At 36.9% G+C, this 115,343-nt stretch carries 120 protein-coding genes and 1 pseudogene (1 of these 121 running past the window's edge); 75 read left to right on the top strand and 46 right to left on the bottom strand.

Annotation, left to right across the window (positions count from 1 at the left end):
* The 4 genes from mnmG to CVT18_RS00595 all read left to right on the top strand — a co-directional run.
* Positions 1 to 1,521 carry the 3' portion of a tRNA uridine-5-carboxymethylaminomethyl(34) synthesis enzyme MnmG gene (mnmG, locus tag CVT18_RS00610; RefSeq protein ID WP_103629343.1) on the top strand. Its footprint begins 345 nt before the window's first position, so only the last 1,521 of its 1,866 coding nucleotides appear in the window; its start codon lies beyond the left edge, outside the window; the stop codon is at positions 1,519 to 1,521.
* Between the two features lie 174 nt (positions 1,522 to 1,695).
* Entirely contained in the window at positions 1,696 to 2,199 is a 504-nt protein-coding gene (petA, locus tag CVT18_RS00605; RefSeq protein ID WP_021091707.1) for a ubiquinol-cytochrome c reductase iron-sulfur subunit, read from the top strand.
* A 10-nt stretch (positions 2,200 to 2,209) separates the two neighbouring features.
* Entirely contained in the window at positions 2,210 to 3,454 is a 1,245-nt protein-coding gene (locus CVT18_RS00600) for a cytochrome b (protein ID WP_084041924.1), read from the top strand.
* 2 nt (positions 3,455 to 3,456) lie between these two features.
* Complete coding sequence (locus CVT18_RS00595; RefSeq protein WP_103629344.1) at positions 3,457 to 4,500, top strand: c-type cytochrome; 1,044 nt, start codon at positions 3,457 to 3,459, stop codon at positions 4,498 to 4,500.
* A gap of 681 nt (positions 4,501 to 5,181) precedes the next feature.
* Here CVT18_RS00595 and CVT18_RS00590 read toward each other — a convergent pair.
* The 3 genes from CVT18_RS00590 to CVT18_RS00585 are packed head-to-tail and all read right to left on the bottom strand — an operon-like array spanning position 5,182 to position 6,600.
* Complete coding sequence (locus tag CVT18_RS00590; RefSeq protein ID WP_103629345.1) at positions 5,182 to 5,469, bottom strand: hypothetical protein; 288 nt, start codon at positions 5,467 to 5,469, stop codon at positions 5,182 to 5,184.
* A gap of 44 nt (positions 5,470 to 5,513) precedes the next feature.
* The gene (locus tag CVT18_RS10375; RefSeq protein WP_234410247.1) at positions 5,514 to 5,699 is read right to left on the bottom strand and encodes a hypothetical protein; all 186 of its coding nucleotides are present in this window, start codon (positions 5,697 to 5,699) and stop codon (positions 5,514 to 5,516) included.
* Entirely contained in the window at positions 5,659 to 6,600 is a 942-nt protein-coding gene (locus CVT18_RS00585) for an MBL fold metallo-hydrolase (protein ID WP_234410246.1), read from the bottom strand. Before CVT18_RS00585 ends, CVT18_RS10375 begins: the two co-directional genes overlap by 41 nt.
* Before the next feature lie 414 nt (positions 6,601 to 7,014).
* On the opposite strand from CVT18_RS00585, the gene CVT18_RS00580 reads away from it, so the two are divergent.
* The 11 genes from CVT18_RS00580 to CVT18_RS00530 all read left to right on the top strand — a co-directional run bounded on the left by CVT18_RS00580 (position 7,015) and on the right by CVT18_RS00530 (position 17,519).
* The gene (locus CVT18_RS00580; protein WP_021091760.1) at positions 7,015 to 7,584 is read left to right on the top strand and encodes a 4Fe-4S dicluster domain-containing protein; all 570 of its coding nucleotides are present in this window, start codon (positions 7,015 to 7,017) and stop codon (positions 7,582 to 7,584) included.
* A 1-nt stretch (position 7,585) separates the two neighbouring features.
* Positions 7,586 to 9,553: a proton-conducting transporter membrane subunit gene (locus tag CVT18_RS00575; protein ID WP_103629346.1), complete on the top strand. Its 1,968-nt coding sequence runs from the start codon at positions 7,586 to 7,588 to the stop codon at positions 9,551 to 9,553.
* Between the two features lie 9 nt (positions 9,554 to 9,562).
* Positions 9,563 to 10,483, top strand: a complete 921-nt coding sequence (locus CVT18_RS00570) for a respiratory chain complex I subunit 1 family protein (RefSeq protein ID WP_072594545.1) — start codon at positions 9,563 to 9,565, stop codon at positions 10,481 to 10,483.
* A gap of 1 nt (position 10,484) precedes the next feature.
* On the top strand, positions 10,485 to 11,129 hold the full coding sequence (gene hyfE, locus CVT18_RS00565) for a hydrogenase 4 membrane subunit (protein WP_021091711.1): 645 nt from the start codon (positions 10,485 to 10,487) through the stop codon (positions 11,127 to 11,129).
* A gap of 2 nt (positions 11,130 to 11,131) precedes the next feature.
* A complete protein-coding gene (locus CVT18_RS00560) occupies positions 11,132 to 12,613 on the top strand; it encodes a hydrogenase 4 subunit F (protein ID WP_021091695.1) in 1,482 nt (493 codons plus the stop codon).
* Positions 12,610 to 14,346: an NADH-quinone oxidoreductase subunit C gene (locus CVT18_RS00555; RefSeq protein WP_103599938.1), complete on the top strand. Its 1,737-nt coding sequence runs from the start codon at positions 12,610 to 12,612 to the stop codon at positions 14,344 to 14,346. The genes CVT18_RS00560 and CVT18_RS00555 overlap by 4 nt, the downstream gene beginning before the upstream one ends.
* A complete protein-coding gene (locus tag CVT18_RS00550) occupies positions 14,343 to 14,882 on the top strand; it encodes a formate hydrogenlyase complex iron-sulfur subunit (protein WP_054197155.1) in 540 nt (179 codons plus the stop codon). The genes CVT18_RS00555 and CVT18_RS00550 overlap by 4 nt, the downstream gene beginning before the upstream one ends.
* On the top strand, positions 14,879 to 15,703 hold the full coding sequence (locus CVT18_RS00545) for an NADH-quinone oxidoreductase subunit B family protein (protein WP_021091627.1): 825 nt from the start codon (positions 14,879 to 14,881) through the stop codon (positions 15,701 to 15,703). The genes CVT18_RS00550 and CVT18_RS00545 overlap by 4 nt, the downstream gene beginning before the upstream one ends.
* Positions 15,700 to 16,044 carry a formate hydrogenlyase maturation HycH family protein gene (locus CVT18_RS00540; protein ID WP_021091884.1) on the top strand — a complete coding sequence of 115 codons (345 nt, stop codon included), beginning with the start codon at positions 15,700 to 15,702 and terminating at the stop codon, positions 16,042 to 16,044. Before CVT18_RS00545 ends, CVT18_RS00540 begins: the two co-directional genes overlap by 4 nt.
* The gene (locus CVT18_RS00535) at positions 16,044 to 16,490 is read left to right on the top strand and encodes a hydrogenase 3 maturation endopeptidase HyCI (protein ID WP_021091859.1); all 447 of its coding nucleotides are present in this window, start codon (positions 16,044 to 16,046) and stop codon (positions 16,488 to 16,490) included. The genes CVT18_RS00540 and CVT18_RS00535 overlap by 1 nt, the downstream gene beginning before the upstream one ends.
* A gap of 162 nt (positions 16,491 to 16,652) precedes the next feature.
* The gene (locus CVT18_RS00530; protein WP_072594540.1) at positions 16,653 to 17,519 is read left to right on the top strand and encodes a formate/nitrite transporter family protein; all 867 of its coding nucleotides are present in this window, start codon (positions 16,653 to 16,655) and stop codon (positions 17,517 to 17,519) included.
* Positions 17,520 to 17,599: 80 nt separating this feature from the next.
* Here CVT18_RS00530 and CVT18_RS00525 read toward each other — a convergent pair whose 3' ends face one another.
* Positions 17,600 to 18,238, bottom strand: a complete 639-nt coding sequence (locus tag CVT18_RS00525; protein WP_103629348.1) for a Crp/Fnr family transcriptional regulator — start codon at positions 18,236 to 18,238, stop codon at positions 17,600 to 17,602.
* A gap of 148 nt (positions 18,239 to 18,386) precedes the next feature.
* A complete protein-coding gene (locus tag CVT18_RS00520; protein ID WP_103629349.1) occupies positions 18,387 to 18,800 on the bottom strand; it encodes an acyl-CoA thioesterase in 414 nt (137 codons plus the stop codon).
* A 90-nt stretch (positions 18,801 to 18,890) separates the two neighbouring features.
* Between CVT18_RS00520 and ciaB the strand changes: the two genes are divergently transcribed.
* Positions 18,891 to 20,732: an invasion protein CiaB gene (ciaB, locus tag CVT18_RS00515; RefSeq protein ID WP_103629350.1), complete on the top strand. Its 1,842-nt coding sequence runs from the start codon at positions 18,891 to 18,893 to the stop codon at positions 20,730 to 20,732.
* 720 nt (positions 20,733 to 21,452) lie between these two features.
* A complete protein-coding gene (locus CVT18_RS00510; RefSeq protein WP_234410245.1) occupies positions 21,453 to 23,069 on the top strand; it encodes a putative bifunctional diguanylate cyclase/phosphodiesterase in 1,617 nt (538 codons plus the stop codon).
* Here the strand turns inward: CVT18_RS00510 and CVT18_RS00505 are convergent.
* Positions 23,062 to 23,601 (bottom strand): hypothetical protein, encoded by a 540-nt coding sequence (locus CVT18_RS00505; protein WP_107824080.1) that lies wholly within the window; start codon positions 23,599 to 23,601, stop codon positions 23,062 to 23,064. The genes CVT18_RS00510 and CVT18_RS00505 overlap by 8 nt on opposite strands.
* A gap of 241 nt (positions 23,602 to 23,842) precedes the next feature.
* On the opposite strand from CVT18_RS00505, the gene CVT18_RS00500 reads away from it, so the two are divergent.
* The gene (locus CVT18_RS00500; protein WP_234410244.1) at positions 23,843 to 26,047 is read left to right on the top strand and encodes a bifunctional diguanylate cyclase/phosphodiesterase; all 2,205 of its coding nucleotides are present in this window, start codon (positions 23,843 to 23,845) and stop codon (positions 26,045 to 26,047) included.
* On the opposite strand, the gene CVT18_RS00495 is transcribed toward CVT18_RS00500, so the two are convergent.
* A complete protein-coding gene (locus tag CVT18_RS00495) occupies positions 26,044 to 26,232 on the bottom strand; it encodes a hypothetical protein (RefSeq protein WP_021091806.1) in 189 nt (62 codons plus the stop codon). The two genes, CVT18_RS00500 and CVT18_RS00495, sit on opposite strands and share 4 nt — an antisense overlap.
* A gap of 129 nt (positions 26,233 to 26,361) precedes the next feature.
* Here CVT18_RS00495 and CVT18_RS00490 point away from each other — a divergent pair, with 129 nt between their 5' ends.
* Complete coding sequence (locus tag CVT18_RS00490) at positions 26,362 to 27,057, top strand: dUTP diphosphatase (RefSeq protein WP_103629353.1); 696 nt, start codon at positions 26,362 to 26,364, stop codon at positions 27,055 to 27,057.
* Positions 27,054 to 27,794: an EI24 domain-containing protein gene (locus CVT18_RS00485; protein ID WP_103629354.1), complete on the top strand. Its 741-nt coding sequence runs from the start codon at positions 27,054 to 27,056 to the stop codon at positions 27,792 to 27,794. Before CVT18_RS00490 ends, CVT18_RS00485 begins: the two co-directional genes overlap by 4 nt.
* An 18-nt stretch (positions 27,795 to 27,812) precedes the next feature.
* Here the strand turns inward: CVT18_RS00485 and CVT18_RS00480 are convergent, their stop codons facing one another.
* Complete coding sequence (locus CVT18_RS00480) at positions 27,813 to 28,334, bottom strand: ATP/GTP-binding protein (protein WP_103629355.1); 522 nt, start codon at positions 28,332 to 28,334, stop codon at positions 27,813 to 27,815.
* Between the two features lie 84 nt (positions 28,335 to 28,418).
* Between CVT18_RS00480 and CVT18_RS00475 the strand changes: the two genes are divergently transcribed.
* From CVT18_RS00475 to CVT18_RS00400, 18 genes are all read left to right on the top strand, one after another.
* Entirely contained in the window at positions 28,419 to 28,787 is a 369-nt protein-coding gene (locus CVT18_RS00475) for an L-arabinose ABC transporter (protein WP_178140038.1), read from the top strand.
* Positions 28,788 to 29,207 carry a pyridoxamine 5'-phosphate oxidase family protein gene (locus CVT18_RS00470; protein WP_103629356.1) on the top strand — a complete coding sequence of 140 codons (420 nt, stop codon included), beginning with the start codon at positions 28,788 to 28,790 and terminating at the stop codon, positions 29,205 to 29,207.
* 56 nt (positions 29,208 to 29,263) lie between these two features.
* Positions 29,264 to 30,007, top strand: coding sequence for a 3-oxoacyl-ACP reductase FabG (gene fabG, locus CVT18_RS00465; protein ID WP_103629357.1), 744 nt, complete (start codon positions 29,264 to 29,266; stop codon positions 30,005 to 30,007).
* Positions 30,008 to 30,095: 88 nt separating this feature from the next.
* Entirely contained in the window at positions 30,096 to 30,329 is a 234-nt protein-coding gene (gene acpP, locus CVT18_RS00460; RefSeq protein WP_021091725.1) for an acyl carrier protein, read from the top strand.
* A gap of 34 nt (positions 30,330 to 30,363) precedes the next feature.
* The gene (locus CVT18_RS00455; protein ID WP_103629358.1) at positions 30,364 to 31,575 is read left to right on the top strand and encodes a beta-ketoacyl-ACP synthase II; all 1,212 of its coding nucleotides are present in this window, start codon (positions 30,364 to 30,366) and stop codon (positions 31,573 to 31,575) included.
* Position 31,576: 1 nt separating this feature from the next.
* Positions 31,577 to 32,512, top strand: a complete 936-nt coding sequence (accA, locus tag CVT18_RS00450; RefSeq protein ID WP_103629359.1) for an acetyl-CoA carboxylase carboxyl transferase subunit alpha — start codon at positions 31,577 to 31,579, stop codon at positions 32,510 to 32,512.
* A gap of 192 nt (positions 32,513 to 32,704) precedes the next feature.
* The gene (locus CVT18_RS00445; RefSeq protein WP_103629360.1) at positions 32,705 to 33,559 is read left to right on the top strand and encodes a CbrC family protein; all 855 of its coding nucleotides are present in this window, start codon (positions 32,705 to 32,707) and stop codon (positions 33,557 to 33,559) included.
* A gap of 10 nt (positions 33,560 to 33,569) precedes the next feature.
* A complete protein-coding gene (locus CVT18_RS00440) occupies positions 33,570 to 34,421 on the top strand; it encodes a YwqG family protein (RefSeq protein WP_103629361.1) in 852 nt (283 codons plus the stop codon).
* A gap of 63 nt (positions 34,422 to 34,484) precedes the next feature.
* On the top strand, positions 34,485 to 34,619 hold the full coding sequence (locus CVT18_RS10635; protein ID WP_258032955.1) for a hypothetical protein: 135 nt from the start codon (positions 34,485 to 34,487) through the stop codon (positions 34,617 to 34,619).
* Between the two features lie 180 nt (positions 34,620 to 34,799).
* Positions 34,800 to 35,018 carry a hypothetical protein gene (locus CVT18_RS10215; RefSeq protein ID WP_199907352.1) on the top strand — a complete coding sequence of 73 codons (219 nt, stop codon included), beginning with the start codon at positions 34,800 to 34,802 and terminating at the stop codon, positions 35,016 to 35,018.
* 123 nt (positions 35,019 to 35,141) lie between these two features.
* Positions 35,142 to 35,273: a hypothetical protein gene (locus tag CVT18_RS10630; protein ID WP_258032957.1), complete on the top strand. Its 132-nt coding sequence runs from the start codon at positions 35,142 to 35,144 to the stop codon at positions 35,271 to 35,273.
* 154 nt (positions 35,274 to 35,427) lie between these two features.
* Positions 35,428 to 36,042, top strand: a complete 615-nt coding sequence (gene ribE, locus CVT18_RS00430; protein WP_103629362.1) for a riboflavin synthase — start codon at positions 35,428 to 35,430, stop codon at positions 36,040 to 36,042.
* Between the two features lie 9 nt (positions 36,043 to 36,051).
* Positions 36,052 to 36,783, top strand: coding sequence for a peptidoglycan editing factor PgeF (pgeF, locus tag CVT18_RS00425; protein WP_107824076.1), 732 nt, complete (start codon positions 36,052 to 36,054; stop codon positions 36,781 to 36,783).
* Positions 36,784 to 36,938: 155 nt separating this feature from the next.
* Positions 36,939 to 37,718 (top strand): DUF4198 domain-containing protein, encoded by a 780-nt coding sequence (locus CVT18_RS00420; protein WP_103629364.1) that lies wholly within the window; start codon positions 36,939 to 36,941, stop codon positions 37,716 to 37,718.
* A gap of 77 nt (positions 37,719 to 37,795) precedes the next feature.
* Entirely contained in the window at positions 37,796 to 38,011 is a 216-nt protein-coding gene (locus CVT18_RS00415) for an acetyltransferase (protein WP_021091731.1), read from the top strand.
* Between the two features lie 145 nt (positions 38,012 to 38,156).
* A complete protein-coding gene (gene rpsB / locus CVT18_RS00410; RefSeq protein ID WP_103629365.1) occupies positions 38,157 to 38,945 on the top strand; it encodes a 30S ribosomal protein S2 in 789 nt (262 codons plus the stop codon).
* Positions 38,945 to 40,009 carry a translation elongation factor Ts gene (tsf, locus tag CVT18_RS00405; RefSeq protein WP_103629366.1) on the top strand — a complete coding sequence of 355 codons (1,065 nt, stop codon included), beginning with the start codon at positions 38,945 to 38,947 and terminating at the stop codon, positions 40,007 to 40,009. Before rpsB ends, tsf begins: the two co-directional genes overlap by 1 nt.
* Positions 40,009 to 40,653, top strand: coding sequence for an ABC transporter ATP-binding protein (locus CVT18_RS00400; protein WP_103629367.1), 645 nt, complete (start codon positions 40,009 to 40,011; stop codon positions 40,651 to 40,653). The genes tsf and CVT18_RS00400 overlap by 1 nt, the downstream gene beginning before the upstream one ends.
* A 759-nt stretch (positions 40,654 to 41,412) precedes the next feature.
* Here CVT18_RS00400 and hisG read toward each other — a convergent pair.
* Genes hisG through CVT18_RS00365 form a run of 5 tightly spaced genes read right to left on the bottom strand, consistent with a single transcriptional unit; the run spans position 41,413 to position 44,533 of the window.
* On the bottom strand, positions 41,413 to 42,021 hold the full coding sequence (gene hisG / locus CVT18_RS00385; RefSeq protein ID WP_084109560.1) for an ATP phosphoribosyltransferase: 609 nt from the start codon (positions 42,019 to 42,021) through the stop codon (positions 41,413 to 41,415).
* Positions 42,018 to 42,647, bottom strand: a complete 630-nt coding sequence (locus CVT18_RS00380; protein WP_103628195.1) for a type III pantothenate kinase — start codon at positions 42,645 to 42,647, stop codon at positions 42,018 to 42,020. Before CVT18_RS00380 ends, hisG begins: the two co-directional genes overlap by 4 nt.
* Positions 42,634 to 42,966: a hypothetical protein gene (locus CVT18_RS00375; protein ID WP_103588523.1), complete on the bottom strand. Its 333-nt coding sequence runs from the start codon at positions 42,964 to 42,966 to the stop codon at positions 42,634 to 42,636. Before CVT18_RS00375 ends, CVT18_RS00380 begins: the two co-directional genes overlap by 14 nt.
* Positions 42,963 to 43,970, bottom strand: coding sequence for an L-seryl-tRNA selenium transferase (locus CVT18_RS00370; protein ID WP_103628196.1), 1,008 nt, complete (start codon positions 43,968 to 43,970; stop codon positions 42,963 to 42,965). The genes CVT18_RS00375 and CVT18_RS00370 overlap by 4 nt, the downstream gene beginning before the upstream one ends.
* Entirely contained in the window at positions 43,970 to 44,533 is a 564-nt protein-coding gene (locus CVT18_RS00365; RefSeq protein WP_103628197.1) for a hypothetical protein, read from the bottom strand. Before CVT18_RS00365 ends, CVT18_RS00370 begins: the two co-directional genes overlap by 1 nt.
* 127 nt (positions 44,534 to 44,660) lie before the next feature.
* On the opposite strand from CVT18_RS00365, the gene gatC reads away from it, so the two are divergent.
* The 9 genes from gatC to CVT18_RS00320 are packed head-to-tail and all read left to right on the top strand — an operon-like array spanning position 44,661 to position 52,118.
* Positions 44,661 to 44,948 carry an Asp-tRNA(Asn)/Glu-tRNA(Gln) amidotransferase subunit GatC gene (gatC, locus tag CVT18_RS00360; protein ID WP_072594515.1) on the top strand — a complete coding sequence of 96 codons (288 nt, stop codon included), beginning with the start codon at positions 44,661 to 44,663 and terminating at the stop codon, positions 44,946 to 44,948.
* 10 nt (positions 44,949 to 44,958) lie between these two features.
* Positions 44,959 to 46,098, top strand: a complete 1,140-nt coding sequence (locus CVT18_RS00355) for a type IV pilus twitching motility protein PilT (protein ID WP_103628198.1) — start codon at positions 44,959 to 44,961, stop codon at positions 46,096 to 46,098.
* Positions 46,098 to 46,709 (top strand): CvpA family protein, encoded by a 612-nt coding sequence (locus CVT18_RS00350; protein WP_054197121.1) that lies wholly within the window; start codon positions 46,098 to 46,100, stop codon positions 46,707 to 46,709. The genes CVT18_RS00355 and CVT18_RS00350 overlap by 1 nt, the downstream gene beginning before the upstream one ends.
* A gap of 1 nt (position 46,710) precedes the next feature.
* Positions 46,711 to 47,178, top strand: a complete 468-nt coding sequence (locus tag CVT18_RS00345; RefSeq protein ID WP_021091630.1) for a Fur family transcriptional regulator — start codon at positions 46,711 to 46,713, stop codon at positions 47,176 to 47,178.
* 4 nt (positions 47,179 to 47,182) lie between these two features.
* On the top strand, positions 47,183 to 48,691 hold the full coding sequence (lysS, locus tag CVT18_RS00340; RefSeq protein WP_232524632.1) for a lysine--tRNA ligase: 1,509 nt from the start codon (positions 47,183 to 47,185) through the stop codon (positions 48,689 to 48,691).
* On the top strand, positions 48,688 to 49,932 hold the full coding sequence (locus CVT18_RS00335) for a serine hydroxymethyltransferase (RefSeq protein WP_087579191.1): 1,245 nt from the start codon (positions 48,688 to 48,690) through the stop codon (positions 49,930 to 49,932). The genes lysS and CVT18_RS00335 overlap by 4 nt, the downstream gene beginning before the upstream one ends.
* Positions 49,932 to 50,474, top strand: coding sequence for a DUF1882 domain-containing protein (locus tag CVT18_RS00330; protein ID WP_103628202.1), 543 nt, complete (start codon positions 49,932 to 49,934; stop codon positions 50,472 to 50,474). Before CVT18_RS00335 ends, CVT18_RS00330 begins: the two co-directional genes overlap by 1 nt.
* Before the next feature lie 13 nt (positions 50,475 to 50,487).
* The gene (locus CVT18_RS00325) at positions 50,488 to 51,333 is read left to right on the top strand and encodes an SPOR domain-containing protein (RefSeq protein ID WP_103628199.1); all 846 of its coding nucleotides are present in this window, start codon (positions 50,488 to 50,490) and stop codon (positions 51,331 to 51,333) included.
* A complete protein-coding gene (locus CVT18_RS00320; protein ID WP_103628200.1) occupies positions 51,330 to 52,118 on the top strand; it encodes a shikimate dehydrogenase in 789 nt (262 codons plus the stop codon). Before CVT18_RS00325 ends, CVT18_RS00320 begins: the two co-directional genes overlap by 4 nt.
* A gap of 120 nt (positions 52,119 to 52,238) precedes the next feature.
* On the opposite strand, the gene CVT18_RS00315 is transcribed toward CVT18_RS00320, so the two are convergent.
* The gene (locus tag CVT18_RS00315) at positions 52,239 to 53,294 is read right to left on the bottom strand and encodes a TRAP transporter substrate-binding protein (protein WP_021091622.1); all 1,056 of its coding nucleotides are present in this window, start codon (positions 53,292 to 53,294) and stop codon (positions 52,239 to 52,241) included.
* A gap of 90 nt (positions 53,295 to 53,384) precedes the next feature.
* Between CVT18_RS00315 and pyk the strand changes: the two genes are divergently transcribed.
* Positions 53,385 to 54,836 (top strand): pyruvate kinase, encoded by a 1,452-nt coding sequence (pyk, locus tag CVT18_RS00310; RefSeq protein ID WP_103628201.1) that lies wholly within the window; start codon positions 53,385 to 53,387, stop codon positions 54,834 to 54,836.
* Between the two features lie 803 nt (positions 54,837 to 55,639).
* Here the strand turns inward: pyk and dnaJ are convergent.
* Positions 55,640 to 56,782, bottom strand: coding sequence for a molecular chaperone DnaJ (dnaJ, locus tag CVT18_RS00305; RefSeq protein ID WP_103628962.1), 1,143 nt, complete (start codon positions 56,780 to 56,782; stop codon positions 55,640 to 55,642).
* Positions 56,783 to 56,904: 122 nt separating this feature from the next.
* Here dnaJ and CVT18_RS00300 point away from each other — a divergent pair, with 122 nt between their 5' ends.
* From CVT18_RS00300 to CVT18_RS00255, 10 genes are all read left to right on the top strand, one after another.
* Positions 56,905 to 57,576: a response regulator transcription factor gene (locus tag CVT18_RS00300; RefSeq protein WP_021091583.1), complete on the top strand. Its 672-nt coding sequence runs from the start codon at positions 56,905 to 56,907 to the stop codon at positions 57,574 to 57,576.
* Positions 57,573 to 58,829: an ArsS family sensor histidine kinase gene (locus tag CVT18_RS00295; protein ID WP_103628963.1), complete on the top strand. Its 1,257-nt coding sequence runs from the start codon at positions 57,573 to 57,575 to the stop codon at positions 58,827 to 58,829. Before CVT18_RS00300 ends, CVT18_RS00295 begins: the two co-directional genes overlap by 4 nt.
* Positions 58,826 to 59,398, top strand: coding sequence for a recombination mediator RecR (recR, locus tag CVT18_RS00290; protein ID WP_103628964.1), 573 nt, complete (start codon positions 58,826 to 58,828; stop codon positions 59,396 to 59,398). The genes CVT18_RS00295 and recR overlap by 4 nt, the downstream gene beginning before the upstream one ends.
* 85 nt (positions 59,399 to 59,483) lie before the next feature.
* Complete coding sequence (trpD, locus tag CVT18_RS00285; RefSeq protein WP_103628965.1) at positions 59,484 to 61,100, top strand: anthranilate phosphoribosyltransferase; 1,617 nt, start codon at positions 59,484 to 59,486, stop codon at positions 61,098 to 61,100.
* Positions 61,087 to 61,698, top strand: a complete 612-nt coding sequence (locus tag CVT18_RS00280) for a phosphoribosylanthranilate isomerase (protein WP_103628966.1) — start codon at positions 61,087 to 61,089, stop codon at positions 61,696 to 61,698. The genes trpD and CVT18_RS00280 overlap by 14 nt, the downstream gene beginning before the upstream one ends.
* Positions 61,691 to 62,872 carry a tryptophan synthase subunit beta gene (gene trpB, locus CVT18_RS00275; RefSeq protein WP_103628967.1) on the top strand — a complete coding sequence of 394 codons (1,182 nt, stop codon included), beginning with the start codon at positions 61,691 to 61,693 and terminating at the stop codon, positions 62,870 to 62,872. Before CVT18_RS00280 ends, trpB begins: the two co-directional genes overlap by 8 nt.
* Positions 62,865 to 63,614, top strand: coding sequence for a tryptophan synthase subunit alpha (gene trpA, locus CVT18_RS00270; protein ID WP_103628968.1), 750 nt, complete (start codon positions 62,865 to 62,867; stop codon positions 63,612 to 63,614). Before trpB ends, trpA begins: the two co-directional genes overlap by 8 nt.
* Before the next feature lie 78 nt (positions 63,615 to 63,692).
* The gene (locus tag CVT18_RS00265; RefSeq protein ID WP_103628969.1) at positions 63,693 to 64,112 is read left to right on the top strand and encodes a chemotaxis protein CheX; all 420 of its coding nucleotides are present in this window, start codon (positions 63,693 to 63,695) and stop codon (positions 64,110 to 64,112) included.
* A complete protein-coding gene (fliN, locus tag CVT18_RS00260) occupies positions 64,109 to 64,426 on the top strand; it encodes a flagellar motor switch protein FliN (RefSeq protein WP_021091807.1) in 318 nt (105 codons plus the stop codon). Before CVT18_RS00265 ends, fliN begins: the two co-directional genes overlap by 4 nt.
* On the top strand, positions 64,423 to 65,301 hold the full coding sequence (locus CVT18_RS00255) for an excinuclease ABC subunit A (protein ID WP_103628970.1): 879 nt from the start codon (positions 64,423 to 64,425) through the stop codon (positions 65,299 to 65,301). The genes fliN and CVT18_RS00255 overlap by 4 nt, the downstream gene beginning before the upstream one ends.
* A 61-nt stretch (positions 65,302 to 65,362) precedes the next feature.
* Here the strand turns inward: CVT18_RS00255 and CVT18_RS00250 are convergent, their stop codons facing one another.
* The 14 genes from CVT18_RS00250 to CVT18_RS00185 form a co-directional block, all read right to left on the bottom strand.
* On the bottom strand, positions 65,363 to 66,811 hold the full coding sequence (locus tag CVT18_RS00250; RefSeq protein WP_103628971.1) for a Ppx/GppA phosphatase family protein: 1,449 nt from the start codon (positions 66,809 to 66,811) through the stop codon (positions 65,363 to 65,365).
* A 2-nt stretch (positions 66,812 to 66,813) separates the two neighbouring features.
* On the bottom strand, positions 66,814 to 68,031 hold the full coding sequence (locus tag CVT18_RS00245; RefSeq protein ID WP_178140060.1) for a sensor histidine kinase: 1,218 nt from the start codon (positions 68,029 to 68,031) through the stop codon (positions 66,814 to 66,816).
* Positions 68,032 to 68,069: 38 nt separating this feature from the next.
* Positions 68,070 to 68,741 (bottom strand): homeostatic response regulator transcription factor HsrA, encoded by a 672-nt coding sequence (gene hsrA, locus CVT18_RS00240; protein WP_021091657.1) that lies wholly within the window; start codon positions 68,739 to 68,741, stop codon positions 68,070 to 68,072.
* Positions 68,742 to 68,817: 76 nt separating this feature from the next.
* The gene (locus CVT18_RS00235; protein ID WP_103628972.1) at positions 68,818 to 69,144 is read right to left on the bottom strand and encodes a dihydroneopterin aldolase; all 327 of its coding nucleotides are present in this window, start codon (positions 69,142 to 69,144) and stop codon (positions 68,818 to 68,820) included.
* A complete protein-coding gene (plsY, locus tag CVT18_RS00230) occupies positions 69,141 to 69,752 on the bottom strand; it encodes a glycerol-3-phosphate 1-O-acyltransferase PlsY (RefSeq protein ID WP_103628973.1) in 612 nt (203 codons plus the stop codon). The genes CVT18_RS00235 and plsY overlap by 4 nt, the downstream gene beginning before the upstream one ends.
* Positions 69,753 to 69,810: 58 nt before the next feature.
* Entirely contained in the window at positions 69,811 to 72,099 is a 2,289-nt protein-coding gene (locus tag CVT18_RS00225; protein ID WP_103628974.1) for a helicase HerA domain-containing protein, read from the bottom strand.
* An 8-nt stretch (positions 72,100 to 72,107) separates the two neighbouring features.
* Positions 72,108 to 73,190: a PilZ domain-containing protein gene (locus CVT18_RS00220; protein ID WP_085658080.1), complete on the bottom strand. Its 1,083-nt coding sequence runs from the start codon at positions 73,188 to 73,190 to the stop codon at positions 72,108 to 72,110.
* Positions 73,191 to 73,312: 122 nt separating this feature from the next.
* Positions 73,313 to 73,912, bottom strand: coding sequence for a peroxiredoxin (locus CVT18_RS00215; RefSeq protein ID WP_021091673.1), 600 nt, complete (start codon positions 73,910 to 73,912; stop codon positions 73,313 to 73,315).
* A 237-nt stretch (positions 73,913 to 74,149) separates the two neighbouring features.
* Positions 74,150 to 75,157 (bottom strand): beta-ketoacyl-ACP synthase III, encoded by a 1,008-nt coding sequence (locus CVT18_RS00210; RefSeq protein WP_103628191.1) that lies wholly within the window; start codon positions 75,155 to 75,157, stop codon positions 74,150 to 74,152.
* A gap of 3 nt (positions 75,158 to 75,160) precedes the next feature.
* Positions 75,161 to 76,150, bottom strand: coding sequence for a phosphate acyltransferase PlsX (gene plsX, locus CVT18_RS00205; protein ID WP_103593621.1), 990 nt, complete (start codon positions 76,148 to 76,150; stop codon positions 75,161 to 75,163).
* Between the two features lie 3 nt (positions 76,151 to 76,153).
* Complete coding sequence (rpmF, locus tag CVT18_RS00200) at positions 76,154 to 76,300, bottom strand: 50S ribosomal protein L32 (RefSeq protein ID WP_002942540.1); 147 nt, start codon at positions 76,298 to 76,300, stop codon at positions 76,154 to 76,156.
* Between the two features lie 12 nt (positions 76,301 to 76,312).
* Entirely contained in the window at positions 76,313 to 76,672 is a 360-nt protein-coding gene (locus tag CVT18_RS00195; protein WP_103628194.1) for a hypothetical protein, read from the bottom strand.
* Between the two features lie 16 nt (positions 76,673 to 76,688).
* Positions 76,689 to 77,102, bottom strand: a complete 414-nt coding sequence (gene ndk, locus CVT18_RS00190; protein ID WP_103628190.1) for a nucleoside-diphosphate kinase — start codon at positions 77,100 to 77,102, stop codon at positions 76,689 to 76,691.
* Positions 77,103 to 77,204: 102 nt separating this feature from the next.
* Complete coding sequence (locus CVT18_RS00185) at positions 77,205 to 77,489, bottom strand: NADH-quinone oxidoreductase subunit I (RefSeq protein WP_021091598.1); 285 nt, start codon at positions 77,487 to 77,489, stop codon at positions 77,205 to 77,207.
* Between the two features lie 174 nt (positions 77,490 to 77,663).
* On the opposite strand from CVT18_RS00185, the gene uvrA reads away from it, so the two are divergent.
* Positions 77,664 to 80,492, top strand: coding sequence for an excinuclease ABC subunit UvrA (gene uvrA / locus CVT18_RS00180; protein ID WP_103628189.1), 2,829 nt, complete (start codon positions 77,664 to 77,666; stop codon positions 80,490 to 80,492).
* 57 nt (positions 80,493 to 80,549) lie between these two features.
* Here uvrA and CVT18_RS00175 read toward each other — a convergent pair whose 3' ends face one another.
* Complete coding sequence (locus tag CVT18_RS00175) at positions 80,550 to 81,722, bottom strand: O-antigen ligase family protein (protein WP_103628188.1); 1,173 nt, start codon at positions 81,720 to 81,722, stop codon at positions 80,550 to 80,552.
* 87 nt (positions 81,723 to 81,809) lie between these two features.
* Between CVT18_RS00175 and CVT18_RS00170 the strand changes: the two genes are divergently transcribed.
* From CVT18_RS00170 to CVT18_RS00160, 3 genes are read left to right on the top strand one after another with little or no spacing between them, the layout of a single operon-like run.
* Positions 81,810 to 82,838 carry a glycosyltransferase family 2 protein gene (locus CVT18_RS00170; RefSeq protein WP_159071479.1) on the top strand — a complete coding sequence of 343 codons (1,029 nt, stop codon included), beginning with the start codon at positions 81,810 to 81,812 and terminating at the stop codon, positions 82,836 to 82,838.
* 3 nt (positions 82,839 to 82,841) lie between these two features.
* Positions 82,842 to 83,891 carry a glycosyltransferase gene (locus CVT18_RS00165; protein WP_103628186.1) on the top strand — a complete coding sequence of 350 codons (1,050 nt, stop codon included), beginning with the start codon at positions 82,842 to 82,844 and terminating at the stop codon, positions 83,889 to 83,891.
* Entirely contained in the window at positions 83,888 to 84,646 is a 759-nt protein-coding gene (locus CVT18_RS00160) for a polysaccharide deacetylase family protein (protein ID WP_103628185.1), read from the top strand. The genes CVT18_RS00165 and CVT18_RS00160 overlap by 4 nt, the downstream gene beginning before the upstream one ends.
* An 8-nt stretch (positions 84,647 to 84,654) precedes the next feature.
* Here CVT18_RS00160 and CVT18_RS00155 read toward each other — a convergent pair whose 3' ends face one another.
* From CVT18_RS00155 to waaC, 8 genes are read right to left on the bottom strand one after another with little or no spacing between them, the layout of a single operon-like run.
* A complete protein-coding gene (locus CVT18_RS00155) occupies positions 84,655 to 85,440 on the bottom strand; it encodes a glycosyltransferase family 25 protein (protein ID WP_103628184.1) in 786 nt (261 codons plus the stop codon).
* Positions 85,437 to 85,940 (bottom strand): hypothetical protein, encoded by a 504-nt coding sequence (locus tag CVT18_RS00150; protein WP_103604330.1) that lies wholly within the window; start codon positions 85,938 to 85,940, stop codon positions 85,437 to 85,439. Before CVT18_RS00150 ends, CVT18_RS00155 begins: the two co-directional genes overlap by 4 nt.
* On the bottom strand, positions 85,940 to 86,737 hold the full coding sequence (locus CVT18_RS00145) for a polysaccharide deacetylase family protein (RefSeq protein ID WP_103628183.1): 798 nt from the start codon (positions 86,735 to 86,737) through the stop codon (positions 85,940 to 85,942). Before CVT18_RS00145 ends, CVT18_RS00150 begins: the two co-directional genes overlap by 1 nt.
* Positions 86,734 to 87,807 carry a glycosyltransferase family 4 protein gene (locus CVT18_RS00140; protein WP_103628182.1) on the bottom strand — a complete coding sequence of 358 codons (1,074 nt, stop codon included), beginning with the start codon at positions 87,805 to 87,807 and terminating at the stop codon, positions 86,734 to 86,736. Before CVT18_RS00140 ends, CVT18_RS00145 begins: the two co-directional genes overlap by 4 nt.
* A gap of 4 nt (positions 87,808 to 87,811) precedes the next feature.
* On the bottom strand, positions 87,812 to 88,873 hold the full coding sequence (rfaQ, locus tag CVT18_RS00135; protein ID WP_103628181.1) for a putative lipopolysaccharide heptosyltransferase III: 1,062 nt from the start codon (positions 88,871 to 88,873) through the stop codon (positions 87,812 to 87,814).
* Positions 88,870 to 89,574: a glycosyltransferase family 2 protein gene (locus CVT18_RS00130; protein ID WP_087586162.1), complete on the bottom strand. Its 705-nt coding sequence runs from the start codon at positions 89,572 to 89,574 to the stop codon at positions 88,870 to 88,872. Before CVT18_RS00130 ends, rfaQ begins: the two co-directional genes overlap by 4 nt.
* Positions 89,568 to 90,461 carry a lipid A biosynthesis lauroyl acyltransferase gene (locus CVT18_RS00125; protein ID WP_103628180.1) on the bottom strand — a complete coding sequence of 298 codons (894 nt, stop codon included), beginning with the start codon at positions 90,459 to 90,461 and terminating at the stop codon, positions 89,568 to 89,570. The genes CVT18_RS00130 and CVT18_RS00125 overlap by 7 nt, the downstream gene beginning before the upstream one ends.
* Positions 90,454 to 91,428, bottom strand: a complete 975-nt coding sequence (gene waaC / locus CVT18_RS00120; protein ID WP_103628179.1) for a lipopolysaccharide heptosyltransferase I — start codon at positions 91,426 to 91,428, stop codon at positions 90,454 to 90,456. The genes CVT18_RS00125 and waaC overlap by 8 nt, the downstream gene beginning before the upstream one ends.
* A gap of 63 nt (positions 91,429 to 91,491) precedes the next feature.
* Here waaC and CVT18_RS00115 point away from each other — a divergent pair, with 63 nt between their 5' ends.
* Entirely contained in the window at positions 91,492 to 92,529 is a 1,038-nt protein-coding gene (locus tag CVT18_RS00115; protein ID WP_103628178.1) for a 3'-5' exonuclease, read from the top strand.
* Between the two features lie 513 nt (positions 92,530 to 93,042).
* Here the strand turns inward: CVT18_RS00115 and CVT18_RS00105 are convergent.
* From CVT18_RS00105 to mraY, 6 genes are all read right to left on the bottom strand, one after another.
* Entirely contained in the window at positions 93,043 to 93,597 is a 555-nt protein-coding gene (locus CVT18_RS00105) for a hypothetical protein (protein ID WP_103628177.1), read from the bottom strand.
* A 598-nt stretch (positions 93,598 to 94,195) separates the two neighbouring features.
* Positions 94,196 to 94,648 carry a hypothetical protein gene (locus tag CVT18_RS00095; RefSeq protein ID WP_103628175.1) on the bottom strand — a complete coding sequence of 151 codons (453 nt, stop codon included), beginning with the start codon at positions 94,646 to 94,648 and terminating at the stop codon, positions 94,196 to 94,198.
* Between the two features lie 238 nt (positions 94,649 to 94,886).
* Complete coding sequence (locus tag CVT18_RS00090; RefSeq protein WP_103628174.1) at positions 94,887 to 95,327, bottom strand: hypothetical protein; 441 nt, start codon at positions 95,325 to 95,327, stop codon at positions 94,887 to 94,889.
* Entirely contained in the window at positions 95,324 to 98,575 is a 3,252-nt protein-coding gene (locus CVT18_RS10370; RefSeq protein WP_234410243.1) for a TIGR02594 family protein, read from the bottom strand. Before CVT18_RS10370 ends, CVT18_RS00090 begins: the two co-directional genes overlap by 4 nt.
* Before the next feature lie 144 nt (positions 98,576 to 98,719).
* Positions 98,720 to 99,937 (bottom strand): UDP-N-acetylmuramoyl-L-alanine--D-glutamate ligase, encoded by a 1,218-nt coding sequence (murD, locus tag CVT18_RS00080; protein ID WP_103628173.1) that lies wholly within the window; start codon positions 99,935 to 99,937, stop codon positions 98,720 to 98,722.
* Positions 99,938 to 99,945: 8 nt separating this feature from the next.
* Positions 99,946 to 101,010, bottom strand: a complete 1,065-nt coding sequence (gene mraY / locus CVT18_RS00075; RefSeq protein ID WP_103628172.1) for a phospho-N-acetylmuramoyl-pentapeptide-transferase — start codon at positions 101,008 to 101,010, stop codon at positions 99,946 to 99,948.
* An 80-nt stretch (positions 101,011 to 101,090) separates the two neighbouring features.
* Here mraY and gpmI point away from each other — a divergent pair, with 80 nt between their 5' ends.
* Genes gpmI through argS form a run of 6 tightly spaced genes read left to right on the top strand, consistent with a single transcriptional unit; the run spans position 101,091 to position 107,297 of the window.
* A complete protein-coding gene (gene gpmI / locus CVT18_RS00070; protein WP_103628171.1) occupies positions 101,091 to 102,554 on the top strand; it encodes a 2,3-bisphosphoglycerate-independent phosphoglycerate mutase in 1,464 nt (487 codons plus the stop codon).
* Positions 102,555 to 102,558: 4 nt separating this feature from the next.
* Complete coding sequence (gene fliR / locus CVT18_RS00065; RefSeq protein ID WP_054197078.1) at positions 102,559 to 103,320, top strand: flagellar biosynthetic protein FliR; 762 nt, start codon at positions 102,559 to 102,561, stop codon at positions 103,318 to 103,320.
* Positions 103,321 to 103,377: 57 nt separating this feature from the next.
* Positions 103,378 to 104,820, top strand: coding sequence for a hypothetical protein (locus CVT18_RS00060; protein ID WP_054197077.1), 1,443 nt, complete (start codon positions 103,378 to 103,380; stop codon positions 104,818 to 104,820).
* Positions 104,821 to 105,432 carry a guanylate kinase gene (gmk, locus tag CVT18_RS00055; RefSeq protein ID WP_054197076.1) on the top strand — a complete coding sequence of 204 codons (612 nt, stop codon included), beginning with the start codon at positions 104,821 to 104,823 and terminating at the stop codon, positions 105,430 to 105,432.
* Between the two features lie 50 nt (positions 105,433 to 105,482).
* Entirely contained in the window at positions 105,483 to 105,704 is a 222-nt protein-coding gene (gene tatA / locus CVT18_RS00050; protein ID WP_054197075.1) for a twin-arginine translocase TatA/TatE family subunit, read from the top strand.
* 9 nt (positions 105,705 to 105,713) lie between these two features.
* On the top strand, positions 105,714 to 107,297 hold the full coding sequence (gene argS, locus CVT18_RS00045) for an arginine--tRNA ligase (RefSeq protein WP_107824074.1): 1,584 nt from the start codon (positions 105,714 to 105,716) through the stop codon (positions 107,295 to 107,297).
* 89 nt (positions 107,298 to 107,386) lie between these two features.
* Here argS and CVT18_RS00040 read toward each other — a convergent pair whose 3' ends face one another.
* A complete protein-coding gene (locus CVT18_RS00040) occupies positions 107,387 to 108,322 on the bottom strand; it encodes a sugar transferase (RefSeq protein WP_103628167.1) in 936 nt (311 codons plus the stop codon).
* 103 nt (positions 108,323 to 108,425) lie between these two features.
* On the opposite strand from CVT18_RS00040, the gene CVT18_RS00035 reads away from it, so the two are divergent.
* Positions 108,426 to 109,409 (top strand): YeiH family protein, encoded by a 984-nt coding sequence (locus CVT18_RS00035; RefSeq protein WP_103628166.1) that lies wholly within the window; start codon positions 108,426 to 108,428, stop codon positions 109,407 to 109,409.
* On the opposite strand, the gene nadD is transcribed toward CVT18_RS00035, so the two are convergent.
* Positions 109,393 to 110,274 carry a nicotinate (nicotinamide) nucleotide adenylyltransferase gene (nadD, locus tag CVT18_RS00030; protein WP_107824072.1) on the bottom strand — a complete coding sequence of 294 codons (882 nt, stop codon included), beginning with the start codon at positions 110,272 to 110,274 and terminating at the stop codon, positions 109,393 to 109,395. The two genes, CVT18_RS00035 and nadD, sit on opposite strands and share 17 nt — an antisense overlap.
* Positions 110,275 to 110,353: 79 nt before the next feature.
* On the opposite strand from nadD, the gene gap reads away from it, so the two are divergent.
* The 5 genes and pseudogenes from gap to CVT18_RS10365 all read left to right on the top strand — a co-directional run bounded on the left by gap (position 110,354) and on the right by CVT18_RS10365 (position 114,971).
* Positions 110,354 to 111,352, top strand: coding sequence for a type I glyceraldehyde-3-phosphate dehydrogenase (gap, locus tag CVT18_RS00025; protein ID WP_103628164.1), 999 nt, complete (start codon positions 110,354 to 110,356; stop codon positions 111,350 to 111,352).
* Positions 111,353 to 111,368: 16 nt separating this feature from the next.
* Positions 111,369 to 112,571: a phosphoglycerate kinase gene (locus CVT18_RS00020; RefSeq protein ID WP_103628163.1), complete on the top strand. Its 1,203-nt coding sequence runs from the start codon at positions 111,369 to 111,371 to the stop codon at positions 112,569 to 112,571.
* The gene (locus CVT18_RS00015) at positions 112,568 to 113,245 is read left to right on the top strand and encodes a triose-phosphate isomerase (RefSeq protein ID WP_103628162.1); all 678 of its coding nucleotides are present in this window, start codon (positions 112,568 to 112,570) and stop codon (positions 113,243 to 113,245) included. Before CVT18_RS00020 ends, CVT18_RS00015 begins: the two co-directional genes overlap by 4 nt.
* Before the next feature lie 317 nt (positions 113,246 to 113,562).
* Positions 113,563 to 114,381: an enoyl-ACP reductase FabI gene (gene fabI, locus CVT18_RS00010; protein WP_103628161.1), complete on the top strand. Its 819-nt coding sequence runs from the start codon at positions 113,563 to 113,565 to the stop codon at positions 114,379 to 114,381.
* A gap of 161 nt (positions 114,382 to 114,542) precedes the next feature.
* A pseudogene (locus CVT18_RS10365) lies at positions 114,543 to 114,971 on the top strand (DUF2625 family protein).
* The last annotated feature ends 372 nt before the right edge of the window (positions 114,972 to 115,343 follow it).

The raw sequence follows: 115,343 nt of genomic DNA, 5'->3' as shown, positions 1-115,343 counted from the left end.
ATTTCTCAAGAGATCACCACTGAAATTTTAAGCGAAAATGGCGAGGTAACTGGTGTTAAAACCCACCTAAATAACATCTATAACGCAAAAAAGGTGATAATCACCACTGGCACATTTTTAAATGGGCTAATACACGTTGGATTTAACAAGCTAGAAGCTGGCCGTGTGGGCGAGCTAAGTGCAAAGGATCTAAGTGGCAGTCTAAGAGAGCTTGGGCTAAATTTAGGCAGGCTAAAGACTGGAACATGCCCAAGGATCGATGCAAAAACTATAAATTTTGAAATTTTAGAGAAGCAAGATGGCGATGCAAAGCCAGTTGCATTTAGCTTTAGAACTAAAAATTTCTCACCAACACAGCTGCCATGTTACATCGCTTATACAAACGAAACCACGCATGAGATAATTCGCTCAAATTTTGACAAAGCACCACTTTTTACAGGTCAGATAGAAGGTATCGGACCAAGATATTGCCCAAGTATCGAGGATAAAATAAACCGCTTTGGCGACCGCGACAGACACCATCTTTTCATCGAGCCTCAGACTCTTGAAGCGACAGAGTACTATATAAACGGCTTTTCAACGAGCCTGCCTTATGAGGTGCAAGTGCAGATGTTACACTCTGTAAAGGGCTTTGAAAACGCAAAAATAGTAAGGCATGGATACGCCATCGAGTACGATTACGTCGAGCCAACACAGCTAAGACATAGTTTGGAGACAAAAAAGGTAAAAGGTCTTTATCTAGCTGGGCAGATAAATGGCACGACTGGATATGAGGAGGCCGGTGCTCAGGGACTAATGGCTGGTATAAATGCAGCTCTTTCACTGGATAATAAAGAGCCGCTTGTTTTGCGTCGTGATGAGGCGTATATCGGCGTTTTGATCGATGATCTTGTTACAAAAGGGACAAAAGAGCCATATAGGATGTTTACGAGTAGGGCGGAGTACCGCTTGCTTTTGCGTGAGGAAAATGCCATTTTAAGGCTTGGCGGATATGGACATGAGCTTGGACTTATTGATGATGAGACTTTTAATGAAATTGAAGCTATCAGGCAAAATTTAAAAGATGGGCTTGCTTACCTTAATAATACGCAAATTACGCCGAGCAAGCAAAATTTAGAGCTTTTAGCTAGCCTTGATGAAGAGCCGATCAGTCAAAATGTGAGCCTTCAAAAGATTGTCGCACGCAAAAGCTTTACAGCTGAGAAACTAAGAAAGCTTGATCAGAAATTTGCAAATTTAGATGATGCGAGTGTGGATCAAATTTTAACCGAGTGTAAATATCAGCACTACATAAATGAGCAAAAAAATCAGATAGAAAAAATGAAAGATATGATGGATGTAAAAATTCCTGAAAATTTTGACTTTAGAGGTGTTAGTGGCCTTAGTAATGAAGTGGTCGAGAAGCTTGAGAAATTTGCACCGCCGACACTTTTTGCTGCGAGTGAAATTTCAGGTATAACGCCAGCTGCGATTGATATCTTACATATTTATATAAAGATGAATGAGAAAAGGCTTGGCTGATTTTGATTTTTGGTTTAGTTCAAAAAGCCATAAAGCTTAAAATTTTTATCTTAAAATCAAGATTTACGTTTAAGCTAAAATTAACATTATTTTTGCAGATTATATTTAGAAATTATACTTTTTTAATTTTTTGAGAGTATAATCGTTAAGAATTTATTTATAGAAAGGAATTTAATGTCAGTAAAGCAAGAAAGACGTAGCTTTATCGGCCTTGCGTTTGGTGCTGTGGCAGCTGTCGGCGGCGCTATGTCACTAGTGGCTGTTAAAAAGACTTGGGATCCGCTTCCAAGCGTAAAAGCTGCTGGTTTCACAACAGTTGATCTAAGTCCGATCAAAGATGGAGAAATGAGGCAGGTTGAATGGCGTAAAAAGCCTATTTTCATCCTCAAAAAAAGTCCTGATATGGCTAAAAATGACAAAAGAGATGTTGTCGTAGGGGATGCTAGATATGTAGTTCTTATCGGACTTTGCACGCATCTTGGCTGTATACCTGAGTATAAAGCAAGTAAACAAATGTTTGTATGTGCCTGTCATGGCGGTGAATTTAATGCCGACGGAATGCAAACATACGGACCTCCTCCAAGACCACTTGATATACCACCATTTAAGATTGATGGAACCAAGCTAGTTCTAGGCGAAACAAGCCCAGAATACGAAAAATTAGTAGCAAAAGCTTAGGAGGATAGCAATGTCTTTAGCTCATAAATCAACTGGCGTTATTGACTGGCTTGATCAACGCCTAGCTTTTACAAAACTTATGAAGGTTCTAGTTAGCGAATACTGGATTCCAAAAAATATAAATTTCCTTTGGGCAATGGGCGTTATTTTAACAACGCTTTTTATGCTCTTAATCGTTACTGGTTTTTTACTTTTAATGTATTACAAACCAGATGTAAATTTGGCATTTGATAGTGTAAATTATACTATCATGCAAGAGGTCGAGTATGGCTGGCTTTGGCGTCACATTCACGCAGTTTCAGCTTCTACGATATTTCTTATTATGTATATTCACTTGCTTACTGGACTTTACTATGGTTCATACAAAAGAGGCAGAGAGGTCATTTGGATAAGTGGTATGGTGCTATTTATCTGTTTTTCAGCAGAGGCATTTAGTGGTTATATGCTCCCATGGGGACAGATGAGCTACTGGGCGGCGACTGTTATCACTCAGCTTTTTGGCGGTGTGCCAGTTATTGGTGACGCTTTAGTTGAGTGGATTAGAGGTGATTATGCAGTTGGTGACTCAACACTTACTAGATTTTTTATGCTTCATGTTTGTTTATTGCCACTTGTAACGATAGCTGTCTTGGTTATTCACTTCTACTCTTTAAGAGTTCCGCACGTTAATAACCTAACAAGCGAAGATATAGACTTTGAAGTAGAGGCACAAGAGTATCTACACGGCGATAGAGCGAAATCTAAAGTTATACCATTTTGGCCAGGATTTTTAGCAAAAGACTTTATGTATGTATCATTCTTTATGATATTTGTCATCTATCTTGTTTGCTATCACTTCAATTTTGCAATGGATCCTATCAACTTTGAGCCAGCAAATCCACTAAAAACTCCACCACACATCTACCCAGAGTGGTATTTCTTGTGGCAATATGAAATTTTACGTGGCTTCTTCTTTGATATAGCTGGAATTTCTGCTTATAATATTGGTCTTATTGCCTTTGCGTTTGCGGGTGTTGCATTTATGCTTATACCTCTTCTTGATAGAAGCGACCTTGTAGCTCCAGCCCACAAAAGACCACTATTTTTTATATGGTTCTGGGTCTTAGTTGTCGATCTTATCGTTTTATCGATATATGGCAAACTCCCAACAGGTGGTTATAATGACTGGATAGGATTTTATTCATCATTGCTATTCTTGTTCTTATTTATAATTGCATTGCCAGTTATAACAATACTTGAAAGAAAGAGGGGCTAATCATGAAAGAGCTTAAAATTTTTGCCATTGTTGTTATTCTTTCAGGTGTTTTATATTGGGGTATCGAGCCTTATGCTCATACAAAGCTTCATCCACACACTGCAAATGCTGAGTATAACTTCTCAAAAGAAGATACTGACTATGCAAAGCACTTTTTAGAGCAAAAAAAGACAGCACTTGAGACTGCTAAGGCTAGCGGAAATAAGGCAAGTATAGATGCGGCTACAAAAGATGTAGAAGTAGCACAAAAAATTCTTGATGACTATACAGCATTTTGGAATGACATTAACTCTATCGACCTTACAAAAGGTGACGCCACAAAGGGTGCTGACACTTTTGTAGCAGCAGGATGTACAGGATGCCACGGTATAGAAGCAGCAGGTATGCCAGCTGGTATGGATGCTGAGACAGCTAGTCAAAGCTTTGGTGTAGTGCCACCAGATCTTAGTACCGCTGGTAAAATTTATGATGATAAATTTTTAGCTGCTCTCATTAAAAACCCAACTATGGCTTTAAAACTAACTCATAAATTTAACGACGAGCATCTATTTCCGATGACCGCATTTATGGGTGCTGGTAGTGATATAAATGCTGAGACTGCCGATATAGTAGCTTATTTGAAAAAGGTATCTGCTGATTATGAAAAGGCAAATAATAAGATCACTGACGAAAAGGTTTTCGCTGATGCATGTCAAAGATGTCATGATATAAAATATGACAAAAAATATGCATTTAGCAACAAAGTAAGCCTTGCTGCTTATATGGGCTCAAACCCACCTGACCTATCGATGATGATTCGTTCAAAAGGTGATGAGTATTTACATAAATTTATAAACGATACTCAAAAGATGCTACCAGGTACTGCGATGCCTAGAGTTGGTTTAAATAAAGCCGCTGAAGACGACGTGGTAGCTTATATCCAAAAAGTAGGTGACAAGAAAAAGGCTGAGCGCGAGAGCACAGGGCTTTATGTCATGATCTACTTCTTTATATTAGGAATTTTTGCTTGGCTTTGGAAACGCAAAGTTTGGAGCGAACTACACTAAAATTTAAGAGCCTCTTTGGCTCTTAAATTCTCTCTGGTAAATTTACATATATAAATAGGTATTCTTTAAATTTATTCTTTTACAAAATTTAATCAAGCAGTCTTGCAAATTTTAAAACTTTCATTCACTCGTAAGAGCCGACTACTAAAATCTGGCTTCACTTACTGCTTAGCTCAAATTTTAGAACCGAAATTACTCATTAAAGTTTGATTGAAATTAACAAAACTGCATGCAGTGCTTTAGCACTAGAGCATGCCCCTTGAACGTGTCAGGGAAGAGGGATTGTTAAGGGAGAAGGGAGTGACTTCGTAATTTAAGCTCCCTTCTCCCTTAATAAAAGAATAGGAGTTGTATGGTCTATATGCTTTGCAAATTTTAAAACTTTCATTCACTTGCAAGAATTGACTACTAAAATCTAGCTTCGCTTACTGCTTAGCTCAAATTTTAGAGCCGAAATTACTCGTTCATGAAATTTAAAAATTTGCCTAAAACCTAAAGCAGTAGTATGTCTATGCTACTATGTGAGCTATGAATATATAAGCGTTTCGGCATAAAATAGAAATATATCTGAGTTTTAACGGTCGCTATTTAAATAAATTTATTTTAAGCAAATCACTCACCAAAACCCACCAAATTCCACAGAAGTAGTAAAATTTAGCTCCGCATCAAGCCTATTTAAAACTAAATTTCCTTGGCGATCTTGCTCATTTTATTGAGTAGTTTTTCACGTTCATTTGGCTTTAGGTTGCCGTATTGAAGCTTTGTTATCATCTGCATGAAGTCAAATTGTTTAAACATTTGCGCATCGCTTTTTAGCTCTTTTTCTAGCTGTTTATAAATTTTTTCAGTCTCTTTATTTGCTTTTTCTAAATTTTGTAAAAAGCTTCCAGTTGCGCTCATATCAAGGTCACTTTTTGCAGCTTTATCGATGACATTTTTTAGATTTGCTAAATTTTCAGAAATTTTCATCAGCATTTCCTTTTGGATTTTAAAATTTAGAGCAAATTTTATTCCTAAATTTTCTCCCACCACTTTTTTCTAGGCGGATTTTGGGTAGTGAAAACTTCTCCGATCATCGGCGTTGCGTAGTTTAGCTCAAGTTTTGTCGCTGCCTTTTCAAAACGCTTGATCGGCTCATCCCAAGCGTGATAAGATAGATCAAATTTGCCCCAGTGTACCGGTAACACCAAGCTTTGCACCAAGATCTTTTAGCGCTTGCGCTGACTCTTCTGGCTTCATGTGCACGTAGGGCCAGCCATCGCCGTAAGCACCATTTTCGATAAAAACTAGATCAAAGGCACCAAATTTCTCATTTATCATCTTAAAATGCTTGCCGTATCCGCCATCTCCGCTAAAATAAAAGCTAAAGCCAGCCTTTTGGGCCGCCCAGCCACCCCAAAGCGTCGTATTTCTTTTAAATGTGCGCCCACTAAAGTGCCTTGAAGGACAAAACATGAAGTTTAAATTTCCTATTTTTTGATCACCAAACCAGTCAAACTCATAAATTTTGTCTTCATCAACGCCCCATTTTACAAGATGAGCTTTTACACCAAGTGGCACTAGAAATTTGCAAATTCTATCTTTTAGCTCAAGTATCGTTTTATGATCAAGATGATCGTAGTGATCGTGCGAGATGAGGGCGATGTCGATCACATCTGGGTAATCGCTAGCGGTGATAGCATGCTCGTAGGTAAATGGCTTACCGCCAATTGGTAGTGGAAATGCTCGGTGCAAAACTGGATCTGTGATGATAGTTTTGTCATCAAGCTTGCATATGAGGCTAACGTGCCCAAGCCAGATAAATTCTCCATTTTTTAAGGAATTTGCGTCAAATTTTAAATTTGGCAAAGGCTTAGTTGGTAGCTTACCTTTTGGTGGAAAGAGCGCTTGTGGAATGTAATTTAACATAGATGCTTGTGGATTATTCTTTACCATATCAATAGGGGGCTCTAAATTTATAAAAACTTTGCCGTTAAAATTTGGCGAAGCCTTTATCAGCTTTTGGCTTTTAATATCTGGCACGCCACCAAAAACTGGAGTAAATTTCATAAAAAGAAAAACTGCAACAATAAACAAAACTATAACTATAAAAATTCCCATAAAAAGCCTTTTAAATTTAAAGGTCGGATTATATTTTAGATTTTTAAATTTCAGTTTTATTTAATTAACCCGAGCTTAAATAATTAACTTGTAATTTTAAACTTAATTAAGATATCTTTACTCTTTATAGGAAAATTTTATTAATAAATATTATCCTTTAGCAAATAAACATACCTAAAAATCGATATTAAGTAGATAATCTTAAAGACATATAAAATAAAAATTTAATTCTAAAAATACAAAATTTGTCAGATAGATGACGGAATTTATTCATTGTAAGTTATAGAATTATTACAAAAATTAGGAAGGAGCGTTTGAGATGTTAAATAAAAATTTAACTATCTCTATTTTGGTGACTAACCATCACTTTAAAAGTGAGCAGGGCAGTTTAGCCTTGTTTAATGGGAGGAATTTATGAAAAAACATAAATTTGTGATTGCCGATTATAAACGCTGTATAGGATGTGCGACCTGCATGGCTGCATGTTTTAAGAGCGCTTATGAACGCGGCAAGCTGTCACGTGCAAGGCTAAGTGTGCTAAGAGAAGCTACTGGCGTTATGCCAACTCAGTGCAGACAATGCGACGATGGTCCTTGTGCGAATGTGTGTCCAACTGGGGCATTGCGATTTAATGATAATTGCATCGAGCTTCACGAGGAAATTTGTATAGGCTGTAAGATGTGCACGATCGCTTGCCCGTATGGTGCGATAAGCTCAAGTGCAGAGCTTATGCCTTCAGTAAATTATGCTGTCGAGCCAAAGTACAACCTTGAGATAGAGTCACAATCGGGTGCAAAAAATATCGCTGTTAAATGCGATATGTGCTTTGGTCGTGAAAATGGACCAGCTTGCGTTGATGTCTGTCCAACTAGTGCTCTTGTTATGATTGATCCAGAAGAGGGCAAACATAAACTTGGCAAGAGGATAGATTATGAAGCAGCGAATAAATTTGCTACTAAAATTTTAAACGGACAAGGAGCATAAGATGACTACGGTTTATATGCTATTTCTTGTAAGTGCCGTCGTTAGCATCTTGCTTTATTGTGCTCCAAAGGCCGCTGTAAAGGTTGGTTTTGGATTAAGCGCTTTAAGCTGTTTTTATGCGATGTGTCACTTTGTTGCAAATATGGGAGTAAGCGATAGCTTTGCTCTTATGGATGGCTTTTTGTATTCGCCAAAATTTGCGCTAAATCCACTTGGAAATTTCTTTAGCTTTGTCGTTGTTTTCATCGGATTTGCAAGTAGCGTTTATGGTATGAGCTACGCTGAAGAGTACATCAAAAAAGCAAATGTTGGCGTATTTGCATGTTTGTTTAATACATTCATCCTTTCAATGCTTCTAGTAATTAGCGCTGATAATGTTTTTTGCTTTGTAGTTTTATGGGAGCTTATGACTCTTATCTCATCATTTCTTATCATCATCAATGACGGTAAAAATACACTTAAAGCGGTTATGGTATATCTTGGTATCGCACAAATCGGTGCATTTTGTATCACCTGTGGCTTGCTTATCACAGCTTACTACGCAGGAAGCTTTGACTTTAGCGCATTTATGGGTGTTAAGATGCCATTTGGCGCTTCTGTTGCTGTATTTGCACTATTTTTGGTTGGATTTGGTAGTAAAGCTGGTATGTGGCCATTTCACGTTTGGCTTCCACAAGCTCACCCAGCAGCACCATCAAACGTTTCAGCCCTTATGTCAGGCGTTATGATCAAAGTTGCTCTATTTACACTAGTTAAATTTACACTTTACTTACCACTTAGCACATATTTTGGCCTTACGATACTCGCTCTTGGTGCAGCTAGCTCACTATTTGGTGTTTTATACGCTCTTTGCCAACACGACTTCAAGGCTTTACTTGCTTATCACTCAGTTGAGAACATAGGCATCATCTTACTAGGTCTTGGCACAGGAATTTATGGTGTCGCAGCTGGAAATTTAACACTTGCAGCAGTAGGTTTTCTAGCAGGTTGCTACCACGTAGTTAACCACGCTATATTTAAAGGTCTACTTTTCCTTTGTGCTGGTTCGGTTATCCACGCTACTCATACACAAAATATGGACATCCTTGGTGGTCTTGCTAAAAAAATGCCATGGACAAGCCTTGGTATGTTTATAGGTATTATGGGTATCGCAGCCTTGCCTCCAGTAAACGGCTTTGTTTCAGAGTGGTTTACATATCAAGGTATGCTTCAAGGTGCAATGGGGGAAGGAACATTAGTTAGATATGCATTTACACTTGGCGTCGTAGCTCTTGCGCTAACAGGCGTTTTGGTTGGTATGCACTTAAAACTTTACGCTGTTATCTTTGCAGGTACTCCAAGAGATCAAAAAATTTGGGAAAATGCTAAAGAGAGTCCAATAGGCATGGTTCTTGGTATGATCATCCTAATGATAGGCTGCGTTGGCTTTGGTCTTGGCGCAAACTTCATAGTTGATTACATCATGCAAGCTGTAAATTCTATCGCTATAAGCGACTATAAAGCTAGCCTTGGTGCTATAAATGTAACTTCACCAATAGGCAGTATGATCTCAACTCCGCTTATCGCTTTAGTTTTATGTGCGACTATGATTTTGCCATTTATCATCCTTGCTGTTATGAAAGCAAATAGAGATAAACCACGCGAGACTGATCCTTGGGCATGCGGCTTTAAATATAGCTCACGTATGCAAATGACAGGTGGCCCATTTACAGGTGACCTTAGAAAGATCATGCAATGGCTATTTAGAGCCGATAAAAAGATCGTTACTAGAAATTATTTTGATGCGGTTGAATATCACAACCATCCAAAAGATATCTGGTGGGGAATGTTTTATGAGCCAGTCATTAAATGGTGTATGAAATTTGCCGATAAACTAGGCATCGTTCAAAGCGGATACACAAACGTCTATACGCTTTATATCCTAATTTATCTTTGTGCCATACTTGCTGTGGGCTACTTTTTAGTTTAGGAGACGAAAATGCAAACTATACTTTTAATGATATTTCAAGTAGTCGTTATCGTTTTGGTAGCTCCTTTGTTTGATGGTATGGCAAGAAAACTAAGGGCTAGACTTCAATCAAAACAAGGTAGCGATTTCTTTCAAACATATCGCGACATTATAAAACTCTTTAGAAGAGGAAGAACTGTGCCTGAGTGCTCTCACTGGGTATTTAGATGGGCTCCATTTTTCCTTTTTGCAACTTCAGCTGCAGTACTAGCTGCTATACCTATAACATACAGCAAAGATACTGTTTTTGGAGCGTATTCAGATATATTTGTGATCCTTTATCTTGGCGCATTGCTTAGATTTGTATTTGGTGCAGCTTCAATGGATAGCGGCAACCCATTTGCAGCAACAGGTGGCGGCAGAGAGCAAATGCTAGGCGTATATGTTGAGCCAGTTATGATCATGTGCTTAATCGTAGTAATGCTTGCAGCTAAAACATCAAATTTAATTGAGATCCAAGAGATGGTAAAAACTGGCGTTATCGGATATCAAATCCCAAGTTTTGCCGTAGCTTCTATCGCATTTTTATGGTGTATGTATGTTGAGACTGGCAGAAAACCATTTGACGTAGCTGAAGCTGAGCAAGAGCTTCAAGAAGGCTTGCTTGGCGAGTACGCAGGTAGCGACCTTGGTTTAGTTCAAGCATCACTTATATTAAAACAGTTTGCTATGATCGGACTTTTCCTAACTATATTTGAGCCATGGAATTTTAGCAATCCTTTCTTAGCTATTATCATTTTTGTGATAAAAACTGGAGTATTTTACGTAGCAGCTGTCTTTATAGACAACTTTGGACCACGCTTTAAAATGACTTCATCTTTACGCAAAAATGCGCTTGGTGCACTTGCTATCTCGTTTGTTGCACTAACACTTTATGTAGTAGGAGTGTGAGATGCAAACACTTGATATTTTAGCCATTTGCATGATCGTAACTTCGCTTGCGGTTTTTGGTCTTAGAAGCTTGAAACTCTCAATCATCGCTTATGCGATTGAGACACTACTTTTAGTTAGCATATTTTTCTTGCTATCTGAGAAATTTAACGCCGAGCAGCTCAAAACTTGGGCGATCGTTGCCTTTTTTACCAAAGTTTTACTTGTGCCAGGAATTTTATTCTGGCTTATCAAAAAACTTGGCGTAGTTAGCGAAGATGAGCCAGTTGGTGGATTTTTTGTAAGTCCTGTTATTGCTATGGGATTTTCTCTAGCTCTTTCAATGAGTATCCACCCTATATTTTTAAAATTTTCTCTTATCAAAGAAGAGATCATGCTAATCGCAGCTGGAACGGTCTTTATGATGGGAATTTTTGGCTTCATGCTAAGAAACTCATTTATAAAACAAATTCTAGCTTACTGCTTATTTGAAAACGGTATCCACCTAAGCCTTGCTCTAATGGCTTATAACTCACATGAGTTAGTTGAGCTTGGAATTTTAACAGATGCGATATTTGCCGTTATCATCATGAGCATTCTAGCGATTAGATTTTATAAAGCTTATGATAGCTTAGATACTTCTAAAGCTTCAAATTTAAGGGGTTAGAGATGGATAGTTTAGCTTTAATACTTATCTTACCGCTCCTTGGTGCTTTGGTCTTGTTTTTGAGTCCTAAAAATTATGCGGTATTAAGCGGACTTCACGTTTTGTTTTCTGCTGCGACATCGGTGGCTTTACTTAACAATGTTCTTAAAGTCTTAAGTAGCGGAACTTTTTATAGTTTTGATAAATTTTTGTTTTTAGATAGCTTAGGCTGTGTTTTCTTGGTGCTTATCGCTGTAACTGGATTTATAGTAAATTTCTACTCTATCCACTACATGAGATGGGAGCTTGAAGATGGACACATCCACTTAAGCGATCTTAAAAAATATTATGCATTAAGCCATGTATTTATCTTTACAATGACTTTAAGCGTTATTTGCAACAACGTTGCGTTTATGTGGGCAGCTATCGAGGCAACAACTCTTGCTTCAGTATTTTTGGTCGCTATCCACAAAGATCAAAAATCAACAGAGAGTGGTTACAAATACATTGTTCTTTGCTCAATCGGTCTAGCATTTGCACTTTATGCGACTGTTCTTTTATATTCAGCCACATTTAGCACTCTAGGAGATGGCGAAGCTTCTATGCTATTTTCAAGCATAATGGCAAATGCTAAAAATTTAAACCCAGATGCAGCAAAACTTATCTTTGTATTTGCTCTAATTGGTTTTGGTACAAAAGCTGGTCTTGCTCCAACTCACACTTGGCTACCAGACGTTCACGCTGAAGGTCCAGCACCTATTTCAGCTTTGCTTTCAGGTGTACTTTTAAAATGTGCGATGCTAGCACTTTTAAGATACTACGCTATCACAGCTCAAGCAGTTGGATTTAGCTTTGTTGAGGGCATAATGATCGTTTCAGGAACTATCACTCTTTTTGTAGCAGGATTTTTCCTAATCAGACAACACAACGTAAAAAGAATGTTTGCATACCACTCAATCGTTCACATGGGTGTTATCGCATTTGCACTTGGTGTTGGCGGTAAATTTGGTCTATTTGCAGCGATATTTCACTGCTTAGCTCACAGCTTTACTAAAGCTTTGGCATTTTGCTCAACAGGCAACATAGCAAGAATTTATGGCCACAAAGATATGAGTAAGATGGGCGGCATGGTTAAGATCGCGCCGATCACCACTATAATGTTTGGCGCGGCTGTTTGCTCACTAGTTGGTGTTCCAGCATTTGCTATATTTGTTAGTGAATATAACGTCTTTGTAGGAGCTATCACAAGCGGTCAATACATCGCAGTTGCGCTATTTGCTATTGCACTTGCAGTTATTTTCATAGCTGACTTTGCACACTTTAACATGGCAAGCTTTGGTGAGCCAAAAGGTGTGGTTGTTCATAATAAAGAGATGAGTTTGTTAGAGAATTTACCTCTTATAGCACTTTGTGCCCTTATCATAATCTTTGGCGTATGGCACGTAGATAGCTTTTATACGCTAGTAGATAACGGTGTTAATATAATGATGGGAGCTTTAAAATGAGAGGCGATAAATTTGTTGAAATCCTAAAAACCAAGGTAAAAATTTTAGAAGTAACTCGTCAAGCAGACGATCAGATCACAGTTTTGGTTGATAGAAACGATCTTCCACTAGCTGTTAAAACGCTTTATTATGATATTGGCGGCTTCATAAGCACGATGATACCAAATGACGAGCGCCAGATAAATGGCAGCTTTGCTCTTTATTATGCTCTTTCAATGGAAGGTAGCAAGATGACAGAAGCGGACGACTTTGCGGCTGAGGATAAGTGCTTTATTACTGTTAAAACGCTTATCCCAGGAAGCGATCCGACATTCCCATCAGTTACCCCGCTAGTGCCAGCTTGTGTTTGGTACGAAAGAGAAGCTTATGATATGTTTGGTTTGGTAGCCGAAGGTTTGCCTGATAAAAGGCGTCTAGTTTTAAGTGATGACTGGCCAGACGGACTTCATCCACTTAGAAAAGATGCGATGGATTATCGCTACCGCCCTGATCCGGTTGATCACAGAGATGAGCCTGATTCTGAGTTTTTGTTTCCAACAGGTGATGCAGTAGTTGATGTGCCACTTGGACCACTACATATTACTTCAGATGAGCCAGGTCACTTTAGACTTTTCTGTGACGGCGACGAGATTATAGACGCTGACTACCGCCTCTTTTATCAACACCGCGGTATGGAAAAGCTAGCTGAAAACAGAATGAACTATGATCAAATGGGCTATCTTGCAGAGCGTGTTTGTGGAATTTGTGGTTATGCTCACGCTATCGCTTGTATCGAAGCAGCAGAAAAAGCTATCAAGCTTGAAATTCCACTAAGAGCTCAAGCTATACGCGTCATCTGTCTTGAGATCGAGCGTCTTCACAGCCACCTTTTAAATATCGGTCTAGCTTGTGAGGTCACTGGTAACTATAATGCGTTTATGCACATCTTTAGGGTTCGTGAGTACTCTATGGAGCTAGCTCAGCTTGTAACTGGCGGACGTAAAACATACGGTAACGTCGTTATGGGCGGCTTAAGACGTGATATGACAAATCAAGAGATCAAAAAAGGTATCGAGATCATAAATAAACTTGACGTTCAAATTTCAGAAATTTGGGACGCAGTTATGGAGGATAAACGCCAAATCGGACGCTGGAAAGGTGTGGGAATCCTAGATCGCCAAATAGCACGTGACTTTAGCCCAGTTGGTCCAAATATGAGAGGCTCTGGCTTTAAACGTGATAACCGCTACGATCACCCATACGACTTTTTTAAACAGATAGAATTTGAAGTAGCAGTTGAGCATGGTTGCGACGTTTTTGCTCGTGAGATGGTTAGATATAAAGAACTAAAAAGCTCTATCCACATCATCCGCCAATGCTTTGAGCTAATGCCTCAAACTCCGATCATGATCGATCCTGTGACTATGATCAAACCTGAAAATTTTGCACTTGGTCATGATGAAGCACCACGTGGCGAGAACGTTCACTGGATCATGCAAGGTAGCGCTCAAAAAGTATATCGCTGGAGATGCAGGGCAGCAACATACAACAACTGGCCAAGTCTAAGGTATCAATTTAGAGGGAATAACATAAGTGACGCTGCGCTTATCGTTTGCTCACTTGACCCTTGCTACTCATGTACAGAGCGTGTTACTTTGGTTGATGTAAGGACTAAAAAAAGTAAAATTTTAACAGAGAAAGACCTTAAAAAATTCTGTCAAGATGGCGGGGTTAGTAAGAAGGATTTAAGATGATGAAGTTATTTGACATCACAGAAAAATATGGAAAAGCGACATACGCCTATCCATTTGAGCCATATATTGTTCCTGAAAATTTCCGTGGTCAGCCAAACTATACATACGATCTTTGCATAGGTTGTGCAGCTTGCGGTATCGCTTGTCCTAGTAACGCGATAGAGCTTAAGATGAACGAGGAGCAAACAAAGCTTGTTTGGGAATTTGACTGCGGACGCTGCATATTTTGCGGACGCTGCGATGAGGTTTGCCCAACTGGAGCTGTAAGACTTAGTGATAGCTTTGAGCTTGCGGTTAAATTTGACAAGAGCGCTCTTATACAAAGAGGCGAGCTTGAGATGCAAACTTGTAAATGCTGCGGCAAGCCATTTACACCAAAAAGGCTTATAAATTTCACCCTTGAAAAGCTTGGCACAGCAAATTTACTCCCAGGCAGACTCGAAGAGGCAAAAGACTACCTTTACATCTGCCCAGAGTGCAAGAAAAATCAATCTGCTGAGAGGCTAACAAAAGGCATTGAGGAGGCTATAAAATGAGTCTATATCAAGTCCCAGAGGACATAAAAACAGCAAATGATCTAACTGCAAAGCTAGAGCATCTAAAAAATATCAAAAGAAGCTTTAGCGTTTATAGGATCGACTGCGGAAGCTGTAACGGCTGTGAGATAGAAATTTTTGCAGCTATTACACCGATGTGGGATCCTGAGCGTTTTGGTTTTAAACTTGTAGCAAACCCAAGACACGCTGATATTTTGCTTTGTACTGGTCCTGTAACAAGACAGATGTATTATCCGCTTCTTCGTGCTTATGAAGCGACTCCAGATCCTAAGATCGTAGTTGCTCTTGGTGCGTGCGGAAGCAGTGGCGGAATTTTCCACGACGCTTATAGCGTTTGGGGCGGCATCGATAAGATAATCCCAGTCGATGTCTATATCCCAGGCTGTCCTCCACACCCAGCAAGCATTATTTACGGCCTTGGCATGGCTCTTGGTATCATCGATCAAAAACTTCATAAAAAAAGCTATGAGGAAGATAACACATTGCCACCTTCAGTTGAGAAGTCGGTCATAGGCGATATCTTGTTCGAGCGTGACTTGCAAGCTGAAAGCAGAAGGCTAATGAGCTATATCTTTGGTAGAATCCTTTTTGAAAAATATATGAATGCTATCAAATGTTCAAAAGATGTCCATGACCCAAGCATTTCAAGAGAGGCTGTGCTTACAGCTATCAAAAAAGAGGAAGATCCTAGATATGCTGAGTGCATGGGGCTTTTGCATAATGATGTCTATCTAAAATATGCAAAAGCTGATAAAAGCTTTGCGATAGACGTTGATAGCGAGGTTTGGAGTAAGAGATGATACAAGTTTATAAGCTTACAAAAAGGCATATGGACGACAACGACAAGTTACCACGCGAGCTAAAGGAGATAAAAATTTTCTCAACTTGCGTGGGACATGGCGTTGGCACAATTGATTTTAGCGAGAAAATTTTAGAGCTAAGCGATGAGGAATTTGACGAGATGATCAAAAACTCAGGCGAATACGTTAAATTTAAGATCGGAAATTTAAGCAAATATTTTGAAGTTGAAATTTTTGCCGAGCATATCGCTAAACTCTTGCCGCAGCTTTGTGAGTGTAAGCTTAAAGAAATTTTGGCAAATTTAAAAGAGGGATATATCGTGCTTAGGAAGGACTTTTGATGAAAAAGGCCATCCTTTGCATCGGTAATCCTATGCGTGGCGATGATGATGTGGGTAATGAAGTAGGCCGCATCGTAGAAGCTGAGCTAAAAGAGTGGAAGGTCTTTTTTGGGCAAGATGTGCCTGAGAATGAATTCTCAGCTATTAGAGAATTTGCGCCTGATATTTTGATAGTAGTCGATGCGATGAGCGGTTTTGATGAGGATAAGATAGAGTTTTTCGACCTAAGTGACGATAGAGACTATATCTACTCGACTCACAATCTCCCAACGCCAGTGCTTTTAAGCTATTTGCGAAAAATTTGCCCAAAGACGCTTTTTCTTGGCATTAGTGTCTTGCTCGAAAATGTCTTAAATTTTGAAGAAGGACTAAGTGAGCAGGCTAAAAAAAGTGCCAGAAAAGCTTTTTTAAGAATTGTAGAGATTGATAAAAATTTAGTCGGTTAAATTTAGCAAATAGCTAAATTTAGTCTTTTTAGTTGCTAAAGGCAAAATTTACTTTTAACCGCAAGCATTGATTTGACTTTAGTGATTTTGCAAAGTGTTAAACTTTGGTCGCAAAGATGAGCTTGGCTCATGTGCGAGATTGAAAATAAAAAGGAGAATGTGATGTTAAATCCGGCAGAAACCGCTCAAGCGGTCTCAAGCTCTATGGAGCATAAGGCTCATATGCCACTTACTAGTATTATCTTCCTTGCTATCATGGCTGGAGCTGCTATTGCTATGGGTGATATTTTCTGGGCTCACTCGACAGTTGGTATGGCTGAAAACCAGTCTATTGGCCTTTCAAATTTTATCGGCGGTATCACATTTAGCTGTGGTCTTATGATGGTTGTCTTTTATGGCGGACATCTTTTTACAAGCTCAGTTTTAAGTGGTGTTAGTGCATATGAAGGAAAGCTAAAACTAGGTAAGACTATCGGATACTGGGCTATCGTTTGGATATTTAACTTCGTTGGCGGCGCATTGATAGCTTATATGTACTACTACTCAGGCTTGCCACTAAAGTATGATGGCTACATCTTGCAGCACTTTATACCAGCTGGCATTGGCAAGATCACAGCACCATTTCATGAGCTATTTATCCGTGGAATTTTTTGTAACGTCTTTGTTTGTATGTCTATTTGGACTGCGACAAGTGAGAGCAATCTATCTGGTAAATTCTTTGCCATTATGTGGATGATCGGCGCATTTGTGGCTTGCTCTATGGAGCACTGCGTGGCAAATATGTTTATAATCACTGAAGCCATTATCTCAAAAGCTCACTATATAGCAGCAAACGGCGGAGATATCGCTGCTGCAGCTGCAGCTCTAGGACATGGCATTACGGCTGAAAAACTAGAAGTTTTAAACTGGGGAAATTTCATCGGTAAAAACTTAGTTCCGGTTACACTTGGTAATATCTGCGGCGGACTTTTCTTTGTTGGTTTAGTTGGCTTTATGGCTAATAAATTTGACATGAAGAAAAAAGCTTAAAAATTTTTAGTCTTTGCTTTTTGGCAAAGACTAATCCTCTAAGGCTACTCTTTGCTAGCCATTATAAAAATTTTTGATTTTTAGTTTGTGTAACTTTCAAGTTTTTCATAATCAATTATTAAAAACTCGTGTGGTGTGATCTTTCTTATGATGTCGTCTTTTATAAGCTCATTAAATGCAGTTGAAGCGCTTTGGCGTTTGAGCCCCACAAAGCTTGAGAGTACCTTTAGAGAAAATGGCAAAAATATGTAGTGATATCCATTTTGCTTTAGATCCTGCTCCTTTGCAAGCTCGATCAAAAAATTTGCAATCCTGCCTTTTGCATCTTCAAAAAGTATGGATTTTATGATCTGGCGTTGCACGATCACTGCATTTAACACAGCTTTTAAAATCTCATCTGCGACATTTGAATTTGATAAAATTTCACCTATTTTGTTTAAATTTATAGCATAAATTTCAGCATCTTCAAGCACTTCAAAAGCGCAATTATCATCGAGCACGGCGATGTTGCTCGCTTCTAAATGATAAAGGATAAATTCCTCTCCATCTTCAAAAAATGAGAGCTTTGCACAGCCACTTTTTAAGATGATAATCTTGATCTCTTCGGTGTAGATTATGCTTGTTTTTGGTAGCTCTTTGTACTCAAATTTATCAAGCTCATTTTGAGTTAGGATCTTTGTGATTTGTGTTTGCAAAAGACCTAGACGTGATTTTTTCATTTTTCTCCCAAAAAATGTATAGAGCCTGATTTTACTTTACAAAGCATTTAAAGAAGTTGAAAAATATTGCTTTTAGTTTAAGAATTTCAATAATTTTTAAAAGTAGTATTAATTTTTTAAATTGGTTGCATAAATCGCAACCAAATTTTTAAAATCCATGAAGTTGTTTTAGCTTCTCATCGATTGGCTTTTTAAGTCCATCTTTCGTCACGCTTACGTAAGTTGCGATAGCGCTTGTGACATGTATAGTCTCTCTAAAACCGCCTGGATTTAGCCTAAGGGCGGTTACTTCTATTTGCGTTGTTATTGAGGTTTTACCGACAGAGATGATTTTAGCGTAGCAGCTTAGCACATCGCCAACAAAGACTGGTTGCTTGAAAATGATCTCTTTCATAGAAATTGTCACAACGCGTTCGGGAGAAATTTCTCTTGCAGCTTGTGCACCTGCAAGGTCGATCTGACTCATTATCCAGCCACCAAAGATATTGCCAGCTGAGTTTGTATCTTTTGGTAGCATGACTTGTTTTATGCGTGGCTCACCAAAATCTTTTAAAATATCCATTTTCTGCCTTTTAGATGTTAAAATTTTTGGTTGATTGTAGCAAATTTTAATGGCTTTATGCTAAAATCTTGCAACTTCAGGGGATAAAATATGAACGATTTTAAAAGATTAAACGAACTTGCAAAAGAGCAAAAAAAGAAGTTAAATGCTATTTATAAAAATTTAGACGATGATATCATAAACGAAGCTGTTAAAATTTGTGGCCTTGCTGGTACACCAAGCCAAAAACTAGCTCTTGCAAGAAGGATAGTAGATCTTAAAGTAGATCCGCTTCAAAATGAGCTAAAAAAGCTAAATTTAGGCGAAGACGATCAAAAACGAGTGCTAAATTTGATCTATGGCTACGTTAGAAATTTATATGAAAATCTGCACGCCAAGCTTTTAGAAAAGGCCAAAGAAGAGAAAATTTTAGATCCATTTAACCAAGCCTTTGTGCAGGCTATGCACGAGCTTGGACTTAGTCTAAATGCGTGGCAAATTTCATGGCAGGATCGTATTATCGACACTACAAACAAAGAGTTTGAGGCTAAATTTAAAGATCTAAGCCAGGCAAATGAGTTTATTACTAAAAACGGCTTGTTTCAGTGTGACGCTAACGGCGTAAGGGCTGATAGAACGTATGGCGCGGTAGTAAAAGAAGGTGATAAATTTAGCTTTTTGCCTTACGCACTTGCTTTTAAAGATGAGGTTAGAGAGCTTAAAAGTGTTTTTGTTAAAAATCTTGAAATTTTAAGAAATTTAGCCAAAAACGACGAGCAAAAATCTTACATAAAATACCTTGAAAAGCTACAAAATGCCTTTTGCGAAGAAGATAATACAAAGGTGATAAACGCTTGGCAAGAGGCTGAGATAGCGTGGATGGATGTAAAAGGCGCACTTCAGCCAGGCCATCCTCTAGAGTACTACGAGGATGCCTACACGCACGCAGTTGCGCTAGAGTGGGACATTAGGCTGGTTGATAGCGAGGGCATTGATGAGCTTAAATTTAAAGAAAAAGTGGCAAAAACTTATAAGAGTGTTTGCGAAAAGATCAAGTTTGATAATGCCGAGACAAACAAGGCAGTTAGCGAAAATATCGCTAGGACGCAGCTTTATATAAGCGTGCCGATGATCTATTATGGAGCGGAGTTAAATGGACTTTTTAGCGCTCAAGTCGTGCCAAATGATGAGAGTGTGAGCGCAAAATGCGGTAAGAAAATTTTTGCTTTTGTAAATCACGTCTACGAGGGCGCAAAAGCAAAGCCTTTTATGAAGCTTGGGGCGGAAATTTTTAGCAAGGAATTTTTGGATTTTGGTAGGGAAATTTTATTTTTAAAGCCAAAAATTTGGAAAAAAGTTTATGAAATATCAACCATTGGCCATGAGTTTGGGCATATCCTCTTTATCGGACTTGATACTGAGATGAGTATGAATAAAAGCGGCGTCTTTAAATTTATAGAAGAGTACAAGGCAACGACTGGTGGGTTAGTAAATTTCTTCTTGCATGAAGAAACTGAGTATAAAATGGCGGTTTTTCATGAACTTATTGCACGTGCCGTAGGGCTTATCGCTTGGCGAAAGGTTGATGAAGTTAGGGCTTACTACTGCGAGGGGCTCATACATCTTAGTCTGCTTTTTAGAGCTGGAGTGCTTGAATTTGACGGCAAACTAAGTGTGGATATGAGCGAGCAAGCTTATGCTAAATTTAAAGAAATTTGCCTGCAAAACTACTTCGATCTAGCGCAAACATACGCTAAAAAAGATGATGCGAGCACATTTTTAGAGAAATTTTGTCAAAAAGATGAGCAGAGCTATCTGCCAAAAGATGAAGAGTGCAAGAAATTTGTTGAGCATTTTTACGCTAGATACGAAGCTATCGGCAATGATGTCGATGATAGTGGCGAGTGGCAAAGATGGCAAAGTTTAGCTAAAAAGGCAGAGAAAGATAGATAAAGACAGAACATGATAAGTAAGATAAGCAATGAAAATCAAGTATCTTTTTTATTTATGTTGATACTTTTTTGTGTATATGTTGTTAGTTATTTTATTGCTAGTGGTTTTTATGAAGACATAATTACTGCTCTATTTGATTTTATGATCACATTATTTATCTTTTTAAAGCTAAAAGAGACAAAAAATTTAAAAACATATTGGATATATATATTACTAGGCCTTACTTGCTGGGTAGCATCAGACACTATGTGGATGCTATATGATAAGGTTGATTTTCTTAAACGATTTCTTTCTAAAGTCAATTTTATACAAATCTCATACGTAGTCTCATATTTTATGTTTGCATTTTCTGCTTTTTATATTTTGATTAAAAATTTGAAAAATTTATTTTTAATGCAAGTATTTGTGGACTCGGTCTCTATTTCTGCGATATATTTTAGCTTTATGTGGTTTATGATTTTTGATAGAAGTTTAACTCAAGTTTTAAGCCAAAAAGATTTTTTTAATCTAAGTTATATCGCCATAGATTTATTTATGTTTTGTACTTCATTTATTGCGTTTTTTTCACTTAAATTTTCAATAAGAAGACTGTCTATATTTTTATGCTTGATAGCACTTATTGCAATAAGTGTTTATGATATTTTTACCACTACAATGGATTTTTGGATAGATGAAATATCCTTTTTTGGATATGACATTGTATTCAAGAGTGCATTTTTTATGTTGTTTGTTGCCACACTTCATTTAAGAGAGGGCGAGGCAAATCTAAAATTTAGGGCACTTAGAAATGATTTTGATAAAATTTTAATACAAAAGCTATTTGTTTTTGCCGCATTTTTGACAATTATGATCTTGTACTCTTGGAAGATAAATTTGACATGGTTATTTTCTATTTTAGTTACTTTGCTTGCATACAGGGCATTATCTTATACATTTTCTAATGTTAGAAAGATGGATATTTTAATTAAACGTGAAATACATATCAAAAAAGTATTAAATAATCAGATAGAAAGTAAAGTAAAAGAGCTTGAAGAGACAAATAGGCACCTACAAAGGATCAGTAAATATGATTATCTAACGAATGCTCTAAATCGCCAGTATTTTATCGCAAGGCTTGAAGAAATGATAAAGTCAAAGGCGCTTGGTGAAAAGATAGATATTTATAGTATTGACATAAACCATTTTAAAGCGATAAATGACTCGTACGGGCACTATATCGGCGATGATGTAATAGCAAAGTTTGCTTTAAACATTGAGTCAATATTGCCACCAAACGATTCCTTATTTGCAAGGTCTGGCGGAGATGACTTTATCGTTGTTATCAAGCAAAACGAAAATGTACATTGCAGAGAATTTTTGCACTATCTACTAAAAGCTATTTCAGAGCCAATCGTTATAGATGATTATAAAATTGTACTTGATGCGAAAATAGGGATTAGCTCGACACAAACTAGTGAAATTTTGGCTGATGATTTTATCATGCAATCAGAAGCAGCACTAGAAGCAGCAAAGAAAGATGCATCTGAAAAGTATGTTTTTTATAGTGATATAAAAAGCATGATTCAGGATAGAAACTATATAGAAATATTGCTAAATAGCATAAGCTTTGATGAAGAATTTGAGCTAAAATTTCAGCCCCAGTATCTAATAGAAGGTAAAAAAATAGTAGGAGCAGAGGCTCTTGTTAGGTGGAACTCTCCTATAAAAGGTCCGGTAGATCAATCAAAATTTATCCCAATAGCCGAACAAAGCTCGATTATCAGTGCGATAGGAAAATGGGTGGCAAAAAATGCTATAAAACAAATGGCCTTTTGGAATGAGAAATATAATACAAACCTAAAAATAGGCATAAATATCTCACCAAAACAGATTGATAATATAAATTTTGCATCTAAATTTTTAAGCTATATAGATAGATACGGCATTGATCCATCTTGTGTAGATGTTGAGATCACTGAGGCTAGCCTCGTTAATGCCGAAGAGATGATGCAAAGTGCGTTATCTGAGCTTTCAAATAGAGGAATTTGCATATCCATAGATGATTTTGGTACCGGTTTTTCATCGATGAATTACATCAAAAAATATCCTATGAGCCGCCTAAAGATCGCTAAAGAGCTGATAGATAATATTGCTAAAAATGATATAGATAAAGACGTGGTAAAAAGCGTTATAGCTTTAGCTAAAAATGTGGAGCTAAAGACTATTGCTGAAGGCGTCGAAGATGAAACCCAGCTTGAAATTTTAAGAGAGCTTGGATGTGATGAGGTGCAAGGGTATCTTTGGGGTAAGCCAATGAGTGCAGAGGATTTTGAAAAGCTTATAATAAGCGCTATTTAAGCACACTATTTGCACTAAAATTTTCAAATTTTAAAATATCTTTATCGCAAAGTTTAGCCAGCTCATTTATCATTTTTGAGCTAGCTTCATCTTTTGGGATTATTAGATGAATTTTTTCTTCTAAAAAAATGATAAAGATATTTTTTAGCTCATAAATTTCACTAACTTCATTTAGTCCAAATTTTTCATTTTCTTTGGGTTCGTTTTCATAGTAAGCCAGAAATTTCTCATTTACTTCAAAATTCATTTGCTTTTGAACATCTGAAATTTCAATTCTCTTTAATGCAGCTATGCGACTTCTTTTTAAAAAAATAGGATAAAAAATGATCCAAAATATAGCAAAAATAGCTCCGATAACAGTAAAAATTTTACTTTTTAATAGCATATCAGCAACAAAACCAGCTATGATGGCTTCAGTAAATATCATAAAAGTGTTTATAAAATACTGCTTTCTTGCTGTCTTTGAGAAAAATAAGATAAAAGATTTATAATCTATTAAATTTTGTCCATTTATGACGATATTGCACTTCATAAGATACCTTTGTGAATTTTAAAATTTTTGGGAAATTATAACCAAAAGCAAAGTCAATTTTTGTATAATTTGGACTATTTCTTAGGAGAGGGACACTATTTTTTTAATATCAAAATCATCTATAACTGGCATGCGAAAATGGATCTTAGTTGCAGTTGTAGCGCTATTCGTATTTGCACTATTAGCATCTTTGCTAGATTATAATCTAATTGGAAAAATATCTATTTTGCTTGGTTTCTTTGTGATAACTTTTGGCATTTATACTTCAATGGATAAAGTAAAAACCAAAATAACGCATTGGCTTGCAATATGTTTTGGTGTTTTTTTATGGTCTATTTGCGATGCATTAATGGTGTTAAATCAAGATGTACTATTGCGGGCTCATAGTTCTTACGCGTATCTTGATGTGTTTTTTATGTTGCCAATGATATCTATTTTAACTGGTGTTAGTATATTTTTGTATTCAAAATTTGCAGCCAGTCAAGAAAAGCTAGCCATTATTATGGATAGCATAAGTGTCTTTTTTTTAATAGTAATTTTAATATATGGTATTTTTGATGAAGTAGATATCTTATCGATGATAAATAATAGATCAAATATCGTTTTTCTCTCTATTGTAGCCATAAATTTTCTTATACTTTTTATTACTTTAAGTGAGATTTTTACAAGCAGCTTGCTTCATATAAAAATTAGTGGCTTTTACCTCATATCAGCTAGTATTTTATTTACGATGCTAAATTTATTTATTTTTTATAGTCAGATCTCAAATGTAAATTTTGGCCATAAAATAGATTTTTTATATATCGTTCCTTTCTTTTTTTTGATGATAGGAGCTTTTTATTTAAAAGCTAAAAATGAATATGTTACAAATACCGATAAAGATATCTCAATAGGATCAAAATGGCTACCAATAATAATAGTTTTACCATTGCTATTACAAGAAGATCTGACATCTTTTAGTGCACTTATCTCGTTATTTATCTTGGTTGTAAATGCTATTGTTAATTACTACGTTAAAAGCTCTATTGCAAGTAGAAAAATATTAGATTATGAAAGAAATCTTCATAGAGAGATGGAAAAGTCGATGCATGAGCGAACCAATGAACTTATGCTCGCAAATTTAAGACTTCAAGATATGTCTGAGAAGGACTATCTAACAGACCTTGGCAATAGAAATTTTATAGTAAATGAGCTTGAAAGAATGTGCAAAAGCATCTCTGAAGATGAGGAAATCGCGGTTTATTATATAAATTTAAGCCGTTTTAAAAGCATAAATACATCTTATGGGCACGAAATAGGCGATAGAATTTTAAAATTAGTTGCAAAAAGGATACTTGAAGTTTGCAATAGACAAGAGGCCATAGCAAGGATTAGTGCGGACGAATTTATCGTACTAGCAAAAATGGAGATAAATAGTCATACAAAACGCTTAAATCTTGGTATCGCCTTAAAAGATGCTATTGAAAAACCAATTCAAATAGATAGATATCACTTTGGGCTTAAGTGCATAATAGGCATAGATGTAGCAACAAAAGATAGCACGGCAAATCCAAGAAATATTATAAAAAACGCAGATATGGCAATGTATTATGCCAAAAAAAATCCAGCTTTAAATCCTATGGTTTATAGCGATAAAATTAGCAATGAAATGCACCTAAGCTCAAGTATCGAGATCGCGCTTAAAAAAGCTAATTTGCAAGAAGACCTTCATGTATATTTTCAACCAATATTTGATCTAAAAATTGAAAAAATGATCTACGCAGAGGTTTTTTTATATTGGAAATCAGAAAAATTTGGCTTGATGGAAGCGAGCAAATTTATGAAAGAGGTCAATGTAAATAGCGATATTTTAAATGATATTTACTCACTTTTAGTTTCAAAGACCATAGAGTATGTAGATAGATTGCAAAAAGAAAAACTCTTGATACCAAAAATAAGTATAAATGTTGCACAGATTCAAAGTAAATCAGAAAAATTTGTTTTAGATTTTATTTCTAGCTTACGCTCGCACCATATAAATCCAGAGCTTTTTGAAATAGAATTTGGCGAAGAAATATGGACAAATAATACTAAGACGCTTGATAAAATTTTTTCTATTCTTAAAGAAAATAATATAGATGTTTGCATAGATAATTTTGGCTCTGGATATACTTCATTTATTTATATTAGAAAATACGGTATTAAGCGTATAAAAATAGCAAGTGAATTTGTTGCTCAAGCATCAAATAGCAAAATAGATGCACAAATCGTATCTGCAATTATTGATTTAGCAAAGGCAATGAAGATAAAAGTTGGCGCAAAAGGCGTAGAAAAAGAAGAAGATATTAATTTCTTAAAAGAGCTTGATTGTAACGAAGTTCAAGGACTTTTCTTATCTCGTCCTATGAGTGCAGAAGAATTTGAAGACCTTGTAAGACAAGATCCTCAAATGATAGCTAAAGTTTAAATTTCAGCCTTTATCTCTTCGTTTGATTTTACGACCATGCCTGAGCCATGGATCACGCTTGGAACACAACTGGTGCAGATATCAACTTCTTCACCATTTTTATGAGCGTGGATAAAAACTGCATTTGTATCATCACTGCTTTTTAGTCCGCAAACATTGCAAACCACTAGATCTTTTTCTCTCATTTTTTCTCCTTTGAAATTTTTGCCTATTTTAGCTCCTAAATTTTATACATAAAATGATTTAAGTCAAGCTTACCTCGTGGCATTTAATAATTTTTTGTTATAATCCTTTAAAATTTTAAAAGGCCTAAAATGAATGAAAGAACGATTATTTTAGAGATGTTAAAGATGCAGCAAAGCCTAAATGATGAGACGAATGGGCTTGGCTGGGAAAATGGTTATACTAATAAAAATAAATTAATCAGCTGGAGGCGCTGCATATATATGGAGTGCGCTGAGCTAATCGATAGCTTTGCATGGAAACACTGGAAGAGCATCGATGCTAAGACTGATGAGCAAAATTTACGCATAGAAGTTGTTGATATTTGGCACTTTATAATGAGTCTAGCTTTGCAAATTTATAAATCAAAACAGCTTGGAGATATAGAAACTTTAGCCGATGATATTTGCCAATCAAGCGGTTTTAGTGAGTTTTGCAAAGAGCCCTTAAGGATTGAAGACGAGAGTATTTATGAGATAATGAATGATGTTGAAATGCTCATACATGAGTGTAGTGGGTTTGACTACGATATATTTGATATTTTAAAAATTTACTTCTCTATGTCTTTAAAATGTGGCGTAAATTTATACTCACTTTATGAGTGCTACATCGCTAAAAACGTGCTAAATCGCTTCCGTCAAAATAATGGCTACAAAGAAGGCAGCTATAAGAAAAATTGGAACGGACGCGAAGATAATGAAGTGATGAGTGAAATTTTGTTAAATGGCGTTAGCAGGATCGATGAAATTTACGCCGCACTTGAGCATGAATATAAAAAGGTGAAATGATAAACCTTCTTCGCCTTGGCTTTAAAGATTTTTTTACAGCCAAATTTATAGCGCTATCCATCTTGCCACTTTGTCTTAGCATTTTTAGTCTTGCGTGGCTTACGATCTGGGGCGGCAGTGAGATATTTGATCTTTTAAGTGATAGCGCCAAAAATGAAAATTTTGCCTTTTTAGAGCCAAACTCGGTGCTCTCTTTTATCGCTATTAAAATTTTAAGCTTTAGCGCCACAAAATGGATAGTTAGCATACTTTTTTATATTTTGAGCACCTTTTTAACGATAATTATTAGCATAATAATCGCTCTAGTCGTAGCTGGCTTTTTAACTCCAGTTGTGGCCAAAGAGATAAACAAAAGGCACTACAACTACGTGCTTAAAAGCGAGGCTAGCACGGCTAGAGTGCTAAAAGTGACGATGGTTGAGATCATGAAATTTCTTGGGATCTTACTCATTTGTCTGCCGCTTTTGTTTGTACCAGTCTTAAATTTATTTATCATAAACGTACCATTTTTTTACATTTACTATAAACTTTTACTGATAGACATTGGCTCAAACACGCTTGATAGTGATAAATTTGAGTTAGCACTGCTTGAAGGTGGTGGGGTTAAATTTATATTTTTTACACTTTTGTTTTATCTCATCTCGCTTGTGCCGCTTGTGGGACTATTTTTTCAGCTTTATTTTGTGATAGTCTTGTCGCACCTCTTTTATCAAAGAGAAGCACTCATAAAAATTTAGAGCCAAAAAGCTCTAAATTTAAGCATAGTAAGATACTTTGTTACTCTCATCAAGTAATGTATCAAATAGCCTTTTTGTAGCACTTAGTAGATTTTTGTTCGCATTATTTTGAGCTAGAAGTTCGTCAAACATCTTTAGCATATTGTCATTTATAAAATTTTTATGATTTAGATCTTTTGCGTCAGGTAGCATCTGCTTGATCTTGTTTGAAAGATCACTTATGCTTTGGCTGCTGCCAGCGATCTTGTCGCCCTCTTTGATATTTTTCATAAATTCATTTACTTGTGGGCGAATTTGCTTCATCGCCTCTTCGATCTCTTTCATGTCCTGCTCGTCTATGCCGTTTCCTCTATATAAAAACTCATAGCCGTATTCGTGGGTTAGAGTTAGACTTTTTTGGCTTGAACTGCCATTTTTCTGGCTCGAAAACTCCAAGCTTTTGTTATCATACATCGAAAAGCTTATCTCATCGCCTGAGCTAGTTTTCATCGAAAAGCTCATGTTGTTGTAGCTTCCTTGAGAGTAAAAATTTGTTTGCATTTTTAAATCCTTTTGAGACTAAATCGGCAAAATTTTAATTTCATAAAGCAAAATTTTGTAAAATGCGTCAAAAAAGGACGGGCGATGTGTTGTTTTGGGACTAGGATATTTTTGCTGATGCTTATCACTGTTTTAAGCTTTGGCTTTGCTAGGCTCTACCCAGTTTTACCAGTCGTTGGCTACTACTTGATACTTGCAAATTTGCTCTCAATTTTGATGTTTTCACTATTTTTTAAAGGGCTTTTGCCAAGCTTTGTAAAAGTAAATGCGATACACTATTTTTCGCTCATTGGCGGCTTTTTGGGAGCATTTTTAACTATGCTTATTTTTAAAAAAGTAGCAAAGGATAAATTTAATCTCACTGAGCTCATCATCTTTTTGGTCTGGATTGCTATATTGCTCTTTGTCATTTTTAAATTTCAAGCCATTCTTGATATTTTTAGAGGAATTTAGATGGATGAGCGGATAGTTAAATTTCTAAAAAAAATGCATCTCGCTAGCGTTTGCGTCGTTGATGAGGAGGGACAACCTTACGCTTTTAGTGCATTTTATGCCTTTGATGAGGTAAATTTTAGCCTTTTGCTAGCTAGCTCAGATGATAGCTCACATATCAAATTTTTAAAAAACTCAAAGCTTGTTGCTGGTACGGTCGCTCTTGATACAAAGATCGTTGGTAAGATCGAGGGTGTGCAGTTTCAAGGGCAGATGAAAGAGGCTAAAGAAAATGAAAAAGAAATTTATTTCAAAAGATTTTTTTATGCAAAAGCGATGGATCCAAAAATTTGGTGCATAAATCTTGAAAAGCTTAAATTTACGAGTAATGTTCTTGGTTTTGGCAAAAAGATAAAGTGGGAAAGAAATAATAAAATTTAGACGTTAAGCTTATATAAGCTACAATCATTGAAAAATTAGAAAAATAAGGAGAATTTATGAAATTTAGCGGAAAAAACGTGCTAATAACAGGTGCAAGCAGAGGTATCGGCGCACAGATCGCAAAGACGCTTGCAAATATGGGCTTAAAAGTGTGGATAAACTACCGCTCAAAGCCTGAGATAGCAGACGCTTTGCAGGCCGAGATCGAGCAAAATGGTGGCAAGGCTGCTGTAATAAAATTTGACGCAACTGACGAAGATGAGTTTATAAAAGGTATAAATTTGATAGTTGATAGCGACGGCGAGCTAAGCTATCTTGTAAATAACGCCGGCATTACAAACGACAAACTAGCACTTCGCATGAAAACTAGCGAATTTACAGATGTGATAAATGCAAATTTAACTTCAGCTTTCATAGGATGTAGAGAGGCTTTGAAAGTGATGAGCAAAAAGCGCTTTGGAGCAGTCGTAAACGTCGCTTCTATCGTTGGTGAGATGGGAAATGCAGGGCAGGTGAATTATTCAGCCAGTAAGGGCGGACTAATCGCCATGAGCAAGAGCTTTGCAAAAGAGGGTGCAAGCAGAAATATACGCTTTAATAGCGTAACTCCGGGCTTTATCGAGACTGATATGACGCATGGACTAAGCGATGAGGTGAAAAAAACTTATAGCGATAATATCCCGTTAAAACGTTTCGGCAGTGCTAGTGAAGTAGCTGAGGTAGTAGCGTTTTTACTAAGTGATCATGCAAGCTACGTAACTGGTGAGACGCTTAGAATAAATGGCGGACTTTATATGTAGGTAAATTTCAGACAAGTTTTGAAATTTAAAATAAATAAAAGCGTAAATATTATAAGATAACAGACATTTTTTATAAGGAGACCTTAAAATGGCAGTATTTGAAGACGTAAGAGACGTAGTTGTAGAGCAACTAAGTGTAGATCCACAAGCAGTAAAATTAGAGTCTAAAATCATCGAAGATTTAGGCGCTGATTCACTTGACGTTGTAGAGCTAGTTATGGCTTTAGAAGAGAAATTTGAAGTAGAAATTCCTGATAGCGAAGCAGAGAAATTAATAAGCATTCAAGACGTTGTAAATTATATAGAAAAGCTAGGTAAATAATTAAAATTTACACAGTTTGATTTAAGGAGATGTATTGAAACGAGTCGTTGTAACTGGTATAGGCATGATAAACGCACTTGGCCTTGACAAAGAGAGTTCTTTTAAGGCTATTTGCGAGGGTAAAACAGGTGTGAAAGAGATCACAAGCTTTGATGTAAGTGACTTTCCTGTTAAAATTGCTGCCGAGATAACTGATTTTGATCCGAATAGCATTTTAGACGGCAAAGAGGTGAAAAAAGTAGATCGTTTCATACAGCTTGGCATAAAAGCATCTAATGAAGCTATGGCTGATGCGAATTTTAAAGAGTTTGATGCTCATAAATTTGGCGTTAGCTCGGCAGCTGGCATAGGTGGTTTGCCAAATATTGAAAAAAATTCAATTACATACTTTGAAAAAGGCGTAAAGAGAATTTCGCCATTTTTCATTCCATCGGCACTTGTAAATATGCTAGGCGGCATAGTTTCTATAAATCACGGACTTAAGGGTCCAAATTTGTCTAGCGTAACAGCATGTGCAGCAAGCACTCATGCGATATCGCAAGCTGCAAAATGCATTATGATTGGTCAAGCTACAAATATGCTAGTTATCGGCGCTGAGTCTACTATTTGTGGTGTAGGTATAGGTGGTTTTGCTGCCATGAAAGCACTATCAACTAGAAATGATGAGCCAAGCAAGGCTTCAAGGCCATTTGATGCAAACCGCGACGGCTTTGTAATGGGCGAAGGCGCTGGTGCGCTTGTACTTGAAGAGTATGAGTCAGCTATTGCAAGAGGTGCCAAAATTTATGCTGAAGTGATTGGATTTGGTGAGAGCGGAGATGCACACCATATTACATCACCAACACTTGAAGGCCCATTAAGTGCGATGAAACAAGCGCTTGATATGGCAAAAGGTGTAAAGATAGATTATGTAAATGCGCACGGTACTTCAACGCCTGTAAATGATAAGAATGAGACTGCGGCACTAAAAGCGGTTTTTGGTGACAAATGTCCACCGGTTAGCTCAACAAAAGGTCAAACTGGACACTGTCTAGGTGGTGCTGGTGCGATCGAGGCTGTTATATCTATAATGGCAATGAGAGATAGTATCATCCCTCCAACAATAAATTACGAAACTCCTGATCCAGAGTGCGATCTAGACTACGTTCCAAATAAAGCTAGAAAAGCTGATATAAAAGCTGTTATGAGCAACTCATTTGGCTTTGGTGGAACAAACGGCGTCGTAATATTTAAAAAGTTGGATTAAGATGTCAAATTATTTAGATTTTGAAAAAAGCATAAAACAAATTGATGAAGATATAGCAAATGCTAAGATCAGAGGCGATGAACATGCTGTTGAAATTTTAAATAAAAACCTATCTAAAGAAATCTCAAAAGTATATAAAAATTTAAACGAATATCAGCGTTTACAGCTTGCTCGTCATCCAGATAGACCATATTCTATTGATTATATTAATGCGCTTTTGATTGATGGATATGAGATTCATGGGGATAGAGCATTTCGAGATGATCCAGCAATAGTTTGTTACATCGGCTATATTGGAGGTAAAAAGACTGTTATTATAGGCGAGCAAAAGGGCCGTGGCACTAAAAATAAATTAAGAAGAAATTTTGGTATGCCTCACCCTGAGGGTTATCGCAAGGCTCTTAGAGTTGCAAAAATGGCTGAGAAATTTAATCTACCTATTTTATTTCTCATAGATACTCCAGGCGCATATCCAGGCGTTGGAGCTGAAGAGCGAGGACAAAGTGAAGCCATAGCTAGAAATTTGTTTGAGTTTGCAAATTTAAAAACTCCAATAATTGCTGTTGTCATAGGCGAAGGTGGAAGTGGTGGCGCTTTGGCTATTGGTGTGGCTGATAGACTTGCCATGATGAAAAATTCTGTGTTTTCGGTTATTTCGCCAGAAGGCTGTGCGGCAATACTTTGGAATGACCCAGCTAAACAAGAACAAGCCACAAAATCTATGAAAATAACAGCTGATGATTTAAAAAGTCTATCGCTGATTGATGCTGTTATAGATGAGCCGATAAATGGAGCTCATAGAGATAAAGATGGCGCTGCAAAAGCACTTGCAAATTATTTTATCTCAGAGCTAGCTGAGCTTGAAAAGCTTGATATAAATAATCTTGTAGCAAAAAGAATAGAAAAAATTCTCTCTATCGGAGCATTTGAAGAATAAATTTATAGTCACAACAATTTTATAAGAATTCTTATCAAATTTGTTTGTGGCATCATCTACTAAAATACTAAAATAATTTAAAAATCTATATAAATTTTATCGCTTTAATAGCCATAATTTTTGCACTAGCTTTTATATCTTTAAGATTTAAACACTAAAATTGTTAATATTAAATCTACATAAAGAGTATTAATGAATAAATTTCAGGAAAAATATATCACTCTTTCAAAAGAATATTATAAAAATAATGGCAATGCTTCTAGTATTGAGGCACTCTATGAGTTTAAAGAAGAGTTGGAAAATTGTGATGACATTCACGCAAAGTATGTTTTAGTCGATGTTTATCAGCTTTTATCTATGAGAAAGAGTGCTTACGACTTACTTTTAAAAATACATGACAAAAGTGATAAAAAACAGCTAAAGACACTTGGCTATCTAGTGCAATTCATTGACGAAAATGATAGATGGGCACTACCTCGCCCAAAAAGTAGAGGTCAAATTTTAGCTCAAAAAGACAAAGCCTCCACACTACCAAAATTTATCTATCATCCCAATCCTTTAAAAACTGGTGCATTTAAAGATGATATGAGCATAGTGTGCGAGTGCTGTGGCAAAGATACTGAAATCTATTATAACGGTAGCATTTATTGCGAGCAAGATATTTCGTATCTTTGTCCTACTTGTATTTCTAGTGGTAAGGCTGCTAAGAAATTTGACGCTACATTTGTGCAAGATGTTGACAAACTAAATACAAGTGATGCTAAAAAGGATGACGAACTCTTTAGAAGAACCCCGGGCTACGAGAGCTGGCAGGGCGAGCATTGGATAGCTTGTTGTGATGATTATTGCGAATTTTTAGGTGATGTTGGTACAAAAGAGCTCGAAGAAATGGGCATAGCAGACGAGGTATTTGAGGACTATGCAAAAAGGGCCGAATATGACGATAAAATGCTACGCGAATATCTTGTCAAAGCTGGCGATATTGCTGGATATTTGTTTCGTTGTTTGCATTGTAAGAAGTATCATATATACGTTGATGCTTGTTAAAGAGGAAAATATGGATATTGCAAAAATTTCTAAAGGTTGTAAAGAACGTGGGCTGGATGAACTTTTTAAGCTCTTATCGCCACTAGCAAGAAATGCCATAAGGATAGATACGCAAGCTAAAAATGACGATGATATCGTCGTTGGAGCATCTAAATTTGGCGGCTCGCCAGATCTGCCAGATGGTTTATCGTGGCCGTTAAATGAAAATGGCGCTTTAAGTTTTGTGGCACAGATAAATTTTGCTGAAGCTAGCAAATTTGACATTGACTCACTACTACCAAAAAGCGGAATGCTCTATCTTTTTTATGATAGAAATTTGCGTATTTGGGGCTATGATCCTACCGATAAAAATGGCTTTGCAGTGATCTTTTCTGATGTAAATCATGGGCCACTTTCTCGCAGGAGAGCGGAGAGCTTAGAGGGAGAAAATTTCACTTTTAATGCGTGCTTGCTCAGCTTTAAAAATGAGATAAATTTGCCAAATTTACAAAGCTCGATTGTACCATTTAGTAAAATTAGTGAGGCTGAGTGGGAGGCCTATCATGAGGTTATTGAGCTAAGCTGGCAGGCCAAAGAAAATAAGCTTCTTGGGCACTCCGATAATGTCCAAGATGGTATGGAGCTAGAGTGTGAGCTGGTTGCAAATGGGTTTAGCTGTGGTGATGGTAGCGCTTATCACAACCCAAGAATAGCAGAATTTGAGAAAAATGTTACCCAGTGGCAACTACTTTTACAGATAGATAGTGATGATGAGGGCGACATGGACTGGGACGGAGAGGGCAGAATTTATCTGTGGATAAAGAGGGACGACCTAGCGGCGCGCGACTTTAGCAAGACGTGGCTAGTTTTGCAAACGAGTTAATTACAAAAATTTATTAAGATCGCTTATATTTTTGTATCATTGGTAGTCCTTTTAAAGGGATTTATGCCTAAAATTTCATCGTACAGGCACTTTCTTGCTACGACTGCTTTGCTTGCAGCAAGTGCCATTTTGCATACTTTTGCTCACACATCGCCCACAAAAGGTCAAAACCAAACAAATTTAGAAAAAGATGATTAAAAATATCGTTTTAGTTCATGGCACATTTGCTAATGGCTCTTGCTACGCTGAGGTGATCCGCCACTTGCAAGAAGCTGGCATTAACGCCGTTGCCATGCAAAAACCCGCTATCTTCGCTTGTTAGAGGCTTAAGCGCACACTCGAGAGGGTTCAGGGCAAGAGTCTGCTAGTTGGGCACTCTTGGGGCGGCGTGCTGATCACCGAGGTAGGCACTCACAAAAAGGTCACTGCTCTTGTCTATCTCTCGGCCACCCTGCTGATAACGGCGAGTGCGCTGCTGAGGTGCTTGAGCGGCAAAATGCGCCGATAAAAGGTCTTAGTCCAGATGCAAATGGCGAGATATTTTTGCCAGCTGAGGCGTTTGCGGATGTGATGGCAAATGACATGCCAGCAAAGTAAAGCCGCGTTTTAGCAGCGCTTCAAACGCCTATGAATGCAGCTGCATTTAGCGATAAGATAGGCACGGCTACTTGGCATGAAAATCTTTTTATCTTTTAACTAAAAACGACCATGCCTTGGCGTATGAGGTGCAGCAGCGGTTTTGCAAAGCAGATGATTGCAAAGCCAAAAGAGCTTGATAGCGGATACCTTTTGATGATTGCAAAGCCAAAAGAGCTAGCAAATTGGCTCATTGAGATTGCAAATTTGATTTAAATTTATAAAACGGGCCACTTTAAATGAGTGGCTTGAGGTTAAATTTTATCAGTGCTTTTACTCATCAAAGCTTTAAATTTTAAATAATTAAACCCATCAATGCCCAAATTTAGGCAAAATTTAGTAAAATCCTTAAAAATTTCAAAGGCAAAATATGTTTAATGGCTTGATCCGTGAGATAGCACAGGTTGTTAGTTATTCACAAAATATTTTAAGGCTAAAGGCAAATTTTCGTCCAAATTTGGGCGATAGTATTGCCGTAAATGGCGCTTGCCTGAGCGTAATAAAACTACATGAAGATAGCTTTAGCTTGGAGCTAAGCGCAGAGAGTAGGGTAAATATCGCGGTTGAAAATTTAAAAGAAAGAGTGCATATAGAGCCTGCAATGAAGCTTGGCGAGCGCGTGGATGGGCATTTAATGCAAGGACATATCGATTTTATCGGTAAAATTTTAAATATCAAAAAGAATGAGAATGGGGTTGATTTTTATATCGACCTGCCGCAAGAGGCGATGGCTCTTATGGCAAACAAGGGCTCAGTGGGCGTTGAGGGCGTGAGCCTAACCATAAATGAAATTTTGCCAAAGGGTATAAGACTCACAATCATACCAATCACTTTTAGAGATAGTCTTTTTAGCACTTTCAAGGTCGGTAGGCGCGTAAATATCGAAAGCGATCTTTTGGCTCGATACGTAGCTAGGCAGCTTTTTTGCAAGCAAGATATTGGCCTTAGCTGGGACGATGTTGAGCGAATTTCTAGCCTTTACTAGGTGAATAAAATGCGTGAAAATTTAGAGATCGTCTTTGATAAAAATGGCGTATTAGCTGGCTTTACAAATAGATTTGGTGGTGTGAGTGAGGGTGCTTTTGAGAGCTTAAATTTAGCAGATCATGTTGGCGATGATCTACTAAAGGTCGCACAAAATCGTGAAATTTTAGCAACGGCGCTTGGCATTATGCCTGTTAATTTAAAATTTATGAGCCAAATCCACTCAAATAGAGTGGAAATTTTGCAAGATTTTAACGATGATCTACCTCCATGCGATGGTGTGATAACATCACTAAAAGGCGTAGCACTTTGCGTCTTAGTCGCAGACTGCGCACCTGTTTTGATAATAGATGAACATCTTGGCGTAGTCGCAGCTGTGCATGCGGGACGCGCAGGTGTTACTAGTAAAATTTGCACAAATGCAGTGGGGCTGATGACGAGTGAGTTTGGTTGTCGTGCTAGTAATTTACGCGTATTTATAGGCGCAAATATCAAAGTGCAAAACTACGAAGTAGGCAAGCTGGATCTTGGTGAATTTAACCGATACAAAAAAGATGGAAAATTTGATATAAACGCAGCTTTATTAGACGAATTTGCTAAGTTTGGAGTAGAGCAAATATCGCTAGATACTCGTTGTACTTTTGAGAGAGATGAATTATTCTCATACCGCAAACAGAGTAGAACCGGGCGTTTTTGTGGGTTTGTGATGAATAGAGCCACATCGGTAAATAATAAAAGATAAAAGTAAATCTTTAGCTTCATTACTTGCCTGTTAAAATTTGCCAGCTAAATTGTATTGAACGTTTTGATATTTAATTTGATCTAAAAAATGGCTAAATATAATAATTTTTAGCTACAATTTGACATCGAATCTCAAAAAGAACAACAAGGAAAATCATGAAAATAGGTAGAATTTTGACTGCCATTATGTTAACAGGAGCCTTTTATATGGTGCAAGCACACATGTTTTGGGTAGATGGAGCTAATGATGAAAAGCTAGGAAAATTTATCGCAAACATGGGTTATAGCGACGATTTTCCAAAGCTAGAGCCTATTATGGCAGAACGCATCCATCTTTTTGCGCCAATTACTATAATAAGTAAAGATGGTAACAAAAAGAAGCTTACACAAAGTGGCGAGAACTACCGCTACGAGGGTGAAAGATTAGACAAAGGCACATATATCTTACTAGCACAGCAAAATCCTATGTATTCGCTTAAAAAGCGTAGTGATGGCAAGTGGCTAATAGACAAAACTAAGCTTGATCTAAAGGATCTAAGCGATATACAGATTTGCCGGCTGATGACGATAACATCTAAGAGAGTCTTAAATTTAGGTGAAACAAACGACTTCGTAACTAAACCTATTGGAGTTAAAATCGAGATCGTACCATTACAAAACCCAGCGGAATTTAGAGTAGATAAGCCTTTTAAATTGCAGGTTTTTACTGATGGAAAGCCGCTAGAGCGAGCTAAGCTAACTGGTACTTTTGCTGGATTTTTAGACCATAAGCACGCGTTTTATGGTGTGACTGATGAGCAAGGCATCACTGAAGTGTTAGTTCTAAGACCAGGATTTTGGGTATTTGAGGTGATTTATGAAAGACCTTATCCAGATGCTGCGAAGTGTGACAAAGAGACGTTAAAAACGACACTTAGTTTTGAGATAAAAGAATAAAAGTTTGATATAAATTTGATTTCGAATTTATTATAAATTTTTTATAATCGCTTTGTAATTTTGAAAGTAGAGAAAGAATGCCTTACGAAAACTTTAAATCAAAAAATCCTCTTGTGTTAAAAATCACTACAAATGCAAGAAAATTTGGCGTAGAAACACTACAAAACGAGGAGTTTGTAAGCATTCTTTTAAATGTTAAGAAGCTTGAAATTTCATCCGAACAAAGGCAAGCAATGGCAGAAATTTTTGCTAAGTTAATAAAAATCGAAGAAGACTCGCAATTAAGTAAATAAACTTTAGTTTAAATTCATATTACTTTAAGTATAATCCCCCTTTATTTCACACACGACAATCCTAAATTTGGTTGTGCGAAAGCATTAATGGTCGTGGAGGATAAAACTAAATTCAAGGCAAAATGCCTAAAACAAGGAGAAACTCATGGTAACTATGAGAGATTTATTAGAGTGTGGCGTACATTTTGGTCACCAAACACGCCGCTGGAACCCAAAGATGAAAAAATTTATCTTTGGCGAGAGAAAAGGTATCTATATTATAGATCTACAAAAGACTATCCGCTACTTCCGCTACACTTACAACATCGTTCGTGATGCAGCTGCTGAAGGCAAGTCAGTGCTATTTGTTGGTACTAAAAAACAAGCTATCGACGCTATCAAAGAGTACGCTGAAAAATGTGGAATGCCTTATGTAAATCACCGCTGGTTAGGTGGTATGATGACAAACTTTGGTACTATCCGCCAGTCTATCCGCAAACTTGAAGTTATCGAGACTATGGAAGAAGATGGTTCGATAAATTTGCTAACTAAAAAAGAGGCTTTAATGCTTCGCCGCAAAAAAGAGAAGCTTATCGCAACTCTTGGCGGTATCCGCAATATGAAAAGCCTACCTGATATGATATTTGTTGTTGATACAGTTAAAGAAAAGATCGCTGTTCAAGAAGCAAATCGTTTAAAAATTCCAGTTGTAGCACCTATTGATACAAACTGCGATCCTGACGTTGTTGACTATCCGATCCCAGGAAATGACGATGCTATCCGCTCTGTTCAGCTTTTCTGCCAAGAGATGGCTGAAGCGATCAACGAAGGTAAATCACTTCTTGAGCAAGATGGTGACGAACAAGCTGCTGGCGAAGAAGTAAGCCAAGATGAGAAAGACGCAGTTGTAGCTGAGGCTATGAGTGAAGAAGACTTTGGCGAGGACGAAGAGTAATGGAAATAACTGCACAAATGGTAAAAGAGCTCCGCGAATCAACCGGAGCAGGTATGATGGACTGCAAAAAGGCACTTGGCGAAGCAAATGGCGACATGGAAAAAGCTGTTGATATCCTTCGTGAAAAGGGTCTTGGTCAAGCTGCTAAAAAGGCTGATCGCCTTGCAAGCGAGGGCTTGATAAGTGTTGAAGTTTGCTCAAAATGCAAAAAAGCAACTATCAGCGAGATCAACTCTGAAACTGACTTCGTTGCAAGAAATCCACAGTTTCAAGCACTTGCAAAAGATGCAACAGCTCATATCCAATCAAGTGGCATAACAACAGTTGAAGAGCTAAACGCAAGCATTTTAAATGGTGTTAAATTTGAAGATTACTTCAAAACTCAGATCGCAACTATTGGTGAAAACCTTGTAGTTCGTCGCTTTGAGACTATTATTGCTGATGATAAAGGCGTGGTAAATGGCTATGTTCACTCAAATGGCCGTGTTGGCGTACTTATTGGTGCAGCTTGCGAAAGCGCTGAAGTTGCAAACAAAGCAGCTGAATTTATAAGAAATTTATGTATGCACGCAGCTGCTATGAAGCCAAGCGTTATAAGCTACAAAGACCTTGATAAAGAGTTTGTTGAGAAAGAATTTATCGCACTTCGCGCTGAACTTGAAAAAGACAATGAAGAGCTAAAACGCCTAGGCAAGCCACTTCATCACATTCCTGAGTATGCTAGTCGCTGCCAAATAGGCGACGCAGAGCTTGCAAAAGCTACAAAAGAGATCGAAGAAGAGCTAAAAGCTGAGGGCAAACCTGAGAAAATTTGGGACAAGATTATCCCTGGCAAGATCGAGAGATTTTATGCTGACAACACAGTGCTTGACCAACGTCTTACACTTTTAGGTCAGTTTTATGTAATGGACGATAAAAAGACTATCGAACAAGTTATCGAAGAGAAGAGCAAAGAGCTTGGCGGCAAGATCGAGATCGTAAAATACGTTCGTTTCGAGCTTGGTGAAGGCTTAGAGAAAAAAGTAGATGACTTTGCTGCAGAAGTTGCTGCTCAAATAGGCTAATGGAAATTTTAAGAGCGTCTAATCTAGGCTTTGCGTATGATTATACGCTCTTTAACAATATAAATTTAACTCTCAATCAAAAACAAAGCATAGCGATAACCGGCATTAGCGGTTGTGGCAAATCAACGCTTTTACACATACTTTCAACACTTTTAAAACCAAATTTTGGCGAGGTTATCTATCAAGATAGATCGATCTATGAGCTTTCACAAAACGAGCTTTTGACCATTAGAAGGCTTCATTTTGGCATTATTTTCCAGTCGCACTATCTTTTTAAAGGATTTAGTGCTTATGAAAATATCGAGCTTGCAAGTATCTTATCTGGTGAAAATATAGAAAAAAATGATCTTGAAGCGCTTAAAATTTCAAGCGTTATGAACCAAAAAGTTGGCGAACTAAGTGGCGGTCAGCAGCAGCGCGTTAGTATCGCTAGAGTGCTTACTAAAAAGCCAAAGATCATCTTTGCAGACGAGCCAACGGGCAACCTTGACAAGCAAACTGCAAATGAGGTGATGCAAGTTTTATTTGACTATATAAATGAAAACAATGCCGCCCTTGTTCTAGTCACTCACGACAACGATTTAGCAGCAAAATGCGATAGCTCCTACAAGCTTGAGAACAAAGAGCTTGTGCAAATTTTTTAAATTTTAAAAACTAAAATTTATTATTTTATCTTTAATATTTTTATAAATTTTTCCAATTTAGATTTATCTCTATCTTTATAATATAAATTTGTATTAAAAGCTTTATGCAAGAAGTAAAACTTTACCTAGTCAACTCATCAACTAGTTTTGTATTATTCTTATCAAGCTTTTTGTTTTAAAAATTCCTTTTCTTCTTTTATAGGTTTATATTCATCTTTGAAGATTTTTTCTTAGTATCAATCTTTTGCTCTAGCATATTCTTCTCATAAATTTTATATGTTGGCTTTCAGTATTCAAGGTAATTTCTAAAGCTAGCGCTATGTCCTGCATCTATAGTTATATCTTACATATTTTAGCCCTTTATCGCTGCTAAGAAGTTTTTTAGTGGACATGCATCTTTTGAGCTTGTGCTAATTTTTATTGCTACCTGTCGTATTTGTATGATAGCTAGTGCAGCCATCCGATCTCTTTAAATTTGCTAGGATCATCGCCTTGGTTTTGGTGACAATCAACGCAGTCAAAGCCTAGGTACTCATGGTGAGGTTTGAACTTATATTCGGCTCTTGGCTTGTCGGAGACTACTATCTTTGTAATATTTAGATCGCTCTTTGGTATATCATACCAATCTATTAAGATAAATTAATATAAAAAGTGTGCCAGTGACTACTAATGCATTATTCTAAAGAAATTTATAAGTGAAATAGTCGGACTTTATATCACTAGAGAAATTTTTATACTTTATGATAATAGAGAAGGACCTTAAATCTCTTCTTTGATTTTTTTGTAAAGCTCTAAAATCTCATCTTTTTTAATGATAAAGCTATTTTTATTTGCTATTAGATAAGCTGAGCTTTGCATGATATCACCAGCGATCTTTAACCCATTTTGCTTCATGGTTGAGCCAGTCTCGACTACATCAACTATTGCATCGCTTAGCCCAACTAATGGTGCAAGTTCGATCGAGCCATAAAGCTTGATGATCTTTACAGCTACGGCTTGTTTTGTAAAATAATTTCTTGTTATATTTGGCATTTTTGTGGCTATTTTTAGCTCTGGCTGGTTTAGGTCTAGCTCGGAGTCGTTTTTTATGCCAATACAAACTTTGCATTGTCCGATTTTTAAATCCAGTAGCCTTACAACATTTGGCTTGTGCTCTTCAAGTACGTCAAGTCCTACCACGCCAATATCAGCTGCGCCCTCAGTGACGTAAGTTGGGATATCTTGGTTACGAACCATTAAAAATCTAAAATTTCCTTCTTCAAGGATTAGTTTTCTATCTTCAAACAAAAAACTTGAACCAAAAATTTTTCTAAAAATTTCTAGTGTTGCCTCGGCTATTCTTCCCTTTGGTAGTGCTACTGTTATCATATTATCATATCTTTCTTTTCAGTTATTAGCTTTTGCATGGCACGAAAAACTAGCATCTTGTCACAAATAGCATTTTTAAAAAATTTTGACAAAAAATCGCCATCTCCACCAGTAAAATATACTTTTTTATCACCGGCTAGTTTATCTAGTAGAGTTATTATCGGTTTAATAATGCCATAACTCACGGCATCAGCTGTTTTTTGTGGTAGTGCATCTATGTCAATTTGTGAATTTATAGTAATATCAAGTCGTGGTGATATGTTTTTGTAGGCATTTAGCATACTTGAAATGCCTGGCAAGATATATCCTCCAAGGTGGATAGAATTTGCCATAATGTCAACTGTTATGGCACTTCCAGCATCGACAATTACGCCATTATTTATAGAGTAACATGCAGCAATTCTATCTACGCCTAGACCCTGATATATCGTATCAATAGTAAAAAATGGTTCTAAATTTACAAACATTTTATTATCTTTTAAAAGATTTAAAATTTCATCATTTACGGATATAAAATATACTTTTTTCTCTGGTTTATAGCTTTTAAACTCAGAAATTTTCATACGTGAGATTTTGCTATCTTCTAAAAATGTAGCGTTAGTATTGCCTATATTACACAAAATCATAACATCGCCAATTATTATCTTGTAGCTCTTTTAAGGCTTTAGAACAAATGCCAGAGCTGTAAAATATAGTTTTTTTTCTTAGGTTTGTTTGGAATTTCATCTCTATTTTTTTAGAAATTTCTTCAAGCTCCAAAGCCTCTTTACGTAGCAATCTACTTTTTGCTGTTCTTAAAAAGACAAGATTGTAAAAGCTCTTATTGTCCACTCCCCAAAAGATATCAAGCGTCTTTTTTGTGCTAAATTCACTTGTATTAAGTGCTTTGATATCTTTTAAAAGGATTTTTTTGGCTTCAAAAAGCTCCCAAATTTTTTGGTTCATTGTCCTAAATTAACAAGCTCATTATCATAATAAAAGGCACCATTGCCCATAAAGCTTTTATCTTTTATCTCATCGCTAAACTCATAAATTTCAGCTCCACTGAGATCTAAATTTGTCTTTATAACATAGCCTGTTTTTTCGATTACGTAAAGCTTATTATTGATAATAGTAGCTGCTGAGAAGATGGCAAATTTGAAATTTACTTTATTTTGCTCTTTTAGCATAAGATTTGTTCTTACGATCGTACCATCTTTTTTAAAGATATAAATTTCATCGTTATTAACTAATACATCTTTGATCTCGCCATCATAATAGACTGTTTGGCTTGGGTTGATGACAATAAGTTTTTTTGCTGTAGCTGCTATTAGGTTATCACCCTCAACGCCTAAGAATATGATGTTATTAAAGAAATTTTCAGAGCTTACGACCACGTCACGTAAAATTCTACCAGTCTCTTTTTGTACTATGTAAATTTTGCCATCTAATGCTGGATAAACGATAAGCGAGCTCATAAAAAATGGTGCTACGATCCTTGAATCAACTGCTGCTATATTAGACGAGCTATATTCCATTATTGTTGTTGCGGTATTTATGTCTATTAGATAGATGTGGTTTGCCGCACTGATAGCTGCTAATAGGTTTTGGTCAAGAGAAGCAGCAACGATTGCTGTTGGAAATTTATTGCTATAAACGCTGTGTCCGCTAGGATCTGTCACATTTAGATCACCATTTATACTAGCTGAGATTATAAAGCCGTTGTTTTCATTTAAGAAATTAAAATTTTCAGGCAACTTAATGTTTGCATTTAGGCCATTTTTGGTGATAATATTGCCGTTATCAAGAGTGGCACCATTTGCATTTGCTGATTTGATATAAGATGGCATATCTTTTGACAAAGAAATTTTGCCAGAGGTTTGAGCTGGCTCGAAATATTGTCTTTTTGTGCCACATCCGCTTAAAACTAAAGCCAAGGCAAAAGCCAAGAAAAGAGTAATTTTTTTCATTATTTTATTCCCTGATAGTGTTTTAAATTTTTAACTAAAGTTTGAAGTTGAGAGTCGAGTGAAATTTTATTAAACTCATCATTTGCTTCTTTGATTTTGTTTTGTTTTAAAAGCTCAAAACCCTTTAAAAGTGTGCTATATTCGCTTAAAATTTGATTGTTTGCATTACCATTTTGTGAAAGAATGATATCTTTTACTATAGGATTTATTTTTAAATTTGCAAGCTCGCTAATGCCATTTGTCTCATTTTTATCAAGCTTTTGCTGAAGTGAAAAAAGTGCATATAAATTTGGTTCTTTTTCTTTTAAAATGCTTAAGGCATTTGCATCGTTTGGATTTAAAATGAGCTTTGAGTAAGCCAAATTTGCATCTTCAATTCTATTATCATTTATTATTTTGTTCGAATAGAATCCAATAATTGCAATGACAGCAACGATAATGGCAATTATCATAAATTTTTTATACTTTCTAAAGAAACGCTCACCTTTGATCATGCTTTCTAAAAACTGTTCTTGAGCACCAATCTCTTGTTTTATCTGTGTTAGATCTTCTTTTATAGCCAACGCTTTTCCTTTATTTTTAAAAAATTTTAATTCGCAGATTTTAACATAATTAAATTAAAACTATCCCAAAATTAAAGCTTGAATGTGATATAATGGCTCAAAATTAATTAATAAGGTTACTTATATAATGCAAATAGATGATACTCTTTTAAATAAATTAGAAAAACTTTCTGCCTTACAAATCAGTGATGAAAAAAGAGAAGAAGTAAAAAAACAACTAAGCGAGATTGTATCTTTTGTTGATATTTTAAATGAACTTGATCTAAGTAGCGATGAAGCTGTAGTTAGCTCTATAAAAGGTGGCACACCTTTAAGAGAAGATGAGCCAAGACCAAGTGATGTGATTGATACGATCTTGAAATACGCTCCTTCACGTGAAGGGCATTTTTTTGCTGTACCAAAAATAATAGAATAATGGTAAAAATATGGATCTAATCGAACAGCTTCAGGCAAAAAATTTAAGTGTAAAAATACCAGAAGATAATAATCTTAATAATCCTACTGGCGATATAAAAACACTTTTAAAAACTGTTGTAAGTGATAAGGCAAGCGATCTTCACCTTGTTTCAAGATCTGAGCCGCAAATAAGAGTAGACGGTGCTTTAAAGCCCATTGATTTTGGCGTATTAAGTGGCAAGGATATAGAGAATTTATGTTTTGCTTTGATTACTGATGAACAAAAAGGTGAACTTGAGAATAATAAAGAGCTTGACTTTGCGATCGAGCTTCCAGATATTGGTCGCTTTCGTGGCAACTATTACTATACCATGAATGGCGATTTAGCTGCTGCTTTTCGTATAATCCCAATCAATATCCCATCTCTTGATGAGTTAAATGCCCCACAAATTTTTAAACACATTATTAAGCGTGAAAAAGGTCTTATTTTGGTTACTGGACCGACAGGAAGTGGTAAATCAACAACTCTTGCAGCCATGCTTAATGAGATAAATTTAAATTATAGAAAGCATATTATTACAATTGAGGATCCAGTCGAGTTTGTGCATAATAATAAAAAAGCTCTATTTTCTCATAGAAATATCGGCACTGACGCAACTTCTTACTCAAGGGCCTTAAAATCTGCGGTTCGTGAAGATCCAGATATCATACTTGTGGGCGAGATGAGAGATAGAGAAACGATTTCAACGGCTATTACGGCGGCTGAGACTGGACACTTGGTCTTTGGTACGCTTCACACAAATTCAGCCATTCAAACTATAAATAGGATCGTTGATAGTTTCGATGGAAGTGAGCAATTACAAGTAAGAAATATGCTTAGTGTTTCGCTAACTGCTGTCGTTTCACAAAGTCTAATCCCAAAGATAGGCGGTGGAAGGTGCGCTGTGCATGAAATTTTAATAAACAATATGGCTATCTCAAACTTGATACGTGAAAATAAAATACATCAAATTTACTCTCAGATGCAGCTAAATCAACAACAAACTGGCATGAGTACGCAAACTCAGGCTTTGATGAAAGTACTAAAAGAGGGTAAGATTACAAAAGAAAATGCACTAGCTTATTCAACTAGTCAGCAAGAACTTCAAAATTTAATAGGAACTATATAATGGATTTAGTAACGTGGTTTGATATTATTATTATCGCTCTTGTCTTGATGCTTGGCATAAAAGGCATATTAAATGGACTTATCAAAGAAGCCTTCGGACTTATCGGACTTATCGGCGGCTTAATTATAGCTAGCAGGTTTTCAGATCTATCTGGTGAGTTTATAACTAAAAATATATATAAATTTGAAAATCCTTCATTTTTACAGTTTGTCGCATTTATCTCTCTTTGGTTGGTTTTTTGGATAGTTTGCTTACTAGTTGGTAAATTTTTATCAAAAATAGTTTCAGTAAGCGGACTTGGTTTTTTGGATAGACTTGGTGGATTTGTTATGGGAAGTGGAAAAATTTTCTTAACATTTTCGGCAGTAGTTGCTGTAATATCTGGTACTTCGCTAAATAATATAATTGCTCCTTATTTTGCGAACAGTAAAGTTTATCCGGTTTTGATAGAAACTGGCAAATGGATAACAAACCTTGATGTGAAAAATATCAAAAGTGAGTTAGATGAGATAGTGGCAAGACCAATGGATACAAATAAAACTGATGCATTTATCTCAATGGATGCAAATGCTAGTGTAAATACCGACTCTAATATCACAAAAGGGGAATAAGATGATAGAAAATTTAGAATATGATGCGTTGCTTGAGAAGTTCAAAAGAGTGCTTCGCGACAATGGTTTAAAATACACGAAACAGCGTGAAATTTTACTAAAAACGCTATACAACAATGGTGAACACTTTACTCCAGAAAGACTTTATCTTTTTATAAAAGAAACGCACCCTGAGCTAAATATTGGTATCGCAACTGTTTATAGAACACTAAATCTACTTGAAGAATCAGAGATGGTGACATCAATCAGCTTTGGTTCACAAGGCAAAAAATTTGAGCTTGCCACAAAGCCACATCATGACCATATGATATGCAGAAAGTGCGGTCTTATCATAGAATTTGAAGATCCAATGATAGAAAAAAGACAAATCAGTATCGCAAAAGATCATGGCTTTAAACTAACTGGTCATATGATGCAGCTTTATGGAATTTGTGAAAAATGCTCAAAAAATAATATAAAGGGAAAGTAAGGTGATATTTGACAACCAACATGAGATTCAACGACTACAAAGCATAGACGAACTAAGAAATTTAGGTATTAATCCATATCCGCATTTTCTTAGAAGAGATATGAATATCTCTAAATTTAGACTAAAATTTAACTACATTAATGATACAGAAGAGAAAAAGGCCGAAGGTCAGCTAGTAGGTCTTGCAGGTAGAATAAAACTTATTCGTGATGCTGGAAAAGCCGTCTTTGCAAATATCGAAGATGAAGATGGAAATTTACAAATTTACTTTAGTAATAAAACACTTGATCCAGAATGGTTTAAAATCGTTAAAAAATACGTAGAGATAGGCGATATCGTCTATGTTAGAGGTTATGCATTTATAACAAGAACTGGCGAATTTTCTATGCATGTAAGCGAGCTTAGCCTTGCTTCAAAGTCGATAAGCCCACTTCCTGAGAAGTACCATGGTTTAGTTGATGTTGAGACAAGATATCGCCAAAGATATCTTGATATGATAATGAACCCTGAAGTTAGAGCTGATTTTAAAAGACGCTCAGTGATTATAAGTACGATTAGAAGATTTTTTGAAGAAAAGGGCTTTTTAGAAGTTGAAACACCGATGCTACACCCAATAGCAGGCGGTGCAAACGCAAAGCCATTTATCACTTTTCACAATGCCCTTGGGGTCGAGAGATATCTAAGGATCGCACCTGAGCTATACCTCAAACGCCTTATAGTAGGTGGCTTTGAGGCTGTTTATGAGATGAATAGAAATTTTAGAAATGAAGGAATGGATCTTACTCATAATCCTGAGTTTACAAGTATAGAGTTTTACTGGGCATACCATAACTATCACGATTTAATGGGCATTACAGAGGATCTTTTTAATGTCATTTTAGACAAGCTAGATATGGAAAAAGTTGTAAATTTTGATGGCATGGAAATTGATTTTAGTAAGCCATTTAAGCGAATAAGCTACAAAAAAGCTCTCGTTGAGATCGGTGGACTAGATGAGAATGTCATAAATGACAAAGATAAAATTTTAGCAAAACTAAGAGCTGATGGCCTTGAAGCAAATGAGAAGCTTGATCTTGGCCACTTGCAGGCTGAGCTATTTGATAACTATGTAGAGAGCAAGCTTATACACCCAACATTTGTTATTGATTATCCGATTTCGATCAGTCCACTTTCAAGAAGAAGTGACGCAAATCCTGATGTGGCTGAGAGATTTGAGTTATTTATCGCTGGTCGCGAGCTAGCAAATGGCTTTAACGAGCTAAATGATCCAATTGATCAATACAACCGCTTTAAAGCGCAAATCGATGCTAAAAACGCAGGCGATGACGAGGCACATGAGATGGACGAGGACTATGTAAAAGCTCTAGGATACGGCATGCCACCAGTTGCAGGTGAGGGTATAGGCATCGATAGGCTCGTGATGCTTTTAACGGATAAAAAATCAATACGTGATGTTGTGCTCTTCCCAGCGATGAGGCCACTTAAAAATGAGATAAAGGAGAATGAAAAATGAGTTTGCAAAGCTACGATAAGGACATTTACGATCTAGTAAATTTAGAGCTAAAACGCCAATGTGATCACCTTGAGATGATCGCTAGTGAAAATTTTACATATCCAGAAGTTATGGAAGTAATGGGCTCAATCCTAACAAACAAATACGCTGAAGGCTATCCTGGCAAGAGATATTATGGTGGCTGCGAATTTGTCGATGAGATCGAGCAAATAGCGATCGATAGATGTAAAGAGCTTTTTGGATGTGAATTTGCAAACGTTCAACCAAACTCAGGCTCTCAGGCAAACCAAGGTGTTTATGGCGCTTTACTTAATCCAGGCGATAAAATTTTAGGCATGGATCTAAGCCATGGTGGACACTTAACACACGGCGCAAAGGTCAGTAGCTCTGGCAAGATGTATGAGAGCTTTTTCTATGGCGTCGAGCTTGATGGCCGCATAAACTACGATAGAGTCATGGATATCGCAAAGATAGTAAAACCAAAAATGATCGTTTGTGGCGCAAGTGCATACACAAGAGAGATCGAGTTTAAAAAATTCCGTGAGATAGCTGACGCTGTTGGGGCGATACTTTTTGCAGATGTTGCTCACATTGCTGGTCTTGTTGTTGCTGGTGAGCATCAAAGTCCTTTCCCATACTGCGATGTCGTAAGCTCAACTACGCATAAAACATTAAGAGGCCCAAGAGGCGGCATAATAATGACAAATAACGAAGAGTATGCTAAGAAGATAAATGCCTCTATTTTTCCAGGCATCCAGGGCGGACCACTTGTTCATGTTATCGCAGCAAAAGCAGTTGGCTTTAAGCACAACCTTAGCCCTGAGTGGAAAATTTATGCTAAACAAGTAAAAGCAAACGCTAAAAAATTAGGTGAAGTATTAATAAAAAGAGGCTTTGATCTAGTAAGTGGTGGCACTGATAACCACCTAATTTTAATGAGCTTTTTAAACCGCGAATTTAGCGGTAAAGACGCTGATATCGCTCTTGGAAATGCTGGAATAACGGTAAATAAAAATACGGTTCCAGGCGAGACAAGAAGCCCATTTATCACAAGTGGTATACGTGTTGGTAGTCCTGCGCTTACGGCTCGTGGCATGAAAGAGGCTGAGTTTGAGCTAATAGCAAACAAAATAGCTGACGTGCTAAGCGACATAAACAACACATCTTTACAAGAGAAGACAAAAGCTGAGCTAGTTGAACTTGCTCATAAATTTATAATCTATGATAAAGCGACATTTTGATGCAAAGTATTGATACGGCACTTATAAAGATTATTACAACTCACTACTATATCAAGCGTGATACGATCGTTAATAAAATAGAATACAGAGGCAAAATTTTCTTTGATAAATTTGAAAAGATCAACGAGCCACTAACTTATAGTGTCATGAAAGAGCATGAAGAGGGCAAGGCTGTTATTGCACACTCTTTAATAAATGCGAATGATAAAGTTGAAAATATAGTCTTTGACTATAACGGCAGAACCCCAGATAGATTTTGGCATAAAGCACAGCTTCTTTTAAGAGAAGAGGGCTTTATAAATTTTACAGCCTACGAGAGCAAGACGCCAGGACATCTGCATCTTTATGTGCATAAGGGTCACACTACGCTAAATGAGGCTTGCCAGCTAGCAAATATGCTCAACGCAAAGCTTTCACAGAAGCTACCTAAAGAGTGGAGGATGTTTCCTAATATCGATATGCCAAAAGAATTTAACATACTAACTTTACCTTATAAACTCTATCAAAAAGAGCGCGGGGCAAGTTGGTCAAGATATATGTAATTAAGGATAAAAAGTGGAAAATGATGAGTTAAAAGATATTCTTTTAGAAAGAGATGATGACGCAAGAGGATTGAAGCTAAAAAAACTTCTGATATTTATAGCAGCTCTTATTATACTTTTTTTGATTATTGTAGTGGCTATGAAGCTAGTAAATTCAAGCGATCCTTCACAAGCTCAAAATGAAGCTGATTCAAGACTAGTGCTTCCCCCAGTACCAGCTGAGCAGCCAGTAGATAGACAAGCTCCGATAGCTGATACAAATTTAGACAATAAAAAAGGCGATACACAGCTTTTTGAGCAAGTACCGATCGTGCCTGAAAATAAGCAACAAGATGAATTTGAAGATATGATCAAAAAGCTAAAAGATAAAGAAAATAATAAGCCTGTTTCTAAAACTGAAGAGCCAAAAGAAATAGTTAAGCCTATTGAAAAGCCTGCTGAAATACCAACTAAAAAAGCTGAGACAAAGGTAGATACTCCAGTTAAAAAAGTCGAAAAAGTAGCAACTACTGATAAAAAGAGTGAGGCAAAACCAGCTAAGACTGAAAATAAAGTAGATAAAAAGATTGAAAAAAAGGCTGAAACCAAAATAGATAAAGTAGACAAAAAAGCTGAAGTAGCTAAAAGTGAACCTGCTACAAAGGGCTCTTATGTTCAAGTATTTGTGACTAGTAAATTTAATCCAAATGCTGAATATATGAAGAAGATCGCTGCTAAGGGATATAACTACAAGACTATAAAAGTTGGCGAGCTGACTAAAATTTTAGTTGGTCCATTTGATGAAAAAACGCTTCAAAAAGCAGTAGGTGATATTAGAAAAGATATCAATAAAGACGCTTTTATCTTTAGAACAAAATGAAAACATTCGCAGTCTTTGGAGATCCAATAGCTCACTCGGTATCTCCGAGGCTGCACAACAAAGCCATTGCAGACCTGGGCTTAAAAGCACTTTACACAAGAGTCTTGCTAAAAGATGGCAGTGAGTTAATCAATAAATTTAAATCCTTAAAATTAAACGGTGCAAACGTAACGCTTCCACATAAAGAGTGGGCTTTAAATTTAGCCGATGAAGCTTCAGATATAGCTCGTAAAATAGGCTCTGCAAATACGCTTGTGCTTAAAAATGACAAAATTTATGCATACAATACAGATGCACCTGGATTTTTAAAAGCAATAAAAAATTTTAAAGATGTAAGAAAAGCAATTGTCCTTGGAGCTGGCGGTACTGCAAATGCCATAACTTATGCATTAAAAGAACAAGGCGTTGATGTTTGCATACTAAATAGAAACAAAGATAGGCTTGAGAAATTTAAAGATGAGTACAAATGCTTTAGTTGGGATAACTACGAAGAGCAAAAATTTGATCTAGTCATTAACTCGACCTCTGCTGGCCTAAAGGATGATTTTTTACCAGGACCTAAAGAAATTTTAAAAAGCATTTTTAAAGATGCCAAATTCGCATTTGATGTGATTTATGGCAAGCAGACACCATTTTTAGAAATGGCCAAGCAAAGCAGCCTTAGTGTAAAAGATGGCGCCGATATGCTTTTATATCAAGCGGTCTTAGCACTAAATTTATTTTTTAATAATACACTTGATGAATCAAAGATCGAGCGCTCAATGAGAGAAATTTTCTATCTATAATAGCCACCAGCATTTATTTTTGTAAAAATTTATGGCTTGTATAAAAACATTTTGATTAAAATTTTTATTGAAAGTAACTGGAGTAAATATAAAAGCAGGGAAGGTCCCTGCTAAATTTTACTATTCATTTGTTTTGATATAAGCGTAGTCTGAAATTTTAGTCCATTCTCTTGCTTTTTTAAGGAAAGCTCTTTGAGACTCAACGATCTCTTTAAATAATGGATCTTTAGCACTCTCTTCATCAAGAAGCTCATTTGTGGCTTTTTTAAGAGCTGCGATTACTTCTGGTGGGAAAGATTTTACTTGGATGTCTGGATACTCGCTCTTCATTTTATCCCAGTACTCGACGTTTGAATAAAAAACTTTTGTATTAGCATCTCTTGCTACTTCAGCTGCAGCTGCTTCAAAGATTGCTTTTAGGTCATCTGGAAGTTTTTCGTATGATTTTTTATTAAAGAAAAATTGAGTTTCGCCGTTTGGCTCTTGCCAGCCTGTGTAGTAGTATTTTGCCACTTTGTGAAAGCCAAGCGCCATATCATAAGCTGGGCTAACCCATTCGACTGAGTCAATCGTTCCCATCTCAAGGGCCATGTAAAGCTCACCAGTTGGGATAGTATTGATGTTAGCGCCAAGTTTGGCGTAAATTTCACCACCAAAGCCCGGAATTCTTATCTTTAAGCCTTTGATATCATCTAATGATTTGATCTCTTTTTTAAACCAGCCACCCATTTGCATGCCGGTATTTCCAGCTCTAAAAATTTTGATATTATATGGATCGTAAACTTTTGCCTCAAGCTCCTTGCCACCGCCAAATTCATACCAAGCTGTTTGCTCATCAGTATTCATCATAAATGGAGTTGCTGTAAAAAATATAGTTTTAGCATCTTTGCCTTTATAATAATAGCTACTTGTGTAGGTAATGTCGTATTGACCGCTTTTAGCAAAATCAAGCATCGCAAAAGGTGATTTATGCTTTGATGGATAATCAATCCTTAGCTCAAGTCTGCCATTACTCATCTTTTCAACTTTATCCTTTAGCTCTTTTGGCACATCACCAAGCACTGGCATAGTGCTCTCCCATGAGCTAGCAAGCTTTAGCTTATAAACTTTATCATCTCCCATAGCAACGCAAGCAACAGCTGCTAGACCAAGAGACGCTAATAAAAATTTATTCATATCTTCTCCTTTGAAATTTTGACTATTATACAAAAAATTACATTATTAAAATGTGTTATAATCGCAAAAATCAAATTTATGGGGCATAAAATGATAAAAAAGACGAAAATCGTAGCTACTTTGGGGCCAGCAAGTGATAATGAAGAGACAATGGAAGCGATGGTAAAAGCGGGTGTTAATGTCTTTCGTTTAAATTTTAGCCATGGGACACACGAATACCATAAATCAAACATTGACAAGATAAGAAATATCGAAAAAAGGCTAAATAAAAGAATAGGAATTTTACAAGATATCTGCGGCCCAAAGATCAGAGTTGGCAAGCTTAGTGAGCCATTTTATCTAAAGGCCGGTGATGAACTTAGTATCCATGCTGATGAGATCATCGGTGAAAAAGTGGAAAACGGAATTTATAAAGTAAGCCTAAACCAGCCTCAAATTTTGCCTATGCTGAAAGTTGGCGAGTATGTCTATCTCTATGATGGCTCTATAAGAGCAAAGGTTGTCAGCGAAGGTAAAGAAATAGTAAAAACTATCATTGAAAATGATGGAATTTTAAACTCAAATAAAGGCGTGAATTTCCCAAATACGGCTCTTGGCATCGATATCATCACACCAAAAGACAAAGAAGATATGAAATTTGGCGCAAAGCATGGTGTAAATTTTGTTGCTATTAGCTTCGTGCAAGATGCAAATGATGTAATAAAGGCAAAAAATATCTTAAAAGAATTTGGCTCAAGAGCTGCTGTTTTATCTAAGATCGAGAAATTTGATGCGGTTGAAAATATAGATGATATCATCGCAAAGAGTGATGGTATCATGGTGGCTCGTGGCGATCTTGGCATAGAAGTGCCATTTTATAAGGTGCCAACCATACAAAAGCTCATCATCAAAAAGGCAAATGCAGCAAGCAAACCAGTCATCACAGCAACTCAAATGATGCTAAGTATGGCAGAGCATGAGACTGCCACAAGAGCGGAGATCAGCGACGTAGCAAATGCTGTATTAGACGGTACTGATGCTGTTATGTTAAGTGAAGAGAGTGCGATCGGTAAAAACCCAGTCGCGGTCGTAGAGGCGATGAGCAAAACGATCATCCAAACTCAAAGCATCTATCCATATAATAAATTTGATAAGTTTGACTTTTTTGACGAGACTGATATGGTGGCAAGTAGCGCCGCATCTCTTGCTGTTCGCATAAAAGCAGATGCTTTAATCTCAATCACTGGCTCAGGAAAATCGGCCATAAAATTAGCTAGAAACCGCACAAATATCGACATCATTGCAGTCGCTCACGATGAGCAAACAGCGCACATGCTTACCCTTGCTTGGGGTGTTACACCAGCGCTTGTACTAGAAAAAACAAAGCTTAGCTCACTTTTGGCAAATGTCATGAAAAAGGCGTATGAAGAGGGATATGTTGAACACGACAAGACCTATCTTGTCACAGCCGGTCACCCTACGGGCGTTGAGGGTAGCACAAACCTTATACGTATCATCAGACGCGATCAGCTTGATTATTATTTGGAGCTTGCAACTGAGTAAATTTATACTCTCTTGCAAATTTTAAAATTTTGCTTGCTCGTAAGAATTGACTGCTAAGATTTGTCTTTGCTTTTTGTTTAGCTCAAATTTTAGAGCCGAAATTACTCGCTCATGAAATTTTAAAATTTGCCTGATGCCTACCTAATATAACAAAGCAATTTTGCAAATTTTAAAATCTTGCTCGCTCGCCTTAGCAGATTACTAATTTTAGTCCGCACTTCGTTTAGCACTAAATTTAGAGCCGTGATATGCTCGATAATAAATTTTAAAATTTGCTGGAAATTTAATATAACGCATGCAGTGCGTTAGTACTGAGACATGCCACTTCTAACGTCGTCGGGGTTAGGGGATTGTTAAGGTGGAAGGGGAGTGACTTCGTAATTCAAGCCTCTTCCCCCTTAACAAAAGAAACAAACATTTAAATTTGACTAGATTGCTTTGCAAATTTTAAAACTTTCATTCACTCGCAAGAATTGACTACTAAAATTTGTATGATACTTCCATAAAATCAAAGAGAATTTACCTTGTCTTGTTTCGTTTTTCTCTTTTGATTTTATAAAATTTCCATAAGCCCCTGTTACTAAAATAAGCGATTTCCACGCTGTAGCCAAGATTTAGAGCTTATGGGTTAATGTTTCGATTAAAAATCTTGGCTTCATTTACCGCTTAGCTCAAATTTTAGAGCTGAAATTGCTCGCTTATGAAATTTTAAAATTTGTGTGAAATTTACTTGTAAAAATTAGGATATATAAAATTTATTTTGAAAGAATTTGTGACGTCAAATTTAACGTCACAAATCAATTTTATTTTTTCTTTTTCTTCTTTGGCTCATCGCCTTTAAACCAGCTTTTTATCTTATCAAAGACACTTTCATCGGTATTTGATTTGCCTGATTCTATGCCAAAGCTAGCTTGAAGCTTATTTAAAAGCTCTTTTTGCTCATCGCTTAGTTTTTCAGGCGTTTGGATAGAAATTTGCGCTACGAGCCTGCCTTTTTTGCGCGAATTTACGCTTTTGATACCTTCATTTTCAAAGATAAATTGCTGCTTGTCCTTTGCTCCAACAGGTAGTTTTAGCTCAGTTTCTCCTCGAAGCGTTGGAATTTTTATGCTCTCGCCAAGTATAGCTTGTGTGAAAAAGACAGGAATTTCTAGATAAACATCGTCGTTGTGGCGAATGAAATGCTTGTCTTCTTTTACGTTTATGCTTACATAAAGATCGCCTTGAACGCCGTTTGTACCGATATTGCCTTTGCCAGCTACTCTCATTCTCATGCCGCTATCAACACCTTCAGGGATGGTAATCCTTACAGTTTGTTGCTGGATTTTATAAGCTTTTGTGTTACAATCGGGGCATGGTTCGCTTATTACTTCACCGCTTCCGTGACAATATGGACATTCTTGGACGATATTCATAAATCCATTTCCGCGTGTTATTCTGCCACTTCCGCCACAGTGCTGGCAAGTCTTACTCTTGCCATCTTTACTGCCGGTTGCATTGCATGTTGGGCAAGGTACTTTTTGATCAAATTTTATCTCTTTTTCGCAGCCAAAAATAGCTTCGTTAAATTCTAAATTTATAGGAATTTCAAGATCGGCTGAGTATTTTTCAGAGTATCTTTTTCTCTGTCTAGAACTACTTGCAAAACCGCCACCAAAAAATGAGTCAAAAATATCTGAAAGGTCAAAATCGGCACTAAATCCACCACCGCTACCAAATCGACCCTCAAGGCCTTCTTTGCCATATCTGTCGTAGATAGAGCGTTTTTGTTCGTCGCTTAAAACTTGATAAGCCTCATTTATCTGTTTAAATTTTAGTTCAGCCTCTTTGTCGCCAGAATTTCTATCTGGGTGATATTTTAAAGCAAGCCTTCTAAAGGCTTTTTTGATCTCATCTCCGCTTGCATTTCTTGAAATTTCAAGGATTTCGTAATAGTCAAATTCCACATTTTTCCTTGTTAATTAAGCTTATTTTAAATATGGGATTTTACCCAAAAAAGTTTAAATTTAAAAAAGAATTTACATTTTTGCCGTATAATCTCTACTATTTTTAATAAAAAGGATAATTTATGGTTAATGTTTTAATGATAGAAGACGATCCAGAATTTGCACAAATTTTATCTGAATATCTTGATAGTTTTAATATAAAAGTTACGAATTTTGAAGATCCATATTTAGGACTTAGTGCTGGGATAAAAAACTATGATTTGTTAATACTTGATCTTACTTTGCCGGGCATTGATGGGCTTGAGGTTTGTAAAGAAATTCGCCAAAAATACGACATTCCTATCATCATAAGTTCGGCTAGAAGTGATATTAGCGATAAGGTTGTTGGACTTCAGCTTGGTGCTGATGATTATTTGCCAAAGCCATACGATCCAAAAGAGATGTATGCTCGTATCACAAGTCTTATAAGAAGATATAAAAAGACAAATGAAGTACAAGAAGAGGTCGTTGATAGCGCATTTAGGATTGATGATAAGCGTCACGAAATTTACTTTAACAATGAGCCGTTAGCGCTTACTCCAGCTGAGTATGAAATTTTAACTTATCTCATTAAGCAACACAGTTTTTCAGTTTCACGCGAACAGCTAGTTTATAACTGTAAAAGCCTAAAAGATAAAGACTCAAAGAGCTTAGATGTTATTATCGGACGCCTTAGATCAAAAATCGGTGATAGCTCAAAAGCCCCAAAACATATATTTTCAGTAAGAGGCATAGGATATAAGCTTATCGGATGAAATATTCCATAACTACGAAGATAACTATTATCTTTGCCATAGCTTTCTCATTGATGTGTTTGCTCTTTGTAACCTTTGCAAACATTCAGCAAGAGAGCGCTTTAGAAAAACTAAAGGATAGACAAATAAGTGCGATGAACTACCTTGTCGCACTCTATGAACGCGGAAATCCCCCAAGAGATTTAGAGCATTATTTTAAAAATTTTTACTTAGAGTATGTTGGAAATAAAAATTTAGCCACTTCAATAGCCACAAATGGGACTGTTGTTTTTACGCAGCACACACCTCTTGGAGTGGTGCAATCGGTTAATTATAAAGGCGATTTGTATTTGCTTATTAAAAACCCATCTTTTCAGCTACTTCTTGAAAGTAATGATGCAAGACACGTAAATGACCCGCTTTGGGTCGCATTTTTGATAGTTTCAGCCCTTCTCATCTCACTTTATGTTTCTGTTCTTAGAAGTCTTTCACCACTTAGAAGGCTTAGTAAAGACATCAGAAAATTTGCCAGTGGAAATATGGAAATGGCGATGACGGCTAGGCTAAATGAAAACGAGCAAGATGAGATCGGGCAGGTCGCTGTTGAGTTTGATAATGCCGTTTGCAAGATAAGAGAGCTCATCCGCTCAAGGCAGCTATTTTTGCGTGCGATTATGCATGAGCTAAAGACTCCGATTGGCAAAGGCAGGATCGTCTCTGAAATGGTCGCAAATGAGACTCAAAAGATGAGACTCATCAATGTATTTGAGCGCCTTGAGATGCTGATAAATGAATTTAGTAAGGTCGAGCAGCTCCTTTCTAAAAGCTACGCACTAAACTACCAAGAGTGCCATTTCTCGCTCATTTTAGAGCAAGTGCAGGATATGCTCATGCTTGATAAATTTGAAGAGCGAGTGAGCTGCGATATCAGAGATGACGTGATATTGAGAGTGGATTTTCAGCTTTTTAGTTTGGCGATTAAAAATTTGGTAGATAATGCCCTAAAATACGCAGAGGATAAAAAGGCTATTTTGATCTGCGATAGCGAATTTATAGTGGTTAAAAATTTAGGCAAAAAGCTAAATCACCCGATTGACTACTACAAACAAGCCTTTGTGCGTGGTGACAAGGTGAGTGCGGGAAGTGGTATGGGACTTGGACTTTATATCATCGAGCAAATTTGTCAGATGCAAAAATTTGAGCTTGCCTACGACTACGAGGATGGCTATCATGTATTTAAAATTTTACTTAGATCAAAGGCGAAGCGAGCATGAAAAGAGGCTTAGAAAAATTTAACGAGCTAACTGAGTCTTTTGCAAAGCTCCCTGGTGTTGGTAAGAAATCAGCCGCAAGGTTTGCCTACTTTGTCTGCATGCAAGATAGCTTTGCAGGGCTAAGGCTCGCTCAAAATATCGAAGATGCGGTGAGATTTATCAAGCGCTGTGAGCGTTGTGGTGGGCTAAGCGAAAATGAAATTTGCGACATTTGTAGCGACGAGAGCAGGGATAGCGAGGTTATTTTGCTGGTTGAGAGCCCAAAAGATATCTTGGTTTTTGAGCAAAATGGAATTTACAATGGACTTTATTTTGTACTTGACGAGATCGACGAAGAGGCGATAGAGAGGTTGCGAAATGCTATCAAGCAAAATGGCTCAAAAGAGGTCGTTTTTGCCTTTACACCAGGGCTAAATTCAGACGCACTTATGCTTTATGTCGAGGATAAGCTTGGTATGAATGAAATTTCATTTAGCAAGATCGCTCAAGGCGTGCCAACTGGTGTAAATTTAGAAAACGTTGACATGCTTTCACTTTTAAAAGCCTACGAAAGCCGTACAAAAGCCTAATTAAACTTTCTTTTAGTTATAATTTTGCCTAAATTTATAGAAATTTAGCCAAGGCTCAACCGCTGCTAAATTTAAAGGATATAGGTTGATTTTACTCATAGATAATTACGATAGTTTTGTTTTTAATGTTGAGCAATATGTAAAAGAGCTTACAGATGAAGAGGTTAGATGCGTTAGAAATGACAAGATCACGCTTGACGAGATCAAAAAACTAAACCCAAGCAAGATCATTTTAAGCCCAGGGCCAAAACACCCAAAAGATAGCGGAGTCTGTTTAGAAATTTTGGGGGCAGACCTTGGCGTGCCGGTGCTTGGAATTTGCCTTGGACACCAAGCTATAGGGCTTAGTTTTGGCGCAAAGATAAAAAGACTAGATGACCCACTACACGGCAAAACCTCATTTATCGACGTGAAAAACAAAGAGCCGCTCTTTGCAGGGCTACCTGATAGATTTGAAGTGATGCGTTACCACTCGCTCTATGTCGATGAGCTCCCAGCTAGCTTAAGCGCTGATGCGGTGAGCGATGATGGCTTAGTTATGGCACTTAGCGTTAAAGATAAGCCGATCTTTGGCATCCAGTTTCACCCTGAGAGCTACTTCACACAATACGGCAAAAAGATCGTTGAAAATTTTGTAAATTACAAAGCAAAAGATGAGGTTAAAGAGCCAAAAATTCGCTCTCTTAAGCCATATCTTATCAAGCTTCAAGAGAATATCCCGCTTGACGATAGCGACTTTGAGCAAATTTGCGAGATAATAGCCAGCAAAGAGTACGAGATCGTGCAGCTTTCAGCCCTTTTGGTGCTAATTAGCGAAAAGAGCCTCTACCCAAAAAGCCTCGCTGCGCTTGCAAAAAATATCCTAAAATACTCGCAAACTTACCGCGACGATACGCCTATGATCGATCTTTGCGGCACTGGCGGTGATGGCTTTAAGACGATAAATATCTCAACTACAGTTGCATTTATCCTTGCAAGCCTTGGTATAAAGGTCGCAAAACACGGTAACAAGGCAGTTTCAAGCAAGTCTGGTAGCTCTGATGTGCTTGAAATTTTAGGCGTAAAAAGTGAAAAATCACTGGCAAAACAGCGTGAAAATTTAGCCAGTAAAAATTTAGCCTTTTTCCACGCACCATTTTTCCATCCGCTAGTTGGCGAGGTGAGAGAGGTGCGTCAAAGACTTGGTATAAGAACCGTATTTAACGTGCTTGGGCCGCTTTTAAATCCAAATTTAAACCTTACAAACCAGCTAGTTGGCGTCTATCATAAGCCTGTTCTAAAACTCTACGCCCAGACGCTTAAAATCCTTGGCAGAAAGCACGCTCTAGTCGTCCGTGGCGATGACGGACTAGACGAGATCACGCTTTGTAGCGAAACAAGTGTCGTCGAGCTAAAAAATGGCGAAATTTTTGAATACAGCATCACGCCAGAGCAGTTTGGCTTTAAAAGAGCGTTTCACAGCGATATCGAGGGCGGCACGCCTGAAGAAAACGCCAAAACCTTGATACGCACGCTAAAAGGCGAGGAGCAGGGGGCTAAATTTGACATAGTGGTCTTTAATGCGATGTTTGCGCTTTACGGGGCTGATGGTGCAAAGAGCCCGGACGAGGCCAAAAAAATGGTGCTAGAGGCGATAAATTCTGGCAGGGCGTATAAATTTTATGAAGAGTTTATAAAGGCTGGGGCTAATGGCGCTAGTTAAAATTTGTGGTATCAAAACGCTAGATGAGGCAAGTGCGGTTTGCGCTTTGGATGTTGATTTTATAGGGCTGATATTTGCCAAAAGCAAAAGAAAGGTCGAGCTAAATTTAGCTAGGCAGATAGCGAAATTTGCTCACAGCAAGGGCAAAAAAGTAGTTGGCGTTTTTGCTGAGCAAAGTGACTGCGAGATAATGGAAATTTGCCAGTTTGCTGGTCTTGACGTGGCTCAAGTGCATGGAGTGGTGAGTGAAAATTTAGAGGCAAATTTAAAAGATATGGGGCTTGAGATCTGGCAGGTTTTTAGCGTGAAAGATAGCTTGCCAGAGGTTGATTTTAAGCATTTTGATATGGCGCTTTTTGACTGCAAGGGCGAAAATGCTGGCGGAAATGGCACTAGCTTTGAGTGGGAAATTTTAAAAGAGGTTAAATTTAATTTTGGTATGGCTGGGGGCATAGGCGAGCACAACATAAAAGAGGCGCTCAAATTTAAGCCATATCTAGTCGATATCAACTCAAAAGTCGAGGACGAAAACGGCATAAAAGATGCGCAAAAGATAGAGAGAATTTTAAAGATCATAGGTGAGGTAGAAGATGAATAGTAAGGCGTATTTTGGAAAATTTGGCGGGCAGTTCGTGCCTGAGACGGTTATGTTTGCCCTTGATGAGCTAGAAAATGCTTATGAGAGCATCGCAAAGACAAAAGAGTTTAAAGATGAGCTTGATGATCTTTTGAAAAACTACGTTGGCAGGCCTAGTCCGCTTTTTTTTGCAAAGCGCCTGAGCGAGCACTACGGACATGAAATTTACCTCAAGCGTGAGGATCTAAACCATACGGGCGCGCATAAGATAAATAACGCCCTAGCTCAAGCGCTGCTTGCTAAAAAAATGGGTAAAAAGAAAATTTTAGCTGAGACTGGAGCTGGTCAGCACGGCGTGGCAACAGCGACTGCAGCGGCACTTTTGGGCTTAGAGTGTGACGTCTATATGGGCGCAACTGACGTGGCTAGACAGCAGCTAAATGCCTTTCGCATGCAGCTTCTTGGTGCAAAGGTGGTGAGCGTAGAAGACGGCTTAAAAACGCTAAAAGAGGCGACTACGGCGGCCATACAAGCGTGGGTAAATGAGATAGAGAGCGCATTTTATGTCATCGGCTCAGCCGTTGGCCCACACCCATATCCAAAGATCGTGCGTGACTTTCAAAGCATCATCGGCACAGAGGCCAAGGCTCAGCTTGCAGACTACGGCAAAAAGGCCGACTACGTCATCGCATGTGTTGGCGGTGGCAGTAATGCTATTGGCATTTTTAGTGCATTTTTAGACGATGAGAGCGTAAATTTAGTAGGTATCGAGGCTGGTGGCCTTGGCGTAGATACACCTTATCACGCTGCTACGCTTACTAAAGGCAAAACTGGCATCATCCACGGCATGAAAACGACCGTCTTGCAAGATGAGTACGGTATGATCTCGCCAGTTCACAGCATCTCAGCAGGCCTAGACTACCCAGGCATCGGTCCAGAGCACGCCCATCTAAACGACATAAAAAGGGTCAAATACGAAGCCGTAACAGACGATGAGTGTATAAACGCTCTTTATTTTTTAAGCAAGATGGAGGGCATCATCCCAGCCATCGAGAGCGCGCATGCACTGGCATATCTAGAAAAGCTTTGCCCAAAACTTGATAAAAAAAGCGTCATCGTCGTAAATGTCTCAGGCAGGGGCGATAAGGACATAAACACAGTTATCGGCTACGAAAAAGGAAAAATTTATGGATAAGATAAGAAGCGCATTTAGCGGTAAAAAGGCAAACATCGGCTACATCGTGGCTGGATATCCAAGCTTAGAGAAAACGAAGGAATTTTTAGAAAATTTAGATGAAAGCACGCTTGATCTAGTCGAGATCGGCATCCCTTACTCTGACCCGCTGGCTGACGGCAAGCTCATCGCGCAAGCTAGTTTTGAGACGGTGCAAAACGGCGTAAATACGGACATTGTCTTTGATATGCTTGAGAGTTGCAAGGCAAAAGTGACAAAGCCACTTGTTTTTCTGGTCTATTACAACATCATCTTTGCTTACGGCGTTGATAAATTTCTAAAAAGATCAGTTGAGGCTGGAGTTAGCGGCTTTATCGTTCCGGATCTGCCTTGCGAGGAGTGCGAGGAATTTGCTCTAAAGTGCAAGGAGCTAAATTTAAGCCTGATACCACTTATCAGCGTCACATCTGGTAGTAGAGCGGATGGAATTTTAAAATTTGGCTCAGGATTTATCTACGCTCTTGGTGCGATCGGCGTTAGCGGTTCAAAAAGGGCTGATGAAGATAGGATAAAAAATTTGGTCCTAGAGCTTAAGAAAAAGAGCGATTTGCCAGTGGCTGTTGGCTTTGGTATAAAAAACAAAGATGATGTTAATGAAGTAAAAAAGTATGCTGATGGAGCGATAATAGGCACGCAAATAGTTAAGCTTTGTGCCGAATTTAGCGGTGAAAAGCTAGTAAAAGAGATAGATAAACTCTTTTAAAATGCTTAATAAATTTATAGCTAATTTAGTAAAGCCAAAGTATAATTGAAAATGCATTTCAAGTCTTAAGGAAGAGATATGAGAAAAGTTATAGATGAAGCTACAAGCTATCTTTGCAAGGATACTTTAGGGCTAGATTTAGAGTTTGGCAAGAGTCTAGGCAAAGGATTTTACGGAGCTAGCATACCAGTCTATAAGGGCAAAAGCGAGTATCATTTTTACCTATTTTTTAAAAAAGATACTTTGAAAATTTTCATGAATGCCTTTTTTGGTCACGAAGATGTTGATGGTGGTGATCTAGACGATCTTTGTAAAGAGATAGCAAATCAGATCATTGGCAAAGCTAAAAATTCGCTAAACGAAAAAGAGCCAAATGCTTATAAACTTGGAACGCCTGAATTTTTAGGCGAAGTTGAAAATTTTGGCATAAAGCTAAAAGAAAAATTTATATATAAAATAAAAAATAGAACATTTCAAATAGGCTACGATATACAATGAATGACGAGAGTGCGATAGAGACGCTAGAGCAGCTAGGGCTTTTTAAGAGCTATGATGAGCTTATGGATATAAGCGTTGATTTTATAGCTGAGCTAGGAACTACCACGGTTAGCATAAATGAGCTTTTGAAATTTGAAGCTGGTTCGGTCATAGACCTTGAAAAACCAGCTGGTGAGAGTGTGGAGCTATATATAAATAATAGAATTTTTGGAAAAGGTGAAGTAATGGTTTATGAGAAAAATTTAGCCATCAGGATAAATGAAATTTTGGACTCAAAGTCAGTTATTCAGTACTTCAAAAAAGAACTTTTATGAAATTTATACTATTTTTCTTACTTTTTGTAACTAAAATTTTAGCTTCAAACCTATTAACTTACAATATCTATGAACGTGCTGATAGAGTCGATATTATGCTTAGCTTTGATGCACCTTATGAAGGAAATATCTTTCAAAAGCGCGAAAAGGACACAACATCTTTGATATTAAATTCGCTAAATTACGATCAAAGTGCCAGCAAAGATATAAACTCAAAGATTATTCAAGAGCTTGAGATAGAGCCAAAGCAAAACTCACTTGTCTTAAATTTGCGCTCAAACGATGCTATTATCGTAAATGCATCAAAGACTACTGATAGTTTTGGACTCCGCATTCGTGTAACTCTAAAAAATGCAAAACCTCAAATACAAAATATGCCTCAAGCTAGTGCAAAAATAGAGACCCCTAGTATTCCAAAGGCAGATGAAGAGCCTATGCTGAATATAGACTCAAGGTATTTTATAGTCTTAAGTGTGCTTATTGCGCTTCTTGTATTTTTATATGTATTTAAAAGATATATTACTTCAAAGAGTAGTGATTTTAGCGGGTTTAAAACACCTAGAAATCAGTCTCAAAATGATACAAAATCAATGAACTGGCTACTTAAAAATCAAAATAGTAACGTCAATATAATATATGAAAAGTATCTTGATCGCACGAATAAGCTAATGCTATTAAGCTATGAAAATAGGCGTTATTTGGTGATAGTTGGTAGCTCAAATGTAATGCTTGATAGCTTTGGTGAAGACAAGATACAAAATGAGCAGGATTTTGCTATATTTTTTGAAGAGAACAAGAAAAAGCTAAGCTCATTTTTAGAAGAGCGAAAAAATAGTTTAAGTAACTATAAAGATAAAATGAGCGGAGAATTTTAGTAGTTTTAGCTAAAATTCTTATCCAATTTAAATTTTTATGCGTTAAAGCTAGTTTCAAAATTTATACAAACGTAATAGCAAAAATTTCAGGTTTTGTGATTTTTTTTATCTCTTCTTTTGCCATAGCAAATTCTTTTGCGCCTTCTATTTTTAGCGTGTGCCCACTAAATTCGAAGTTTAAATTTAGCCTTTCACAGGTTAGATCAAGTGCCTTTGCAAGTGAGAGTATAAAACTCAGCCATCTTATACACTCGGCTTTTGGAAGTAAATTTTTATACCGTTCAAATTCATATATATTTTTCTTTCCGTTTGTGCCAATTACTACTGCAATCAATGCTTTTTGTTCATGCGAAAAGCCATAATTTAAGGCATTTAAGACTATATAGGCTGAGTTTTTATGATCGCCATAAAAGCCAATCTCTTGACCGACATTGTGAAGTTTTGCAGCAACTAAAAGCACTTCAAGATAGTTATCGCTTAGACCGTGAAGCTTTTTTAATACCATAAATATATCTTTTGCATACTTTGTGACCGATTTATTGCATGATAATATAAAACGATCTTGCAAACTTTTGATACTTGGATTAAAATTTTGCGGAAATTTAAGGCTAGGGCGTAAAAAATCTTTTAAGAACACTCCTTCTCTTACACCAACCCCGCTTGTTATAATATTTTTGGCATTTAGAGCTTTGGCGAGGGCCAAAAAGATATGTGCACCCTCTCTAATGGTGTCGTATCTGTCTTTTTTAATAGGAAATTTATTTAGCTCAAGCACGCTAATATTTGCGATATTCTCGATATAGGCTTGCTCGTCGCTAAGCTTATAGCAAAAGCCATGCAGTGATGAGAGTGGATATAAATTTTTGCTCATTATGGCAGATGATATCGCTCTAAGAGAGCCACCAATAGCGATTATATTTTGGCATTTAAATCGCTCATCTATCTGTTTTGTAACTTGTTCTAAAAATTTTGGCAATTTATTTAAGTTTTTTTTATCAAAAAAAAGCTCTTTTAATCTAACTGTGCCAATGTCAAGTGAGAGCGTATCTATTATTTTGCCTTTGCTTATTCTGGCAAGTTCAGTTGATCCGCCACCGATATCGATAGTGACGCATTCATCGATATTATGGAGTAAATTTTTGGCTGCGATCGCACCAAAAGTAGCCTCTTCTTTGCCGTCTATGACTTTTAAATTTATGCCAAGTTTTTTTCTTAAAAGAGAGATCAGAACATTTGCGTTTGGAGCGTCCCTAAGCGCTGAAGTACCAACACATAAGACTTTATTGCATTTGTAGCTTTTTATGATATTTGAAAATTCGCTAAAGGCCTTTAGCGCTTTTTCCATTGAGCTTTCGGATATTTCATTGTTTGAGCCATATCCGCCTTCGCCTAGACGCACTTTTGTTTTATATTCAGCTAGTATAAAAAACGCTAAGCGTGACGTTCTCTCAAATATCGCCATTCGCATAGAATTTGAGCCAAGGTCGATTACTGCGGTTCTCTTTGCCATTTTTATCCTTTTATATTTAAAACTAGGCTTGCGACTGCACCGCTTCTATCGTTTCTATTTTTAATGTCTACTTCGCCACCAAGAGCCTGTGCCGCACCTTTAGCTAGAAACAACCCAAGTCCAGCACCACCTTTGTCGCCATATCTTTTAAATGGAGCAAACAAATCTTTGCTCTCATCTATACCTATTCCTTCATCTATTACTTCGATGATAAATTTATTTTTTATAAGCTTAGAGCTAATCGCAATGGTACTATTTTTTGGTGAAAATTTAATAGCATTTTGAACAAAATTTTGCACAATGTGAGTTAGTAAGCTAGTTTGTATTTTTAGATTTAAAATTTCTGGTTTTAGGTCTAGTTTTATATTTTTTTTATCATTTTTTGCAAGTATCTCATAGTTTTTTGCAAGTTTTTTTAAAAATCCTATAACATCGGTATTTACTGGCTCTTCAAACTGAGCCCCCTCTTGACGACCGATCTCAAGTATAGAACTTATCATCGCGTTCATGCCGTTTATAGCTTCATTGTTTGATTTTAGTGCCTCGATATATTTTTCGCTCTCGCGTGGCTTTAAAAGCGTAACTTCATTTTTTGTTTTCATTACAGCCAGCGGTGTTTTTAGCTCATGTGCCACGCCTACAAAAAGTTCTTTTTGGTATAAGACAAATGTTTGAATGCGAGAGATTAGCCTATTTATGCTCTGTCCAAGTGGTAAAAACTCATCTGGTAGACTTTTTATATCGATCTCATGAAGAAATTTTTCGTCTAAATTTGTAAGTTTGTGACTCAAAATTTTTATAGGTATTAAAAGCATCCTTGATAAAAATAGTGCATAAAAAAGCACCAAAAGTATCGCTGACACATTTACGATTATAATATCTATAAAAATTTCTTCTACTATATGAGCTTGAAGCGTAGTATCTTTTTCTAGGCTTAAATAACTACTTTCATCGAGTTTTGTTATTAAAAAAGTTTTACTCTGATCCTTTGATTTTTGTGTTACGATATATGTTTCTTTATCTTGCGGCTCGTCTGTTTTTATCGTTGCTAGAGTTTTATTTGGATTTTCTATCGTAAATGTTTTTGAATTTAAAGGATTGAAATTCTGAGGATTTTTTTTATAAGCTTCGGCTTGATAGTTTAGCTCATTAACTACACTTTGAAAAACGGTAACCCTTATATAGTGATAAAGCATTACCGAAATAACTACAATTAGCATCATAGCACCAGATGCTAATTGTAGTATAAATCTATTCCTTAGGCTTTTTTTGGAAAACAAAATCTATATCCGCGTCTTCTAACAGTTTCAATTGTTGAAATATTTAGTGGTTTATCCATTTTTTGGCGGATTTGGTTGATAGCTACTTCAATGACGTTTGGAGTTACAAGCTCTGGCTCTTCCCAGATAGCATCAAGTAGTTGCTCTTTAGATACGATTTGATCTGAGTGTCTTGCAAGATGAGTTAGGACTTCAAAAGGTTTGCCCTTAAGCTCAATATCACGACCCAAATATGTGATTTTTTCCTCATCTGGATTGATGATGAGCTCATCAATTTTTATAATATTTGTGCCACCAAAGCGTAGTCTTGCTTCAAGTCTAGCTACTAAGATGTCAAAATCAAATGGTTTTTTGATATAGTCATCAGCACCAGCTCTAAGTGCTTTTATTTCGCTTTCTTTGTCATCTTTTGCAGAAAGAACTACAACTGAAGTGCGTGGAGATTTATGTTTGATGATGTTTATAAGATCTATGCCATCGCCATCTTGAAGCATCCAATCAGTCAAAACTAGATCGTAGTTTCTGATGCCTATATAGTACTCAGCATCTTTAAAATTTTCAGAGCTATCAGTTTGATAGCCAAACTCCTGCAAGCCCTCAGCAATCGTCTTATTTAGCGTCACTTCATCTTCAACTATTAAAATACGCATTTTGCTTCCTTAAACTAAAATTTATGGGCGATTGTATCATAAATTAAGCAATATTTCAAGATAGTTTAATAAATTTTTAAAAAATAGTGTTTATTTTTGCTCCAACAACTGCGTTTGGTAAAATTTCAGTTTTTAAAATTTCCATTTTAAGGCTAGTTAGTGAGCCAAATTTCTCTTTTAACGCTTTGCTGGTTTCTTCAAGAGACTCTTCAACGCTTTGGAACTGTCTTTCATTATAAAAATTTTTAACAAAGTCAATAATTAAAACATAATCAATAAAACTAGTTGAGCAAATTTCTAGATTCATCTGTACCTCTTGTTTAGCGACTCGCTCAAAATCAAGCATTCCGATGATCGTTTCAAATTTATAATCTTTAATGATCGTCGTCATCTCGCTTTTCATACGACTTTTTTCTCATTGCCAGATATTAAGCGAACGATATTTGGTATGTGTTTATAAACCACCAAAAACGCGATGATTAGTATCGGAGCGTGTGTATAAATTTCATCTAGCTCTGGGTGGATTATAAAGCTTGATGCTATGAGAGCTATCAACGCACAAAGTGAAGCAAGAGAGCTAATTTTTAAAAATTTACCGACCAAAAACCAAACAGCTAGAGCGATAATGATCTCAACTGGCAAGAAAAATGCGATCACTCCAGCTCCAGTTGCGACTCCTTTGCCACCTTGAAAGCCCAAAAATATAGAAAAACAATGTCCAGCTACGCTTAAGACTGCCATCGTCCAAAGCACACTTTGGCTTGCACCAATAGAAGAGGCGACAATAAGTGGCAAAACTCCTTTTAAAACATCACAAAATATCGTTAAAATGGCTAGTTTTTTGGCTAATTTTGGATCTTTTTGTTTTAAAACTCTTAAAACATTTGTCGCACCGATGCTCTTACTACCTTCGTTTTTTATATCGACATGCCCAAAAATTTTTGCAAGAATGAGGCCAGATGGAATGCTTCCAAGTAAATAACTAATGGCATAAAGTATTAAATTTTGCATATTTTACCTTTTAAATTTAACAGAAATGATAGTAAAAAAATACTAATTATTTTATAAATCATCTCCACAAAAGCACGACTTTCTCGTCATAGATATCACTTTTCTTTGGTGAAATTTGCGTTTCGTTTATCGTGATGTTTTTAACATCATTTGCTTCTTTTAACGTATCGCACTCTTGTGCAAATTTCTCTTCAAGTTCGCTTATGGCTAAATTTATATCATTTACGCTTTGCTCGCTAAGTTTTACATCACTTCTTTCTTTTAAGACTCTATTTGCGCTTCTTGCACTCGATGCGATTTTACCCGAATTTTGACGAGATAAAAGCTTGTTGCCAAATATCGCTCCAAGTATGCTAGCGCCTATATTTATGGCAGCATCAAGTCCACTTGTGGTCATCTCTTTTTGCTCTTTATCAAGCTTTGCTAGAGCCTTGTTTAGCTTGTCTTGTAAGCTTTTTCGCTCTTTTTCAAATTTAGCTGTGAGTTTTGCGGTTTGTTCTTCTAAAATTTCATTGCACTTATCTTGAAGCCTGATATAAAACTGCTCCTTTGTTTCATTGTTTTTTGAATAAATTCCTAATGCTTCAAAGGTGTTAAATTTGAAATTTCTATACAGATACTCTTTAAAATCTTTTTGGATATTGTCAAAATTTTTAGCTTTTAAAATAAAATTTGGCACAGCTGCAAAGCTTGCGTCACTTGGTTCATTTTTGCTTACATCAACATGCAAGCCTTCGCTAGCCTCATCCCAGTTTGGCTCATTGTCATTTTCACTAAGCTCATAAAGATAGCTCACCTCGCAAATGCTATCTATGCCTTTTTTGGTGTCATAAATTCTCACCTTCGCACTTGCAAATAAATTTGGCGTGAGGCTTTTTGAGTTAGCATAAAGTTGTGTGATCTCATTTGAGATGATAGGCTTTGCGCTAAATTTCATCTCGCTTTTATCTACGCTTTGAGTACTTAAATTTTCTTTTTTATCTTTCATCAAATTTGAAATTTGCTCACGGCTGAGCGGACCTTTTAGATAGCTAAGTGCCCAGCGCGTGGAGATGACGTTTAAGCCATCTTCGTTTATATTTTTAAGTAAGAAATTTCTTTTGGCTAAATTTGATATGAGATTTTCAAGTGAAGCTTTGTCTAAGCTTGAGCCTGCGATGCCGCTTAGCCCGTCTATAACGCGGGCTTTATCCTGAGCTGTTTGGAGGTGACCGATGAACCAAGTGCCGATGTTGCTTAGACCTTTATAATCAAGATCGACTGGGTTTTGCGTGCTTAATACGCAGCCAAGGCCAAATGCACGGGCTTGTTTTAAGAGCGTGAGCATAGGCGTTTTTGATGGAGGGTTTGCGTTTGGCGGGAAAAATCCAAAAATTTCGTCCATATAAAGGATCGCTCTAAGTGAGCTTGTGCCCTCGGTGGCGCGCATCCACGCGATGATCTCGTTTAGTAAAAGAGTGACAAAAAACATCCTCTCAGCATCATTTAGGTGTGAGATTGTAAAGATATTGCACTTTGCTTTGCCGTTTTCGTCAAAAAGCATCTTTGAAATTTCTAGCCTAATGCCTTGCGTCCAGCCTTTAAAACTTGGGCTTGCGATAAGTGTGTTTATCTTCATGGCAAGCTTTAGGCGCTCACTGCTTGGATAGAAGGTATCCACGTCAAAGACGCCTATCTTTTTAAAAGGCGGATTTGCGATGAAATTTATGAGCTCTTCTATACTGACGTCTTTTTGCTCTTTAAATTTAGTCTCAAATATGGTTGAGATGAGAAGCTGTTCTTTTGAGCTCATGTCCTCAGAATTTATACCAATAAGAGATAATACCGAGGTTGCAAGCGAATTTATATAGTTGCTAAAAATTTCTTCGTCACTAATATTTGGGCAGGCAAAGTCGCTAAGTAGCGCCACACCTATGCCAGCTGAGCTTTTTGGTGTGTAGATGTTAAAGCTAGCGCTTTCTTTTAAAATTTTTACTTGCTCAAGATCTTGAAAGCTCGACTCTATGCCATTTCTCCATAGCTCGGCTTGAGAGGCAGCAAATTCCTCTACGCTTTGACCTTTGTTGGCCGCTTCTGCTTCATCGACGTATGGTAAAAAATCCTCCGGCCTCATCTGCGGAAAGGTTAGAGCTAAATTTGTGATGTCGCCCTTTGGATCGATGATAATGGAAGGGATATTGTCTATGCAGGCCTCTTCTAAAAGCGTGATACCAAGGCCTGTTTTGCCGCTACCTGTCATACCGATGATGGCTGCGTGGGTGGTTAGATCCTTATTTTTATAAAAAAATGGTTCTTTGTCTTTTAGTCCGATATAAAAAAGTTTTAAATTTTCTTGTATTGTTTTCACTAGCTGCCTTATTCGTATAAATTTATACGTGAGCGAAGCTCGTCAAGCGTCTCTTTTATGCGCTTTTGCGTAAAATCTTTTATAGTTTCATCATCATCAATAAGCTTCATACAGTATCTAATGTAGCCTTTATATGCCAGCTCCGTAACAAGTCTTAGCTTTAAAGTCACGTTTTTTACTTTATCTGGCGCGATTAAGATTTCAAAGGTCGCTTCTAGCTCTTCTCCATCTTGAAAATTTGTAGTTTGCGGGCTTAATACGCTTATGCCGCCTTCAGAAACATCATAAAGGCTACCTTCGATCTTGTCTTGCTTGCCTTTGATAATAGTTTTGGTAAAACGATTTGGCAAGATACGTTGGAATTTTCTTTTATATGCGTACATCGTTGTATTTCGTAAGAAATTTGAAAGAGTGACGCCTTTATTGACTATATTGTAATTAACAATATCAGCACATAATGGCTTTGAGAAAAAGCTATTTGGCAAAATAAAACCTTTGCCGTCTTGTTTCATAGCTAAAATTTGCATCATATCCACACGAAAAACGACACTATCTTCTTTAACTTCTAAAATTTCAGCCTCATATTTTATATTTAATCCATCATATAAATTTAAAAGCTCAGGCCTTACCTTGGCTTTTTTCATACGAGTGAATGTATTGATCGGATCTTCATAAAAAAATGTTCCGGTTTCAATCATGTCTTTTACATTTGTTTCTTGCTGATCTTTGGCACCACATAAAATTTCTTTGATTCTTGAAACGGCATTTACGAAATAACCTACGAAAGTGCTATTGTCGCAAGAGTGACTAAAATTTAAAGTCAAATTTAAAAGTAGAAAATTGATTAATTCATCTCTTGCATTTGATTTTGGTATTAGATTATTTAAATCATCTTGTAGCTGCGTAGCATTTGGCTTTTGAATAAGCAGTGTATCAAAGATGTTTTCAAGACAAATTTTTACCTGATCGTGCGGTACGATAAATGTTAGCTGTCTACAAAATTTGATACCGTCATCGATAAATTTATCTCTTAATTTAAGTATGCTATCTTCGCAATTTATTACAAGCTCTTGCCTGCCTTTAAAATCCATGTAGTCTCCGGAATGTTGTTGATTAAAGCCAAGGCTATGATATAAAAAGTTATATTAAAAAAGTATTTAAATTTATTTGGAGGAGAAATTTCTAGGTAAAGATACCTAGAAATTTTTATTAATTATAGTTTGCCTTCGTTGTGTGAAAGGTAGTCAGCAACACCTTCAGTGCTTGGTTTCATACCAGCATCACCTTTATTCCAGCCAGCTGGGCAAACTTCGCCGTGCTCATTTGTAAATAGCATAGTATCAACCATTCTTATCATCTCATCGATATTTCTGCCAAGTGGAAGATCGTTGATAACTGCATGGCGAACAGTACCGTCTTTATCAAGCAAGAAACTACCGCGAAGCGCTACACCAGCATCTTCTAGAAGTACGTCAAAACCGCGAGCGATTGATTTTGTCATATCAGCTACGATAGGGAAGCGAACTTTACCAATACCGCCCTTATTTACTGGAGTCTCTTTCCATGCGAAGTGAGAGAATTGGTTGTCGCATGAAACTGCGATAACTTCGATACCACGTGACTTAAACTCGTCATATCTTTTGTCAAATGCGATAATTTCGCTTGGGCAAACAAAAGTAAAGTCCATTGGATAGAAGAATACAACTGCGCCTTTCTCGCCAATATTTTTATAAAGATTAAAATCATTTACAATTTGATTGTTTCCTAAAACTGCTGCAGCTGTAAAATCAGGTGCTTTTTTTGTTACTAACATTTGTTCTCCTTAATAATAAATTTTATTGATTGCGAAATTATATCTATTCAAAATTAAATTTAGTTTAAATATATTTTAGAAATTTTTGTGTAGTAAATTTATTGTTATTGGTAAAAGCTGAAAATGGATTTTGTTAAAAGTGGTAAAAACTTTGAATTTTTAAAAATTTATTGATGAGAGTATTTGAAAGAAATTAGTAAAAGCGTTGCTAAAAATTTAGAAGATTACTTACTGTAATTATTGTAAATCGCTAAAATTTTTTCCGCCAAATTTTAGAATCGCTGATCCCCATGTAAAGCCGCCACCAAATGCGTCAAGAAGCAAAACTGAACCATTTTTGATACGGCCGTCTTCATAGGCATCATTCATAGCCATCGGAATTGAAGCTGAGCTTGTATTGCCATATTTAGCAACGGTCAAGACACACTGCTCATCTTTAAAATTTAATCTATTTTTTACCGCATCTATTATTCTTATATTTGCTTGATGAGGTATGAAAAAGTCGATATCTTCGCTTTGCATTTTGTTTGCGTGTAAAATTTCAATCACACTTTTACTAAGCGTTTGAACTGCTATTTTAAAAACCTCATTTCCACTCATATGGATGAAATTTAGTCTATTTTTTAGCGTTTCCTCACTGGCTGGAAATACACTCCCACATCCTGGAGTTATTAAAAGTTCAGCTTGCTTGCCGTCGCTTGCCGTATGAATATCGATGATCTCGTTCTCATTACCACTACTAATTACAGCCGCACCTGCTCCATCACCAAATAGTATACAAGTGCCTCTATCTGTATAGTCAACAATAGAGCTTAATTTTTCGGCTCCGATAATTAAGACATTCTTTTTAGCACCGCTAATAATGAGAGAATTTGCAAGCTCTAAAAGATAAATAAAACCGGTACAAGCCGCACTTATATCAAATGCTGTAACTCCATAGTTTAAACCCAAATTTGCAGCTATTTTGCAAGCAGTAGAAGGCATACAAAGATGATCTGGAGATATCGTAGCACAGATGATTGCATCGATTTGAGATTTATCAAGTCCTGAGCGTTTTATAGCTAATTCACCAGCCTTTGTGCCAAGGTCACTTGTTGTTTCGTTAGTTGCAATATGCCTTTGTTCGATACCTGTTCGCTTTACTATCCATTCATCACTCGTTTCAACCATTTTTTCAAAGTCAAAATTTGTCAGAATTTTTTCTGGAATATAAGAAGCGATAGAAATCAGTGAAGCTTTTGGCATATTTTACCTTGCAAAGTGCGAAAGTTCTTCTTCGATAACTTTATTTATATTTGAATTAGCAAATTTTATTGCTTGAAAAATTGCATTTTTTATAGCTTTTGAATTACTTTTGCCGTGACTTATGATAACACAACCATTTACACCAAGAAGTGGTGCACCACCATATTCGTCATAGCTAACCTGTTTTTTAAGTGTCTTAAAAACTTTTCTCATGAGTACAGAGCCAGCTATAGCAAGAGGTGATTTTTTAATTTGTTTTTTGATGATTTTGCCTATTGCATCTGCAACGCCTTCGCTAGTTTTTAAAAGAATATTTCCCATAAAACCATCACAAACCATTACATCAATACTGCCATCAAAAATTTGATTACCTTCTGCATTGCCAACAAAGCTATCAAGCCTAGAAACTAATTTAAATGCTTCTTTGCTAACTTCATTGCCTTTGCTTTCTTCTTCACCATTTGATAAAAGACCAACTTTTGGCTCTTTTCTACCTAAAATTTCTTTTGCATAGGCTTCACCCATTATGGCAAATTGAAACAAATGTTCACTTTTACAATCAACATTTGCACCAACATCTAAAACCAAAGTCGCAGATTCTTTTGAATTTGGCATAAGTGTTGCAATTGCTGGGCGAGAAATATTTTTTAGTCTACCAATTCTTAGGGTAGCTAAACTCATAGTTGCACCACTATGACCGGCAGAAACTACAGCATCAACTTCCTTATTTTTTAAGAGTTCAATTGCCTTGTAGATCGTACTATCTTTTCTCTTAAGTGCATCAGTCGCACCATCTGCCATCGAGATAACTTCGCTAGCATCTAAAAATTCGATATTTTTTAAATAAGATTGTGGGATGAGTGGTTTGATGACATTGCTATCGCCGACTAATACAGCTTTAAATTCTGTCTCTTTTAGTGCATCAATAACACCAGATATTATAGGATCTGCACCAAAATCACCACCCATAGCATCGATAGCAATGCGAATCATATTTTAATATTCACCTGTAGTTTTGTTTATGCGGTGAGGCATTTTCCAAGAACCATCTTTGTCTTTTACAGGCACTGGAAGTGTAACTTTATAATGTGTTCTACGTTTTGCTGCACGAGAATGACTCACTCTTCGCTTTGGTACTGCCATTTTTACTCTCCTTTATAAATTTTTACATTTTTCACAATAGAAATAATCGCTTTTAAAAGCTTCTAACTCACTCTCAAGGACTTCTTTTAAATAAATATTGCCATCAAAAAATTCCATCGTATCGCTAAGCTCATTTTCGCTATCTTTATAAATACCGTCACTTAAATTTAGCTCTACATCTTGATCGATAGGCAACATAAATGCTTCACCACATCGATCGCAAACATAATTTATATTCCCTTTTATTTTGCCTTGGCATTTTACCAAAAAAGGATCTTTTCTTTTTAAAATTCCAATAAAAACTAAATTATCATTTCCTACTAGCTCAAAGCTTATATCTTTGTTTGCTATTTTAGAAAAAGATATAATCAATTTTCTTGACCTAAAATTAGCAAATTTCTCTTGAAGCAAAGAAGAAATTTATTTCATTCACAGCATTTTCTAGGCTGTCACTTCCGTGAACCGCATTTGCATCAATGCTATCGGCAAAATCAGCTCTTATAGTGCCAGGAGCTGCTTCTTTTGGGTTAGTTGCACCCATTAGCTCGCGGTTTTTAGCAACTGCATTGTCGCCCTCTAAAACCATAACTACAACTGGTCCGCTTACCATAAAATCAACTAAATCATTGAAAAAAGGTCTATCTTTATGAACTGCATAAAATGCTTTTGCATCGCATTTGCTAAGTTGGATTTTCTTTGCGGCTGCGATCCTTAGGCCGTTACTTTCAAATCTATCTATAATTTTTCCAACAACATTTTTCTTAACAGCATCAGGCTTAATAATAGAAAGTGTTCTTTGCATAAATTTTTCCTTAAATCTAGGTTATTTAAATTGAAGTTGGCAATTATATCAAATAAAGCTTAAAAATAAAATAGGCTCAAATTGAGCCTAAAATTTATAAAATTATTGAATAACTGGAATTGAGCCATTACGTGCATCAGCACCGATTTGATCGCGAGAAGGTTGTCCCGCTACAACAGCGTCCCATACAATACAACCATCAGTTGGACAGGCAGAAGCACAGGCTGGCTCATCATTATAGCCTACGCACTCAACGCATTTATTTGAATAAACATAGTATGTATCTGCTCCAGTTGGGTTGTCGCTATCATCAACGATAGCTGAAACTGGGCATTCATCAATACATGAACCACAGCTTATGCATATATCAGTTATTTTTACAGACATTTTTTCTCCTTAGATTAAAATTTGGCGTAGAATATCAAAAAAAGCTGAAAATGATATAAATAAGCCCTTAAATTTAACTACGATTTTAAATTTTAGAAAAACTACTTTATAAATCTTTTATCACTTTTAGACTAAATTTACAGATTAAAATTTTAAAAAGGTTGTATAAATTTAATGAATGATATTATTGAAATAACTGGCGCAAGAGAACATAACTTAAAAAATATAAATCTTAAAATTCCAAAAAATAAATTAGTAGTTTTTACCGGCCTTAGCGGCAGTGGCAAGAGCACGCTAGCCTTTGATACGCTTTATGCTGAGGGACAAAGAAGATACATGGAGAGCCTTAGTAGCTACGCTAGGCAGTTTTTAGACCGTGTGGGTAAGCCTGATGTCGATAAGATCGAGGGTTTAACGCCTGCTATCGCGATCGATCAAAAGACGACTTCTAAAAACCCTCGCTCAACGGTCGGTACGATTACAGAAATTTATGACTATCTAAGGCTTTTATACGCAAGGGTCGGCGTTCAACACTGCCATAAATGTGGCAAACCTATCTCGAAAATGAGTGCGAGCGATATTATAAATGAAATTTCAAAGCTCCCGCTTGGTGCAAAAGTGATCATCTATGCGCCACTAGTTCGTGAGAAAAAGGGCACATGGGCGGACTTGATCGAAAATTTACGTCAAAAAGGCTTTGTCAGAGCGCAGATAGATGGCGTGGTGGTGAGGCTTGATGAAGAGATCGAGCTTGCAAAAACAAAAAAACACACGATAAAGGTCATTGTTGATAGGATCGCTATCGATGAGCAAAATCACGAACGCCTTGCGAGCGACGTGGAAAAGGCGCTAAATGAGAGCTTTGGCGAAGTCGAGATAGAGATCGCAAATGCCGATGAGCTTGGCTTAAAAGAGAGTTTTATACATTACAGCGAGCACATGGCTTGTTTTGACTGCAAAATTTCATTTTCGCCGCTTGAACCACTAAGCTTTAGCTTTAACTCGCCAAAGGGCGCTTGCGAGCACTGCGACGGACTTGGCATAAGATATAGCCTAGATATGAGCAAGATCATCGATGAGGAAAAGTCGATAGAAAATGGTGCGATCAAGCTACTTTATGGCTATAACATGAGCTATTACTATAAATTTTTACTTGCTTTTTGCGAGCAAAATGGCATTGATATTAAAAAACCATATTATGAGCTTAGTGAAGATGAAAAGAGGCTCGTTTTATATGGAAATGTCAAAGAAGTTGAGTTTTTTTGGAAGAGAAATAAGCTACTTAGAAAGTTTGATGGTGTAGTTAAAATTTCACACGGGCTTTTGAAGGATTACAAAGACTTTGACGAATACATGAGTGAGAAAATTTGTGACGCTTGTAACGGTCACAGGCTAAAGCCTCAAAGTTTAGCGGTAAAGGTCGCTGGCCTTGGACTTGGTGAAATTTTAGATATGAGTATAGAAAACTGCACTGCCTTTTTCTCAAATGAGAAAAATTTTGCCTATCTTAGCGACTATGACAAGGCGATCGCAAAGCCTATCTTAAAAGAGATCAACGAGAGGCTTTTCTTTTTGTATGACGTGGGGCTTGGCTATTTGTCACTTGGACGTGATGCTAGGACGATCAGCGGTGGTGAGGCGCAGCGTATCAGGATCGCGAGTCAGATAGGAAGCGGGCTAAGTGGCGTCATGTACGTGCTTGATGAGCCAAGCATCGGTCTACACGAGCGTGATACGCTAAAACTCATAAAGACGCTTAGAAATTTACAAGCCAAAGGCAACTCTGTAATCGTCGTCGAGCATGATAAAAAAACGATAGAAGAGGCTGATTTTATCGTAGATATTGGACCTGGGGCTGGTAAATTTGGCGGTAACGTGGTCTTTGCAGGCAGTTCAAAAGAGCTTTTAAGCTCAGATACCCAGACTGCACAATACATAAATGGTAAGAAAAAGATCAACTATCAAAAAAATAGGAAAGCTGAGAAGTGGCTAGAAATTTCAAATGTAAATATCAACAATATCTCAAATTTAACCGCGAAATTTCCGCTTAGAAACCTTGTAGGCGTCACGGGCGTCTCAGGCTCTGGCAAGAGCTCGCTAGTGCTTCAGACCTTGCTTCCAGAGGCGCAGGAGCAGCTAAATAGAGCCAAAAAAGTAAAAAAGATAGCTGGGGTAAATTTAAGCGGACTTGAGAATTTAGACAAGGTGATCTATCTTGATCAAAGCCCAATCGGCCGTACCCCACGCTCAAATCCGGCAACATATACTGGTGTGATGGATGAGATAAGAAATTTATTTGCGCAGACCAAAGAAGCTAAACTTAGAGGCTATAAAATAGGGCGCTTTAGCTTCAATGTCAAAGGTGGACGCTGCGAGAAGTGCCAAGGCGAGGGCGAGATTACGATTGAGATGCACTTTTTGCCTGATATTAACGTAGTTTGTGACGTTTGTAATGGTGCTAGATATAACGCTCAAACCTTAGAAATTTTATACAAAGGCAAAAACATCGCTGAGGTGCTAAATATGAGTATCGATGAGGCGGTTGAGTTTTTCAAGGCTGTGCCAAAGATCGCTTCGAAGCTCACCACGCTTCAAGACGTAGGGCTTGGCTACATTACACTTGGACAAAATGCAGTCACACTTAGTGGTGGCGAGGCGCAACGTGTGAAGCTAGCAAAAGAGCTTAGTAGAAGTGACACTGGAAATACGCTTTATATCCTTGATGAGCCAACGACAGGACTTCATTTTGCCGACGTCGATCGGTTGGTAAAGGTGCTAAATCACTTAGTTGATCTTGGAAATTCTGTTTTTGTGATCGAGCATAATATGGATGTTATTAAAAACTGTGACTACATCGTAGATATGGGGCCAGAAGGTGGCGCAAAAGGTGGTAAAGTGATAGCGTGCGGCAGTGTAAAAGAGGTGGCTAAAAACTATAAAAAAACTGGCAGCTACACTGGAGAATTTCTAGCGCAAGAGCTTGAAGAGATGAAGAAAAAGTAGAAATTTAGCTCAACCGTTTCTTTGTAAAATTTGAAACGGTTGATATGTACTGCAGTATTAACTAAATTTTGATGTTGTTTTCTTATCTATGGCACTTAAAGCCAGAGCCCAAAATAGTAGCATTAAAAGCGCATTTTCATGGTGAAATGTTGTATTTGCAAGTGAAATTATATTATTAGCCATAAGCATTAAAAGTGCAAGAAAAACTATGCTATTTTGTCTAAAATTTTTAATGAATTTTATAAATAGTGATAGTTGAAATACCAAATATGCAAGCAAGGCAACGATGCCCTTTTCTGTTAAAAATGTTAAAAAGGTATTGTGTGCGTGACCAACATGAACTTCACCATTGCCTGGAAAATATTTTGTTATATCAATAATCCTAAATTCACCAGAACCTATTCCAAATAAAGGACATTCTAACCATGTATAAAACGCGCTAGCAAAGATCGGATATCTAGTCTCTGATCCAGTGACCCCCTTTGTTAGTTGACTATAAAATCTTTGATCTTGAGTAATATTCGTTGATATATATATATAAGAAATAGCTATTACACTAAATAAAATTATCAAGCCTAATAAAAATTTTATTTTTATCTGTTTATTTAAAATTTCAAAAAGCAAGTAAGTAAAAATAATGATTGGTAAAAGATACATTGCAGCTCTAGAGCCAGCTATCATTATACCAAGGACACAAATTCCGGCAACACTTATGCCTATATACTTTTCAAAAATTTCTTTGCTATTTATCGAAACTAATGCTACACAAAAAACTAGTAGCATAAAAATAGCGCTATGATTTACGTGTCCTATTGATTTAAGCTCAAAAAGCGCTAAAGGATTATTTGAAGTGAATTTTTCTATACAAGCAGGGATAAACGCGGCAATGAAACCAGCAAATAAGGCAAAAAATAAAAATTTAAAATTTATTTTTTCTACGCCGACACTTCTGGCCACAAAGAAAAATAGCATACATCTTAGTGGATCAAGTACTCTTGATACAGAAACTCCATTTACCAAGCAGCTTACAAAAGTAGCCAAAACAAAGATAAAAAGCGAGATATTTATGAGATCAAATTTAAATTGCCTTTTTTCTTTGACACAAATATAAATTCCAGCCAAGACGAAAAGTGTAAGTGAAATTTGCTTTAAGCCCTCAGTTACTGGTAGTGTAAATAAGACAATAACTAAAAAAAGATTGTAGAGCTTAGACACGATGTCATTTTTCATGCATATCCTTTAAAATTTTAAGTGGACATTTTATCATTGCTGAACTAAAAATAATATACAATTAAACAAAAATTAAAAGGAAGTATTGTGTCTGACGTAAAAATAAGCTTTGTGGTGCCTATTTTTAACAAAGAAGAGCATGTTAGAAATTGTTTAAATTCACTTATATCTCAAGATATGGATGATATTGAGATCATAGTTGTAGATGATGGAAGCAGTGATACCACACCTCAAATTTTGAAAGAGTACGAAGATAAAATAATACTAAAAACAAAGAGTAATGCAGGCGTTAGTGCTGCTAGAAATGATGGTATATTGCTAGCTAAAGGAAAATATACTATCTGCGTAGATGCTGATGACTATATAGAAAAAGATTATGCTTCAAGTGTTTATGATATCGCAGAAAAATTTGATGCCGACATAGTGATAACAGATATGTGTAAGGTCTATGGTCATAAAAAGCTCCTTTTGAAGGATTTTGAGACAAAAGAGGATGGCGCAATCGATAAAAACGAGTATTTAAAGAGGCTTTTAGCCTCAAGGCACAACAAAGTCTTGCACAATGCGGCAAACAAGGCGATTAGGACTGAAATTTTAAAAGAAAATTTATTTCCAGTCGGGATCACGCAAGCTGAAGATTTTCACGCTGTAGTGAGAAATGTTATTGCTTCAAAAACTCTTGTAAAACTAAATAAGGCTTTTTATTGCTATAAGATAGGAGACAACAACACTGCTGGCTTTGAAAAATTAAAAGCTGTGATGGATCATAAATTTGTATATGACGACATAATCTCGATTTTAAAAAACAAAAATTTAGCTCTTGAAATGGTGCCAGATCTAGAGCTTAGAAAGATAAAAAGCGTCTATATGCCAGCCATTTTGGCAAGACCAAATCTAAAAAATAGTAGCTATGTAAAGGCACTTGATCTTTTTTATGCAGATATTGATAGCATCATAAACTCATCTGGTTTTTCAAAACTTAGACTAAAACAAAGAATTTTGCTTAAAGTGCTAAAAAATGTAAAATCATACGAAAATGTATCAAAAATTTTAAAAATCTTTAATACAATAAATGGCTTTTTGTCAAATAAAAAAATGAAAGAATTTAAAGAGTAGAAGATGATAAATATACTTGAGCTTGAAAGCTCTCTTGGATTTGGTGGGCAAGAACACCGTACACAGCGTGTGATAAATGGACTAGATAAGAGTAAATTTAAGGTTTTTTATGGACTAAATCCTGGCTCAAAAAGCTTTGAGAAGCAAATAGAGTGTGAATTCGTTGAGTTTAATCTCAAAAAGTCTTTTAATATCTTTGAAATTTTAAAAATTTGCAAATTTGTAAAGCAAAATAATATAAAAATCATCTCAACTCACTCAGGAAAGGACGGTACTATTGGAGCGATTGTAGGTAAAATTTGTGGCGTTAGCGTGGTTCGCACTAGGCATTTACAGCTGCCTATAACATCGCCTTTGCCTTATAATCTAAGTACAAAAGTAGTCGGCGTGTGCGACTCAGTATGCGAGGATCTTATAAAAAGAGGCGTGAAAAAGGAAAAAGTCGTCAAAATTTATACAGGCATCGATACGCAAAAGTACACACCAGAATTTAAGATAAATATGAAAAAAGAATTTGGCTTAAATGACGATGTAGTTGGAGTTTGCATCGTTGCAGTGTTAAGGGCAGCTAAAAATCATAAGCTATTAATCGATGCATTTAGTGAGTTAAATTTAGAAAAATCAGCCCTTTTTATCGTAGGTGATGGTCCGCAAAATAAAAATTTACAAGAATATATAAAAGATAAAAAAAATATCTTTATGCTCGGAAATAGAACCGATGTGAGCGATTTTTTGGGCTCTCTTGATATTTGTGTGTTGCCTTCAGATATGGAGGCTATCGGTGGAGCGTTGCTTGAAGCATCTTCGTGTAAGTTAGCTACTATCGGAAGTGATGTTGGCGGTCTTGGTGAGGCAGTGAGTGATGGAAAGAGTGGATTTTTATTTCAAAATGGCGATAAAGAGGGGCTGAAAAAAGTACTTGAAAGGCTCATTTTGGATGAAAATTTAAGAAAACAGATGGGTGAGTTTGGCAGAGAGTACGTAAAAGAAATTTTTAGTATCGAAAAAATGATAGAAAATACGCAAAATTTATATATGGAACTTGCAAAATGAGCGTAACAGTTTTAATGTATCATCATGTGCTTAAAAAAAGCGGGTTTATTGCAAGTAGCGTAGATGAGTTTAGAGATCAGATGAAATTTTTAGCTCAAAATGGCTACAAAACGCTAAGCTCGGCTGAGTTTGTGGCATATAAAAAAGGTGAGCTTGGTGTGCCTAAAAAGAGTGTCTTTATCACATTTGATGATGGCTGGAAGGATAATTTTGTCTACGCATATCCTATTATCAAGGAATTTAATCTTAAAGCGACTATTTTTCTAGTTGCTGGCTGGATAGAGCAGGCGAGTAGAAAAGGTGGCGAGTTTATAGAATTAGATCATAATGAATACAAAAATGCTGCACCAACTAGACCTGAAGATGTCTTTTTAAACTACGAAGAAATAACAAAGATGAAAGAGTGCTTTGACTTTCACTCGCATACTTATACGCATTTTGATGATTATTTTGGTATTTGTGAAATGAAAGAAAATTTTACAAAATGCAAAGAATTTATGTATAAAAATTTTGGCTTTGATGACAAGCTACTTTGCTGGCCAAGAGGTAAATTTAATGATGAGCTAAAAAATGTGGCAAAAAGCGTTGGCTATGAGGTATTTTTCACAACAAAGCGTGGGATAAATAAATCTGATGGTGTGCTTGATGATATAAGGCGAATAGCGGTAAAAAAAGATGCAAGTTGGCTAAAAAAGACACTATTTATCTATCAAAATGACTTTTTAGGCTCAATATATTCAACACTAAAATCTTAGGAGAAATTTTACTTTGTAAAAATTCTCTCATTTTTAGCAATATGTTTTTCATAAAATCTTGAAATTTTGTATGAGAAATTTTTATTAGATTTTTTAAAAAGAGAATTTATCTTCTCTTTTTGCTTTCTTTGGTTTTCCAAGCTAGAGTTGCCTAGTTCCTCTGGATGAGAAAAGATGTTGCTAAAATACATTTTTAGATCAGTGTTTTTTAGGATCGCTTCCCATTTATCGGCTCCGTAAAGACCATCTTTGTAAAAATCAAGCAGAGCTTTTGCACTCTTTCTTGTTAGAATGTAAGCAGCAGTTCTATATATACTAGCGTATGAGTATGGTGAGATAAGATATAAATTTTCTTTTATTTTTTTGCCAAAAGCACGAAATCTACTATTTAAACCATCTTGCACACCACATATTAAAATGCTATCACTATTTATATCTTTGCATAGCAAAAAGGCCTCATTTATTAACTCGTCATTTCCAATAACATCATCCTCTAATATTAAAGTAAATTCCGCGTCGCCTTGTAAAAAATCCTCATAGGCTTTTATATGTGACATTGTGCAAGCTAGCTCACCTGGAGTCGCAATTAATGGCGGTATTTTAAATTTATAATCTTCATCACAAGATTTTAACAAGCAATCTATCATGGCGCTGTAATACTCATTGACACTAAAATTTTTAGCATCAACCGCATCTATTATTTTAAATTCATCATATCTGTTAAATTGTCTTTGTAAATTTTGCCTTCGCTCTTCATCTCTTTTTAATGATATTACATAGACGGGATTGTTCATTTTTTTGCTCCAACTTTTAAGTCAAATTCTAACTTGACTTTATATGCAAGGCCTGCTAGATCAAGCTCTTTTTTATTTATATGCTTTTGGGTGTTGATTAAATCGTCACTAGAATTTCTTTTATAAATTCCAGCAATTCGAGCTTCTTCATCAGCGTTTAAAATACAAAGTATATCGCATTTGCTTATACGTAAAAGTGGGTTTGCGCTTACGTATATTACGACTTTTACAAACGGCATGATAAATTTAAAAAATGGTTTTAGCTCATCTTGATGATCACTTTTGATTTTTATCTTTGGACGAGCTATAAATAAATTTAGGCTCATTACATCATCATCGATTACAGCGATTTGATAAGGTTTAAAGTTTTTAAATCCATTTTTTCTAATTTGCTTTGCAAGTGTGCTTTTGCCACTACCATGAAGCCCAGTAAGAGCGATTAAGGCTTGTTTTTTATCTTTTAAAATTTCTTTACAAGCCTCATTTAATGCTTCAAGCATTATTTATAGCCTCTATTTCTAAAATTTGAATATAAATTTCCTAGCACCGGCGTAGAATAGATAAAAAGCTTCTTTTTAACTCTAAAAATGTAATCACTCTCGCTCTTTGCATTGTTTGATATATCGATACGTCTTATCTTAAATTTATCATCTCCTACGCAAAATCCGCCATCTATCACGCTAAAAGCAAAGTCATAATAATCTCTCACGACTTTTAGTGAAAGCTCGTTAAAGTGCCCTTTTGGAAAGCAAAAGCCAAATTCTTGTTTTTCAGGAAATAGCTCTTTTATCTTAGCCAGCGAGCTAGAAAATTCCTCTCTTAATTTTACTTCATCGTTGCTTTTGCAAGAAAAGTGGCTGGCTGTATGGCTATCAAACTCAAAAAGTCCGCTCTCTTGCATCTGCCTGATCTCGTCTAAATTTAAAAAATACTCCGCGTCTTTATCATAATCGATCTCTTTATGTTTTTTAAATGCAAAGCCGTAGTCTTGCCTTTTAAAATCCTTGATCTTATCTGTTATCAAAAAGCACACAGCTGGAATTTTTAGCTCTTTTAGGATAGGAAATGCAAATTTATAATTATCAAAATATCCATCATCAAAAGTTAGCAAAATGCTCTTTCTTGAGGCTTTTACTCGCCCACTAGTTATATCTTTAAACTGAGCATAGTTTATAAATTTATAGCCCTCATTTAACGCCATAAGAAGTGCTTTTTTAAATAGCTCTGGTTTAATGGCAAAGTCGTTTTCATTGTTATTGCAGTGATGCATCGTTAGCACGCAAACTGGGTAGTTCATTTTTGCTCCAGTAAATTTTTAATAGCCTCTTTTAGCGTCTTATGGCTAAAGTTTTCATCCACAAATTTAAAGGCATTTTGTGAGTAAATTTTGGCTTTTTCAGGCTCATTTATCAGCTCCAAAATGCACTCTTTTAGCGAAATTTCATCTAAATTTCTAGCACAAAGCCCACGCTCTTTATCTTTAACTAGCACGTTCATCGGCGTGTTGTCATAGACCACGATAGGTACTTTTGAGCTCATCGCCTCAAGCAATACCGTACCAAGCCCCTCGGAGTGCGAGGCAAATACGTATATATCAAAGCTTTTTATAACATTTGCCGCGTCTTTTCTAAAACCAGTAAATATAGTCTTATCTTTTTTACTAAAAATCGAGGCAATCTCGTTTTTTGTGCTTTCGCTGATATTTCCTGCAAAAACTATTGTGGCGTCCTTCTCTTTTAAAATTTCTTTTGCTGCACTTGCAAAGTCAAAGACACCTTTCTTGCGGTAAAGCGAAGTAAATGTACCGATAACTAGCTCATCTTGAGATATATTAAACTCATCTCTAAAAGTGCTTTTTGTAGCATCTATCGCCTCCACATCGACTGTGCTTGGCATAAAAACTAGCCTATCTTTGCTAACGCCGATGCTTAGCAGGTACTCTTTGACACTATCTGAGATGTATAAAATTTTATCAAAAAGCTTTTTATGCATAAATTTAGAAACAAGCCCCTTTATAGGAAAAAGATTATGCCTTTCCTTGTAAAATTTAACGCCTTTGCTTCTGTAAAATAGTCCAGCAATTGCCCCAACCCAGCTATCAGTCGAGCCATGCGTGATTACGATATCTATCTTGTTCGAGCTTATTGCTTCGCAAAGTGCTGGTACGCTTTTATGAAAATTTTTCTTATTCATTTCTTGTGCTATAACACTAAAGCCTTCTTCTTTTGCAATGCTTTCTATCTGAGAGTTTGGGTTGCAAAAAAGTATGACATTGTGACCCATCTCGCGCATAAAACGCATCTCATTTAGTGTCTTGTTTTGCTCACCACCCCAGTTAAAAAGTGTCTGCGTGTGAAGAATATTCATCTGCCTATCCTAAAATTTCTTTTATTTTGGCTTTTATTTTTGGCATTTCGTCGCTAAAATCCATCAAGGTCTTTTCTATGCCATGCTTTGCTATACCTTCTTTATCGCAAGGTACAAAGTCCCAGTCTTTTTGATAAACAGTGTGTTTGCCCATGCTTTGTATACCATTTTGGGCTGTATAGCCATTTTCCATGAGTGAGTTATCCCAAGGCCCCCACTCAAAAGCATTGCTTGGACCAAAAAAAGCGATCACAGGCACGTCATTTGCCGCAGCGATGTGCATTATAGCTGTATCCACTCCGATAAAAAGGCTTGAATGCTTTGATAGGGCGATCGTTTGTTTCAAATTTAGCTTACCGCCTAAATTTATAGGCTCACTCTTGCAAATTTTTAGCACGCTTGCTAGCTTTTCTAGCTCATTTTCTTTATTGTCGCTTGTTAGCACGACCTTTACGCCAAGCTCATTTTCGCAGTAGTCGATGAGCTCTGCCATGCTCTCATCATTTGCGCATTTAAACATCCAGCGGCTTGTAAAATGCATATGTACAAAGCGTTTTGGTAAATTTAGACGCTTCACACTCTCGTCCGAAAATACACTCACCTTTTTGCTAACCGGTTCAAATCCCAAAGCCCTTAAAGCGTTTAGATTATGATCGATCGTATGTGAAAAATTTTCATAGTATTTTGCTTTGACGTTTAGAAGTTTATTTATTGATTGATTTTTGCCAAGAAAGCCTACTATTTTTTTGATCTTTGCGTATTTTGAGATGATTATACCGCGATCCCCCGTGGTTGTTTGCACCGCCATGTCATACTTCTCTTTTTTGATCGCTTTTATAAATTTTATCTCGGTAATCAGTCTTTTAAAAAAGCCAGAATTTGCACTTTGTCTATCGTAAATATGGATTTTGTTTATGTAAGGATTTCCTTCTATCATCGCTTCTGTGCCTTTGTTTAGGGCAAAGTCGATGGTTGCATCTGGGTAATAATAGTGCAAATTTTCAATAAGAGGCGTAGTCAAAAGCACGTCACCGATGTTTCTAAATTTAATCACAAGTATTTTCATTTTATATATTTCCAAAATGTGTACTGAGCATAAAGTCTGGCTATAACATAGCCAGCAAAGCCCTCTTTAAAGCCACCTTTTAGCACATAAAGCTTAAAAAATGTCCAAGCTGGGCTTGTTAGAGCTTTAAATAAATTCCTTTTTGCCCCCATGCTTGAGTAGCGATTTTGCTTAGCGATAAACTGCTCGATACTCTCATATGCATAGTGCAAGAAGTGATTTTTAAGTACTCCAAGCTTTTGCGAGTTGTCATTTAAAATGACCTTTTCATGCACGGCTCTGCCATCAAATTTGGCAAAATTTTTGTTAAAAAGCCTCACTGTGTAGTCTGGATAGAGCCCCATATTTTTGATTGCTTTGCCAAAGAAAAAATTTAGCCTAGCTACGTTGTAAGCCATAAATTTTGGCTCTTTTAGTGTATCTATGATCTCGTTTTTAAGTTCATTTGTGATCACCTCGTCACTATCAAGCACAAAGACCCACTCATTTTTGGCTAGATCAACGCCCTTTTGCTTTTGCGCGCCAAATCCTAGCCAAGCTTGCTCGTGAAATCTCACGTTGCTAAAGCCATCACAAATTTGCCTTGTGCTATCTTTTGAGCCGCTATCAACCACGATGACCTCATCAGCAAAATTTGTACTTTCTAACACTTCTTGTAGATATTTTTGGCTGTTAAAAGTCAGAATGACAACGCTTAGCATTTATACTCATTTTCGTAAAATCTCTTAAACCTTTGGTGAAACCAAAAGTACTCCTCAGGCCTTGCTCTAACCATCTCCTCGCACGCACTGCACTGCATCTGCGTCGCTTTTTGCACGGCATCTTCTTTGTCAAACGTACTTATGTCGATAGGCTGCTCAAAGCAAATTTCGTTTAAATTTTCATCTTTTTGGTAGATAAATGCGTTTATGATAAGGGCATTTGTCTTTTGCGCTAGCACGCTTGCAGCTGGTGTGTGAAGCACATCTTTGCCAAAAAACTGTACCTTTATGCCATCTTTTGGTGCGGTATTTTGATCGACTAAAATCCCTACTATTCGTCTAGCTTTTAGCGCTTTTAAAATATCTTTTGCACCGCCATCTTTGTCGATGAGCTCCACGTCAAACTGCGATCTGTTTGCTCTTAAAATTTTATCCATGACGCTACTATCAAGCCTTCTGCCAAGCACTGAAGATGGCCCAAAATGAGCTGCGACAGCTAAGCCAAATATCTCCCACTGCCCAAAATGCGCAGTTGTAACTATGATAGACCTGCCAGACTTTATTGCGTCAAGCAAAAAGTGCTCATTTTTAAAAACAACTTGATCAAGTATCTTTTGCTTTGTCGTGTTTTGATTTAGGATGAAATTTATACCAAGGTATTTTGCAAAGTTGTAGTAGCATTTTTTGGCGATCTCAAGTTTCTCTTCTTTGGTTTTTGACTCGCCAAACGCAAGATTTAAATTTGTCATAACGACGTGGAATCGCTTTTTATTAAGCTTCATATACGAAAAAGCTAAAAATTTAGCGAGCAAATCTCTAAGTGAGCTAGGTAGTAAAAATATAAAAAACTTTAAAGTATAAAAGCCAGCCAGATAGAGCCTATCCATTTAGTAGCCTTTTTGCAAAATTTGCAATCGTTTCTGGAAAAATTTCTCTTATGCAAAAGTCGTTTTTATCGATACTTCTCGCGTCTATTTGCTTGCCCATATCTATAACTAAATTTTTATCCGTGATGTAAGCATTTCTGTGGCTTGGACGGTTGCCAAAAAGCGTGATAGAAGGCCTATTTATCGCCCAAGCAAGGTGCGTTAGACCACTATCGTTGCCAATTACTAAATCACAGCTTGCAATGAAGCTTATCATCTCTTTTATGCTTAGTTTTTCAAGTAGCTTTGCTGAGGTGCCTGAGATGATCGCCTCAGCCCTTGCTTTTTCGCTCTCACTTCCGTAACAAAGGTAAATTTCGCATCCATCAAATAGTCTGATCACATCTTTAAATTTGTTATAAATTTTGCTCTCTTCGCTTGCAAATGCGGCGATTAAAACGCGTTTTTTGCTACTTTCATTTTTATAAATTTCACTTGCTTCAAAGCAAGGTACTTTTTCTAAAATTTCACTTGCTTCAAAGCTAAAATTTAGAGCAAAAGCCACAAGTGCCAAATTTCTAATGATTATATTTTCGTTGTAATCAATTTTAAATTTATGTCTATAAAGCCTAGCTGCGATCTTTTCTTTGACACTTTCTCTGCTAAAGCCATAAGTTTGCTTGCCTATTATTTTTGCGACAACGGCTGATTTAAAAAGTCCTTGCAGATCGATCACTTTGTCAAATTTACCAAGGGTTTTTAGTATCTTGTAGCTTTGTTTAAAGCTTTGTTTAAGCGGTAAAACGACTAGCTCGTCGATAAGTGGATGATCTTTTAAAAGGCTTGCAAAACGAGTATCAACTAACCACGTGATATGGGCATTTGGATAGTGCTTTTTGATAAACTGAAGTACAACAGCTGCGTGCACGATATCCCCAAGAGCGGAGAGTTTGACGATGGCTATTTTTAGTTGATTTTTGTTTTGCATTGATCACTTTAGATATAAATTTTTGGTATGATTTTAAAAAAAAATGCTTAAAAAAGGGCTAAAATGGCGAAAAGTTACATCTGTGTCTTTGACTGCGAGACGATACCTGATGCAAATTTGATAAGAAAAATTTATGGCATTGATGGGAGCGATGAAGATGTGAGCGTGCAAGCGATGGTGTTGCAAAAAGAGGCTAGTGGGAGTGAGTTTTTGCCTGTGATGTTTCATAGAGTCGTGGCGATCTCTGCTGTAATGGCTGATGAGTACGGCAAATTTTTAAAAGTTAGCACGATGGAGGGCAAGGATGAGCGCGAGATCATCGCTAAATTTTTAAAATTTATAAATGATTATAACCCAAGGCTTGTTAGCTTTAATGGAAGGGGTTTTGACCTGCCGATGTTAATGGTGCGTGCGATGCGCTACAATCTAAATGCGGCGGCATATTACGAGAGCGAAAATAAAGAGCTAAATAAAAACAAATGGGAAAACTATAGGGCAAGGTATTCGCCTAAATTTCACCTTGACCTGCTTGATTTTATAAGCGATTTTGGAAGTGTGAGAGGACTAAAGCTTGATACTCTTTGCGCCAGCTTAAATTTACCTGGAAAATACGACGTGCACGGCGATCAGGTGCTTGAGCTTTATTACGCAGGCGAGCTTGATAAGATCAACGAATACTGCGAAAGTGACGTACTAAACACCTACTGGCTCTTTTTAAAATTTGAGCTTTTACAGGCAAATATCTTGCAAGATGACTATATAAATCACCTAAACGTGATGAGTGAATTTCTAGCCAAAAACTGCGCTCACAGAGAATACACTGAGGTCTTTTGCACTGCGATAAGCGACGAGCTAGCTAGACTTAATGGCAAGCTTGATTACGAGATCAAGGTTCAAAAAGAGAGTGAGGATTACGAGGAATTTAATGATTTTAGTGATCTTGACGGCACAAAAGATACACCAGAGCAGCTAAAGGAGCGTTTGGCAAGACAAGGGCTTGATGGGCTTTTAAAAAGAGCTAGCGAGGTTGCGTCAGCTGCCAAAAAAGATAAGAGTTTTGCCGAAGAGAAACTACCTGAAATAAATTTGGACGAAGAGTAAAAATTCTACGCTTTTAGGCCGTAAAATATCTTTTGCTACTCTATGGAATTAATATCCTGATCTGCGGAATATCACGGATATTCAAATCCAAATTCATACTCTTTTAAAACTCCATTAGAAAAGATGAATTTCTCGTAGTAGAGCGGCATATCAAATTCTTGTAAGAGTTTGCTTTTATTTTGCTCAGTGATGTAGGTGACGATAGAAATGGCGTTTTCTTCTTGTAGATCGTTTGGTTTACCTAGTTTCTTTAAAATTTGGTCTTGTTTGTCGCCAAGTTTGATACCAGAATTTGTAGTGAAATCTTTTATTATATTTACTTTTGCAAAATATTTTTGATGCTAATTGGATCATCTATGACTGTTAAGTTACCTTTATCTCACTATCTTCTATTTATTTGAATTTTCCGGTCGATATTCTAGTGGCTTTGCTAAGTATTAAGAGCTCAAAAACACATAAAATTATCCTATAAATATATTTACTTTTTAATATATTACTCAAATTACCTAATTACTACTTATTTTTATAAAAGTTTTTTCTCATGTCATTAAGAATTTTTGGAATGATTTGATTTATATAAAGTCTATTCTTTTTACCATGATCTACGTAGTAATTTTCTACTTTATTAATTTTTTCATCGTTTGTAGTTTCATCTATATACCCAAATTTCCAAGTGTACTCATACAAATAAAATTCCGAGGCTAATTTTTTAAAAAGTATATAAAAGTCCACTATATTTCCATCTCTGTCTTGGGTTCCGCCTTTAAACTCAATTATACTACCATTAGCTGTAACGCTCCACATGGACATATCGTTGTAACAAAAATTCCATTTTTTCATTTTCTCTTTGTAAATAATGGCACACTCTTTTATGTCTATTGCTCGACCCAGATTGTCTTCATTATAATTACGTAAAATTTTGACAGAATAGCTATCGCTGCCTATTTTAAAATAATAGTTAGATGCGTCTTTGTATTTAAAATTTGGTATTTCATCTTTTCCCATACCTTTGCAAGCCAGCAATGATACTAATAAAAATGCACTATTTAAAAATTTGAAAAATTTCATATTCTATGATCCATCGGTACTATATCCATTAAGATTTTTTATTAGGAATTTTTTAACAGCATCCGCATCATATTCTACACACTTGTCGTTACATTGAAAATTCAAGACTTTTGTTAGAGGGGAAACAATGATCGAATTTTTTTGTTTAACTCATAGCAATTAGTTACATTGTTCCTTGTGTCATTTAAAGAGTATCTATTGATGACACAAAGATTTTTCTTTTTATTTATTTCTGTAAAAAATACTGATTTTATTTCATCTAGAATGTCTATAATATCAGGTTTTATTAAGGTTTTATTTATGTTTAAAAGCACCATTTGTGTTTTGTTGTTTTGCGTTTTTAAAAACGTAAGCACAGCTAAAGCACCATCTAATTTTACTGCAACTGGCTTATGGGGCATTGTATTATTGCTATCTATTTTGCATTGCTCCCAGTCATCTTTTGTCCATTGGCTTTAAGCTTTTTAGAGATAAACATGCAGTTTATTTTGGCTCTATTGGCATTTTTTTGAGGCCCAAAAGCGTTTAAATTTATGACTATTAAAAAGCTTATTAATAGTATGGTTTTAAATTTAATCTTTTTTCCTTTGTAAATTTATTAGTCAGGTAAATTCTTGGATGTAAATTTATAAGCATCTACGCTACCGTCTTTTTCCTCATATAGCCATAGCCCACAGATATTTTCAGGATTAGTGTCAAATAACTGAACCAAGAGAGTATTTTTGTTTATCCATTTAAAATCAAAGTCATAAGAATAGTTATTTGCATCATAGGTCTTGTATCTTATATTTTTCATACATTCTATGTCTTTTATAGGAGGTTCATAAATAAGAACATTTAAAATTGGCTCTTTGTACATATTTAATATTGTATCTCCACGGTAAGTGACCATACTTTCAACCCAAATTTTCTTTGCAAGCTTTTTACAGTCTTTATTCAAAAGTTTTTTAGGTATTGTCTTTTCTTCCAAGTTATAATCATAATTATCTGTTGCAAATGATAAATTTACAGCTACAAGTAAAGCTAAGATTATTTTAAAGATTATCCTCATAATATTTCTCCAAAAGTATTTTTATATCCCTCTTTTAATATCTCAATAGGATCTGCTAAGTCTTTACGCCTTTTAAATTTATTGTTTGGATCATTAGTGACAGTCAAAGCATCACAATAGCTATTAAAAATTTTTTATTTTCATAGTAATATCCTATTTCTTCGGCTTTGAAAAAAAGTAGAAAAATAAGCAAATAAAAGAAAATCTAAAAACCACTATACTTTATATCTTTTTAAATTTATTTTGATCGTTGCAATTCTTTAAAATACTCTTTTGATATAAGCATATTTTTTGGTATCCATTCCTTTTTGTTTAATGTCTCACACTCTTCAAAATTTACTATAGCTCTTTTGTTTTCATCGGCATCTATTCGTAGTGCTAGGTAGCATCCATTGCCTTCATATATGTATTCATCTGCAAAGTAGGCTACTTTCTCGCCATATTCGTCATCATCTGTCTCTGGGTCAAGATCTATATTTTTATTCCTGGCTACTCCAGATATTTTTACAATATCTTTATATGCGTTATTTTCATAGGTTAGACTAAATTTGATCTTATCTTTTGCTATCTGCTTTGTACTTAAATCTATACTTATGGTATCTGTTTTGTATGTAAAGACTTGTGCAAACGAACCACTACAAAAAAATACTATAAAAAATATAAATAAAATTTTTTTCATCTAGTTTCCTTTATGTTGTCAATATTGCCATTTTCTATAGTAGGTAGACTGTAATTGGGTGTAAAATTTTCCGGATATACAAATGTAAAATTTTTGTTTTTATATATAGAATATCTTACCTCATCTTTTTGGTTACCTCCTAATATTACAAGATTATTATTTTTTGTTACAGCAACAACAAACCCAACATGTCCTGTTCCATTTTTATTAACAATAACTGCTAAACTACCATATGCGGGCTTGTCCAATTTTTTCCCCCAATTTTTCCAGGAGTATGCACCAGCACTATTGGTTCCTTTTATACCAACCTGGGACATTACCCAGTTTACAAAACTGGAGCACCAAGGTGTTTCATCGTCTTTGAAATTTCCTGAAGTAAACGAGTGGTATTCTATGATTTTAGGGTTGTGGTCTTTGCCTGTTATTTCTTTTACTCCTACTTCTTCTCTTGCGATAGCTATCCAAGGCAGCTCTTCTTTTTTTATCTTTATTATCCCAACCCCCTTATCCCCATCCACCCACATACCTTTATCTACTCTAGTTAAACTCTTTGATTCATTAAAAGAGTTAATAAATTTATCCATATTCTCTTTGCTTAATAAATTTATACCAAGCTTATTATCTTTATCTGCATTAGACTGATTATTAGAGCTCTCTTCTTTTGCATAAATTTGATAGCTCTTATTTGTATTCTCATCACTTTTTAGCTCTTTGCTTAGCTTGTCGTCTTCATAGATATTTATCTCATTTGAAGAGATATTTTTACTTATATATAAGTAATTATCATTTTTTATTAAAGCATCGTCTTTATTATCACTAAGATTTAATTTAGCATCAAATGCCTTCTCTTTTATAGCATGCTCAAACTCATATATAACTAGCTTATCATTACTAAATCCAATATATAAAGGTATCTTTATATCTATTCTTATATGATTTTTGCCATATCTTGTATAAAACTTAAATTTATCCTTATCACCTTCAAGATATGCAAAAAATACTATAGTATGACCACCTTGTTTTAGCTTGTCTAGATCATTTTTTTGTATAACATCTGAAATTTTAAATGTTATCTCTTTACCTTTTTGATCTTTTAAGACTACTACATCTTTTGGATTTGATTTGGATAGTTCATCATACTCTTTACTTTTTATAACCTTATATCCCCAAAGTATCTCTTTATATCTCTTACTACCTTTTTCTTGTTTATATATAGCCTTTAAGCTTATTGGCTCATTTGTCTTAAATGGATACTCACTATCAGAGATTACATTTGTTATATGATCTGTTATATCTCTTAACGAAACCTTATTGCTATAGCAAAAGTTAGAGCTACTCTTATCTTGATATCCTAAAGATATTACAGCTGTATCAGAGTGAGCATGAATATCTTTAGTGCTATAAACTTTACTTAGATCACTTGAATAAAGTATAAATTTAGTATCTCCTTTATTCTCTTTATCTATTGGGATATTAAATGTAGCTGTATATGAGTTCTTGATATCTGAGTCTTCATTTTTTACTAAAGATATACTCTCATATATACTTTTATCAAAGCAGTGATGAAGATATATCTTATCTATATCTTCACTTGCCTTACCATCTTCGTTTTCAATGATGAGATTGTTTATTGTAAGAGTAAGACCTGAACTTGATGCTGATGTAGGTACTACATTATTGCCATGAGCTAGACGAAGCTTTATATCAAACATAGCTGAGTCTTTATCATCTCTTAGGGTAAAGTTATTCTCTTTAGCGAAATTTAATAAAGAAAAATTTAGGTGTTTGTTGTTAGACGTTTGGTCTTCAAAGTACTTCATACTTATAACGCCATCTTCTAGTTTATACTCTATATCATCGCTATTTTGCTTTATACTAGTAAAGGTAGCACCATTTATCTTATCTTCTTCATTTTTGTTTTCTTGATAGAGTATTACTGTATCTTTGCTATTTGCATTTTTAAATTTTATCTCTTCATTTTTACTATCTTCGTAAGAGTCAAATTTAAAGTCAGTAAGTATTAGCTCGCATAAATTTACCTTGCCATAGTTTGGCCTACTAGAATTTAGCTCTTTTGGGTTTAGCTCACTACAATCAAATGGAGTCTGACTAGCTAGCACGACGGTAAATTCGCTCTTTTTAGGTTGAAAGACTCTAATAGGAGTTGTCATCTTCCTTGGACATAGTAAGAGTATATTTTCTTGTTTGTAAAATTCCTCCTCTCTTTGTCTTAAGAGCTTATTTATTCTTGAAGTGTTTGAAGCATTTGAGCTGATTAAATTTACGCAGTATATGTTTTCAAGGCTAAAGGTCTTTGTACTTTGAGTGCTTAATAAAGAATTTATCTTTGTAACAAATGGCTGAAATAAAGCCTCACATTTTGATGCATCTGATGCATTTAAATTTGATCCATTTTCTTGAAGTTTCATAAATTCTAAATGAGTGACGTTTTGGATGATCTCTTTATTGTTTTGATTTTTTGATTTATATTTTGCTTTGGATATATTTAAATGGCTAAAAACATCTATACACTCGGCAAAATTAACATTTTGTTCATCACTTTCATAAAGTCCAAACTGATTTGAAATTTTTTCTCGTAAAAGAGATGTTTTATTATTTGCTTCATCACCAAAGCTTTCATATGCTAACCAAAACCAGGCTTTAAAACGATTTTTGCTTTTGATGTAGCTTGCTAGGGATGGATCAATATTACTTTTTTTGCTGATATAAAGAAGTGCTAAAAGCGCGACATGCTCTCTTGAAATTTGACTGTTTTGTGTATCTGAAGTAAGTGAAACGGCTTGTAAATTTTTAAGTGGAGAGTTGTTTAATTTTTGATTTATCTCTTGGATTAGCGGCGTAAGCTTTTGTTCCAAGGCGGCATTTAGCTGATCTTCCGAGCTAAATTCAAACTCAGGCAAAGCATCGGCACCTCCAGACTTTGCATAAGCTTCTTTTGCGGCATCATTTATCTTTTTAAAAAGTTCATCTGTATCTATCTTTTCTATGGTAGTCGTGCTCGTGGTGTTAGCAATAGTTCGTTTGACATCTTTTATGACTTTGTCTTTGTTGTTTTTATAAATTTGAGTACAAATAAGTTCTATATCATCTTTTAGACTAAAGCCATATCCGATGAATAGTTTGTTGTTAGATATAAATGGTCTGCTTATGTCATTGCCATATGAAAATTTTATAATATCTATTAAATTTCTTTTAAAATTTACATCATTTCTGGGCGTTAGAGGCATTAAACTTCCTTGGAAATTTTTGCTAAATATTAGCACAAACTTAAAAAGTATTCAACAATAAAACTTTATAGTAAAAATTTATGTCAAAAACATAAATTTGCATGTTTTTATTTTTGACAAGGCTATTTAAAAGGGCTTGTAAATTTAAAGCGCCTTTATAAACTCTTTAAATTTATCACCTCGCTCAGCGTAGCTTTTAAACTGATCAAGGCTCGCAGCTGCCGGGCTAAGAAGCGCTATTTCGTTGGTCTTTAGCTCTTTATTTATCTCATTTACAGCATTTTGTAAAAAATCGCATTTCAAAGCTGGTATGCCAAATTTAGTCGCTAATTTCATGAGTTTGTCACTATTTGAGCCAATGGCGTAAATTTTTACTCTTAAACTCTTTAAGCCTTCAAAAAGTGGCGTCATATCAACACCCTTATCATCGCCACCAAGTATTAGATGTATAAAATGATCTTTGTAGCGTTTTACGGCTTGTATGCTCGCATCTATGTTAGTCGCTTTTGTGTCATTGACCCAGATTCTGCCATTTTTGTCGCTAAATTCTTCAAGCTTGTTTGCCTCGATGACGAAGGTATTTAAAAGTGCGATATCGCAGCGGTCAAATAAAATTTTCTCCACCGCAAGTGCCAGCAGTGCGTCAAGTAAAAATGGCGTTTTAAAGGCTATGTCGTCTAAATTTACGCCGCAAAAACGAGCTAAGTCGTTCTCGTCTTTATATGCGATCACTTTAGCTTTTGTAGGCGTTTTAGCGTAAATTTCAGGCACGATCGCTACGCTGGTTTCACTCATGCTAGCAAGTGGCTTTAGCTTCGCCTTTTCGTACTCGCCCATATCGCCATGCCAGCTTAGATGATCTGGAGTGATGGGCAAAAGCACATAGATGCCTGGTGTAGCGCGGTTTGTGTAGTGCAGGGTAAAAGAGCTAGTCTCAAGTATCCAAATTTTAGCGTTTTGATCTAAATTTGCCAGTGCAATGCCGACATTACCGCCCATGAGCGAACCCTTACTCTCTAGCAAATGCTGCATCATTTTTGTAGTTGTAGTTTTGCCGTTTGTACCACTGATCCAGACATTAAATGGCAGATTATTTTTATAAATTTCATAAAAATAGTCATATTCGCTGGTTAAATTTCTAGCTTTTTTGATGAGCTCGTGATGAGGTGGGATGCCAGGGCTCGGTATCTCTAGACAGCTTTTTGCTGGATCAAATTCGCCAACTGGCAAAAGAGTGTTGCCAAACTCATCCTTTGAAATTTCACTAAATTTATCATCATAGATATCCCAAAGACCATCGGTTGTGAAATTCTTTGCAATTGCCTTTGTTGTACCACCATAGCCAAATAGTGATTTTCTCATGATTTTCCTTATCTGATTTTTAGTGCCGTTAGAGCGATCAAATTTGCTAAAAGCGCAATGATCCAAAAGCGTACGATGATCTTGTTTTCTGCCCAACCCTTGATCTCAAAATGGTGATGTATAGGCGCCATGAGGAAAATTCTGCGTTTAAAAATTTTAAAGCTGCCCACCTGCAAGATAACGCTTAGCGTCTCTACAACAAATATCAAACCTATTATGATAAGTAAAATTTCATTTTTGGTCGCAACGCCCATAAAGCCGATATATGCGCCAACGCTTAGACTACCACTATCACCCATAAAGACTTCAGCTGGATGGCAGTTAAACCACAAAAAGCCCATGAGTGAGCCAATAAACGCAGAGGCGACAACGACACTCTCGCCAACGCCAGCGATCTTTGGCAAAAGCAGGTACGAGCTAAAGACGGCGTGGCCGCAGATGTAGGCAAAAACGCCAAGGCTTAGAAGTGAAAATATCGATGGCACAGCGGCTAGTCCATCAAGTCCGTCTGTTAAATTTACCGCATTTGAGGCTGCGACGATGACAAGTGTCCAAAAGAAAATGGCAAAAATTTTCATGTCAAAGATGGGCTGCTTATAAAATGGTAGGTAAAATTCGGTGTTTAACTCTTTACTAAAGTATAAAAATGCAGCAATCAAAAAGGCGATTAGAAATTGAAAAAATAGTTTTGCTTTTGGGCTTAGGCCAGCGTGATTTTTAGCGCCTAAAATTTTGCTGTAGTCATCCTTATAGCCAAGCAAAGTAAAACAAACTAGGCAAAAGAGCGAGGCTAGCACGAAAGCGTTATCAAGCCTAGCGCAGATGATCGTGGCGATCACGGCTGTAAAGACAAAGACAAGTCCGCCCATGGTCGGCGTTTTGGCCTTTTTTTGATGAGTTTGCGGAGCCAGCTCGTAGATAGGCTGAGAGGCATTTTTTTTCTTTGCCCAGGCGATAAATTTTGGTATTAGATATGCCGTGAGTATAAATGCGATAAAAAATGCAAAACCCGCACGAACGGTGATGTATTGAAAGATATTAAAATTGAAAATTTCATAGATATAGTAAAACATGGAAGCCTTTATTTTAAAAAAAAGCAATTTTAGTATAATGGCCTTAAAAATTATCTAAATTTAAGGATAAAATTTTCAAAATGAGTCAAAAAACTATACTGATAATAACTGATGGAATTGGATTTAACAAAAATAGCGAATTTAACGCATTTAATGCTGCCAAAAAACCAAACTACGATAAATTTTTTAAAGAAATTCCAAACTCACTTATAAAAACTTCTGGAAACGCTGTGGGACTGCCTGAAGGACAGATGGGAAACAGCGAAGTAGGCCACATGTGCATAGGAAGTGGACGAGTTTTGTATCAAAATTTGGTCAAAATTTCACGTAGCTTTGCTGATGGCTCGTTGGCAGAAAATGAAGCTCTAAAAACTCTTTTTAAAAAGTGCAAAAGAGTCCACGTCATAGGGCTTTATAGTGACGGCGGTGTTCACTCTCATATGGAGCATTTTGATGGCATGTGCGAGCTTGCTAGTAAAAATGGTTGCGAAGTTTTTGCTCACGCTATCACCGATGGACGCGACGTCAGCCCAAATAGTGCTATAAATTTCATGAAAAGCTTGGAGGCTAAATTTAAAGTAGCTACCGTTTGTGGGAGATTTTACGCGATGGATAGAGATAAACGCTGGGAGCGCGTAAAAGAGGCCTATGAGATATTGGTAAATGGAGCAAATTTAAGCGAGCTAAGGCCTAGTGAGTACCTGCAAAAAAGCTACGATGAGGGCGTGACTGATGAGTTTGTAAAGCCAGCGAGCTTTAATGGCTTTAAAGGCATAGGCGAAGATGACGGTGTGATTGTTGTAAATTTTAGAAATGATAGAGCAAGAGAAATTTGCCAAGCTCTGGGTGAGGAGAAATTTAGCGAGTTTGAGCGACCTTTTGCTATCAAAAATTTAATCACCATGACCGAATACGACGCAAATTTTAAATTTGAAGTACTATTTAAAAATGAAAAGATAAAAAACACTCTAAGCGAGGTCATAGCAGCGGCTGGACTAAGGCAGCTTCACACGGCTGAGACTGAAAAATACGCCCACGTTACATTTTTCTTTAACGGTGGCGTCGAGGAGTTAGCTAGCAACGAAACAAGGGTGCTAATCCCTAGTCCAAAGGTAAAGACCTATGACGAAAGGCCAGAGATGAGTGCAGCAGAGGTTTGCAAAGCCGTGCTAAAAGGTATGGATGACGAGCAAGACTTCATCGTAGTAAATTTCGCAAATGGCGATATGGTGGGGCACACTGGAAATTACGAGGCCGCTATAAAAGCAGTTGAGGCAGTAGATACCGCTCTTGGAGAAATTTACGCTAAAGCAAAAGAGAAAAACTATGCGATGATCATCACGAGTGATCACGGAAACTGCGAAGAGATGCGCGATAACAGCGGTGAGCTACTGACAAACCACACGACTTATGATGTCTTTTGTTTTGTGATGGCTGATGGTGTAAAAAAAGTAAAAAACGGCGGTCTAAACAATATCGCTCCTAGTGTTTTAAAGATCATGGGGCTTGAAATTCCAGCTGAGATGGACGAGGCGTTAATATAAAATAATGGAACTAGTCGAGTTTTTTGGAGCGGATAAAGTCATAACCTTTATGCTCCTTTTTGCACGTCTTAGTGGGCTTATCGTATTTTTTCCATTTTTTTCTCACAATCAAATCCCGCTTAGCGTAAAAACTTTGCTAGTTTTTGCCCTTTGTGTTGTGCTTTTTCCGCTCTCACATGCTCATGAGCATGCTATAAATTTTTTGATCATGGAAATTTTAAGTGAGGCTATGCTCGGACTTTGTGCTGGGCTTTTGCTAAATATAGTTTTTGCCATACTTCAAATGGCTGGCGAGCAAATCTCAATGATTATGGGTTTTTCGATGGCTTCAGTGCTTGATCCGCAAACTGGTACAAATTCACCAGTGATCGCAAATATTTTAAATTTTATCGCGCTTCTTGCATTTTTGATGCTTGATGGGCACCATTTGATATTGCAGTTTTATTCCACTTCACTTTCTGCTATACCGCTTGGAGATTTTTATCCAAGAAGTGGTGTGATGAGCTACGCCCTAAAGCTTTTTGGCAATCTTTTTATGTTTGGATTTGTTCTAGCTTTTCCTATTATCGCGCTTTCTATACTTTCGGATGCTATTTTTGGCATGCTTATGAAAACTATGCCACAATTTAACCTATTAGTCGTTGGTTATCCTATTAAGGTAAGTATTGGCTTTTCGGTTTTGATAGCTATTTTAGCCGGCATTATAAAAATCATAACTGATATGATGGTGCAGATTTTAAACGATATGCCAGCACTATTTTTTTAAGTAAATAGCAATGAAATTTATCATAGAATACAGCCTCAAGCTCTTCAAGGAGGGATCATGAAAGTTGCACTTGTAAACAAAAACCCAGCAGTTTCTCGCCTTATAACGTTAAGTTTAAATAAGCTAGGCATAGAATATAGCGAATTTGACGATGCTAATAGTGTTGGCGATCAATTTGATTATATTATCATCGATAGTGATATGGATAGTAGCGATGTTAATTTAAATCAAAAGATAATGTATCTAGCACCTAGAGGCGGTGAAAAGCCAGATTTTGCTGATGTTATGCTTGAAAAGCCCTTTTTACCAACAGAATTTATTAGTTTGTTTGAACAAAACAAAGATACTGACAATGATAAAGAACTTGAGCTTGGACTAGATGAGTCTGCAAATTTTAATGACTTTGACGAAAACAATAAAAACTTTGATGATTTAGAAAATTTTGAGCTTCCAGAAATTGATATGAGACTTGAAAATTTAGCAAAAGAAGATGATGAGGCAGATAAATTTGATAATGAGGCTTTAGATGATGAGTTTTTAAAAGAGGAGCTAAGTGAACTAGAAACCGAGGATTTAAAGGATAAAGATATCAGTTTTGATGAAACAGATACTGAACTCATAGATGATGATATTATAAATGACATAGCTAGCAAATATATGGCTGATTCAGAAGATATAGATAAATCCTTAGAGCAAAATAATGAGCCACCTATGATAAAAGAAGAGCATAGTGATGACTTTGATGAGCTTAGTTCGCTTGTAGATGAGATAGATGATATGGGAGAGAGTGACTTGGCAGATGAAGAGGCGAAGAACGAGCTTGATAAAATGGTTGAGCAAAATTCTCAAAATTTAGAAACTGCTGAGCTTAATGAAGATTTTGTAGATGATATAAGCCAAAGTAAAAAAGAGCTCAGCGAGATCGAATCTTTGGATAAAGAGCTAAACGAAGAATCTAGCGAAGATAGCGAAAATTTTGATGATCTAGAGACTGATTTTGGCAATGATGAAAATTTTGAGCCTGAAAGCAGCGAGGCAAATTTGATAGATGAAGCTAGTCAAAATTTAGAGGAAGATATAGATAAAGAATCTACTAAAGAAGCAGAGGAAATTTCTTTGGATGAAGGTATAGACCTTGAAAAAGAGCCAACTAAAGAAGATCATGAAGAAATTTCTGAAGAAGTCCTTGCTCAAGAAGATCTAGGTATGGTAGATGAGGTATTTGAGGAAGAAAATTTTAAAGAAGAGACGTTGGGTAGCCTAAATTTTGATGTAGCGTCTATTGAAGAAATAGATGAAAATACGATGCAAGCAGCATTTGGATTAAATATTGCACCACAAACTAGCTCATTTGATGAAACAAAAATCGATGCTGACTATAAAGAAGAGCTAACCAAAAAGATCACAAAACACGTCCATGAGTCGTTAAATGAAAGCTCGCTAAGAGATGTGCTAAAAGATATGAACATAAAGATAAATATAAGTTTTGAGGAAAAGTAGTTGCAAGGACAAATTTTAGTAGTTTCTGGACCTAGCGGAAGCGGTAAAAGCACGCTTTTGGGCCGTCTTTTAAAGGAAGAGAAGGATCTTTATTTTTCTATTTCAAGCACGACTAGAGCAAAAAGAGAAGGCGAAGTCGATGGAGTGGATTACTATTTTATAAAAGAAGATGAGTTTAAAAGCGGCATAGAAAAGGGCGAATTTTTAGAATGGGCGCAGGTGCATAAAAACTATTATGGAACGAGTCTAAAGCCTGTTTTAGCAGCACTTGAGGCTGGGAAGATAGTTATATTTGATATCGACGTACAAGGCTTTCACATCGCACTTGAAAAATTTAGAAGCTACATAACTTCAGTTTTTATCACGACTGCAAATAAAAAAGAGCTTAAAAAACGCTTGAAAAACCGCGGAACTGATAGCGACGAAACGATAGAAAATCGCCTAATGAACGCAGTTGGCGAGATGGAGCACATCTTAGAATATGATTATTTTTTGGTAAATGATGACATTGAAAAGAGTTATAAAGGCCTAAAATCAATTCTTAGAGCGATGAGGTTAAAAAGCACGAAAATAGATCTAAGACGCGTTATTGATGAGTGGATAGATTGCTAGAAATTCAGGAATTTATGATAACATTTTGAAAAATTTATTGAGGAGAAAAAATGGGTTCTTTTAGTATTGGTCACTGGCTAGTTGTTTTAGCGATTATTGTTTTACTTTTTGGAGCAAAGAAGATCCCAGAACTTGCAAAAGGACTAGGCAAAGGCATAAAGACTTTTAAGGCTGAGATGGAAGATACAACACCTGAAAAAAGTGAGAAAGTCGAGCATAAAGAAGAGAATGCCAATAGTCAAAAAATAGAAGAAACAACTAAAAACGCATAGGTTTTAGAGTTGAAAAATAAAATAAAAGCTGAAATTTCAAAGGTTTTAGAGCGTGAATTTGTGCTTGAAAAGCCAAAGGATAAAAATTTAGCCCACTATGCAACGCCACTTTTTAGCCTAGCAAAGGAGCTAAGAAAGTCGCCAGCCGTGATAGCTAGCGAGTTTGCCGATAAATTTAGTGATAGCAAAATAGTTGAAGCTAGTGCAGTAAATGGCTACTTAAATTTCAAGCTAAAAAGCGAGTTTTTAGATGAAATTTCAAAGCAAATTTTGCTAGATAGCGAAAATTTTGCAAAAGAAGATGTGAAAAAAAATAGTTATTTAATAGAATATATCAGTGCAAATCCAACTGGACCACTTCACATCGGACACGTTAGAGGCGCAGTTTATGGCGATACTTTGGCAAGACTTGGTAAAAGACTTGGCTATGCTATCTCGACAGAATACTATATAAACGATGCTGGTAATCAAATCGACCTACTTGGCACTTCGATATCGCTTGCGGCAAAAGAGCAGCTTTTCAACGAAAGCGTCGTCTATCCAGAGAAATACTACAGAGGCGATTATATTTTGGATATTGCTAGGCTTGCAAATGAGAAATTTGGCAAGGAAATTTTTTATGACGAGAGCAGAAACCTTGAGCTTGCCGAGTTTGGCAAGGATATCGTGCTTGAAATCATTAAAAAAGATTTAGCAGATGTTGGGATATTCATAGAGAGCTGGGCTAGTGAGAAGGCTCTTTATGACGGCCTAGAGCCAACTATAAACAAGCTAAAACGCTCAAATCAAATGTATGAAAAAGAGGGCGCTACTTATATCGCTTCGACTACACTTGGCGATGATAACGATAGGGTTGTGGTTAGAAATGACGGCAGGCCAACATATCTAGCTGGCGATATCATCTATCACAACGCGAAATTTGAGAAAAATTTTGATCACTATATAAACATTTGGGGTGCTGACCATCACGGATATATCGCAAGGCTTAAGGCTGCGATAAATTTCCTTGGATACGATGAAAGCAAGCTTGAAGTGATACTTATGCAGATGGTTAGTCTGCTAAAAGATGGCAAGCCATACAAGATGAGCAAGCGCGCTGGTAATGCCGTGCTGATGAGCGATATCGTAAGTGAGATCGGTGCTGAGGCGCTTAGATTTATCTTTATAAGCAAGGCAAATACGAGTAGTTTGGAATTTGACGTAGATGAGCTTAAAAAAGAGGATAGCTCAAATCCTATTTTTTATATAAACTACGCTCACGCTAGGATAAATCAAGTCTTCGCAAAGGCTGGGAAAAATGTTCAAGATGTAATCAATGCTGACTTTGAATGCCTAGATGAAAATGCGAAAAATTTACTTTTTGAGGCGCTAGTCTTACCTGAAATTTTAGAGGATGCTTTTATCTCAAGGCAGCTTCAAAAGATCCCAGACTATCTGAAGTCACTAGCTGCTAGCTTTCATAAATTTTATAATGAAAACCGTGTGGTTGGAAATGAAAACGAAGATAGCTTACTAAAAGTCTTTGCAGTTGTTGCTATCTCTATAAAAACAGCATTTAATATAATGGGAATCACAGCTAAAGATAGGATGTAGAATTTACATATTTTGGCTAAAAGCAACAAAATTAAATTCGAAAAAAGGTTTATTTAAAAATATCTCAAACTCATGATGCTCTTGAGAATTTAAACGCCTTTTTTCTCAAATACAATCGCAATAGTTTTTACTATGATCTTTATCTCCAGCCAAAGCGACCAGTGTTTGATGTAGTAAAGATCATACATTAGTTTTTGTTTTGCGTCGTGTGTATTTGAGCCATAAGGGTAGTTCACCTGCGCCCAGCCAGTAATCCCTGGGCGAACGATGTGGCGTTCATTGTAGTAAGGGATCTCTTTTTCAAAGAAATTTATCCAGTGTCTTCGCTCGGGCCTTGGACCTATCAGATGCATTTGCCTGCGAAGCACATTTATACACTGTGGTACCTCGTCTATACGAGTTTTTCGCATAAATTCGCCAAACTCAAATACTCTCTCGTCATTTTCACTAGCAAATTTTGCCCCATCTTTCTCGGCATCTTCCATCATCGAGCGAAATTTGATGCACTCAAATTCTCTATTGTCCAGCCCAACTCTACTTTGTAAAAAGTAAAGGCTTCCAGGTGATTGCTCGTCTATCTTTCTTTTTACATAAAATTTTAGGCAAAAAAGCAAGATAAAAAGCACCAAACAGCTAGCATAATCGATTATTCGCTTGAGTGCGTAAGCAAAGGCACCATAAGGCCTTATCTCATCTAAAAAATTAAGATTTTCGCCATTTTCTGGGATATAACATTTGTGTAGATAAATTTCTAAAAAATTCTCTACATTTAAAAATTTTATCTTTTTATACTTTGTCTTAAACTGCAAAAGCGTGAGAAATCTCACCAGTTTGCCATCGACTGGCTTTGCAGTATTTAGTACGATCAGCCTTTGATCGCCTGATTTTATGAGATTTTCTAGTGCGCTTCGCAAGGCTTTTGCGTCGCTATTTTCGTGGGATAAAAAATTTACTTGACCAAATTTCTTTCTAAGCTTTTCTAGTTCTAGGCTGGTAAAAGCATATTTTTCGCCAAGGATGATCATAGTCCTATCCCTTTATCTTTATTTTAAATTTGCATTATAAAATTCGTCTAATTATACCCAAACGTGCTAATTGCATTTTTAAAAAATATATTAAGGTTAAAATATGTCTCATAAATTTCTTGCTGTGCTTGTTCTGGCGCTGATTTGTGCCGTCTCTTTTACGCTCTCAAACACACTTTTAGCTAAATTTCACACTAGCCCACTCATCATCTCCATCATTTTAGGCGCCGTTTTTGCAAATCTTTTTACAAAACAGGCTCAAATTTTAAAAAGTAGTGGCGTCGTAGCGATCGCTGGAAAGCAAATTTTAAGGCTAGGTATCATACTTTTTGGCTTTAACATAAGCCTTAGCGAGATCGCAAGTGTTGGCACTCTAGGCGTGATATATGCAGCTTTTATGGTATTTGCGACCTTTTGCTTTGCGCTTTTTACCGCTAAAGCTTTGGGTCTTAGTAAGGATAGCGCTGTGCTCATTGGCTCAGGGGCAAGTATATGCGGCGTAGCTGCTGTCATGGCTACTCAAAATGAGATAAAAGCAGACGCAAACAAGCTTGCTATCGCCATTTGCACGGTGGTGCTCTTTGGGACGATTGGCATGTTTATCTACCCATTTATCGCTAAATTTCTAGCTCTCACGCCGCACCAAACTGGCTTTTTTATCGGTGGCTCACTTCACGAAGTAGCCCACGTAGTCGCAGCCTCAGCGGCATTTGATAGCGCAGCAAGTAGTACCGCCCTCATCATAAAAATGCTTCGCGTAATCATGCTCGTACCATTTTTGTTCTTGCTAAATTTCTTAAATTTAAGCCAAAATAGTGACGCCTCAAAGCTAAAGAGTATACCTTGGTTTGCGCTATTTTTCTTAGTGGCGATCTGCGTTAGATCTTTGCCATTTTTCCCTGAAAATTTGGTGCAAATTTTAAAGCTAGCAGCTAGCATCTGCCTTTGCGTTGCGATGTGTGCTTTGGGATTTGGGATAGATAGAAGCATTTTTAAAGCGACGGGCAAAAAGCCATTTTTAGTAGCACTCTTTATATTTTTATGGCTTATTTGCTCTTCGCTTGTTTTTGTTAAGACTCTTTGCTAGTTTTTAGCTTTTGCAAAAACTCTTCGATGTTGTATTTTGCTCTGTAAGCTGGGCTTAAAAGATGTATCAAAATGTCTCCAAGGTCCATCACGATCCAATCAGGCGAGCTCTCTGTGCCTATAAATTTTTCTCCAAGAGGCTTAAGCTCCTCTTTTAGATCCTCAGCCAGCGAGTAAGCGTGCCTCTCGCCAAGCGTAGTAGCGATAACTACGGCCTTTACGAAATAATCATCCCCACTCATATCAAACACTTGTATCTCTTCAGCCTTTTTTGCGTCTAAAACCTTAACTATACTTTCGGTGCGCTCTTGCATCGATCTCTCTTGCATTTTGTATCCTTGGTAAAAATTTATAACTTCATCTTTTATCTCGCTAGGCAGCTCATCAAGCCCCTTTTGGTGCCTGATCTGCGACGAGCTAACATCCACGTGCACGTCCATTTTTTGTAAATTTTGCGGAATTTCTATGTGATTGCGCTTAGCGATCACAAACTGCACTAAATTTTTTAGCTCCTCGTAGCCATGCCACTTGTCAAGCGTAGCTAGGTGGTCCGCGCCTATTATGAGATAAAATTTCTCTATCTTGAATTTCTCATACAAATACTTAACTGTCTCTATGGTAGGCACTGGGCGAGCTAAATTTATCTCATAGTCTGAGATCTCGACCTTCTCTAGGCCGCCCCAAATTTCTCTTATCCACTTTAGGCGAAGCTCTGGTGGAGCTGAAAATTCGCTCTTAAAGGGACTTATAAAAGTTGGCATGATGATGAGCTTGTCGATATCAAGGCCACTTAGTGCCATTCTTACAATGCTATCGTGTCCTAAATGAACCGGATCAAAGCTTCCGCCAAAAAGTGCTAACTTCATCTATTAAAGTGCCTTGTTTATATTTGTTTTAAAATTCTTTTTTGTAGAATTAGGCGTAATTATATCAAAAGGAGCTAAGATGTCAGTTAAAGTAGCAATAAACGGCTTCGGGCGTATCGGCAGGTGCGCTGCTCGTATTATTTTAGAGCGAGACGACGTTGAGCTTGTCGCTATCAACGACACGGCGACGCGCGACATGACGCGCTATCTGCTCAAATACGACAGCGTGCACGGCGAATTTAAGCAAGATGTTAAGGTGATAAGCGACGAATTTATAGAAGTAAACGGCAAAAAGATAAGAGTTTTTTCAACAAGAGATCTAAATGAGCTAAGCTACGCAGACTACGGCGCAGACGTGGTTTTGGAGTGTACGGGCAAGTTTTTGACCACCGAAAAATGCGAACCGTACCTAGCTCGCGGCGTCAAAAAAGTCGTCATGAGCGCTCCGGCAAAAGACGACACGGCGACGTTCGTAGTCGGCGTAAACGACGATAAATACGCAGGCGAAGCGATCGTCTCAAACGCAAGCTGCACCACAAACGGCCTTGCGCCCGTCGCAAAGGTGCTAAACGACAAATTCGGCATCGTAAAAGGGCTCATGACCACGATCCACGCTTATACGAACGGACAGAGCCTAGTAGACGTAAAAGCTAAAGACTTCCGCCGCTCGCGCGCTGCAGCCCTAAATATCGGGCCTACGACCACCGGAGCCGCAAAAGCGATCTCAAAAGTACTTCCCGAGCTAAACGGCAAGATGCACGGCCAAGCAGTCCGCGTACCGGTCGCAAACGTCTCTATGGTCGATCTAACGGCGGTTTTAAAAAGACCTGCTAGCAAAGAGGAGATAAACGAGGCGTTTAGAGCGGCTGCGGAGTCGAATTTGAAGGGAATTTTATTCGTCGATGACGATTATAGAGTTAGCAGCGACTTTTGCACGAGCGCATACAGCAGCATCGTAGCTAGCGACACGACGCAGGTCATCGCTGATGATATGGTAAAGGTCTTTGCGTGGTATGACAACGAGTGGGGCTACTCGACAAGGCTTGTGGATCTAGCTAAGATCGTGGCTACGAAGTAAATTTAAAGGGTGAAAAATGAGTGAAATTTTATCGATCAACGATCTTGAGCTAAGCGGCGCGAAGGTATTTGTGAGGTGCGATTTTAACGTGCCGATGGACGAGTTTTTAAACATCACCGATGACCGCAGGATCCGCTCAGCGATACCAACTATCCGCTACTGCCTAGATAACGGCTGCAGCGTGGTTTTAGCTAGTCACCTAGGACGACCGAAAAATGGCTTTGAGGAGAAATTTTCGCTACGAGGCGTGGCAAAAAGGCTTTCAAGGCTGCTTGATAGAGACGTGATATTTGCCGAGGACGTCGTCGGCACGGACGCCAAAGCTAAAGTCGCCGCGCTAAAACCGGGCGAAATTTTACTTCTTGAAAATTTGCGCTTTGAAAAGGGCGAGACCAAAAACGACGAGGCGCTAGCCGGCGAGCTCGCTAAATACGGCGAATTTTACATAAACGACGCGTTTGGCGTCTGCCACAGAGCGCACAGCTCGGTCGAGGCGATCACTAAATTTTACGACGAGAAGCACAAGGCGGCGGGATTTTTACTGCAAAAAGAGATAAATTTCGCTCAAAATCTCATCAAACACCCTGCGCGCCCGTTCGTAGCGGTCGTGGGCGGTAGTAAGGTAAGCGGCAAGCTACAAGCCCTGCACAACCTGCTTCCGCGCGTGGATAAGCTGATAATCGGCGGCGGCATGGCGTTTACGTTTTTAAAATCGCTCGGCGAAAATATCGGAAACTCGCTGCTTGAAGAGGATCTCATCGAGGACGCGCGCGAAATTTTACGCAAGGGCAGGGAGCTTGGCGTTAAAATTTACCTGCCCGTAGATGTCGTCGCGGCTCAGACGTTTTCAGCTGAAAGCGCCGTGAAATTTGTCCCCGCACAAGAAATACCAAGCGGCTGGATGGGGCTAGATATCGGACCGGCGTCCATTAGGCTCTTTAAAGAGGTCATAGCCGACGCGCAAACCATCTGGTGGAACGGGCCGATGGGCGTTTTTGAGATGGATAAATTTAGCAAAGGCAGCATCAAAATGAGCCACGCCATCATCGACACACACGCGACTACGGTCGTGGGCGGCGGCGATACGGCCGATGTGGTCGAACGCGCCGGGGATGCCGACGAGATGACCTTTATCTCCACGGGCGGCGGTGCGAGCTTGGAGCTCATCGAGGGCAAGGAGCTACCTGGCATAAAACCGCTTAGAAAGGCTGTGGAGTGAGGTTTTTAGCAAATTTAAAGTGCAATCACACGAGAGAAAGCTTTGCTAAATACGCTGAAATTTTAGACGCAAATTTAAGCTCAAACGACGATGTGACGGTATTTCCTCCGTTTAGCGCGCTTGATCTTACGGCTCATAAATTTAAACTCGGTGCGCAAAATTTCTACCCGTGCGAAAGCGGCGCTCACACCGGCGAGATCGGTAAGGCGATGCTGGACGAGTTTGGCGTAAAAAGCGTGCTGATCGGGCACTCCGAACGGCGCGAGCTTGGCGAGAGCGAGGAGCTTTTGCGAGCTAAATTTGATTTCGCAGTAAAGGCGGGCTGGCAGATTGTCTACTGCATCGGCGAAAATTTGAGCGTAAACGAAGCAGGTCACACAAAGGAGTTTCTAGCGAATCAGCTAAAAAATATCGACCTTGGTTACGAGCAGCTGTTGATCGCCTACGAGCCAATTTGGGCGATAGGCACGGGCAAGAGCGCGAGCGCAGAGCAGATAGAGGAGATTTTAAATTTCATTCGCGAGCAGACGAGCACGCCGCTGCTTTACGGAGGTAGCGTAAATGCCGCAAATATCGGCGGAATAGCGGGTATCGCAAGCTGCGACGGGGTACTAGTAGGTACGGCGAGCTGGGACGCAACGAAATTTTTGGAGCTTATACGCGTTGTCTCGTGAGCGTCTTTTAATGAGTTGGAAATTTTAAGTCCGCGACAGGCTATGTGCCTAGTCTTGACTTAAAATTTCTGCACAACATTAAAATACATCTCACGATACTGCCGCTATCAAATTTGGGTTCAAATTTGAATTGCAATTTTTAAGTCAAATTGCGAAGGATTTTTCGCTTAGTCAAGGCATAATTTAAAAAATAAGCGGAGCTAACATATAGTTCGCGAGCATTATTTTTAAATTTTAACACAGAATAAGTAGCTTTGTTTGCAGCTGCGAGTTTGTGAAGCAGAAAAGTTAAGTAGCTTTAATAAAAAGGAGAACAAATGATACTAAAAGGCAAAAAAGGCCTCATCGTTGGTGTTGCTAACGCTAAGTCAATAGCTTACGGCATTGCAAAAGCTTGCTGCGATCAAGGCGCGCAGATGGCGTTTACATACCTAAATGACGCTCTTAAAAAGCGCGTAGAGCCGATCGCAGAGGAGTTTGGTAGCAAATTCGTCTATGAGCTTGACGTAAACAATCCTGCTCACCTTGACGGTCTTGCGGATCGTATCAAAACAGACCTTGGCGAGATAGATTTCGTCGTGCACGCAGTGGCTTATGCACCAAAAGAAGCGCTAGAGGGCGAGTTTGTAAATACGACCAAGGAGGCCTTTGATATCGCAATGGGCACTAGCGTTTATTCGTTGCTAAGCCTTACTCGTGCGGTTTTACCAGTGCTAAAAGAGGGCGGCTCGGTGCTTACGCTCACGTATCTAGGCGGACCGAAATTTGTGCCACACTACAACGTAATGGGTGTTGCAAAAGCGGCGCTTGAAAGCTCAGTTCGCTACCTAGCACACGACCTTGGAGCTAAAAATATCCGCGTAAACGCGATCAGTGCAGGCCCTATCAAAACGCTTGCCGCAAGCGGAATTGGCGATTTTAGGATGATTTTACGCTATAACGAAGTAAATAGCCCGCTAAAACGCAACGTCACGACTGAAGACGTCGGCAACAGTGCTATGTATCTGCTTAGCGACCTTGCTAGCGGCGTAACAGGCGAAGTTCACTACGTAGACTGCGGCTATAACATCATGGGCATGGGCGACGTGGCTACCGACGCCGAAGGCAACACGATCCTAGCTTGGGATGCAAAATAATCTACTAATATAAATTTGGCGGGGCGACTCGCCAAACTCTTCTTTAAAATTTCACTAAATTTACCGCAAGGGCATACAAAATGAGCTTTAGATGAGCTTGTAGACGCAATAGGCCAGGCTGGGCACTGATTAAAGAGTGGCTAAAAGAGGCTAATGAAATTTTGTCTTTTGATGAAAGCATGGCGCAAAGCGAGCTTTTAGGACTTCAGCTAACTACTTGCTCACCGATGGGAGCGCTTGTTTATGAGTGCGGTGGCATAGTAATAGACAAAGGTTGGCTGCGCGTGTTTGGCTCAGGATGCGAGCAGATGAAGTGCAGAATTTACAGCTTTAACCTTGGCAAAAGCTTTAGCGAGGCAGGCTAGATGCCTAGCAATTTGCTCGTGGCAAACGATGTTTTGTGTAAAATTTTCTCGATAAACGGCGGTGCTTTTGGTGGCAAAGCCGGCAATGTCTTTTACTGCGTGCCAGACAAGTGGCAAATGGGAAGATGCACAGCTTGGCTACTCGTAGTTTTTACTGGGTGCTTTGCGGCGAAATATCGAAATTTTATGAGCTTTACCACTGGGATGACTGGCCTGAGGATGTAAGAAATTTTAGCCTTGATAAGGTGATGTTTACATTGCTGCCGATACTTTAGCAAGACATCAACATAAGTCTAAGACTAAAAGATATGAAAAAAGATAGTATTTATGTGAATGAATTTTTAAATTTTGTCTTCAAGAGCGTCTAATAAATTTGCATGATACTTCTATTAGATCCAAGAGTTTTGCTCTATCTTGTCTAAAATTTATAAAATTTTTCCAGAAGCTCTTTAAGAGTGTTTATAAGAACAATTCTAAATGCTAAAAAAGTAAAATTTATTTTAGATTTCTTAAGCATTTTTTGATAAAAATTATCTATAAAATTTAAGAATTTTTTATACTTATAAGAATTTTCTATTAAAAATTAACCTTATTTAC

This window comes from Campylobacter concisus, assembly GCF_003048405.1.
Lineage (GTDB): Bacteria > Campylobacterota > Campylobacteria > Campylobacterales > Campylobacteraceae > Campylobacter_A > Campylobacter_A concisus_Q.
This window is presented reverse-complemented; position numbering and strand designations above follow the sequence as displayed.

Bases quoted from the DNA above. Each gene is read 5' to 3' on its own strand.
- petA (WP_021091707.1), top strand. From the start codon at position 1,696: ATGTCAGTAAAGCAAGAAAGACGTAGCTTTATCGGCCTTGCGTTTGGT.
- CVT18_RS00600 (WP_084041924.1), top strand. From the start codon at position 2,210: ATGTCTTTAGCTCATAAATCAACTGGCGTTATTGACTGGCTTGATCAA.
- CVT18_RS00595 (WP_103629344.1), top strand. From the start codon at position 3,457: ATGAAAGAGCTTAAAATTTTTGCCATTGTTGTTATTCTTTCAGGTGTT.
- CVT18_RS00590 (WP_103629345.1), bottom strand. From the start codon at position 5,469: ATGAAAATTTCTGAAAATTTAGCAAATCTAAAAAATGTCATCGATAAA.
- CVT18_RS00585 (WP_234410246.1), bottom strand. From the start codon at position 6,600: ATGGGAATTTTTATAGTTATAGTTTTGTTTATTGTTGCAGTTTTTCTT.
- CVT18_RS00580 (WP_021091760.1), top strand. From the start codon at position 7,015: ATGAAAAAACATAAATTTGTGATTGCCGATTATAAACGCTGTATAGGA.
- CVT18_RS00575 (WP_103629346.1), top strand. From the start codon at position 7,586: ATGACTACGGTTTATATGCTATTTCTTGTAAGTGCCGTCGTTAGCATC.
- CVT18_RS00570 (WP_072594545.1), top strand. From the start codon at position 9,563: ATGCAAACTATACTTTTAATGATATTTCAAGTAGTCGTTATCGTTTTG.
- hyfE (WP_021091711.1), top strand. From the start codon at position 10,485: ATGCAAACACTTGATATTTTAGCCATTTGCATGATCGTAACTTCGCTT.
- CVT18_RS00560 (WP_021091695.1), top strand. From the start codon at position 11,132: ATGGATAGTTTAGCTTTAATACTTATCTTACCGCTCCTTGGTGCTTTG.
- CVT18_RS00555 (WP_103599938.1), top strand. From the start codon at position 12,610: ATGAGAGGCGATAAATTTGTTGAAATCCTAAAAACCAAGGTAAAAATT.
- CVT18_RS00550 (WP_054197155.1), top strand. From the start codon at position 14,343: ATGATGAAGTTATTTGACATCACAGAAAAATATGGAAAAGCGACATAC.
- CVT18_RS00545 (WP_021091627.1), top strand. From the start codon at position 14,879: ATGAGTCTATATCAAGTCCCAGAGGACATAAAAACAGCAAATGATCTA.
- CVT18_RS00540 (WP_021091884.1), top strand. From the start codon at position 15,700: ATGATACAAGTTTATAAGCTTACAAAAAGGCATATGGACGACAACGAC.
- CVT18_RS00535 (WP_021091859.1), top strand. From the start codon at position 16,044: ATGAAAAAGGCCATCCTTTGCATCGGTAATCCTATGCGTGGCGATGAT.
- CVT18_RS00530 (WP_072594540.1), top strand. From the start codon at position 16,653: ATGTTAAATCCGGCAGAAACCGCTCAAGCGGTCTCAAGCTCTATGGAG.
- CVT18_RS00525 (WP_103629348.1), bottom strand. From the start codon at position 18,238: ATGAAAAAATCACGTCTAGGTCTTTTGCAAACACAAATCACAAAGATC.
- CVT18_RS00520 (WP_103629349.1), bottom strand. From the start codon at position 18,800: ATGGATATTTTAAAAGATTTTGGTGAGCCACGCATAAAACAAGTCATG.
- ciaB (WP_103629350.1), top strand. From the start codon at position 18,891: ATGAACGATTTTAAAAGATTAAACGAACTTGCAAAAGAGCAAAAAAAG.
- CVT18_RS00510 (WP_234410245.1), top strand. From the start codon at position 21,453: ATGTTGTTTGTTGCCACACTTCATTTAAGAGAGGGCGAGGCAAATCTA.
- CVT18_RS00505 (WP_107824080.1), bottom strand. From the start codon at position 23,601: ATGAAGTGCAATATCGTCATAAATGGACAAAATTTAATAGATTATAAA.
- CVT18_RS00495 (WP_021091806.1), bottom strand. From the start codon at position 26,232: ATGAGAGAAAAAGATCTAGTGGTTTGCAATGTTTGCGGACTAAAAAGC.
- CVT18_RS00490 (WP_103629353.1), top strand. From the start codon at position 26,362: ATGAATGAAAGAACGATTATTTTAGAGATGTTAAAGATGCAGCAAAGC.
- CVT18_RS00485 (WP_103629354.1), top strand. From the start codon at position 27,054: ATGATAAACCTTCTTCGCCTTGGCTTTAAAGATTTTTTTACAGCCAAA.
- CVT18_RS00480 (WP_103629355.1), bottom strand. From the start codon at position 28,334: ATGCAAACAAATTTTTACTCTCAAGGAAGCTACAACAACATGAGCTTT.
- CVT18_RS00475 (WP_178140038.1), top strand. From the start codon at position 28,419: ATGTGTTGTTTTGGGACTAGGATATTTTTGCTGATGCTTATCACTGTT.
- CVT18_RS00470 (WP_103629356.1), top strand. From the start codon at position 28,788: ATGGATGAGCGGATAGTTAAATTTCTAAAAAAAATGCATCTCGCTAGC.
- fabG (WP_103629357.1), top strand. From the start codon at position 29,264: ATGAAATTTAGCGGAAAAAACGTGCTAATAACAGGTGCAAGCAGAGGT.
- acpP (WP_021091725.1), top strand. From the start codon at position 30,096: ATGGCAGTATTTGAAGACGTAAGAGACGTAGTTGTAGAGCAACTAAGT.
- accA (WP_103629359.1), top strand. From the start codon at position 31,577: ATGTCAAATTATTTAGATTTTGAAAAAAGCATAAAACAAATTGATGAA.
- CVT18_RS00445 (WP_103629360.1), top strand. From the start codon at position 32,705: ATGAATAAATTTCAGGAAAAATATATCACTCTTTCAAAAGAATATTAT.
- CVT18_RS00440 (WP_103629361.1), top strand. From the start codon at position 33,570: ATGGATATTGCAAAAATTTCTAAAGGTTGTAAAGAACGTGGGCTGGAT.
- CVT18_RS10635 (WP_258032955.1), top strand. From the start codon at position 34,485: ATGCCTAAAATTTCATCGTACAGGCACTTTCTTGCTACGACTGCTTTG.
- CVT18_RS10630 (WP_258032957.1), top strand. From the start codon at position 35,142: ATGAGGTGCAGCAGCGGTTTTGCAAAGCAGATGATTGCAAAGCCAAAA.
- ribE (WP_103629362.1), top strand. From the start codon at position 35,428: ATGTTTAATGGCTTGATCCGTGAGATAGCACAGGTTGTTAGTTATTCA.
- pgeF (WP_107824076.1), top strand. From the start codon at position 36,052: ATGCGTGAAAATTTAGAGATCGTCTTTGATAAAAATGGCGTATTAGCT.
- CVT18_RS00420 (WP_103629364.1), top strand. From the start codon at position 36,939: ATGAAAATAGGTAGAATTTTGACTGCCATTATGTTAACAGGAGCCTTT.
- CVT18_RS00415 (WP_021091731.1), top strand. From the start codon at position 37,796: ATGCCTTACGAAAACTTTAAATCAAAAAATCCTCTTGTGTTAAAAATC.
- rpsB (WP_103629365.1), top strand. From the start codon at position 38,157: ATGGTAACTATGAGAGATTTATTAGAGTGTGGCGTACATTTTGGTCAC.
- tsf (WP_103629366.1), top strand. From the start codon at position 38,945: ATGGAAATAACTGCACAAATGGTAAAAGAGCTCCGCGAATCAACCGGA.
- CVT18_RS00400 (WP_103629367.1), top strand. From the start codon at position 40,009: ATGGAAATTTTAAGAGCGTCTAATCTAGGCTTTGCGTATGATTATACG.
- hisG (WP_084109560.1), bottom strand. From the start codon at position 42,021: ATGATAACAGTAGCACTACCAAAGGGAAGAATAGCCGAGGCAACACTA.
- CVT18_RS00380 (WP_103628195.1), bottom strand. From the start codon at position 42,647: ATGATTTTGTGTAATATAGGCAATACTAACGCTACATTTTTAGAAGAT.
- CVT18_RS00375 (WP_103588523.1), bottom strand. From the start codon at position 42,966: ATGAACCAAAAAATTTGGGAGCTTTTTGAAGCCAAAAAAATCCTTTTA.
- CVT18_RS00370 (WP_103628196.1), bottom strand. From the start codon at position 43,970: ATGAAAAAAATTACTCTTTTCTTGGCTTTTGCCTTGGCTTTAGTTTTA.
- gatC (WP_072594515.1), top strand. From the start codon at position 44,661: ATGCAAATAGATGATACTCTTTTAAATAAATTAGAAAAACTTTCTGCC.
- CVT18_RS00355 (WP_103628198.1), top strand. From the start codon at position 44,959: ATGGATCTAATCGAACAGCTTCAGGCAAAAAATTTAAGTGTAAAAATA.
- CVT18_RS00350 (WP_054197121.1), top strand. From the start codon at position 46,098: ATGGATTTAGTAACGTGGTTTGATATTATTATTATCGCTCTTGTCTTG.
- CVT18_RS00345 (WP_021091630.1), top strand. From the start codon at position 46,711: ATGATAGAAAATTTAGAATATGATGCGTTGCTTGAGAAGTTCAAAAGA.
- CVT18_RS00335 (WP_087579191.1), top strand. From the start codon at position 48,688: ATGAGTTTGCAAAGCTACGATAAGGACATTTACGATCTAGTAAATTTA.
- CVT18_RS00330 (WP_103628202.1), top strand. From the start codon at position 49,932: ATGCAAAGTATTGATACGGCACTTATAAAGATTATTACAACTCACTAC.
- CVT18_RS00320 (WP_103628200.1), top strand. From the start codon at position 51,330: ATGAAAACATTCGCAGTCTTTGGAGATCCAATAGCTCACTCGGTATCT.
- CVT18_RS00315 (WP_021091622.1), bottom strand. From the start codon at position 53,294: ATGAATAAATTTTTATTAGCGTCTCTTGGTCTAGCAGCTGTTGCTTGC.
- pyk (WP_103628201.1), top strand. From the start codon at position 53,385: ATGATAAAAAAGACGAAAATCGTAGCTACTTTGGGGCCAGCAAGTGAT.
- CVT18_RS00300 (WP_021091583.1), top strand. From the start codon at position 56,905: ATGGTTAATGTTTTAATGATAGAAGACGATCCAGAATTTGCACAAATT.
- CVT18_RS00295 (WP_103628963.1), top strand. From the start codon at position 57,573: ATGAAATATTCCATAACTACGAAGATAACTATTATCTTTGCCATAGCT.
- recR (WP_103628964.1), top strand. From the start codon at position 58,826: ATGAAAAGAGGCTTAGAAAAATTTAACGAGCTAACTGAGTCTTTTGCA.
- CVT18_RS00280 (WP_103628966.1), top strand. From the start codon at position 61,087: ATGGCGCTAGTTAAAATTTGTGGTATCAAAACGCTAGATGAGGCAAGT.
- trpB (WP_103628967.1), top strand. From the start codon at position 61,691: ATGAATAGTAAGGCGTATTTTGGAAAATTTGGCGGGCAGTTCGTGCCT.
- trpA (WP_103628968.1), top strand. From the start codon at position 62,865: ATGGATAAGATAAGAAGCGCATTTAGCGGTAAAAAGGCAAACATCGGC.
- CVT18_RS00265 (WP_103628969.1), top strand. From the start codon at position 63,693: ATGAGAAAAGTTATAGATGAAGCTACAAGCTATCTTTGCAAGGATACT.
- fliN (WP_021091807.1), top strand. From the start codon at position 64,109: ATGAATGACGAGAGTGCGATAGAGACGCTAGAGCAGCTAGGGCTTTTT.
- CVT18_RS00255 (WP_103628970.1), top strand. From the start codon at position 64,423: ATGAAATTTATACTATTTTTCTTACTTTTTGTAACTAAAATTTTAGCT.
- CVT18_RS00250 (WP_103628971.1), bottom strand. From the start codon at position 66,811: ATGGCAAAGAGAACCGCAGTAATCGACCTTGGCTCAAATTCTATGCGA.
- CVT18_RS00245 (WP_178140060.1), bottom strand. From the start codon at position 68,031: ATGCTAATTGTAGTTATTTCGGTAATGCTTTATCACTATATAAGGGTT.
- hsrA (WP_021091657.1), bottom strand. From the start codon at position 68,741: ATGCGTATTTTAATAGTTGAAGATGAAGTGACGCTAAATAAGACGATT.
- CVT18_RS00235 (WP_103628972.1), bottom strand. From the start codon at position 69,144: ATGAAAAGCGAGATGACGACGATCATTAAAGATTATAAATTTGAAACG.
- plsY (WP_103628973.1), bottom strand. From the start codon at position 69,752: ATGCAAAATTTAATACTTTATGCCATTAGTTATTTACTTGGAAGCATT.
- CVT18_RS00220 (WP_085658080.1), bottom strand. From the start codon at position 73,190: ATGGATTTTAAAGGCAGGCAAGAGCTTGTAATAAATTGCGAAGATAGC.
- CVT18_RS00215 (WP_021091673.1), bottom strand. From the start codon at position 73,912: ATGTTAGTAACAAAAAAAGCACCTGATTTTACAGCTGCAGCAGTTTTA.
- CVT18_RS00210 (WP_103628191.1), bottom strand. From the start codon at position 75,157: ATGCCAAAAGCTTCACTGATTTCTATCGCTTCTTATATTCCAGAAAAA.
- plsX (WP_103593621.1), bottom strand. From the start codon at position 76,150: ATGATTCGCATTGCTATCGATGCTATGGGTGGTGATTTTGGTGCAGAT.
- rpmF (WP_002942540.1), bottom strand. From the start codon at position 76,300: ATGGCAGTACCAAAGCGAAGAGTGAGTCATTCTCGTGCAGCAAAACGT.
- ndk (WP_103628190.1), bottom strand. From the start codon at position 77,102: ATGCAAAGAACACTTTCTATTATTAAGCCTGATGCTGTTAAGAAAAAT.
- CVT18_RS00185 (WP_021091598.1), bottom strand. From the start codon at position 77,489: ATGTCTGTAAAAATAACTGATATATGCATAAGCTGTGGTTCATGTATT.
- uvrA (WP_103628189.1), top strand. From the start codon at position 77,664: ATGAATGATATTATTGAAATAACTGGCGCAAGAGAACATAACTTAAAA.
- CVT18_RS00175 (WP_103628188.1), bottom strand. From the start codon at position 81,722: ATGAAAAATGACATCGTGTCTAAGCTCTACAATCTTTTTTTAGTTATT.
- CVT18_RS00165 (WP_103628186.1), top strand. From the start codon at position 82,842: ATGATAAATATACTTGAGCTTGAAAGCTCTCTTGGATTTGGTGGGCAA.
- CVT18_RS00160 (WP_103628185.1), top strand. From the start codon at position 83,888: ATGAGCGTAACAGTTTTAATGTATCATCATGTGCTTAAAAAAAGCGGG.
- CVT18_RS00155 (WP_103628184.1), bottom strand. From the start codon at position 85,440: ATGAACAATCCCGTCTATGTAATATCATTAAAAAGAGATGAAGAGCGA.
- CVT18_RS00150 (WP_103604330.1), bottom strand. From the start codon at position 85,940: ATGCTTGAAGCATTAAATGAGGCTTGTAAAGAAATTTTAAAAGATAAA.
- CVT18_RS00145 (WP_103628183.1), bottom strand. From the start codon at position 86,737: ATGAACTACCCAGTTTGCGTGCTAACGATGCATCACTGCAATAACAAT.
- CVT18_RS00140 (WP_103628182.1), bottom strand. From the start codon at position 87,807: ATGAATATTCTTCACACGCAGACACTTTTTAACTGGGGTGGTGAGCAA.
- rfaQ (WP_103628181.1), bottom strand. From the start codon at position 88,873: ATGAAAATACTTGTGATTAAATTTAGAAACATCGGTGACGTGCTTTTG.
- CVT18_RS00130 (WP_087586162.1), bottom strand. From the start codon at position 89,574: ATGCTAAGCGTTGTCATTCTGACTTTTAACAGCCAAAAATATCTACAA.
- CVT18_RS00125 (WP_103628180.1), bottom strand. From the start codon at position 90,461: ATGGATAGGCTCTATCTGGCTGGCTTTTATACTTTAAAGTTTTTTATA.
- waaC (WP_103628179.1), bottom strand. From the start codon at position 91,428: ATGCAAAACAAAAATCAACTAAAAATAGCCATCGTCAAACTCTCCGCT.
- CVT18_RS00115 (WP_103628178.1), top strand. From the start codon at position 91,492: ATGGCGAAAAGTTACATCTGTGTCTTTGACTGCGAGACGATACCTGAT.
- CVT18_RS00105 (WP_103628177.1), bottom strand. From the start codon at position 93,597: ATGAAATTTTTCAAATTTTTAAATAGTGCATTTTTATTAGTATCATTG.
- CVT18_RS00095 (WP_103628175.1), bottom strand. From the start codon at position 94,648: ATGAGGATAATCTTTAAAATAATCTTAGCTTTACTTGTAGCTGTAAAT.
- CVT18_RS00090 (WP_103628174.1), bottom strand. From the start codon at position 95,327: ATGAAAAAAATTTTATTTATATTTTTTATAGTATTTTTTTGTAGTGGT.
- CVT18_RS10370 (WP_234410243.1), bottom strand. From the start codon at position 98,575: ATGCCTCTAACGCCCAGAAATGATGTAAATTTTAAAAGAAATTTAATA.
- murD (WP_103628173.1), bottom strand. From the start codon at position 99,937: ATGAGAAAATCACTATTTGGCTATGGTGGTACAACAAAGGCAATTGCA.
- mraY (WP_103628172.1), bottom strand. From the start codon at position 101,010: ATGTTTTACTATATCTATGAAATTTTCAATTTTAATATCTTTCAATAC.
- gpmI (WP_103628171.1), top strand. From the start codon at position 101,091: ATGAGTCAAAAAACTATACTGATAATAACTGATGGAATTGGATTTAAC.
- fliR (WP_054197078.1), top strand. From the start codon at position 102,559: ATGGAACTAGTCGAGTTTTTTGGAGCGGATAAAGTCATAACCTTTATG.
- CVT18_RS00060 (WP_054197077.1), top strand. From the start codon at position 103,378: ATGAAAGTTGCACTTGTAAACAAAAACCCAGCAGTTTCTCGCCTTATA.
- tatA (WP_054197075.1), top strand. From the start codon at position 105,483: ATGGGTTCTTTTAGTATTGGTCACTGGCTAGTTGTTTTAGCGATTATT.
- CVT18_RS00040 (WP_103628167.1), bottom strand. From the start codon at position 108,322: ATGATCATCCTTGGCGAAAAATATGCTTTTACCAGCCTAGAACTAGAA.
- CVT18_RS00035 (WP_103628166.1), top strand. From the start codon at position 108,426: ATGTCTCATAAATTTCTTGCTGTGCTTGTTCTGGCGCTGATTTGTGCC.
- nadD (WP_107824072.1), bottom strand. From the start codon at position 110,274: ATGAAGTTAGCACTTTTTGGCGGAAGCTTTGATCCGGTTCATTTAGGA.
- gap (WP_103628164.1), top strand. From the start codon at position 110,354: ATGTCAGTTAAAGTAGCAATAAACGGCTTCGGGCGTATCGGCAGGTGC.
- CVT18_RS00020 (WP_103628163.1), top strand. From the start codon at position 111,369: ATGAGTGAAATTTTATCGATCAACGATCTTGAGCTAAGCGGCGCGAAG.
- fabI (WP_103628161.1), top strand. From the start codon at position 113,563: ATGATACTAAAAGGCAAAAAAGGCCTCATCGTTGGTGTTGCTAACGCT.